Annotated in this window: 108 protein-coding genes, 2 tRNA genes, 2 other RNA genes, 1 pseudogene and 1 other annotated feature (2 of these 114 running past the window's edge); of the genes and pseudogenes, 59 read left to right on the top strand and 54 right to left on the bottom strand. The window is 53.0% G+C overall.

The features are described 5' to 3' along the window. The 4 genes from GC087_RS11305 to pdeR form a co-directional block, all read left to right on the top strand. On the top strand, positions 1 to 958 hold the 3' portion of the coding sequence (locus GC087_RS11305) for an exoribonuclease II (RefSeq protein ID WP_058708093.1). The gene continues 974 nt to the left of window position 1, outside the view; only the last 958 of its 1,932 coding nucleotides appear in the window; the start codon falls outside the window, past its left edge; it ends in the stop codon at positions 956 to 958. A 182-nt stretch (positions 959 to 1,140) separates the two neighbouring features. Continuing rightward, positions 1,141 to 3,207, top strand: coding sequence for a carbon starvation CstA family protein (locus GC087_RS11300; protein WP_033741806.1), 2,067 nt, complete (start codon positions 1,141 to 1,143; stop codon positions 3,205 to 3,207). Further along, a complete protein-coding gene (locus GC087_RS11295; protein WP_039340200.1) occupies positions 3,200 to 3,490 on the top strand; it encodes a YbdD/YjiX family protein in 291 nt (96 codons plus the stop codon). Before GC087_RS11300 ends, GC087_RS11295 begins: the two co-directional genes overlap by 8 nt. A 156-nt stretch (positions 3,491 to 3,646) precedes the next feature. Further along, positions 3,647 to 5,632 carry a cyclic di-GMP phosphodiesterase gene (gene pdeR / locus GC087_RS11290; protein WP_058708092.1) on the top strand — a complete coding sequence of 662 codons (1,986 nt, stop codon included), beginning with the start codon at positions 3,647 to 3,649 and terminating at the stop codon, positions 5,630 to 5,632. A 12-nt stretch (positions 5,633 to 5,644) separates the two neighbouring features. Here pdeR and GC087_RS11285 read toward each other — a convergent pair whose 3' ends face one another. Together GC087_RS11285 and araD are read right to left on the bottom strand one after the other, a co-directional pair. Then, the gene (locus tag GC087_RS11285) at positions 5,645 to 6,511 is read right to left on the bottom strand and encodes a crotonase/enoyl-CoA hydratase family protein (protein ID WP_033741810.1); all 867 of its coding nucleotides are present in this window, start codon (positions 6,509 to 6,511) and stop codon (positions 5,645 to 5,647) included. Between the two features lie 269 nt (positions 6,512 to 6,780). Then, a complete protein-coding gene (gene araD / locus GC087_RS11280; RefSeq protein ID WP_006119322.1) occupies positions 6,781 to 7,479 on the bottom strand; it encodes an L-ribulose-5-phosphate 4-epimerase in 699 nt (232 codons plus the stop codon). 344 nt (positions 7,480 to 7,823) lie between these two features. Here araD and osmB point away from each other — a divergent pair, with 344 nt between their 5' ends. After that, complete coding sequence (gene osmB / locus GC087_RS11275) at positions 7,824 to 8,039, top strand: osmotically-inducible lipoprotein OsmB (protein WP_006119323.1); 216 nt, start codon at positions 7,824 to 7,826, stop codon at positions 8,037 to 8,039. An 80-nt stretch (positions 8,040 to 8,119) separates the two neighbouring features. Here osmB and yciH read toward each other — a convergent pair whose 3' ends face one another. From yciH to pgpB, 5 genes are all read right to left on the bottom strand, one after another. Further along, positions 8,120 to 8,443: a stress response translation initiation inhibitor YciH gene (gene yciH / locus GC087_RS11270; protein ID WP_006119324.1), complete on the bottom strand. Its 324-nt coding sequence runs from the start codon at positions 8,441 to 8,443 to the stop codon at positions 8,120 to 8,122. Next, the gene (gene pyrF / locus GC087_RS11265) at positions 8,440 to 9,153 is read right to left on the bottom strand and encodes an orotidine-5'-phosphate decarboxylase (protein WP_058708089.1); all 714 of its coding nucleotides are present in this window, start codon (positions 9,151 to 9,153) and stop codon (positions 8,440 to 8,442) included. Before pyrF ends, yciH begins: the two co-directional genes overlap by 4 nt. A gap of 206 nt (positions 9,154 to 9,359) precedes the next feature. Beyond that, complete coding sequence (lapB, locus tag GC087_RS11260; RefSeq protein ID WP_006119326.1) at positions 9,360 to 10,529, bottom strand: lipopolysaccharide assembly protein LapB; 1,170 nt, start codon at positions 10,527 to 10,529, stop codon at positions 9,360 to 9,362. Positions 10,530 to 10,535: 6 nt separating this feature from the next. Next, entirely contained in the window at positions 10,536 to 10,847 is a 312-nt protein-coding gene (locus tag GC087_RS11255) for a LapA family protein (protein WP_033741817.1), read from the bottom strand. A gap of 128 nt (positions 10,848 to 10,975) precedes the next feature. Beyond that, positions 10,976 to 11,740: a phosphatidylglycerophosphatase B gene (pgpB, locus tag GC087_RS11250; protein WP_033741819.1), complete on the bottom strand. Its 765-nt coding sequence runs from the start codon at positions 11,738 to 11,740 to the stop codon at positions 10,976 to 10,978. A gap of 228 nt (positions 11,741 to 11,968) precedes the next feature. On the opposite strand from pgpB, the gene ribA reads away from it, so the two are divergent. Further along, complete coding sequence (gene ribA, locus GC087_RS11245; RefSeq protein WP_006119329.1) at positions 11,969 to 12,562, top strand: GTP cyclohydrolase II; 594 nt, start codon at positions 11,969 to 11,971, stop codon at positions 12,560 to 12,562. Between the two features lie 33 nt (positions 12,563 to 12,595). On the opposite strand, the gene acnA is transcribed toward ribA, so the two are convergent. The 5 genes from acnA to topA all read right to left on the bottom strand — a co-directional run bounded on the left by acnA (position 12,596) and on the right by topA (position 20,278). Next, complete coding sequence (acnA, locus tag GC087_RS11240) at positions 12,596 to 15,277, bottom strand: aconitate hydratase AcnA (protein ID WP_324028399.1); 2,682 nt, start codon at positions 15,275 to 15,277, stop codon at positions 12,596 to 12,598. Between the two features lie 402 nt (positions 15,278 to 15,679). Further along, positions 15,680 to 15,859, bottom strand: coding sequence for a YciX family protein (locus tag GC087_RS11235; RefSeq protein ID WP_033741823.1), 180 nt, complete (start codon positions 15,857 to 15,859; stop codon positions 15,680 to 15,682). A 3-nt stretch (positions 15,860 to 15,862) separates the two neighbouring features. Then, positions 15,863 to 16,021, bottom strand: a complete 159-nt coding sequence (locus GC087_RS11230; protein WP_006119333.1) for a YmiA family putative membrane protein — start codon at positions 16,019 to 16,021, stop codon at positions 15,863 to 15,865. 495 nt (positions 16,022 to 16,516) lie between these two features. Beyond that, positions 16,517 to 17,491 carry an HTH-type transcriptional regulator CysB gene (gene cysB, locus GC087_RS11225; RefSeq protein WP_033741825.1) on the bottom strand — a complete coding sequence of 325 codons (975 nt, stop codon included), beginning with the start codon at positions 17,489 to 17,491 and terminating at the stop codon, positions 16,517 to 16,519. A 189-nt stretch (positions 17,492 to 17,680) separates the two neighbouring features. Beyond that, positions 17,681 to 20,278 (bottom strand): type I DNA topoisomerase, encoded by a 2,598-nt coding sequence (topA, locus tag GC087_RS11220; RefSeq protein ID WP_006119337.1) that lies wholly within the window; start codon positions 20,276 to 20,278, stop codon positions 17,681 to 17,683. A 371-nt stretch (positions 20,279 to 20,649) separates the two neighbouring features. On the opposite strand from topA, the gene GC087_RS11215 reads away from it, so the two are divergent. Then, positions 20,650 to 20,898, top strand: coding sequence for a DUF2498 family protein (locus GC087_RS11215; RefSeq protein ID WP_033741829.1), 249 nt, complete (start codon positions 20,650 to 20,652; stop codon positions 20,896 to 20,898). A 28-nt stretch (positions 20,899 to 20,926) separates the two neighbouring features. Here the strand turns inward: GC087_RS11215 and sohB are convergent, their stop codons facing one another. Continuing rightward, positions 20,927 to 21,973, bottom strand: coding sequence for a protease SohB (sohB, locus tag GC087_RS11210; protein ID WP_205950396.1), 1,047 nt, complete (start codon positions 21,971 to 21,973; stop codon positions 20,927 to 20,929). 173 nt (positions 21,974 to 22,146) lie between these two features. Here sohB and GC087_RS11205 point away from each other — a divergent pair, with 173 nt between their 5' ends. The 3 genes from GC087_RS11205 to GC087_RS11195 all read left to right on the top strand — a co-directional run bounded on the left by GC087_RS11205 (position 22,147) and on the right by GC087_RS11195 (position 25,276). Next, positions 22,147 to 22,908, top strand: coding sequence for a YciK family oxidoreductase (locus tag GC087_RS11205; RefSeq protein WP_006119341.1), 762 nt, complete (start codon positions 22,147 to 22,149; stop codon positions 22,906 to 22,908). After that, complete coding sequence (gene cobO / locus GC087_RS11200) at positions 22,908 to 23,498, top strand: cob(I)yrinic acid a,c-diamide adenosyltransferase (RefSeq protein ID WP_054633695.1); 591 nt, start codon at positions 22,908 to 22,910, stop codon at positions 23,496 to 23,498. The genes GC087_RS11205 and cobO overlap by 1 nt, the downstream gene beginning before the upstream one ends. 464 nt (positions 23,499 to 23,962) lie before the next feature. Further along, on the top strand, positions 23,963 to 25,276 hold the full coding sequence (locus GC087_RS11195; protein ID WP_006119344.1) for a CitMHS family transporter: 1,314 nt from the start codon (positions 23,963 to 23,965) through the stop codon (positions 25,274 to 25,276). Positions 25,277 to 25,364: 88 nt separating this feature from the next. Here GC087_RS11195 and rluB read toward each other — a convergent pair whose 3' ends face one another. Then, entirely contained in the window at positions 25,365 to 26,249 is an 885-nt protein-coding gene (gene rluB, locus GC087_RS11190; RefSeq protein ID WP_006119347.1) for a 23S rRNA pseudouridine(2605) synthase RluB, read from the bottom strand. A gap of 1,077 nt (positions 26,250 to 27,326) precedes the next feature. Between rluB and GC087_RS11185 the strand changes: the two genes are divergently transcribed. Beyond that, positions 27,327 to 27,968, top strand: coding sequence for a hypothetical protein (locus tag GC087_RS11185; RefSeq protein ID WP_006119348.1), 642 nt, complete (start codon positions 27,327 to 27,329; stop codon positions 27,966 to 27,968). Positions 27,969 to 27,973: 5 nt separating this feature from the next. Here the strand turns inward: GC087_RS11185 and GC087_RS11180 are convergent, their stop codons facing one another. Together GC087_RS11180 and rnm are read right to left on the bottom strand one after the other, a co-directional pair. Next, entirely contained in the window at positions 27,974 to 28,594 is a 621-nt protein-coding gene (locus GC087_RS11180; protein ID WP_039340183.1) for an L-threonylcarbamoyladenylate synthase, read from the bottom strand. 12 nt (positions 28,595 to 28,606) lie between these two features. Continuing rightward, positions 28,607 to 29,491, bottom strand: coding sequence for an RNase RNM (gene rnm / locus GC087_RS11175; protein ID WP_006119350.1), 885 nt, complete (start codon positions 29,489 to 29,491; stop codon positions 28,607 to 28,609). Between the two features lie 154 nt (positions 29,492 to 29,645). Further along, positions 29,646 to 29,748: a sequence feature (Trp leader region), on the top strand. A 23-nt stretch (positions 29,749 to 29,771) separates the two neighbouring features. Here rnm and GC087_RS11170 point away from each other — a divergent pair. From GC087_RS11170 to GC087_RS11145, 6 genes and pseudogenes are all read left to right on the top strand, one after another. Continuing rightward, positions 29,772 to 31,334: an anthranilate synthase component 1 gene (locus GC087_RS11170; protein ID WP_324030556.1), complete on the top strand. Its 1,563-nt coding sequence runs from the start codon at positions 29,772 to 29,774 to the stop codon at positions 31,332 to 31,334. After that, positions 31,334 to 32,927: pseudogene (gene trpD / locus GC087_RS11165) on the top strand (bifunctional anthranilate synthase glutamate amidotransferase component TrpG/anthranilate phosphoribosyltransferase TrpD). The gene GC087_RS11170 and the pseudogene trpD overlap by 1 nt, the downstream one beginning before the upstream one ends. A 2-nt stretch (positions 32,928 to 32,929) precedes the next feature. After that, complete coding sequence (gene trpCF / locus GC087_RS11160; RefSeq protein ID WP_039342988.1) at positions 32,930 to 34,291, top strand: bifunctional indole-3-glycerol-phosphate synthase TrpC/phosphoribosylanthranilate isomerase TrpF; 1,362 nt, start codon at positions 32,930 to 32,932, stop codon at positions 34,289 to 34,291. Between the two features lie 44 nt (positions 34,292 to 34,335). Continuing rightward, positions 34,336 to 35,526, top strand: a complete 1,191-nt coding sequence (trpB, locus tag GC087_RS11155; protein ID WP_033741842.1) for a tryptophan synthase subunit beta — start codon at positions 34,336 to 34,338, stop codon at positions 35,524 to 35,526. After that, the gene (gene trpA / locus GC087_RS11150; RefSeq protein WP_033741843.1) at positions 35,526 to 36,329 is read left to right on the top strand and encodes a tryptophan synthase subunit alpha; all 804 of its coding nucleotides are present in this window, start codon (positions 35,526 to 35,528) and stop codon (positions 36,327 to 36,329) included. The genes trpB and trpA overlap by 1 nt, the downstream gene beginning before the upstream one ends. Before the next feature lie 149 nt (positions 36,330 to 36,478). Continuing rightward, positions 36,479 to 36,793: a BON domain-containing protein gene (locus GC087_RS11145; protein WP_006119359.1), complete on the top strand. Its 315-nt coding sequence runs from the start codon at positions 36,479 to 36,481 to the stop codon at positions 36,791 to 36,793. A gap of 48 nt (positions 36,794 to 36,841) precedes the next feature. On the opposite strand, the gene ompW is transcribed toward GC087_RS11145, so the two are convergent. Then, entirely contained in the window at positions 36,842 to 37,474 is a 633-nt protein-coding gene (gene ompW, locus GC087_RS11140) for an outer membrane protein OmpW (RefSeq protein WP_033741844.1), read from the bottom strand. A gap of 252 nt (positions 37,475 to 37,726) precedes the next feature. On the opposite strand from ompW, the gene GC087_RS11135 reads away from it, so the two are divergent. Genes GC087_RS11135 through yciA form a run of 4 tightly spaced genes read left to right on the top strand, consistent with a single transcriptional unit; the run spans position 37,727 to position 39,980 of the window. After that, positions 37,727 to 38,143 (top strand): YkgJ family cysteine cluster protein, encoded by a 417-nt coding sequence (locus GC087_RS11135; protein WP_033741845.1) that lies wholly within the window; start codon positions 37,727 to 37,729, stop codon positions 38,141 to 38,143. A gap of 27 nt (positions 38,144 to 38,170) precedes the next feature. Further along, positions 38,171 to 38,905, top strand: a complete 735-nt coding sequence (locus GC087_RS11130) for a YciC family protein (protein WP_033741847.1) — start codon at positions 38,171 to 38,173, stop codon at positions 38,903 to 38,905. A 56-nt stretch (positions 38,906 to 38,961) separates the two neighbouring features. Continuing rightward, positions 38,962 to 39,501 carry a septation protein A gene (locus GC087_RS11125; RefSeq protein WP_006119363.1) on the top strand — a complete coding sequence of 180 codons (540 nt, stop codon included), beginning with the start codon at positions 38,962 to 38,964 and terminating at the stop codon, positions 39,499 to 39,501. Positions 39,502 to 39,557: 56 nt separating this feature from the next. Beyond that, entirely contained in the window at positions 39,558 to 39,980 is a 423-nt protein-coding gene (gene yciA / locus GC087_RS11120; RefSeq protein ID WP_033741850.1) for an acyl-CoA thioester hydrolase YciA, read from the top strand. A 103-nt stretch (positions 39,981 to 40,083) separates the two neighbouring features. Here yciA and tonB read toward each other — a convergent pair whose 3' ends face one another. After that, the gene (tonB, locus tag GC087_RS11115) at positions 40,084 to 40,842 is read right to left on the bottom strand and encodes a TonB system transport protein TonB (RefSeq protein ID WP_054633691.1); all 759 of its coding nucleotides are present in this window, start codon (positions 40,840 to 40,842) and stop codon (positions 40,084 to 40,086) included. Positions 40,843 to 41,040: 198 nt separating this feature from the next. Here tonB and GC087_RS11110 point away from each other — a divergent pair, with 198 nt between their 5' ends. Together GC087_RS11110 and GC087_RS11105 are read left to right on the top strand one after the other, a co-directional pair. Next, positions 41,041 to 41,337 (top strand): YciI family protein, encoded by a 297-nt coding sequence (locus GC087_RS11110; protein WP_006119366.1) that lies wholly within the window; start codon positions 41,041 to 41,043, stop codon positions 41,335 to 41,337. A 40-nt stretch (positions 41,338 to 41,377) separates the two neighbouring features. Next, entirely contained in the window at positions 41,378 to 41,551 is a 174-nt protein-coding gene (locus tag GC087_RS11105) for a hypothetical protein (protein ID WP_324030553.1), read from the top strand. Positions 41,552 to 41,580: 29 nt separating this feature from the next. On the opposite strand, the gene GC087_RS11100 is transcribed toward GC087_RS11105, so the two are convergent. After that, a complete protein-coding gene (locus GC087_RS11100) occupies positions 41,581 to 41,754 on the bottom strand; it encodes a YciY family protein (RefSeq protein ID WP_006119368.1) in 174 nt (57 codons plus the stop codon). A 162-nt stretch (positions 41,755 to 41,916) separates the two neighbouring features. Between GC087_RS11100 and cls the strand changes: the two genes are divergently transcribed. Both cls and GC087_RS11090 read left to right on the top strand, forming a co-directional pair. Further along, positions 41,917 to 43,377: a cardiolipin synthase gene (cls, locus tag GC087_RS11095; RefSeq protein ID WP_033741857.1), complete on the top strand. Its 1,461-nt coding sequence runs from the start codon at positions 41,917 to 41,919 to the stop codon at positions 43,375 to 43,377. Between the two features lie 44 nt (positions 43,378 to 43,421). Beyond that, on the top strand, positions 43,422 to 43,745 hold the full coding sequence (locus GC087_RS11090) for an HI1450 family dsDNA-mimic protein (protein ID WP_006119371.1): 324 nt from the start codon (positions 43,422 to 43,424) through the stop codon (positions 43,743 to 43,745). A 47-nt stretch (positions 43,746 to 43,792) separates the two neighbouring features. On the opposite strand, the gene oppF is transcribed toward GC087_RS11090, so the two are convergent. From oppF to GC087_RS11055, 7 genes are all read right to left on the bottom strand, one after another. Continuing rightward, on the bottom strand, positions 43,793 to 44,791 hold the full coding sequence (gene oppF / locus GC087_RS11085; RefSeq protein WP_039343011.1) for a murein tripeptide/oligopeptide ABC transporter ATP binding protein OppF: 999 nt from the start codon (positions 44,789 to 44,791) through the stop codon (positions 43,793 to 43,795). After that, the gene (locus GC087_RS11080; protein ID WP_006119374.1) at positions 44,788 to 45,801 is read right to left on the bottom strand and encodes an ABC transporter ATP-binding protein; all 1,014 of its coding nucleotides are present in this window, start codon (positions 45,799 to 45,801) and stop codon (positions 44,788 to 44,790) included. Before GC087_RS11080 ends, oppF begins: the two co-directional genes overlap by 4 nt. Before the next feature lie 11 nt (positions 45,802 to 45,812). After that, entirely contained in the window at positions 45,813 to 46,721 is a 909-nt protein-coding gene (gene oppC, locus GC087_RS11075) for an oligopeptide ABC transporter permease OppC (protein ID WP_006119376.1), read from the bottom strand. Positions 46,722 to 46,735: 14 nt separating this feature from the next. Next, complete coding sequence (gene oppB / locus GC087_RS11070; protein WP_006119378.1) at positions 46,736 to 47,656, bottom strand: oligopeptide ABC transporter permease OppB; 921 nt, start codon at positions 47,654 to 47,656, stop codon at positions 46,736 to 46,738. Positions 47,657 to 47,741: 85 nt separating this feature from the next. Beyond that, complete coding sequence (gene oppA, locus GC087_RS11065; protein WP_039343014.1) at positions 47,742 to 49,382, bottom strand: oligopeptide ABC transporter substrate-binding protein OppA; 1,641 nt, start codon at positions 49,380 to 49,382, stop codon at positions 47,742 to 47,744. Between the two features lie 155 nt (positions 49,383 to 49,537). Next, positions 49,538 to 51,157, bottom strand: a complete 1,620-nt coding sequence (locus GC087_RS11060; protein WP_324030551.1) for an ABC transporter substrate-binding protein — start codon at positions 51,155 to 51,157, stop codon at positions 49,538 to 49,540. Positions 51,158 to 51,742: 585 nt separating this feature from the next. Further along, positions 51,743 to 52,390, bottom strand: a complete 648-nt coding sequence (locus GC087_RS11055; protein ID WP_324030550.1) for a YchE family NAAT transporter — start codon at positions 52,388 to 52,390, stop codon at positions 51,743 to 51,745. 426 nt (positions 52,391 to 52,816) lie between these two features. On the opposite strand from GC087_RS11055, the gene adhE reads away from it, so the two are divergent. Beyond that, positions 52,817 to 55,501, top strand: coding sequence for a bifunctional acetaldehyde-CoA/alcohol dehydrogenase (adhE, locus tag GC087_RS11050; protein WP_205953226.1), 2,685 nt, complete (start codon positions 52,817 to 52,819; stop codon positions 55,499 to 55,501). Between the two features lie 238 nt (positions 55,502 to 55,739). On the opposite strand, the gene tdk is transcribed toward adhE, so the two are convergent. After that, positions 55,740 to 56,360 (bottom strand): thymidine kinase, encoded by a 621-nt coding sequence (gene tdk / locus GC087_RS11045; RefSeq protein ID WP_006119396.1) that lies wholly within the window; start codon positions 56,358 to 56,360, stop codon positions 55,740 to 55,742. A gap of 406 nt (positions 56,361 to 56,766) precedes the next feature. Between tdk and hns the strand changes: the two genes are divergently transcribed. Then, the gene (hns, locus tag GC087_RS11040; RefSeq protein ID WP_033741865.1) at positions 56,767 to 57,174 is read left to right on the top strand and encodes a histone-like nucleoid-structuring protein H-NS; all 408 of its coding nucleotides are present in this window, start codon (positions 56,767 to 56,769) and stop codon (positions 57,172 to 57,174) included. A 92-nt stretch (positions 57,175 to 57,266) separates the two neighbouring features. Here hns and GC087_RS11035 read toward each other — a convergent pair whose 3' ends face one another. The 5 genes from GC087_RS11035 to rssA form a co-directional block, all read right to left on the bottom strand. After that, a complete protein-coding gene (locus tag GC087_RS11035) occupies positions 57,267 to 58,274 on the bottom strand; it encodes an NAD-dependent epimerase (protein WP_006119398.1) in 1,008 nt (335 codons plus the stop codon). Positions 58,275 to 58,288: 14 nt separating this feature from the next. Beyond that, entirely contained in the window at positions 58,289 to 59,629 is a 1,341-nt protein-coding gene (locus GC087_RS11030) for a UDP-glucose dehydrogenase family protein (RefSeq protein ID WP_006119399.1), read from the bottom strand. A 24-nt stretch (positions 59,630 to 59,653) separates the two neighbouring features. After that, positions 59,654 to 60,556, bottom strand: a complete 903-nt coding sequence (gene galU / locus GC087_RS11025) for a UTP--glucose-1-phosphate uridylyltransferase GalU (protein ID WP_006119401.1) — start codon at positions 60,554 to 60,556, stop codon at positions 59,654 to 59,656. 195 nt (positions 60,557 to 60,751) lie between these two features. Beyond that, positions 60,752 to 61,768, bottom strand: a complete 1,017-nt coding sequence (gene rssB / locus GC087_RS11020; RefSeq protein WP_006119402.1) for a two-component system response regulator RssB — start codon at positions 61,766 to 61,768, stop codon at positions 60,752 to 60,754. 99 nt (positions 61,769 to 61,867) lie between these two features. Beyond that, positions 61,868 to 62,779 (bottom strand): patatin-like phospholipase RssA, encoded by a 912-nt coding sequence (gene rssA / locus GC087_RS11015; RefSeq protein WP_039343037.1) that lies wholly within the window; start codon positions 62,777 to 62,779, stop codon positions 61,868 to 61,870. Positions 62,780 to 62,876: 97 nt separating this feature from the next. On the opposite strand from rssA, the gene GC087_RS11010 reads away from it, so the two are divergent. From GC087_RS11010 to xthA, 7 genes are all read left to right on the top strand, one after another. After that, entirely contained in the window at positions 62,877 to 63,332 is a 456-nt protein-coding gene (locus GC087_RS11010; RefSeq protein ID WP_006119404.1) for a YchJ family protein, read from the top strand. A 56-nt stretch (positions 63,333 to 63,388) separates the two neighbouring features. After that, positions 63,389 to 64,237 carry a formyltetrahydrofolate deformylase gene (gene purU / locus GC087_RS11005; RefSeq protein WP_006119405.1) on the top strand — a complete coding sequence of 283 codons (849 nt, stop codon included), beginning with the start codon at positions 63,389 to 63,391 and terminating at the stop codon, positions 64,235 to 64,237. A 144-nt stretch (positions 64,238 to 64,381) separates the two neighbouring features. Then, positions 64,382 to 64,466, top strand: a tRNA-Tyr gene (locus GC087_RS11000). 35 nt (positions 64,467 to 64,501) lie between these two features. Continuing rightward, positions 64,502 to 64,586, top strand: a tRNA-Tyr gene (locus GC087_RS10995). A gap of 41 nt (positions 64,587 to 64,627) precedes the next feature. Continuing rightward, positions 64,628 to 64,755: non-coding RNA, RtT sRNA (locus GC087_RS10990), on the top strand. A gap of 41 nt (positions 64,756 to 64,796) precedes the next feature. After that, positions 64,797 to 64,923, top strand: a non-coding RNA gene (locus GC087_RS10985) — RtT sRNA. Positions 64,924 to 65,177: 254 nt separating this feature from the next. Beyond that, positions 65,178 to 65,984 carry an exodeoxyribonuclease III gene (xthA, locus tag GC087_RS10980; RefSeq protein ID WP_054633684.1) on the top strand — a complete coding sequence of 269 codons (807 nt, stop codon included), beginning with the start codon at positions 65,178 to 65,180 and terminating at the stop codon, positions 65,982 to 65,984. 39 nt (positions 65,985 to 66,023) lie between these two features. Here the strand turns inward: xthA and GC087_RS10975 are convergent, their stop codons facing one another. The 3 genes from GC087_RS10975 to GC087_RS10965 form a co-directional block, all read right to left on the bottom strand. Further along, complete coding sequence (locus GC087_RS10975; protein WP_006119407.1) at positions 66,024 to 66,314, bottom strand: YnjH family protein; 291 nt, start codon at positions 66,312 to 66,314, stop codon at positions 66,024 to 66,026. After that, complete coding sequence (locus GC087_RS10970) at positions 66,314 to 68,230, bottom strand: DNA topoisomerase III (RefSeq protein WP_058701818.1); 1,917 nt, start codon at positions 68,228 to 68,230, stop codon at positions 66,314 to 66,316. The genes GC087_RS10975 and GC087_RS10970 overlap by 1 nt, the downstream gene beginning before the upstream one ends. A 257-nt stretch (positions 68,231 to 68,487) precedes the next feature. Continuing rightward, a complete protein-coding gene (locus GC087_RS10965; protein WP_006119410.1) occupies positions 68,488 to 69,039 on the bottom strand; it encodes an NAD(P)H nitroreductase in 552 nt (183 codons plus the stop codon). Positions 69,040 to 69,211: 172 nt separating this feature from the next. Between GC087_RS10965 and sppA the strand changes: the two genes are divergently transcribed. The 3 genes from sppA to pncA all read left to right on the top strand — a co-directional run bounded on the left by sppA (position 69,212) and on the right by pncA (position 72,801). Beyond that, positions 69,212 to 71,077: a signal peptide peptidase SppA gene (sppA, locus tag GC087_RS10960; RefSeq protein ID WP_205951928.1), complete on the top strand. Its 1,866-nt coding sequence runs from the start codon at positions 69,212 to 69,214 to the stop codon at positions 71,075 to 71,077. Positions 71,078 to 71,162: 85 nt separating this feature from the next. Further along, the gene (ansA, locus tag GC087_RS10955; protein ID WP_033741878.1) at positions 71,163 to 72,176 is read left to right on the top strand and encodes an asparaginase; all 1,014 of its coding nucleotides are present in this window, start codon (positions 71,163 to 71,165) and stop codon (positions 72,174 to 72,176) included. Between the two features lie 16 nt (positions 72,177 to 72,192). Then, a complete protein-coding gene (pncA, locus tag GC087_RS10950) occupies positions 72,193 to 72,801 on the top strand; it encodes a bifunctional nicotinamidase/pyrazinamidase (RefSeq protein WP_006119415.1) in 609 nt (202 codons plus the stop codon). Positions 72,802 to 72,885: 84 nt separating this feature from the next. On the opposite strand, the gene GC087_RS10945 is transcribed toward pncA, so the two are convergent. Together GC087_RS10945 and msrB are read right to left on the bottom strand one after the other, a co-directional pair. Then, the gene (locus GC087_RS10945; protein ID WP_006119416.1) at positions 72,886 to 73,167 is read right to left on the bottom strand and encodes a YeaC family protein; all 282 of its coding nucleotides are present in this window, start codon (positions 73,165 to 73,167) and stop codon (positions 72,886 to 72,888) included. A gap of 2 nt (positions 73,168 to 73,169) precedes the next feature. Further along, the gene (msrB, locus tag GC087_RS10940) at positions 73,170 to 73,580 is read right to left on the bottom strand and encodes a peptide-methionine (R)-S-oxide reductase MsrB (RefSeq protein ID WP_006119417.1); all 411 of its coding nucleotides are present in this window, start codon (positions 73,578 to 73,580) and stop codon (positions 73,170 to 73,172) included. Positions 73,581 to 73,920: 340 nt separating this feature from the next. On the opposite strand from msrB, the gene gapA reads away from it, so the two are divergent. Beyond that, a complete protein-coding gene (gene gapA, locus GC087_RS10935) occupies positions 73,921 to 74,919 on the top strand; it encodes a glyceraldehyde-3-phosphate dehydrogenase (protein WP_006119418.1) in 999 nt (332 codons plus the stop codon). Positions 74,920 to 74,991: 72 nt separating this feature from the next. Further along, complete coding sequence (locus tag GC087_RS10930; RefSeq protein WP_058708074.1) at positions 74,992 to 75,867, top strand: D-hexose-6-phosphate mutarotase; 876 nt, start codon at positions 74,992 to 74,994, stop codon at positions 75,865 to 75,867. Between the two features lie 7 nt (positions 75,868 to 75,874). Here the strand turns inward: GC087_RS10930 and GC087_RS10925 are convergent, their stop codons facing one another. Further along, positions 75,875 to 76,726: an aldo/keto reductase gene (locus GC087_RS10925; RefSeq protein ID WP_058708073.1), complete on the bottom strand. Its 852-nt coding sequence runs from the start codon at positions 76,724 to 76,726 to the stop codon at positions 75,875 to 75,877. Positions 76,727 to 76,799: 73 nt separating this feature from the next. After that, positions 76,800 to 77,549 carry a MipA/OmpV family protein gene (locus tag GC087_RS10920; RefSeq protein ID WP_006119421.1) on the bottom strand — a complete coding sequence of 250 codons (750 nt, stop codon included), beginning with the start codon at positions 77,547 to 77,549 and terminating at the stop codon, positions 76,800 to 76,802. 422 nt (positions 77,550 to 77,971) lie between these two features. Here GC087_RS10920 and yeaG point away from each other — a divergent pair, with 422 nt between their 5' ends. The 6 genes from yeaG to GC087_RS10890 all read left to right on the top strand — a co-directional run bounded on the left by yeaG (position 77,972) and on the right by GC087_RS10890 (position 86,722). After that, a complete protein-coding gene (gene yeaG / locus GC087_RS10915; RefSeq protein ID WP_006119423.1) occupies positions 77,972 to 79,906 on the top strand; it encodes a protein kinase YeaG in 1,935 nt (644 codons plus the stop codon). 93 nt (positions 79,907 to 79,999) lie between these two features. Further along, complete coding sequence (locus GC087_RS10910) at positions 80,000 to 81,274, top strand: YeaH/YhbH family protein (RefSeq protein WP_006119424.1); 1,275 nt, start codon at positions 80,000 to 80,002, stop codon at positions 81,272 to 81,274. Between the two features lie 248 nt (positions 81,275 to 81,522). Then, a complete protein-coding gene (locus GC087_RS10905) occupies positions 81,523 to 83,250 on the top strand; it encodes a potassium/proton antiporter (RefSeq protein ID WP_033741886.1) in 1,728 nt (575 codons plus the stop codon). Positions 83,251 to 83,327: 77 nt separating this feature from the next. Then, a complete protein-coding gene (locus GC087_RS10900; RefSeq protein ID WP_033741887.1) occupies positions 83,328 to 83,561 on the top strand; it encodes a DUF1480 family protein in 234 nt (77 codons plus the stop codon). Between the two features lie 379 nt (positions 83,562 to 83,940). Then, on the top strand, positions 83,941 to 85,407 hold the full coding sequence (gene wbaP / locus GC087_RS10895) for an undecaprenyl-phosphate galactose phosphotransferase WbaP (RefSeq protein ID WP_324030548.1): 1,467 nt from the start codon (positions 83,941 to 83,943) through the stop codon (positions 85,405 to 85,407). A gap of 121 nt (positions 85,408 to 85,528) precedes the next feature. Next, the gene (locus tag GC087_RS10890; protein WP_058708072.1) at positions 85,529 to 86,722 is read left to right on the top strand and encodes a multidrug effflux MFS transporter; all 1,194 of its coding nucleotides are present in this window, start codon (positions 85,529 to 85,531) and stop codon (positions 86,720 to 86,722) included. Here GC087_RS10890 and dadX read toward each other — a convergent pair. Together dadX and GC087_RS10880 are read right to left on the bottom strand one after the other, a co-directional pair. After that, positions 86,715 to 87,785: a catabolic alanine racemase DadX gene (gene dadX / locus GC087_RS10885; protein WP_324030546.1), complete on the bottom strand. Its 1,071-nt coding sequence runs from the start codon at positions 87,783 to 87,785 to the stop codon at positions 86,715 to 86,717. The genes GC087_RS10890 and dadX overlap by 8 nt on opposite strands. Before the next feature lie 19 nt (positions 87,786 to 87,804). Next, positions 87,805 to 89,106, bottom strand: coding sequence for a D-amino acid dehydrogenase (locus GC087_RS10880; RefSeq protein ID WP_324030544.1), 1,302 nt, complete (start codon positions 89,104 to 89,106; stop codon positions 87,805 to 87,807). Positions 89,107 to 89,608: 502 nt separating this feature from the next. Between GC087_RS10880 and GC087_RS10875 the strand changes: the two genes are divergently transcribed. Next, on the top strand, positions 89,609 to 91,144 hold the full coding sequence (locus GC087_RS10875) for a SpoVR family protein (protein ID WP_058701813.1): 1,536 nt from the start codon (positions 89,609 to 89,611) through the stop codon (positions 91,142 to 91,144). A gap of 39 nt (positions 91,145 to 91,183) precedes the next feature. On the opposite strand, the gene fadR is transcribed toward GC087_RS10875, so the two are convergent. After that, on the bottom strand, positions 91,184 to 91,903 hold the full coding sequence (gene fadR, locus GC087_RS10870) for a fatty acid metabolism transcriptional regulator FadR (protein ID WP_033741897.1): 720 nt from the start codon (positions 91,901 to 91,903) through the stop codon (positions 91,184 to 91,186). 365 nt (positions 91,904 to 92,268) lie between these two features. Here fadR and dsbB point away from each other — a divergent pair, with 365 nt between their 5' ends. Then, a complete protein-coding gene (dsbB, locus tag GC087_RS10865) occupies positions 92,269 to 92,799 on the top strand; it encodes a disulfide bond formation protein DsbB (RefSeq protein WP_039343052.1) in 531 nt (176 codons plus the stop codon). A gap of 41 nt (positions 92,800 to 92,840) precedes the next feature. On the opposite strand, the gene GC087_RS10860 is transcribed toward dsbB, so the two are convergent. The 3 genes from GC087_RS10860 to GC087_RS10850 all read right to left on the bottom strand — a co-directional run bounded on the left by GC087_RS10860 (position 92,841) and on the right by GC087_RS10850 (position 94,581). Next, on the bottom strand, positions 92,841 to 93,287 hold the full coding sequence (locus GC087_RS10860; RefSeq protein ID WP_033741898.1) for a cysteine cluster protein YcgN: 447 nt from the start codon (positions 93,285 to 93,287) through the stop codon (positions 92,841 to 92,843). A 63-nt stretch (positions 93,288 to 93,350) separates the two neighbouring features. Continuing rightward, positions 93,351 to 94,010: a fumarylacetoacetate hydrolase family protein gene (locus GC087_RS10855; RefSeq protein WP_006119442.1), complete on the bottom strand. Its 660-nt coding sequence runs from the start codon at positions 94,008 to 94,010 to the stop codon at positions 93,351 to 93,353. A gap of 295 nt (positions 94,011 to 94,305) precedes the next feature. Then, positions 94,306 to 94,581 carry a YcgL domain-containing protein gene (locus GC087_RS10850; RefSeq protein ID WP_006119443.1) on the bottom strand — a complete coding sequence of 92 codons (276 nt, stop codon included), beginning with the start codon at positions 94,579 to 94,581 and terminating at the stop codon, positions 94,306 to 94,308. 154 nt (positions 94,582 to 94,735) lie between these two features. Between GC087_RS10850 and minC the strand changes: the two genes are divergently transcribed. From minC to minE, 3 genes are read left to right on the top strand one after another with little or no spacing between them, the layout of a single operon-like run. Next, positions 94,736 to 95,434: a septum site-determining protein MinC gene (gene minC, locus GC087_RS10845; RefSeq protein WP_324030542.1), complete on the top strand. Its 699-nt coding sequence runs from the start codon at positions 94,736 to 94,738 to the stop codon at positions 95,432 to 95,434. Between the two features lie 33 nt (positions 95,435 to 95,467). Next, complete coding sequence (gene minD, locus GC087_RS10840) at positions 95,468 to 96,280, top strand: septum site-determining protein MinD (RefSeq protein WP_006119445.1); 813 nt, start codon at positions 95,468 to 95,470, stop codon at positions 96,278 to 96,280. Positions 96,281 to 96,283: 3 nt separating this feature from the next. Beyond that, positions 96,284 to 96,553, top strand: a complete 270-nt coding sequence (minE, locus tag GC087_RS10835; RefSeq protein ID WP_006119446.1) for a cell division topological specificity factor MinE — start codon at positions 96,284 to 96,286, stop codon at positions 96,551 to 96,553. A gap of 48 nt (positions 96,554 to 96,601) precedes the next feature. Here minE and rnd read toward each other — a convergent pair whose 3' ends face one another. The 6 genes from rnd to GC087_RS10805 all read right to left on the bottom strand — a co-directional run bounded on the left by rnd (position 96,602) and on the right by GC087_RS10805 (position 103,324). Beyond that, complete coding sequence (gene rnd / locus GC087_RS10830) at positions 96,602 to 97,723, bottom strand: ribonuclease D (protein ID WP_185199377.1); 1,122 nt, start codon at positions 97,721 to 97,723, stop codon at positions 96,602 to 96,604. 99 nt (positions 97,724 to 97,822) lie between these two features. After that, positions 97,823 to 99,499: a long-chain-fatty-acid--CoA ligase FadD gene (fadD, locus tag GC087_RS10825; protein ID WP_277284243.1), complete on the bottom strand. Its 1,677-nt coding sequence runs from the start codon at positions 99,497 to 99,499 to the stop codon at positions 97,823 to 97,825. A gap of 206 nt (positions 99,500 to 99,705) precedes the next feature. Then, positions 99,706 to 100,299 carry a Slp family lipoprotein gene (locus tag GC087_RS10820; RefSeq protein ID WP_039343060.1) on the bottom strand — a complete coding sequence of 198 codons (594 nt, stop codon included), beginning with the start codon at positions 100,297 to 100,299 and terminating at the stop codon, positions 99,706 to 99,708. Positions 100,300 to 100,359: 60 nt separating this feature from the next. Continuing rightward, a complete protein-coding gene (gene tsaB, locus GC087_RS10815; RefSeq protein ID WP_006119451.1) occupies positions 100,360 to 101,058 on the bottom strand; it encodes a tRNA (adenosine(37)-N6)-threonylcarbamoyltransferase complex dimerization subunit type 1 TsaB in 699 nt (232 codons plus the stop codon). Positions 101,059 to 101,102: 44 nt separating this feature from the next. Further along, a complete protein-coding gene (locus GC087_RS10810; protein WP_033741909.1) occupies positions 101,103 to 103,013 on the bottom strand; it encodes a DNA repair helicase YoaA in 1,911 nt (636 codons plus the stop codon). Positions 103,014 to 103,156: 143 nt separating this feature from the next. Then, positions 103,157 to 103,324, bottom strand: a complete 168-nt coding sequence (locus tag GC087_RS10805) for a hypothetical protein (RefSeq protein WP_205951934.1) — start codon at positions 103,322 to 103,324, stop codon at positions 103,157 to 103,159. A gap of 151 nt (positions 103,325 to 103,475) precedes the next feature. On the opposite strand from GC087_RS10805, the gene GC087_RS10800 reads away from it, so the two are divergent. Further along, entirely contained in the window at positions 103,476 to 103,820 is a 345-nt protein-coding gene (locus GC087_RS10800; RefSeq protein WP_006119454.1) for a RidA family protein, read from the top strand. Between the two features lie 17 nt (positions 103,821 to 103,837). Here GC087_RS10800 and GC087_RS10795 read toward each other — a convergent pair whose 3' ends face one another. Continuing rightward, a complete protein-coding gene (locus GC087_RS10795) occupies positions 103,838 to 104,020 on the bottom strand; it encodes a YoaH family protein (RefSeq protein WP_006119456.1) in 183 nt (60 codons plus the stop codon). A gap of 108 nt (positions 104,021 to 104,128) precedes the next feature. On the opposite strand from GC087_RS10795, the gene pabB reads away from it, so the two are divergent. From pabB to GC087_RS10775, 4 genes are all read left to right on the top strand, one after another. Continuing rightward, the gene (gene pabB / locus GC087_RS10790; RefSeq protein ID WP_324030540.1) at positions 104,129 to 105,487 is read left to right on the top strand and encodes an aminodeoxychorismate synthase component 1; all 1,359 of its coding nucleotides are present in this window, start codon (positions 104,129 to 104,131) and stop codon (positions 105,485 to 105,487) included. Then, entirely contained in the window at positions 105,488 to 106,051 is a 564-nt protein-coding gene (locus GC087_RS10785) for a CoA pyrophosphatase (protein ID WP_006119458.1), read from the top strand. A gap of 185 nt (positions 106,052 to 106,236) precedes the next feature. Next, a complete protein-coding gene (locus GC087_RS10780; protein WP_324030538.1) occupies positions 106,237 to 107,601 on the top strand; it encodes an L-serine ammonia-lyase in 1,365 nt (454 codons plus the stop codon). 216 nt (positions 107,602 to 107,817) lie between these two features. Beyond that, on the top strand, positions 107,818 to 109,380 hold the full coding sequence (locus tag GC087_RS10775) for a cyclic di-3',5'-guanosine monophosphate phosphodiesterase PdeD (protein ID WP_033741915.1): 1,563 nt from the start codon (positions 107,818 to 107,820) through the stop codon (positions 109,378 to 109,380). Positions 109,381 to 109,442: 62 nt separating this feature from the next. Here GC087_RS10775 and GC087_RS10770 read toward each other — a convergent pair whose 3' ends face one another. Beyond that, positions 109,443 to 111,011 (bottom strand): TerC family protein, encoded by a 1,569-nt coding sequence (locus GC087_RS10770; protein ID WP_054633672.1) that lies wholly within the window; start codon positions 111,009 to 111,011, stop codon positions 109,443 to 109,445. 501 nt (positions 111,012 to 111,512) lie between these two features. Here GC087_RS10770 and manX point away from each other — a divergent pair. The 4 genes from manX (at position 111,513) to GC087_RS10750 (ending at position 114,720) form a co-directional block, all read left to right on the top strand. Continuing rightward, positions 111,513 to 112,484, top strand: a complete 972-nt coding sequence (gene manX, locus GC087_RS10765; protein ID WP_039343077.1) for a PTS mannose transporter subunit IIAB — start codon at positions 111,513 to 111,515, stop codon at positions 112,482 to 112,484. A gap of 43 nt (positions 112,485 to 112,527) precedes the next feature. After that, positions 112,528 to 113,328, top strand: a complete 801-nt coding sequence (locus GC087_RS10760; protein ID WP_033742216.1) for a PTS mannose/fructose/sorbose transporter subunit IIC — start codon at positions 112,528 to 112,530, stop codon at positions 113,326 to 113,328. A gap of 15 nt (positions 113,329 to 113,343) precedes the next feature. Then, positions 113,344 to 114,189, top strand: coding sequence for a PTS mannose transporter subunit IID (locus tag GC087_RS10755; protein ID WP_324030535.1), 846 nt, complete (start codon positions 113,344 to 113,346; stop codon positions 114,187 to 114,189). 72 nt (positions 114,190 to 114,261) lie between these two features. Then, positions 114,262 to 114,720, top strand: coding sequence for a DUF986 family protein (locus tag GC087_RS10750; RefSeq protein ID WP_324030533.1), 459 nt, complete (start codon positions 114,262 to 114,264; stop codon positions 114,718 to 114,720). Here the strand turns inward: GC087_RS10750 and rlmA are convergent. After that, on the bottom strand, positions 114,717 to 115,343 hold the 3' portion of the coding sequence (gene rlmA, locus GC087_RS10745) for a 23S rRNA (guanine(745)-N(1))-methyltransferase (protein ID WP_006119468.1). The gene runs 183 nt beyond the window's last position; the window shows 627 of its 810 coding nt (coding positions 184–810); its start codon lies off the right edge, out of view — the gene reads right to left on this strand; its stop codon occupies positions 114,717 to 114,719. The two genes, GC087_RS10750 and rlmA, sit on opposite strands and share 4 nt — an antisense overlap.

Below are 115,343 nucleotides of genomic sequence, written 5' to 3'. Positions count from 1 at the left end.
GCAGCCGCAGAATGACGCGATTGCGAATCAGATCCGCCTGCTGCATCAATTGTGCCTGTCTCGCGGCGAATGGCGCCAGGCCCATGCGCTGGTGTTTAAAGATCGCCCGGATTACCGCTTCCTGTTGGGCGAGAAAGGCGAAGTGCTGGATATCGTCGCTGAACCGCGTCGCATTGCCAACCGAATCGTTGAAGAAGCCATGATTCTGGCCAACATCTGTGCGGCCGAGGTGCTGCGCGATAAGCTGGGCTTTGGGATCTATAACGTCCATGCAGGCTTCGATACTGCCAACGCCGAGCAGGCCGCCGCCGTGCTGGCGATACATGGGATTACGGCAGATCCTTCAGCGATTACCACGCTGGACGGTTTCCGTGTGCTGCGCCGGGAGCTGGATGCCCAGCCGACCCAGTTCCTGGACAGCCGTATTCGTCGCTTCCAGACGTATGCGGAAATCACCACCGAACCTGGCCCGCACTTCGGTCTGGGCCTGGAAGCCTATGCGACCTGGACCTCACCGATTCGCAAATTTGGCGACATGATCAACCATCGCCTGCTGAAAGCCATCGTGCGTGGTGAGTCGATCGCCCGGCCCGATGACGCTGTCACGGTCACCATGAGCGAGCGCCGCCGTCTTAACCGCATGGCCGAGCGTGACGTGGGCGACTGGCTTTATGCCCGTTACCTGTCACCTTTTGCGGCGACAGATCGTAAATTCAGCGCGGAAATTATCGATATTTCCCGTGGTGGCATGCGCGTGCGTTTGCTGGAGAATGGCGCAGTGGCGTTTATCCCTGCTCCGTTCCTGCACTCCGTTCGTGACGAACTGGTGTGCAGCCAGGAAAGCGGCACAGTGCAGATCAAAGGTGAAGTGGTTTACCGCGTGACCGATGTGATCGACGTGACCATCGCCGAAGTGCGTATGGAAACCCGCAGCGTCGTCGCTCGCCCCGCAGCCTGAGTATTATCCAGCGGGACAGGATAGCCTGTCCCGCTCATTCCTGACGTACCGCTTCCGCACACGCTAAATTTGCACTGCGCTTCACAGTTCTCTCCTTATTAACTTTCACTTACATTCCATTACATTAACGTTAGCTCGTTGTATTCGATCGCCTTCCATTCGGTCTCTACAAGGAGTGAGTTATGAAGAACGTCAAAACCGGCGTGATATGGTTAGCGGTGGCGTTAACTGGCGCGGGCGCGTTCGCGATGCTGGCGCTTAATCGCGGCGAACACGTCAACGCAGTCTGGCTGGTGGTTGCCGCAGTCGCCTGTTACAGCATTGCCTATCGTTTTTACAGCCTCTTTATCGCCCGCAACATTTTCGAACTCGACGATCGTCGCCTGACGCCTGCTGAACGTCTCAGCGACGGTCTGGACTACGTCCCCACCAACAAATGGGTGCTGTTTGGTCACCATTTTGCCGCTATCGCCGGTGCGGGCCCGTTGGTCGGTCCGATTCTGGCCGCGCAGATGGGCTTTTTACCTGGCACGATCTGGATTCTGGTCGGCGTGATGCTGGCCGGTGCGGTTCAGGATTTCCTGGTGCTGTTTATCTCGACCCGACGCGATGGCCGTTCACTGGGCGAAATGGCCCGTCAGGAGCTGGGGGCCTTCGCTGGCGTCATCACTATGCTGGGTGCGCTGGGCGTGATGATTATTATCCTTTCCGCGCTGGCGCTGGTGGTGGTGAAGGCACTGGCGAACAGCCCCTGGGGCCTGTTTACCATTGCCGCAACGATCCCTATCGCGCTGTTTATGGGCATCTACATGCGCTTTCTGCGCCCCGGTAAAATTGCTGAAGTCTCACTGATTGGTTTTGTGCTGATGATGGCGGCCATTATTTACGGTGGCGATGTTGCACAACATCCCTACTGGGGGCCGTTCTTTACCCTGAAAGGCACGTCACTGACCTGGGTGCTGGTCATTTATGGTTTTATCGCATCGGTATTACCGGTGTGGCTGCTGTTAGCACCGAGGGACTACCTCTCGACCTTTCTGAAAATTGGCGTCATCGTTGGTCTGGCTGTAGGTATTGTGTTCGCCATGCCAGAGATGAAGATGCCCGCCGTGACCCGCTTCATTGACGGCACCGGCCCGGTCTTCTCAGGGGCTCTGTTCCCGTTCCTGTTTATCACTATTGCCTGCGGGGCGATTTCCGGCTTTCATGCGCTGGTTTCCAGCGGAACCACCCCAAAACTCGTGGAGCGGGAAAGCCACATTCGCTTTATTGGCTACGGCGCGATGTTGATGGAGTCGTTTGTCGCCATAATGGCGCTGATTTGCGCCTCAGTGCTGGATCCCGGCGTGTATTTTGCGATGAATGCCCCGGCGGCGCTGATTGGCACCACCGTTGAAAATGCCGCCCAGGTGATCAACGGCTGGGGCTTTGTCGTTACACCGGAGATGTTAAGTGGAATTGCACGGGATGTAGGGGAAGCCTCCATTCTGTCCCGTGCTGGCGGCGCCCCGACGTTCGCCGTCGGTATGGCCCATATCATTACCGAGGTGGTTAACAGTCGCGCCATGATGGCCTTCTGGTATCACTTTGCCATTCTGTTTGAAGCCCTGTTTATTCTCACTGCCGTCGATGCCGGTACGCGTGCCTGTCGGTTTATGGTGCAGGACCTGGTGGGCACCGTGGTGCCGTCGATGGCCAATAACCGCTCCTGGCTGGGTAACCTTGCGGGTACAACCGTTGCGGTGGCAGGCTGGGGATTCTTTGTGTATCAGGGCGTGATTGATCCGCTGGGCGGCATTAATACGCTGTGGCCATTGTTTGGCATCGGTAACCAGATGCTGGCCTCCATGGCGCTGATTCTGGGCACCGTGGTGCTGTTTAAAATGAAGAAGCAGCGTTATGCATGGGTGACCATTCTGCCAACGATCTGGCTGTTTATTACCTCAATGACCGCGGGATGGCAGAAGATTTTCCACGAAAAACCGTCCATCGGCTTTCTGGCGCAGGCCAATAAATTCCGTAAAGGTCTGGATGAAGGCGTGATTATCGCACCGGCGAAAACCGTCGCCGATATGCACACCATCGTTTTCAGTAACCAGATTAACGCGGCCCTGTGCGGGTTCTTTATGCTGGTCGCCGTCACCATGCTCATTGCGGCTTTTTTTGTGATTCGTCGTGCCCTGCGCAGTGAGGTACCTACCACGCATGAGTCCGCGACCACGTTGCGGAAGGAGATTCGCCATGTCTGACAGCATTCATCGTGTAACACGGCCAACAGGGACGTGGCAAATTGTGCGCTGCGAATTACGCTATGCTCCCGTCCGCCCTGGCTTTCGCTGGCGGGCATTCTGGCAGGGGCTACAGCAAAGCTTTCGTCTGATGGTGGGCGTTCAGGACTACCAAAAATACCTGCAGCACATGCGGCAGCATCATCCAGACCTGCCGCCGATGAGCGAGCGTGACTTTCATCGTTATTGTCTGGACGCCCGCTTTCCCAGTCAGGCTGGAAAACTGGGTAAATGTCCGTGCTGAACCGCCTGCCGGCCCCGCTTCGGCGGGGTTTTTTGTTCCTGTTTTTTCTGGAAAGTAAAATAAATACACTTTCATCTTGTGCTGACATCAGTAGATGAATACTGTTGCTAAAATAATGAGATAACGTCAGCTATGGACTTCCCGGAGGGAGTGATCATGACCGATGAACAAGGGCAATCATTGTTGTATACCTTGTTTGGTACAACCAGCCCTCATTGGCGGTTAAGCGCGGACAGCGATGCGCTGCTTTTTGCCTTAGATGAATCATCGAATACGAGTGTTGCTGTGCCGCTGACGCCTGGCCAGTGCAGTTTACTGCGAGCTATGCCAGTGATTACTTCCAGTATCAACCTGACGTTAACAATCCATGGTGAGCAGGTGGCCATGCATTTTGTCGGACGGCGCATCAATCAGTCTGTCTGGGCCGGTACCGCATCCGCCTGGGGCGATACATCGGCGGTCGCACGCGATCTGACGCTGGGGCTGTCCTTTGCGGAACAGGTAGTTTCAGAGGCCAATTCCGTTATCGTCATTCTTGACCAGCGGGGCAATATTCAGCGCTTTAACCGACTCAGCGAAGAGTACACCGGCCTGTATGAGCAGGATGTGATTGGCCGGAATGTTTTTCAGCTGTTTATGACCAAGCAGGAGGCGGCAGCGTCACGTCGCAACATTGCGGGCTTCTTCCGTGATGGTAACTCTTATGAAGTCGAACGCTGGATCAAAACGATGAAGGGACAGCGACTCTTTCTGTTTCGTAATAAGTTTGTTCACAGCGGCAGCGGAAAAAATGAAATTTTCCTCATCTGTTCCGGAACGGATATTACCGAAGAACGTCGCGCTCAGGAGCGACTGCGTGTCATGGCCAATACGGATGGTATTACCGGCCTGCCCAACCGTCACGCGATACATCAGCAAATCAGTCAGGCGCTGGAGCGGGCGGAAGGCAGTGAAACCGGTGTGGTCTATCTGGACCTGGATAATTTCAAAAAAGTGAATGACGCTTATGGCCATATGTTTGGCGATCAACTGCTGCAGGCGGTGTCGCTGGCTATTCTGAGTTGTCTGAGTAAGAACCAGACGCTGGGACGCCTTGGCGGTGATGAGTTTGTGGTGCTGGCCGAACAGACCAGCCAGGCGGCGCTGGAAGCGATGGCGACGCGCATTCTGGATCGGTTACGTCAGCCCTTCCGCATTGGCCTTATCGAAGTTTACAGCGGCTGCTCCATCGGCATTGCCATCGCGCCGCTGCACGGGGAAGATCGTGAATGCCTGATCCGCAATGCCGATACGGCGATGTATCACGCCAAAGAGAACAATCGCGGTAAATATTGCGTTTTTGCTGAAGAGATGAACCGGCGGGTATTTGAATATCTGTGGCTTGATACCAATCTTCGCAAAGCGCTGGAGCAGGACCATTTACTGGTGCACTACCAACCCAAAGTGGACACGGACGGAAAAGTACGCAGTGCCGAAGCGTTGGTGCGCTGGCATTCACCCGAGCGCGGACTGGTCTCGCCTGCTGACTTTATTCCCTATGCTGAAGATTCAGGACTGATTGTGCCGCTGGGGCGCTGGGTGATGCTCAATGTGTTGAAACAGATTATCGCGTGGCGCCAGCAGGATATTTATCTGCGCGTGGCCGTCAACGTCTCCGCGCGCCAGTTAATGGATCAGTCGATCTACAGCGATCTGAAGCAGGCGCTGACTGACGCCGGTTTAACGGAAAGCCCGATCGATATCGAACTCACGGAGAGCTGTCTGATTGAGAACGAAGCGGAAGCGCTGAAGTTAATGCACAAGTTCCAGGAGCTGGGTGCCCAGGTCCATCTGGATGATTTTGGTACCGGTTATTCCTCGTTATCACAGCTGGCACGAGTGCCTATTAACGCCATTAAGCTGGATCAAAGTTTTATCCGCAATGTGAATAAACGCCCTGTCTCCCAGTCGCTGGTGCGCGCGATTGTTGCGGTTGCCAAGGCGCTGGATTTACAGGTTATTGCCGAAGGCATAGAAACCGCCGATGAAGAGGCCTTCGTGCTGAAGAATGGCGTCGATGGTCGACAAGGCTATTTCTACGCAAAACCAATGCCCGCCGAACAGTTTGGGCATTGGCTGGCTCAGCATCCTGCCCGCAAGTAAACGCTTAAGTCCCTAACCCGCTTTACGCAGTGATGCGGTGTGGCGGTTTTGTAACTGGACTAAACGCTCCATATAGGCGATATCTTTTGCTTCAAGCGAAAAGGCGTAATCGACCCAGTCTTCCGTGATGTCCATTAACTCGGCGCGGGAAAGCTGCAATACGCGCTGGCGCGCCTTCAGCATAGCGCGCACTCCATTGAGTTTGGGCCGCAAGGTATCAATGAACGTCCGGGTGGCACGGTAGCTGTCGCCTGGCTGAAACACTTTGTCAACCAGTCCCCGCGTTTCGTACCACTCTGCGCTGTGGGATTCGCCTTCGATGATCAGCTCCTCCGCCAGCTTCATGCCCGAACGCCGGGCGACTAATGAATAGCCGCCCATACCCGGAAACAGGTTAAACGCAATCTCCGGAAAACCCATACGGGCGTTGTTTTGCGCCAGGATAAAGTGATGCGCCAGCGCTGCCTCAAAACCGCCGCCCAGTGCACTGCCCTCAATCATTGCCAGCGTCACGGCTCCGGTGTCAAAGCCACGCGCGGCAGAATGAATGCAGTCAACACAGGCGCGCGCATAGGCACGCAACGCTTCCCGGCGATTATTACGGATACACTCCACAAAGAAGCGCAAATCACCACCAGCATTAAACATTTGTGGCACTAACGAGCCGGTGACCCAGAAGTCGATGGGCAAGCCAGAACGCTGGGCCGCGTAACTGAGATTCATGATTTCTTCAATCAGTTCATGATTAAAGCTGGGGCGCGGTTGGGCGCGTAACATCATCCACATGGTACGTCTCCCTTCTTCGTAATAAGCCACTAACTGCGTGGTTTGTCCGGCTTCGGAAAACAGTCTGCATGTGGGTTGGTTAATCACGGTCATTGTCTCATCCTCTGTTATTTTGATGCGCTAATTGCGCCACATCAGCCTAATCCAGAGTGAGGCCAGACCAAATGAGAGATTGATTTACAAGATAAATTCCAGAGTGATCCCTGATGCACGACATTTTATTGATTAGTATGATTTCTTGATAGCACGCAACTCGCTGGCAGAACAGCGCCAACCGATAACGGGCACTGAAGAGACTTTCACGCCACGTAAGCCGTGCGTAACGTGCAAATCAGGACGCAGACCAGGCTGCGCCCTCAACCTTATTTCTGGCCGTACCAGGCATTTTCACCATGCTTGCGCAAGTAATGCAGATCGAGCAGGGTTTGCTGGATGGGGGGAAGACCGGCCGTCAGCTGCTGACTGAACAATCCCATATACGCCACCTCTTCCAGCACCACCGCGCTGTGCACCGCCGCATGGGCATCTTTGCCCCACGCGAAGGGGCCATGTGAATTCACCAGCACGGCGGGAATCGCAGTGGGAGAAAGCCCACGCTGCGCAAAGGTTTCAATAATCACTTCACCCGTATTCCACTCGTATTGCTGTTGAATCTCCTCGTCACGCATGGCGCGGGTACAGGGAATTTCACCGTAGAAGTCGTCCGCGTGTGTGGTTCCCCAGGCCGGAATGGCACGACCGGCCTGCGCCCAGATGGTGGCGTGGCGTGAGTGCGTATGGACAATTCCACCTACTTCGGGCCAGGCCAGATAAAGCGCCCGGTGCGTAGCCGTGTCAGAGGAAGGACGTTTTGTGCCTTCGATAACCTCTCCGCTCGCCAGATCCACCACTACCATGTCATCCACTTTCATTACATCGTAACTGACGCCGGAAGGCTTAATCACCAGCAAACCCTGCTCACGATCGAGGGCGCTGACATTGCCCCAGGTGAAGGTAACAAGGTTATGTTTAGGAAGATCGAGATTGGCTTCCAGAACCTGTTGTTTCAGATGTTCCAGCATTTTTTTCTCCTGCTGAATAAGGTCTTAACATTTTGCGGAGCAGGCAGAAAAAACGTTATGGAGCAAATGGCTAAAAAGCAGCGGAAAATAGCTGTGAATGGAAAATTGTGCTGAGAATTAAGAATTATCCCTCTTCGGAAAACCTTCAAAATGAATAGAATTCTGTCAGGCGTCGGGCAGGTCCACCTGCTACTGGTGCTTTTCAGCCGCTACAAACAGATCGTCCATGGTGTCCGCGTTTTTATACTAAAAGGATGCGGTAATAATGCGGCACAAGCGGCCTGAAAAAATTTCAAAGCTATACTTAGTGTGTTGCCTCTGCAAACACAATAAAGGAGAAGTTTATGACAATTACAATGAAAAAATTGACCGTTGCGGTTTTAGCGACCACCCTGGTTGTGGCGTTAAGCGGCTGTTCTAACTGGTCTAAGCGTGACCGCAATACTGCGATTGGTGCAGGTGCGGGTGCCATTGGTGGTTCAGTACTGACCAACGGCAGCGCGCTGGGTACAGTCGGCGGTGCCGCAGTAGGTGGGATTATCGGTCATCAGATTCACTAAGAACCGCAATTAAAACAATTAACGGCTACGCAGCGCATCTACACCATAAGCCGGGCTACACAAGTCGCCCGGTTTTTTATTTAACCGCCCGCCAGTTTGACTTTCATACCTTTGGCTTCCAGCAGGCTTTTAAGTAAATCACGTTTGTCGCCCTGAATTTCAATTACACCGTCTTTCACCGATCCGCCACAACCGCATTTCTTTTTTAGCTCGGCAGCCAGCAGATTCAGTGCACCGTCATCCATGTCCACGCCAGTTATCAGGCAAACGCCCTTGCCTTTCCGGCCGCTGGTCTGGCGCTGGATACGAACAATGCCGTCCCCTTTAGGACGTTCCACTTTCTGTTCGGGTTGCACAATGCGGCCTGAATCTGTGGAATATACAAGTGGGTTGTCACGACTCATTTTACCGCCTCCAGATCATTGATTATGGCTTTCAGCGTCGCCGCCGGGTTAGCAGACTGTGTAACCGGGCGGCCAATGACCATATAATCCACCCCGGCGAGCTTCGCCTGCTGCGGCGTCATTACGCGACGCTGATCGCCGGCGTCGCTGCCGGCCGGGCGGATGCCTGGCGTGACCAGCGTGAAGTCCCTGCCAATGACCTGTTTAAATCGAGTGGCTTCGTGGGCGGAACAAACCACACCATCCAGGCCACATTCGTGGGTCAGCTTTGCCAGGCGCTCGGCCTGCTCTGCCGGAGAAAGCGTGATACCCAGACCCAGCAAGTCATCTGCATTCATACTGGTCAGGACGGTGACGGCAATCAGTAACGGCGCTTGCTGCCCAAAAGGCACTAACGCTTCACGGGCGGCGTTCATCATACGCGCACCGCCGCTGGCGTGCACATTCACCATCCAGACACCAAGATCGGCGGCGGCGGCGACAGCATGGGCCGTTGTATTGGGGATATCATGGAATTTCAGGTCGAGGAAGATTTCAAAGCCGCGTTGTTGCAGCGTTTTGACCAACTGAGGGCCAAATAATGTGAACATTTCTTTGCCCACTTTCAGGCGACAGCTACCTGGCTCTATCTGATCAACAAAATGCAGCGCGCTGTTTAAATCGTGGTAATCAAGCGCCACTAACACGGGTGAAGTCGGGGATAAGGCCATGCTATTTCCTCTGCGGTAGGCACCTGCTGGCGCGTTAGACAAACGGCACGCATTCTACCTGCCCGCATTTCCCATCACAATCCCTGTTATCCTGCGAGGCGATATTCGCACGGTGCTGATGCAGGCTGGTGAAGAGGCTCTTTATAGTATGTTGTAACTAAATTAGTCACCAGAAAGACAGGCAACAGTGCGCATCGCGTGCGCAGTTATTGCCCGTCGAGTCCCCGAATCGGTTTGACCGATGACCAGGTGCGGCAGGAAGGACAATGCCAGTAAAGCGCATGGGCAGTAAAGCCACATTTCTGGCAACGGTAGCGCGGCTTGGTCCGGATTTGTTCGCCGACCAGGTCGCGCAGGACCATCAGACTCTCTTTGGCGCGACCGTCTTCCGCCTCATGCAGGTGAAACTCCATCAGGCGATGAAACACGCGCATATTGGGATGACGCTGTAACTGATGATTAATGTAATTTTGTGCGGCTTCCGCGCCCTGCTCTTGCTCCAGAATCGCGGAAAGATAAAGTTCTGCGGCGGCGCCGGTATTTTCTTCCACGCAGCGTTTGAGAAAGGCAGCCCAGGCGTCGGGCTGATTAAGTCGCTGAAAACAGGTCTCCAGCATCGGCAGCGTTTCACTGACCAGTTCTTTGTCCTGATCCAGTACACGTTGCAGATGCTCAACCGCTTTGCCGTACTCCCCTTTCTCCATCAGAATGCGTCCCATCATAATGGAGACTCGCGCGCTCTGGCGATCTGCCGCCTCGCCCTTTTTCAACAGCGTCATTGCGCGGTCAAGATCGTCGCTGCTCATCGCCTGCAAAGCCAGTTCACAGTAGAAATGCGCGATCTCGCCCTTCTGCTTGTCTTTGCCTAATTTCACCAGGCGCTCAGCGACCTCAATCGCCTGAAGCCAGTCGCTGGTCGCCTGATGAATAAGCAATAACTGCTGCAGGGCACCAATGCGGAAATCCGTTTCATCGGTGAGCTGTTTAAACATGTCTTCCGCGCGGTCATAAAGCCCCGCGGCCATGTAATCGCGCCCCAGTTGCTGGATGGCTAATAAACGCTGCTCATAGCTCAGAGAGGCACTTTCCATTAACGACTGATGGATTCGAATCGCACGGTCGACTTCACCGCGGGAGCGGAACAGATTTCCCAGCGTAAGATGCGCCTCAACGGTGCCGCTGTCTTCCTTCAGCATATCAAGGAACAGATCGACCGCTTTATCCTGTTGGTTGGACAGCAGAAAGTTAACGCCGGCCACGTATTCGCGTGACAAGCGGTTGGATTCCTGTTGCTTGTCCTGCTGCGCACTACGGCGTCCCATGTACCAGCCATAGGCCGCCGCAACAGGCAGTAACAGAAACAGCAGTTCTAACATGGAATCTTATTCCTGCACGGTTGGCGGCAACGGTTTACCACCTGTGCCAGGCGCATTCTGATCAACCTGAGCCTGCAGACGTTTAATTTTACGTTGGGCGTTCGCCAGCGAGACGCGAACACGCAGCCAGAACAGCCCACAAATGACCCAGCCCAGCAGGAAGCCCACGCCGAACAACGTTGCCAGTAAAGTGGAGATACGGAAATCGCCCTGCGCCAGCAGATAGTTAAAGGTGATAACCTGGTCGTTGTGTGCGCCAAGGGTCACAGAAATGATAAAAATGACCAAAACCACTAAAAAAATCAGCAAATATTTCACAGTGCATCCTGTTGTGAGGTTGTCGAATCAAAGTATGCCAAAATTACGGCAGAAATACTGCTCCTTGCAGCATCAGGCGAAGCACTTTTGCGCGGTTCAGTCGCAAGATATGAGGCTGAACGGCGCAATTACAATCCCTGGTCGCGTTCTGCCACTTCCTTTTGCTCGTCGGGGGGCAACGTCAGCGGTCCACAAAAGCGCTGGGCAAGCCAGGTGGCGATGACCACCAAAAACCAGGACAGCACGGTGGCAACGGCAAGATCGCGCGGCCAGTGCATACCCAGTAACAAGCGGCTTCCCATAACGCCCACCGCCCAAACGCCGACCAGCACTATCGTTTTATAATGCCGGCGCGGCCATAGCAGGCCAATGACCAGTAATGCCCAGCTCGCCGCGAACAAGGTATGACCTGACGGGAAGGCGAACCCTGTTTCAAACGCCCAGTGCTTTTTTAGCCAGACCGGAATATGCGATTCATCCGCAATCAGTGCGGTAACGCGTTCACCACGCTGGGTGCGGTTTAACTGATAGAAGGTTTTGTCATCCAGACCGTGCGTTTTCTCCAGCCATACCACATAAGGTCGGGGTTCCTGCACCCGCTCTTTAATGAATGATTTGGTATACTGGCCCGCCAGAATTGTGACATTCATGATCAGCAACAGCAGCAATGCCGGTTTAAGCCGAAAGCGAAGACACCATAATACCCAGGCACTTAATACCAGGCTGGTCAGTATGCCCCATGGCCGGGTCACCGTTTCTGTCATCCAGAACAGGACTCTCAGAAACGTGTTACTTTCCTCGGGTTGCCATTGCCAGCCGGACAGCCACACGGCTAATGGCATCATCAGCAGTAACACCATCCCTGCTGTGGTACGTTGCAAAATTTTAACCATCCCTTTTCCTTTTTACTGATGAAAAGCCGTCATACCGGTAAAACTTTAGCTTAAAAAAGAATAACATAACCTTTACGGATTAGATAATCGTGCTTTATCACAACAATCGTTTACACAGATTAACAGCCGACCTCGCGGTTGTGGCACAATATTGCACGTTTGTCGGGCCACATCGGCCTGTGCACTATCATGATGATAGTGCATCCTCTGATGGTTCTGGAGAGTCACATGCAGCTTAAACGGGTGGCAGAAGCCAAACTGCCAACGCCATGGGGAGATTTCCTGATGGTAGGTTTTGAAGAACTGGCAACCGGTCACGACCACGTTGCTCTGGTCTTTGGCGATATCAATGATAACGAACCGGTCCTGGCGCGCGTTCATTCGGAATGTCTTACCGGTGATGCGCTGTTCAGCCTGCGTTGCGATTGCGGCTTTCAACTTGAAGCTGCGCTGAATGCCATTGCCGAAGAAGGACGTGGTGTATTGCTTTATCACCGCCAGGAAGGCCGCAATATCGGTCTGCTGAATAAAATTCGCGCTTACGCTTTGCAGGACAAAGGGTATGACACGGTTGAAGCTAACCATCAGCTCGGTTTTGCCGCTGATGAACGTGACTTCACGCTCTGCGCAGATATGTTTAAGCTCCTTGGGGTGAACGAGGTTCGCCTGCTTACAAATAATCCGCGCAAGGTTGAAATCCTGAGCGAAGCCGGTATTAACATCGTTGAACGTGTGCCGTTGGTGGTGGGACGGAATCCCAAAAATGCGCACTATCTCGATACCAAAGCCGAAAAAATGGGCCATCTGTTGCCGAAGCAGTGAATAAAAAAGCCGGGTTTCCCCGGCTTTTTCGTATCAGTTGAGCATATTTCGAATCACATAATGCAGAATACCGTCGTTGCGGTAATAGGTCAGCTCATTACCGGTATCAATGCGACAGCGGGTATCCAGCTTCTCTTTGCTGCCATCGGCACGCGTGATTGTCACTGGCACGGTGCAGCCCGGCGTGAGTTGTGACAGGTTCTCAACGTCAACCGACTCATCCCCTTTCAGTCCTAATGTTTTACGCGTTACGCCCTGCGGGAATTCCAGCGGTAAGATCCCCATACCGATCAGGTTAGAGCGGTGGATACGTTCGAACGATTCGGCGATCACCACGCGAACGCCCTGCAGACGCGGTCCCTTCGCTGCCCAGTCACGACTCGAACCTGACCCGTACTCTTTACCGGCAATGACGGCCAGCGGCACGCCTTCGGCCTGATATTTCATCGCGGCATCGTAAATGGCCAGTTGTTCACCACTCGGATAATGTTTGGTATAGCCACCCTCAACGCCCGGCACCATTTCATTGCGAATACGAATGTTGGCAAAGGTTCCGCGCATCATGACTTCGTGGTTACCACGACGCGAGCCATAGGAGTTGAAGTCATTGCGCTCGACACCATGCGCCAACAGATAGCGCCCTGCCGGGCTTTCTGCTTTGATGCTACCTGCCGGTGAAATATGGTCTGTTGTGACCGAATCCCCCAGAATAGCCAGCAAACGCGCGCCACGAATGTCTTCGACCGGTTTGGGCGTTTTTTCCATGTCATCAAAGAACGGTGACAGACGGATATAGGTTGATCCTTCGTCCCAGTCATAGGTCGCGGCTTCGCTGACTTTGATGGCCTGCCATTCGGGCGTACCGTCAAAGACTTCCGCATACTCTTTGTGGTACATATCGCTGGTAACCTGCTGTACCGCTGTCGCGATTTCTTCAGGCGAAGGCCAGATATCTTTCAAAAAGACCGGCTTGCCATCCCGATCCTGTCCGAGCGGATCAGTTTGCAGGTTGATCTTCATATTCCCCGCGAGCGCATAGGCCACCACCAGCGGCGGTGAAGCCAGCCAGTTGGTTTTAATCAGCGGATGAATACGGCCTTCGAAATTACGGTTACCCGACAGCACGGCCCCCACAGTGAGGTCGCCCTCTTTAATCGCCGATTCGATCGCATCCGGCAGCGGGCCGGAGTTACCGATACAGGTTGTACAGCCATAGCCGACCAGATTAAAGCCCAGTTTATCGAGGAACGGCGTCAGTTGTGCGACGGCCAGATAGTCGGAAACCACTTTAGAGCCCGGAGCAAGAGATGCCTTGACCCACGGCTGGCGTTTCAGGCCCCGCTCTACCGCCTTTTTCGCCAGTAAACCTGCGGCCATCAGGACACTTGGGTTTGAGGTGTTTGTACACGAGGTAATCGCCGCAATGGCCACCGCGCCGTTGGTCAGGGTATGGGAAAGTCCGGTATCGCTGTCCGTGTAGGTGACTTCTTTATGAGGTTTCTGCGCGTGGTTGACTTCCAGTTCATTGCTGGCGTCGAACGCCGCCGGGACATCGCCCAGGGACACGCGATCCTGTGGGCGTTTTGGTCCGGCCAGACTTGATTCAACATCATTCATGTCCAGCGCAAGACTGCTGGTGAAGACAGGTTCATCGCCCGCATTACGCCACATTCCCTGGCGTTTAGCATAATGTTCTACCAGCGCAACCTGTTCGGCATCGCGTCCGGTTAAGGTCATATAGCTCAGTGTCACTTCATCGACAGGGAAGAAACCGCAGGTGGCGCCGTATTCCGGTGCCATATTGGCGATGGTTGCGCGATCCGCCAGCGGCAGATCGGCCAGGCCATCACCATAGAATTCCACAAATTTGCCCACCACGCCGTGCTTACGCAACATTTGCGTCACCGTTAGCACCAGATCGGTCGCGGTAATGCCCGGCCGCAGTTTGCCAGTGAGTTTGAAGCCCACGACATCCGGGATCAGCATAGACACCGGTTGCCCCAGCATCGCCGCTTCGGCTTCAATCCCGCCGACGCCCCATCCCAGCACGCCAAGCGCATTGATCATCGTGGTATGAGAATCCGTCCCGACTAAGGTGTCCGGCCAGGCATAGGTTTCGCCGTTTATCTGCTGCTGCCAGATTGCTTTCCCCAGGTATTCAAGGTTTACCTGGTGACAGATCCCGGTCCCCGGTGGCACCACCCGGAACTGGTCAAAGGCTTTCTGGCCCCAGCGCAGGAAGACGTAACGCTCATGGTTGCGTTCCATCTCAAGCCGCACGTTCTCTTCAAAGGCATCGTCGTCGCCAAAATGGTCAACGGTGACGGAGTGGTCAATGACCAGATCGACCGGGGTCAGTGGGTTGACTTTATTCACGTCTCCGCCCAGTCGGTTCACCGCTTCACGCATCGCGGCTAAATCAACAACGGCGGGTACGCCGGTGAAATCCTGCATTAAAACACGGGCCGGGCGGTAAGCAATTTCCCTGTCGGCGTGGCCGGTTTTTTGCCAGTCAACCAGCGCCTGGATATCTTCCTCAGTGACTGAGTCGCCATCCTGCCAGCGCAACAGGTTTTCTAACAGCACTTTGAGGGATTTAGGCAACCGATCAATGTTACCGAGATGTTGTGAAGCGCGAGGTAGACTGAAGATGTGATAGTTGTGATTATCTACCTGCAGTGTTTCCTGACTCTGCTCGCGTAGGGATGACGACATAGCTCCTCCTTTATAATACATGGTCTTTAAACCTCAGAGACAACAAGGTTTAGTATAAAGATAGACCACTTTTTTGTTAACGTTTTGATTACAACACAGATTGCTACAATCGGACGCAAACAAAAATGCCCCGCAATGTTGCGAGGCATTATTGAGAAAGAGACACGTTTAAATTATAGCGCTGCCCAGAGCGCTGCCATCCACACGGTAAATGAGAACGCATAAGCACTAAACCAGGTCATTTTAATCATATTCATAGCAATACTCCTGCGTAGAAAGGGCAATAAAAGCCGTACTCGCATCCTGATAAGGGATGACATCATTTATGCAACGTGTGAAGAGCGCTTAATTAAGTAAGTCAGAAAGACAGAAGAAATGTCGAAAGAAAAACGCGATGTAAAATTATTTTGTTTTCGGGTCCAGAAAGGACTCGATGAAATTACGCTGATGCTCGTTCAGATCCCAACTTTCGGGGATAGTCACTTTTTCCGCCTTTGCAACCGGCTCTTTCGCTTTATAGCCAGAGAGACGATGCTGACGAGTCGTCATGGTGTGCTTATGGCAGAGTGCGTTTGCCCACATGGCTTAACCCCAGATGCGCCAAATCATTAATGCTACAACCACCCAGAACAGCGCTGAGGCAGCGAACACAGTTAACCAGGCATTGCGACGAGTGTTACCTGTACGCTTAACCTTGGTGCTTTTAGCCGGGAAGCCCGGATCAACAGTCAGTCTCGTAGCCATAGTTTTTGATAATCACTCTCAATAAAACGATTGATAACATCGATTAAGATTTAGGAGGAATCCTAAACCCGTTAAGGCCAAAAATCCAGTCATTTTTATTGCACAAAACGATTAACGCAATTTATCAAAACTGTAAAATTACTTAAGTAACGATTAATGACTTATTACCCATACTATTAAAATCCGCCTGACAAAAATTTGAGTTAATTTAACTTCAGATCCAGTCATTACTAAAGACCGTGTTAACTAACCCCTAAATAAAAGCTTCTCCATCAAGCGTTAACTGGAGTATGGGAATAATCCTGGCAGCCCGCAAAGAAATCGCGTCAAAAATGTGTCGTATTTCGCATTTAAGATACAGCAAGCTTTAAACATGTGATCGACGTTACATTTACAAAAAGATAATGAAACTTCTCAATATAAACATGGCGCTAACATTCTTGCATAAAAAAGGCTGCACTAAGCAGCCTGAGAATACGCGACGACAGATAACCGTTACTTAAACGGCAGCTTGATATCTTTAAACATGGCCTCAATGTCCTCGTTGGAACGCAACGCTACAGCCGTATCCACGACATCGCGCGTCAGATGAGGAGCGAAGCGCTGGATGAAGTCATACATATAACTGCGCAGGAAGGTGCTGCGGCGGAAACCAATCTTCGTCGTACTGTTGGTGAAGATTTCAGAGGCTTCAATTCTGACGAGGTCAGGATCAGCAACGGGATCCACCGCCATACTCGCAATCACCCCTACGCCCAGCCCCAGGCGAACATACGTTTTAATGACGTCGGCATCCGTTGCGGTAAAGACGATACGTGGCGTCAACCCCGCGCGCATAAAGGCGGTATCCAGCTCGGAGCGTCCGGTGAAGCCGAAGGTATAGGTTACCAGCGGAAAATCGGCCAGCTCCTCTATCGTCACCTGCCCTTTTCCCGCCAGCGGATGGTCTGGCGTGACCACGATAGCGCGGTTCCAGTGATAGCACGGTAGCATAATGAGATCGTCGTAGAGGTGGAGCGCTTCCGTGGCAATTGCAAAGTCTGCGTTGCCTTTAGAAACCGCCTCGGCAATCTGCGTTGGTGAACCCTGATGCATATGCAGCGAGACACGTGGATAACGTTCGATAAAGCCCTTAATCACGCCGGGCAGCGCATAGCGCGCCTGAGTGTGCGTAGTGGCAACATATAACGAGCCTTTATCCGGCCAGGTATGTTCACCTGCGACAGATTTAATGGCATCCACTTTGGAAAGCACTTCGCGCGCGATGCGAATGATTTCTTCACCGGCGGGCGTAACCTGCGTCAGGTGCTTACCGCTGCGGGCGAAAATCTGCACCCCAAGCTCATCCTCCAGCATACGGACCTGCTTACTGATGCCCGGCTGCGAGGTGTAAAGCCCTTCTGCTGTCGATGAAACATTCAGGTTGTGGTTCACGACTTCTACGATATAGCGCAACTGCTGTAATTTCATATCTGTTGTTATCCTGGTCGGTTACAGAGTCGCATCCCCGGGTGGCGTACTGTCGCCCAGGCGGGTGAAAGGTGCTGAGCAGAAAGAAGGGATCGGAAATGCTATAACCACTATAGCATTTTAAGTATCAATGTAGAACGGAATGATATAAGGCGGGGAAAAAAGGCCAGCAATGCTGGCCTTACAGGGTTACTTTTTCGCTTCCTGCCACTTGCCGTCAATGTAAAACGCTGACCAGCCTGTCGCTTTGCCGTCTTTTTCAGACGCCACATACTGCTGTTTCGTTTTACGGCTAAAGCGCACCAGCGTCTTGTTGCCTTCCGGATCGGTTGCTGGCGCTTCGGCCAGATATTTCAACTTCTCAGGTAAACGGTCGTGGAAACGCTGCAGCTCTTCCACCAACGGTGCGCGGGTTTCACGCGATTTGGGGAAGGTATTGGCGGCCAGGAACACACCGGCAGCACCGTCACGCAACACAAAATACGCATCCGATTTTTCACACGGCAGTTCGGGCAGCGGCACGGGATCTTCTTTCGGCGGGGCGACATCGCCATTACGCAAAATCTTACGGGTGTTCTTACAGTCATCATTGGTACAGGCCATGTACTTACCGAAACGCCCCATTTTCAGGTGCATTTCAGAACCACATTTTTCGCACTCGACGACCGGACCATCGTAGCCCTTGATACGAAACTCCCCTTCTTCGATTTCATAACCATCGCACTCAGGGTTGTTACCGCAAACGTGCAGCTTGCGTCCGTTATCAATCAGATAGCTGTCCATCGCTGTGCCACATTTCTGGCAACGACGACGGGCACGCAGCGCGTTGGTTTCGGCATCGTCCCCTTCCAGAATATTCAGAACTTCATTTTCCGGAATCAGGTTGATGGTTTGCTTGCAACGCTCTTTCGGCGGTAACGCATAGCCTGAACACCCCAGGAAAACACCGGTGCTGGCTGTCCGAATCCCCATTTTACGGCCGCAGGTTGGGCAGTCGATGGAGGTCAGGACCATCTGATTCGGCTGCATTCCGCCTTCTTCCGGATCTTTCTCAGCCTGTTCCAGCTGCTGGCTGAAATCGGAGAAGAAGCGATCCAGAACCGCCTTCCACTCCGCCTGATTGTTGGCGACCTGGTCGAGGCTGTTTTCCATGTGAGCGGTAAAGTCGTAATTCATCAGCTCGCGGAAGTTCTCTTCCAGACGATCGGTGACAATTTCACCCATTTTTTCAGCGTAAAAGCGGCGGTTTTCCACCCTGACGTAGCCACGATCCTGGATAGTGGAAATGATGGCCGCATAGGTCGAAGGACGGCCGATACCGCGTTTTTCCAGCTCACGGACCAGTGAAGCTTCACTAAAGCGGGCCGGTGGCTTGGTAAAGTGCTGGCTGGGTAACAGGTCCTGCAGGCTCAGCTCATCGCCAACGTTAACAGGCGGTAAAGTACGATCCTCATCATTCTTACGCAGCGCAGGCATGACTTTGGTCCAGCCGTCAAAGCGCAGCGTACGCCCTTTGGCCTTCAGTTTGTAATCCCCTGCCGTGACTGTCAGCGTGGTCGAATCGTACTGTGCCGGTGTCATCTGACAGGCGACAAACTGACGCCAGATAAGCTGATACAGTTTCTGCGCATCCGCTTCCATATCTTTGAGCTGCTCGGCCAGCACTTCCACATCTGATGGACGGATGGCTTCATGCGCTTCCTGCGAATTCTCTTTGCTGGCGAAGGTATTCGCCGCATCGGGCAGGTACTTTTTACCAAAATGGCCTTCAATGTAGCCGCGCACCATCGAAACCGCATCCTGGCTCAGGTTCGTGGAATCGGTACGCATATAGGTGATATGGCCCGCTTCATACAGGCGCTGCGCCATCATCATGGTCTTTTTCACGCCAAAGCCCAGCCGGGTACTCGCCGCCTGCTGCAACGTGGAGGTAATAAACGGCGCGCCGGGTTTGCTGCTGGTTGGCTTGTCTTCACGGTCCGTGACCGCAAAGCGCGCTTTTTCCAGCAGAGCCAGCGCGGCGTGCGTCTGGTCGTGATTGACCGGACGGAACGGTTTATCGCCCGCATGAGTGACGTCCATCGTCAGCTCATCGCCCTTCGGCGTGGTCAGGTTAGCGCTCAGTTCCCAGTACTCTTCGGGCACAAAAGCTTTGATTTCACGCTCACGCTCAACCACTAACCGGACAGCAACAGACTGCACGCGACCGGCAGACAGGCCTCGCGCGATTTTTTTCCATAATAACGGGGATACCATGTACCCCACGACACGGTCCATAAAGCGGCGTGCCTGCTGTGCATTGACGCGGTCAATGTTGAGTTCGCCCGGCGTTTCAAACGCCTGGCGAATCGCATTTTTGGTGATCTCATTGAACACCACGCGGCTAAAGCGCTTATCGTCACCCCCGATCACTTCCCGCAGGTGCCACGCAATGGCTTCCCCTTCGCGGTCAAGGTCGGTTGCGAGATAGATATGGTCGGCGTTCTCGGCTAAAGCTTTGAGTTCCGCTACCACTTTCTCTTTATTGGGCAGGATTTGATAATCCGCTTCCCAGCCGTGATAGGGATCAACGCCCATACGACTGACCAGTGCGGCTTTCTCATCCTTCTTAACTTTTTTGGCTTTCTTATCTGTCGGGGTTTCAGCACTTTTTTTGGCGGTTGAACCACTGGTCGGCAGATCCCGGATATGGCCCACGCTGGATTTCACCACGTAGCCACTGCCGAGGTATTTATTGATTGTTTTAGCCTTTGCCGGGGACTCAACAATAACGAGTGCTTTACCCATATTTACCTTTACCTAATGAATACATCCTGCTCAACGGGAGAGGATTGGACGCCCTGAAAACCCATCGGGTTCAATATTGCTACGCCTGTTTGGTATTTCAAGACGTGGGGCTCAATCTCTGGTCAGTCGATTCTTTACAGTGCAACTTTATGATAAAAATCGCTTTTTCTGCCTGACTTAATCGCACTTCCCGGTGCAATATCCCTGGAATCTGAAACGCCCACACTGTACCTGATAAAATCTGTTACGCAACTTAATTAGCATCTGGTGTGAGGAAAGCCCTTTTTTTACCCCTGCCCACGATTTGTCGAACAGTGCAGTACGCAAGTAATATAGAAAGAATTATCAGACTGTCAAAAAGGCACAGACATATGCAGAATCTGACTGAGGGAGTGTCGTCCCAGGCACTGTTAGATATCGCTAACGCGATGCTCAGGGAACATGATGATTTTATCGCCGGTATTGAAGCTACTGCCGTCAGCCAGCAGGGCGATGTGCTGGTGTTTAAAGGGCCGTACTTTTTGGACGCGGAAGGCCTGCCGACCGCAAAAACCACGGCGGTGTTCAACCTGTTCAAACACCTGGCCGTTCTGCTGTCACCCCGTTATCACCTGGTATAAAAAACCCGGCCTGAGCCGGGTCGATGCATCACAAAAACCGTTTGTCGCTGCGCTGCCACCATTTGAGCATAATGCGCTCAAGCACCTGCCCTGCGCTTTGCGTCAGGCGATCGATTTTTGAACGACGTCGTACATACGTCACGCCCAGTACCGTGAATTTCGCCATATTCGCGATAATGAGATCGTCACTGGTCGAAATACGATCGATCAGGCCCAGTCCAAGCGCCTGCCGGCCATACCAGTGCTCGCCGGTTGCCACCCGGTCAATGTCGAGGGAAGGACGCATTTCATGAACAAACTGTTTAAACAACAGGTGGGTTTCGTTCAAATCCTGCTGGAATTTTTCACGTCCTTCTTCGGTGTTTTCACCAAACAGCGTCAGCGTACGTTTGTACTGACCCGCCGTGTGTAACTCAACGTCAATGTCATTACGTTTCAACAGACGGTTGAAGTTAGGGATTTGCGCGACAACCCCGATGGAACCGATGACGGCAAAAGGCGCGGCCACGATGGTATTGGCCACACAGGCCATCATATAGCCGCCGCTCGCCGCCACTTTGTCCACGGCCGCTGTCAGCTTCAACCCGGCATCACGCAGGCGCTGCAATTGTGACGCCGCCAGGCCATAACCGTGAACCATGCCGCCCGGGCTTTCCAGACGCAGTAATACTTCATCGCCCGGCTGGGCAACCGCCAGAATGGCTGAAATTTCTTCGCGTAGCGATTTCACTTCACTGGCATCGATGCTGCCATTGAAATTAAGCACGTACAACGTGGGTTTAACGGTGTCGACATTGCCCTGCTTCGCGTCGCGCTTCTCTGCTTTCGCCTTCTGTTTTTCGGCCTTTTTATGGTTTTTTAACCACAGTTTTTGCGCCTGCGGTTTCATTTTCTCAAGCTGCAACGCCTCTTTCATCTTGTTGTAATCGTCATCTAACCGCGTTAATCGCAGTTGTCCGCCCGGGTGACGTTTACGCTGAGCGGCATGTACAACAATCATGACGATGGCAGCAATGGCAACGACCACCGTCACCGCTTTTGCTAAAAACAATCCATAACTCAAAAGAAGATCCATCGTGTCGCCTTATTAAACAGAGGATTACTGACAAACGCCTAGTTTAACGGGTTTATGCTACTGCGTCGCCTGAAATGCCAGCATCTGGCACAGATTGTCCCTATTGCTAATTGCGTCGTGCCCTGAATTAGGGCATAAAGCGAAAAACCCAGACGTTGCGGGAGGTTCCCAACATGCATTATCAACCGAAAGATGATCTACTTGCCCATCGCATTATCCTGGTGACGGGTGCCTCTGACGGCATTGGACGCGAAGCGGCCCTGACCTACGCCCGCTTCGGCGCGGAGGTGATTTTACTGGGGCGCAGCGCTGAAAAGCTGCAGCAGACAGAAGCGTTAATAAACCAACTGAACAAGCGCCCTGCCCATTCGGTGGTATTGGATCTTTCAGACGCCACGCCGGCACGCTGTGCGCAGCTAGCGCAGGAACTGGCGCAAACATTCTCCCGTCTGGATGGTGTGTTACATAACGCCAGTATCTTAGGTGAGATTGTTCCGCTGGCCGACCTGGATCCGCAAATCTGGCAACAGGTCATGAAAATTAATGTTGATGCCACGTTTTACCTCACCCAGGCGCTATTGCCGTTGCTGCTCAAATCCGAAAGCGGCTCGCTGGTATTCACGACGTCAAGTGTGGGCCGTACCGGGCGCGCGGGTTGGGGTGCCTACGCGGTATCAAAGTTCGCCACAGAAGGCATGATGCAGGTGCTGGCCGACGAGTATAAAAATCAGGCATTGCGGGTTAACTGTATTAATCCTGGTGGTACGCGTACGAAAATGCGCGCCAGTGCGTTTCCTCAGGAAGACGCCGGTAAACTCAAAACGCCTGCCGATATCATGCCTCTTTACCTCTATTTAATGGGCGATGACAGCCGCCGTAAAACCGGTATGAGCTTCGATGCGCAGCCAGGCAGAAAACCCGGGGCCGCAGAGTAATGACCAGCGATCGTCATCAACAGCGGCAACAGCGTCTGAAAGAACAGGTGGATGCCCGCATTGCTGCCGCTCAGCAAGTCAGAGGCATTTTGATGGTGTTTACCGGAAACGGTAAAGGGAAAACCACCGCTGCGTTTGGCACGGCTCTACGCGCCTGCGGGCATGGCAAACGTGCCGCGGCCATTCAGTTCATTAAGGGAGAATGGCCCAACGGCGAACGCAACCTTCTGGCCCGGCACGGGGTGGAGTTTCAGGTAATGGCCACGGGTTTCACCTGGGAAACGCAAAATCGCCAGACCGACACAGCGGCCTGCCTGGCCGTCTGGGAACATGCCAGACGCATGCTGTCGGATGACACGCTTGATTTAGTGATTCTGGATGAGATCACCTACATGATCAGTATGGATTATCTGCCACTCGACGAGCTGGTAACCGCTCTGCAAGGCCGTCCTGCCCACCAGAGCGTCATCCTTACGGGTCGGGGTTGCCATCGCACCTTACTGGATATGGCTGACACCGTGACGGAAATGCGTCCGGTGAAACATGCCTTTGACGCCGGTATCCAGGCACAGCAGGGAATAGACTGGTAGCCTTTACCGCAGGCTGGCTGCCCTTATGCATCCGGCCTGCTTATCTTACGCAGTGCCCCCTCTGTACTTCCTTTTCCCTGTTTATCGGCCTGCATGCCCGCTTATTGTCATTGCAGCCTGGCACAGCTGGTCCTCAGGGCTTTTCCCGCTTTTATTTTCCATTCATGTTAATTTTGCGAAACGTTTTACGCGCCTTTTCCAGAAACCCTGCCTGCAAACCGGCGTCATCCGCCGCCGCCATGATTGATCTCAATCACATATTTTTACCGTTGAGAGACGTAAAACCGATCGGGATCACTCTTCAATGTTAAATAAATGATAAAAAATATTTAGCTTTAATATCATTCCATTGCACGTGGTTAATCAAATCAACAGGTTAATCATTACCGTGCTAATCGATTCCATAATTAAATGTTCTTTCTGATAACAATTGAATAACTTTTGCCAATAAGAGGGCTCTTATTTTGCTGACCATACTGGGCTTTACGATGGTGGTTTGTTTCATGTATCTGATCATGACCAAACGCATGTCAGCGCTAATCGCGCTCATTCTTATCCCGACGCTTTTTGCGCTTATCGGCGGGTTTTATCACGGACTTGGGGAAATGATGCTGAACGGGGTCAAAACGCTGGCTCCAACGGGTGTGATGCTGACGTTTTCTATTCTCTATTTCGGCCTGATGATCGATGCCGGACTGTTTGATCCGCTGGTGCGTTTCATCCTGAAAATTGTGCGTGGCGACCCGCTTAAAGTGCTGGTCGGTACCGCTGTATTAACCTTGCTGGTCTCGCTGGATGGCGACAGTTCCACCACCTATATGATTGCCATTGCCGCGTTTCTTCCCCTCTACCGGAAACTGGGCATGAATGTGCTGGCAATGACCTGCCTGGTTAACCTGGCCAGCGGCATCATGAACCTGTCGCCGTGGGGAGGCCCCACAGCCCGCGCGGCGGCCGCGCTGCGCATTGATGCGCTGGATATATTCATTCCCATGCTACCGGCCATCCTTATCGCCTGTGTTGCTCTTGTCGGTCTGGCCTTCGTGTTTGGGCTACAGGAACGTAAACGTCTGGGCGTCATGCGCATCAGCGACGACCATCTGAATAATATCGAACTGGGCCTGGGTGATGCAGACGAATGCGCAGCAAATCGCCGGCCCAAAATGTTCTGGCCAAACTTTATTCTGACCACGGTACTGCTGGTGCTTCTGGTGGTGGGTGCCATGCCCATCCAGATTCTGTTTATGCTGGCTTTTGCAATTGCCGTCATGCTTAATTACCCCTCGCTTGAAGAGCAAAAAGCCCGTATCGGTTCACACGCCAGTAATGTGCTGGCAGTGACTGCCTTGATTTTTGCGGCAGGTATTTTTACCGGCATACTGTCAGGTACCGGCATGGTGGACGCCATGGCGAAAAGTCTGCTGGCCTTTATTCCGCACAGTTTCGGACCTTATCTTGCGCTATTTACCGCCCTGATCAGTCTGCCTTTTACCTTTTTTATGTCCAACGATGCTTTCTACTTTGGCATTCTGCCTGTCATTGCTCAGACGGCCGCCAGCTATGGCATTTCAGCAGAAGAAATTGCCCGAGCCTCTATTGTGGGCCAACCCTTCCATCTGCTGAGTCCACTGGTGCCGTCGGTCTATCTGTTAGTCGGTCTGGCCAAAGTGGATATCGGTGACCATCAACGTTTTGCCATAAAATGGGGGATTTTGATTAGCCTGGTGCTGATGGCGGGCGGCTTAGTAACCGGCGCGTTTCCCCTCTTCCACCGGTAAGATGTCCGGGAGCGTCAGCCAGAAAGTAAAAAGCCGCAACAGACGATGTTGCGGCTTTTTTATAGCCTTATATCAACCCGGCAGGCACTCAGGTTGCGTTGCGTTTGCTACTGGCATTACGACGAGCGGGTCTGCCACTGGCCTGGCTGTGACGTTTCACGGCCCGACGAATCTGATTGGCTTTTGTACGACGGCGATCTTTCTCAACCGCCAGTTTGGTGACGGTTTCGTCATCCATTCCTACCAGATTGCGCAGATAATTGACCGCTGGCAGATCCAGTTCCATCCAGCCACCGCGTGGTACACCTTTTGGCAAGGTGATGTCGCCATAGCGGACACGCATCAGGCGGCTGACCTGTACACCCACGGCTTCCCATAAACGGCGAACTTCACGGTTGCGTCCTTCAGTCAGGGTGACGTTGTACCACTGGTTGATGCCTTCTCCACCCGCAAAACGCAATGTTTTGAACGCTGCCGGACCATCTTCCAGTTGCACACCTTTACTGAGCTGACGAATTTTGTCATCGTCAACCTGGCCAAACACACGCACCGCGTATTCACGTTCCACTTCCCGGCTGGGATGCATCAGGCGGTTAGCCAGTTCACCATCCGTTGTAAAAAGCATGAGTCCACAGGTGTTCACGTCAAGGCGGCCAACAGCAATCCAGCGCGAACCGCGCAGGCGCGGCAGACGATCGAAGACCGTAGGCCGCCCTTCAGGATCGCTGCGTGTGCAGAGTTCACCTTCAGGTTTGTAATACGCCAGCACACGGCACACTTCTGTTGCAGATTCAGCAATCGATACCAGATGGCCATCAATACGGATTTTCAGGGCTTTATTGTTTTCGATGCGATCGCCGAGTGTGGCAAGCTTACCGTCAACGCTCACGCGTCCGGCCGCAATCATCGCTTCAATTTCACGACGCGAACCGTGACCGGCACGCGCTAAGACTTTTTGTAACTTCTCGCTCATGGAGCTACCTCATTGTCGCCTTCCCAGGCGTCGGATGGATTAGGTAATTAAACCTTTAAAATCAATAGGTTATATTTTCCTGTTGGCCCCATTATACAGCATGTCTGAGGCATTGTAACCCGTAATGTGCCGCCCGGAAGCGGCGTACGGGGCCTGGCTGCTGACCCGTGCCTTACGACACCTGTCCCGGGCGTGACGATCCCTACGCGCTCACGCCAGGTCCGGTTAAGATCTGGTCGAATTAGATGGCTGCGTTGCGTCCTGGTGATCGCGCGAGAAGATCATTATAAGCACACACGTTTATTTAGGGTAATTAAGTCAAATGACACAGCCGTAGCCGGGGAGGATATTATCTGAATGTCACACTTGGTTACTTCATTTTAATTAATGTTACTTATCGCAGCTATTGGCTTTATTTCCGTCTTTACTCACTCTTATAAATCATTTCCTGCCAAAACCGGTAGCGCATTAATGATTAAGTCTCCAGGTATCTGGCCTGACACTTTTCATTAGCGGCTCACACTCAGTCGGCGCGCTAAACAGTTTTATTTTTGTGGCTGTTTACAAAAAATAAAAACAAAACACCGCTACTTAAGTCAAATAAAATCATTGTGGGCCCCGGCAGCCCTCTGTTAGCCCGCCTCGCATCTTCAATGCACCCTGTTTACTCTATTATCAACAGGTTGCGTCGGGAAAAGCTATACAACATAAAAATCACTGTACAATTTTATTCATCAGCCGATAATGAAAGAATAATAAGGTGGTCATCACCCTGTTTTTTATCATTAAGTCCGCAATGACTTTTTTTCTACCCTCGTAAAGTTAAAAAAAATTGGACTATTGCAATCCATTGCCGATAACACATTATGCGACCGGACAGTGAGCAGATTTTAATCCGTACGGTGTCAGTTATTTCTGACCCGGGCATTAAATTGCAGCACGCTAAAGGGTTGTTATTAATCTTAATACTGGCGCATCGGGAAACGCTGCGTTAATACGGCTCACGATGAGCTTTAATTTGCATGTCCTTAATCTTCACCAGGGATTTTACTGGCATGCTTAAGCGAAGACACCACCATGAAAAAACGTTTTGTAAGTTCAGCGTTGATTGCGTTGGCGCTGAGCGGTTGTTCCGTGGGCCATACCGAGTACAGCCGAACGGCAATGCAGCACGTGGATATGAGCGTGACAGGCATTCCGACGATTCTGGGTTTAGGCACGCTGGGCACCACTATTCCGTTGACGCCTGAATACAGCCTGACTGCCGCGCATGTGGCAAAATTTGCCGTGCAGCGCGTTAAGTCTTATCACCCTTACTGCGACCTTGCGATTATTTATCACAAGAATCCGCCGGATACGCTGGCTCACTTCCGCAGCACCGATATTGGCGATCACGTAAAGATGTACGGTTACAGCTATATTTCGGCGCTACCTGTTGAATCAAAGGGTGTGAATCTCGCACGCACCGCCATTCGTAACCTCTGGAATAAAAGTCCGTGCATCGCGATGGCTTCCAATGCTGGCGTGGTTCAGGGGATGTCTGGCGGTGGGGTCTTCAATAGTGACGATACCATCGGCGGCGTGATCGTCGGGTATTCCGATTCAATTAAAAATGGCCGTAGCGGGAAAGTGATACTGAAAGATGTGTCACTCTATATCCCTTACGGCCAGTTTAAAAACTGGTTACAGGCGACGATTCCTGACACCCGTAAAACCTGACTGGCTTACATAAAAGGCGTTGTGTCGCCAGCGCCTTCACGGACAATTTCAGGGGCATCACTGGTCAAATCAATCACGGTGGTAGGCTGCTGTCCCAGCGTGCCGCCGTCAATGATTAAGTCCACCAGCTTACCAATACTGTGCTGAATGTCTTCCGGATCAGATTCAGTGAAATCATTGCCTGGCAGAATCAAGGATGTCGACATCATCGGTTCATTAAGCGCTTCCAGTAACGCCAGGGCCACTGGATTCGACGGGACACGTAAACCAATGGTTTTACGTTTCTCGTTCATCAGACGGCGCGGGACTTCTTTCGTCGCCTTCAGAATAAACGTGTAATTGCCCGGCGTGTTATTTTTAATCAGGCGGAACGCGCTGTTGCCCACCTGTGAATACACCGACAACTCAGACAAATCGCGGCACATCAGTGTGAAATTATGATGGCCATCCAGTTGTCGTATACGGCAAATGCGCTCCATCGCGCCTTTTTCTTCCAGACGACATCCCAGGGCATAGCCTGAATCGGTCGGATAAACAATCACGCCACCTTTGTTCAGGTACTCCACAGCCTGGTTAATCAGACGCGGTTGCGGATTATCCGGATGAATATGAAACAGTTGACTCATAAAAACCTCTTGTCACCTTTCCGTGCATTCAGCAGCCGGAGCCAGTGCGGGAAAGCGTTCCCAGACGGGTTCTACGGCTGCGGGTAACCACAGTTTGCGGCCTAACTCAATCCACGGGCAGGGTTGATGAAAATCAGAACCTTGCGATGCGGCCAGATCGTTATCACGGGCGTACCCGGCTAACGTGGTACGCTCATCGGGTGCCTGCTGACATTGTGCCACCTCGATAGCATCACCCCCCGCAGCGCGAAAATACGCGATCAGGCGTTTCAGCCATTTTGCCGACAATCCGTAGCGTCCCGGATGAGCCAGCACCGCACAGCCACCAGAATGGTGAATGGCATCAATGGCTTGATTAATTGTACACCATTGCGGCGGCACGTAGCCGGTTTTGCCTCGGGCCAGATAATTTTTGAATACCTGCGCCATAGTGCTCGCTTTGCCAACCTCAACCAGATAGCGGGCAAAATGTCCCCGCGTGATCATTCCCCCTTCGGCTAAACGCAGGGCGCCCGCCAGTGCATCGGGAATCTGGGCTTTTTCAAGCCGCTCAGCAATGCGTTGGGCGCGTTCCAGTCGCGTCGTATACTGACCAGCGAGGAACTGCGTCATGACGGGATGATGAATATCGATATTTAATCCAACAATATGGATCTCATGATTTTCCCACAGCGTGGAAATCTCGACGCCGGCTATGACATTGACTGGCAACGAAGCACGTAATGCGGCCTGCTGTGCCTCGGCGACGCCCGCCACGGTATCGTGATCGGTAATGGCCAGCACACCTACGCGCATTTCAACCGCACGCTCGACCAGCGCCTGCGGGGATAGCAATCCATCGGAAGCCCGTGTATGACTATGTAGATCGTAAAGCGGAAAACGGGCGATATCGCTCAAAACAACTCCTGCTGGCGATGGAACAGGTCAGCATGATAACGATTTTATGGGTCACTGAAAAAGTGTATTGACATTTTTGTCACGAACCAGTTAACTAGTACACAAGTTCACCGCAGACGGGTATGTGTTTATGAAAATGGTTATTACGCTTTTCACTGGTTGGTGGCGCAATGTTTCCCGGTCGGGCGGCGTTGTCGTGCACACTTAGCGTAAACCTGTGCAGATACCTGAGCCCGCCAACAAGCGGGCTTTTTTTTGGACGACATTCAGAGAAATCATCATGCTCAATGCAAAACCTACAGTGAAGTTAATTACCGGTAACGCCCCTTATCGGGAAGATCCCGCCGCGGTTTTTCATCAGTTATGCGGCGCACGCCCGTCAACGCTGCTGCTTGAATCTGCGGATATCGACAGCAAGGAAAATTTAAAAAGTCTGATGATCATCGACAGTGCCCTGCGTATCAGCGCGCTGGGTAACTGCGTCACTGTGCAGGCCCTGTCTGATAATGGTCGGGCGCTGCTGCCGCTGCTGGACGAGGCGCTTCCCGCCGAAATCAAAAATGAATCGCGCCCTGATGGCCGGGTGTTAACATTTACGACGACCCACGATCAGCAAGATGAAGACTCTCGCTTACGCGCCCTGTCGGTGTTTGATGCCCTGCGTGTGATTCCGCAGTTAGTGAACTCGCCCGCCGATGAGCGCGAAGCCGTGTTCGTTGGCGGCCTGTTTGCCTATGATCTGGTCGCGGGTTTTGAGGACCTGCCGACGCTCAGCAGTGAGCAGCGCTGCCCTGACTACTGTTTCTATCTGGCGGAAACCCTGCTGGTGCTCGATCACCAGGCACACAGTGCCCGCCTGCAGGCCAGCCTGTTCTGTCCGTCCACCCACGAATTCCAGCGTCTGCAAAGCCGTATTGAGCAGTTACACGGACAAATGCTGCAACCTGCACCTGCGTTGCCCGTCAAGCCGGTCGAAACGATGACGCTGACCACCAGCCAGAGCGATGAGGAATACTGTAATGTGGTGAGGAAGATGCAGGATGCTATTCGTATTGGTGAGATCTTCCAGGTCGTGCCATCACGTCGCTTCTCACTGCCCTGCCCGTCGCCGCTGGCCGCTTACGATACGTTAAAACGCAGTAATCCCAGCCCGTATATGTTCTTTATGCAGGATCAGGATTTTTCGCTCTTTGGCGCCTCGCCGGAAAGCTCGCTCAAGTACGACGCCGCCTCACGACAGATCGAAATTTACCCGATTGCCGGAACGCGTCCACGCGGTCGACATGCGGATGGCTCGCTGGACCGCGATCTGGACAGCCGTATCGAACTTGAAATGCGCACCGATCATAAAGAGCTGGCCGAGCACCTGATGCTGGTCGATCTCGCACGCAATGACCTTGCGCGCATTTGTCGTCCCGGAAGCCGCTACGTCGCGGATCTGACCAAGGTTGATCGTTATTCCTTTGTTATGCACCTGGTCTCCCGCGTGGTGGGGACATTGCGTGAGGATCTGGATGTGCTACATGCCTACCGCGCCTGCATGAATATGGGCACGCTGAGCGGCGCGCCTAAAGTTCGCGCCATGCAACTGATCGCTGAAGTCGAAGGCACCCGACGCGGTATTTACGGCGGCGCTGTCGGCTATTTCACCGCCAACGGTGATTTGGATACCTGTATTGTGATCCGCTCAGCCTACGTGGAAGACGGCGTGGCCACTGTACAGGCCGGCGCGGGCGTGGTGCTCGATTCTAACCCACAGGCCGAGGCCGATGAAAGCCGCAATAAAGCCCGCGCGGTGCTGCGCGCTATCGCCACTGCTCATCACTGCAAGGAGATCTTCTGATGGCTGACATCCTGCTGCTGGATAACATCGACTCATTTACCTACAACCTTGTCGATCAACTGCGCACCTTTGGGCACAACGTGGTGATTTACCGCAACAACGTACCGGCCGCTTTGCTGACTGAACGTTTGCAGAGCATGGACAATCCTGTCCTGATGCTGTCACCCGGCCCTGGCGCGCCGAAAGACGCGGGCTGTATGCCCGAACTGCTGGGTGCGCTACGCGGAAAGTTACCGATTATCGGGATCTGCCTGGGCCATCAGGCGATTGTGGAAGCGTATGGCGGCCATGTCGGTCAGGCCGGTGAAATTTTGCATGGCAAAGCGTCATCCATTAACCATGACGGCGAGGCGATGTTTGCCGGACTGAGTAATCCTCTTCCCGTTGCCCGTTACCACTCACTGGTGGGCAGCAATACACCAGACGAATTAACGGTTAATGCCAGCTACAACGGCATGGTGATGGCCGTCCGTCATGAACACGATCGGGTTTGCGGATTCCAGTTCCATCCTGAATCCATTTTAACCACTCAGGGCGCACGTCTGCTTGAACAGACACTTGCCTGGGCGCTGGCGAAGTAACAGGGAGAACGCAATGCAACCGATTCTGGAAAAACTTTACCAGTCGCATAGTCTGACGCAGGCAGAAAGCCACCAGCTGTTCAGCGCCATTATTACCGGCCAGCTTGAACCTACCCAACTGGCGGCGGCGTTGGTTGCGATGAAAGTCCGGGGCGAGAACCCGGAGGAAATCGCCGGGGCAGCCTGTGCCTTACTTGAAGATGCCAAACCGTTTCCGCGTCCGGATTATGCGTTCGCCGATATTGTGGGCACCGGCGGGGATGGCAGTAACAGCATTAATATTTCAACCGCCAGTGCCTTTGTCGCCGCTACCTGTGGTCTGAAGGTGGCAAAACATGGCAATCGCAGCGTATCCAGCAAATCGGGGTCATCCGACCTGCTGGCCGCTTTTGGGATTAACCTGGATATGCCCGCTGAGCTGGCGCGGCGCGCACTGGACGATCTGAATGTCTGCTTCCTGTTCGCACCGCAGTACCACACGGGCTTTCGCCATGCTATGCCGGTGCGTCAGCAGTTGAAGACCCGCACGTTGTTTAACGTTCTGGGGCCACTGATCAACCCTGCGCGCCCACCGTTAGCCGTTATTGGCGTGTACAGCCCTGAGCTGGTCTTGCCGATTGCTCAGACGCTGAAAGTATTAGGCTACCAGCGTGCAGCCGTGGTACATGGCGGCGGCATGGATGAGGTTGCCCTGCACGATGTGACACAGGTGGCCGAGCTGCGCGAAGGGGAAATCACCCGCTATCAGTTAAGTCCGGAGGATTTTGGTTTCGGATTCCATCCTAAAGACGCGCTGGCAGGCGGCACACCCGAAGAAAACCGTGACATTCTGACACGTTTACTCCAGGGTAATGGCGAGCAGGCCCATGAGGAGGCGGTTGCCGTGAATGTGGCCATGCTCCTGAAAGTGTTTGGTAATGAAGATCTCCGTGAAAATGCACAGCGTGCGCTTAACGCCATCCGTAGCGGTCAGGCTTATGAGCGCGTGGTGGCTCTGGCATCAAGAGGATAATCATGCAGGGTACAGTGTTAGATAAAATCGTGAAAGACAAAGCCGTCTGGGTTGAAGCGCGTAAGCAGCAGCAACCGCTGGAAAGCTTCCAGCCGCGCATTGTTCCTTCCAGCCGTAGCTTTTATGACGCACTGCAGGGCACCCGCACTGCCTTTATTCTGGAATGCAAAAAGGCTTCGCCTTCAAAAGGGCTGATCCGCGATGATTTCGATCCCGAAATGATCGCCGGGGTGTATCGCCATTATGCTTCTGCCGTTTCGGTATTAACCGACGAAAAATATTTCCAGGGCGACTTTGCCTTTTTGCCCGTCGTCAGTGCTGCGATTACGCAGCCGGTGCTGTGTAAAGACTTTATCATCGACCCTTATCAAATTTATCTGGCGCGTTTTTATCAGGCTGACGCCATCCTGCTGATGCTGTCGGTCGTGGATGACGAGCAGTATCGCCAGCTTTCCGCCATCGCACACAGCCTGCAGATGGGCGTTTTGACTGAAGTCAGCAATGAGCAGGAGCTGGAACGCGCTATTGCGCTGGAAGCCAAAGTAGTCGGCATTAATAACCGCGACCTGCGCGATCTGTCGATTGATCTCAACCGGACGCGTCAGCTTGCGCCGCGTCTGGGGCAAGGTGTGACCGTTATCAGCGAATCGGGCATCAACAATTACCGCGATGTGCGTGAACTGAGTCATTTTGCAAATGGCTTCCTGATTGGTTCGGCATTGATGGAAGAAGAGGATCTTCATGCTGCGGTGCGACGTGTCACCCTGGGCAGCAACAAGGTATGCGGACTGACGCGCCCTGAAGATGCCTGCGCGGCCTGTGATGCCGGCGCTATTTACGGCGGAATTATTTTTGCCGAGGGCTCGCCGCGTCAGGTGGATACCGAGAAAGCACGGGCCGTGATAGCCGGTGCCCCGCTTAACTATGTCGGTGTGTTCCGCAATGCGGCAATAAGTGACATTGTCACTAAAGTGGAATCATTGCAGCTGGCTGCTGTGCAGTTGCATGGCGATGAAGACCACGCTTATGTGGCTGCGCTTTATCAGGCACTGCCTGAACAGGTACAAATCTGGAAAGCGCTCAGCATCAGCGACGCGTTGCCAGAACGTAACTGGCCGCATATTGACCGTTACGTTTTTGATAATGGTCAGGGCGGTTCGGGCCAGACCTTTGACTGGTCGCTGCTACACGGGCAGGACCTGAAGAATGTTCTGCTGGCCGGTGGGCTGAGCGCGGATAACTGTGTGGAAGCCGCACAGTTGGGTTGTGCAGGACTCGATTTTAATTCCGGTGTAGAAAGCGCGCCAGGCATCAAAGATGCCAGCAAAATTGCGGCGGTGTTCCGAACGCTTCGCGCCTACTGACTGGACTGGCCCGCCTGAAGGCGGGCACACAAAAGGATAGATCCATGACTTTACTTAATCCCTATTTCGGCGAGTTTGGCGGCATGTACGTGCCACAAATTCTGATGCCTGCGCTGAAGCAGCTTGAAGAAGCCTTTGTCAGCGCCCAAAAAGACCCTGAGTTTCAGGCTGAATTTACCGACCTGTTGAAAAACTATGCCGGCCGCCCGACAGCCTTAACCCTGTGCGGTAACCTGACCAAAGGCACTCAAACCCGCCTTTACCTGAAACGTGAAGATCTGCTGCACGGCGGCGCGCACAAAACGAACCAGGTACTGGGACAGGCGTTGCTGGCTAAACGGATGGGCAAAAACGAGATTATTGCGGAAACCGGAGCCGGTCAGCATGGTGTGGCTTCAGCCCTGGCCTGTGCGCTGCTGGGCATGAAATGCCGCATCTACATGGGCGCCAAGGATGTTGAGCGTCAGTCACCTAACGTCTTTCGTATGCGCCTGATGGGTGCCGAAGTGATTCCGGTTCACAGCGGTTCCGCCACCCTGAAAGATGCCTGTAACGAGGCGCTGCGTGACTGGTCGGGCAGCTATGAAACCGCCCACTATATGCTGGGCACCGCGGCCGGCCCACACCCCTTCCCGACCATCGTGCGTGAGTTCCAGCGCATGATCGGTGAAGAGACGAAAAAACAGATTCTGGAAAAAGAAGGACGTCTGCCCGACGCCGTCATCGCCTGCGTCGGCGGCGGCTCCAATGCGATTGGCATGTTTGCCGATTTCATCGAGGAAGAGAGCGTCAAACTGATTGGCGTTGAGCCAGCGGGCCACGGTATCGAAACCGGTGAGCACGGCGCACCGCTGAAACACGGCCGGGTCGGCATCTACTTTGGGATGAAAGCCCCGATGATGCAGACCAGCGAAGGGCAAATCGAAGAGTCCTACTCGATTTCTGCCGGCCTCGATTTCCCGTCAGTCGGCCCTCAGCACGCCCATCTGAACAGCATCGGCCGCGCGGACTATGTTTCCGTCACCGACAATGAAGCGCTGGCAGCCTTTAAAACGCTGTGTCGTGCGGAAGGCATTATCCCTGCGCTTGAATCCGCCCATGCGCTGGCCCATGCGTTAAAAATGGCGAAGGCGGAGCCGGAGAAAGAGCAGCTGATTGTGGTGAACCTTTCTGGTCGGGGTGATAAAGATATCTTCACCGTTCACGATATTCTGACTGCGCAGGGAGAAATTTGATGGAACGTTATGATCGACTGTTTACGCGTCTGGCGGCGAAGAAAGAAGGTGCGCTGGTTCCCTTCGTAACTCTGGGTGACCCGTCACCTGCCCTGTCATTACGCATTATCGATGCGCTGGTAGAAGGCGGAGCTGACGCACTTGAACTGGGAATTCCCTTTTCTGATCCTTTAGCAGATGGTCCTACTATTCAAAGTGCAACACTGCGTGCCTTCGCTGGCGGAACGACGACGGCACAGTGTTTTGAAATGCTCGCGGCGATTCGTCAAAAATATCCCGAACTCCCGATAGGTTTACTGATGTATGCCAATCTGGTGTTCAGCAATGGTATTGATGACTTTTATGCGCGTTGTGCCAAAGCGGGGGTCGACTCTGTCCTCGTGGCTGATGTGCCCGTAGAGGAATCGGCACCTTTCCGTCAGGCGGCTATGCGTCACGGTATTGCGCCCATTTTCATCTGCCCACCGAACGCCAGCGATGAACTTCTGCGCGAAATCGCTTCTCACGGTCGCGGTTACACCTATCTGTTATCACGAGCGGGCGTCACGGGTACTGAAAAGCGGGCCAGCCTGCCACTTGATCATTTGATAACCCGCCTGAAGGAATACCATGCAGCCCCGCCGCTACAGGGCTTTGGCATTTCCGAACCTTCCCAGGTAAAAGACTCTCTCGCGGCAGGCACAGCCGGTGCAATTTCAGGTTCCGCTGTTGTGAAAATTATTGAAAAGCATCACGCCGAGCCAGAGGTCATGCTGGACGCATTGAGAACATTTATCCACGATCTCAAAGCCGCCACCCGCTAACAGCCTTCACCTTATGCCTTACCGCCCGGTAAGGCATGATTTCGCTGTTTTTTTTCGCTGTCCGTTTGCCCATTTCGGATTTTCTGCACCACAATTAACAGGCGCCGTTATGGTAACGACGTATCCTATTTGTGACAGGGAGAGAAGCAATGAAATGGTTTAAAGTGCTGGCAAGTGCCATGGTCGCGGCTGTTGTTGCATTAACACTCAGCGCCTGTGCGCCAACGCCAACGAAAGAAGGCACCGGCGGTTACATTGATGACACCGTGATTACCACCAAAGTGAAAGCCGAATTGTTAAAAGATGAGTCGCTGAAATCAACCGAAATCAACGTTGAAACCTTTAAAGGTAAAGTGCAGCTCAGCGGCTTTGTCAGCTCACCACAAATGGCTAACCGTGCCGTTCAGGTGACCCGAAGCGTTGCTGGGGTAAGATCCGTCGTAAATAACATGCAAATTAAATAACGCCGTTTTAAACCCAAAAGGGCCACGCATTGCGTGGCCCTTTTTTCTTCAGAAGCGATAACCTGCGCCAAAGAAGAATACCCAGGGGTCAACACGCATATGAATATTTTGCTGCTGATCGCCCGATTTAAATTTCACGTTCGTATCAATATCCATGTACCACAATGATGCATTCAGCAGCCAGTCACGGTTAATCTGATAATCCAGCCCTACCTGGCCGGCAATGCCCCACGAGTCTTTCACACTGAGATCACTTAATCCCGCATCACGACCGGTCTGATTAAACTTTGCATCGTAAAACGTCGTGTAGTTAATGCCGACGCCGACATAGGGTCGCGCTTTGCTTTGGCTGTCAAAGAAGTAGTACTGCGCCATCAGCGTTGGCGGCAATTGCCGGACCGTCGCCAGCGTGCCCGTTGGGCCAAGGCCAACTTTATGGCGGAACGGTGTGGCGGCCAGTAGCTCGACGCCAATGTTGTCTGTCGCCATATAGGTAAACGTTAAGCCCAGTTGGGTATCATTACTGGCACTGAATCCGCCCATACCCAGTACGTTATCCGAGCCTTCGTTAGGTCGAACGGTGGCGCTACCTGCGCGAATAAAAAAATCACCAGCCTGGTGGGCCAGTGCCAGTTGAGGTAACGCAAGCGCCAGCAGCATGGCGCATTTAGCCAGTTTCATAGTCACTCCTGTGAGAAAGTAAGATGCCTGCACTGAATCATTTTTTTGTGCGCACAGGTTTAGCGCGATTTTTTTATAAATGCATCTAAATCAAGACGGAAAAATGATTTAAAAAACAATGGATTGACTCAGATCAATTTTATGCCCGTATCCCGGACACAAATAGTGCTTGCCGAAAAAATGGAGCGGCATTACTTTGCTCATCTCCCCCTGTGATTTTGGTTCGATGCCTTAGAGGTGGCGGGCGATCAAATGAGTGAAACTACAAACCCCTGTATTAGCTGTGGTGCCTGCTGTGCCCACTTCCGCGTCTCGTTTTACTGGGCTGAAGCCGACGATGCGGGCGGCCCCGTTCCCACAGAATTAACGGAACCTTTAAGTCTGATGATGCGAAATATGCGTGGGACGAACGATCGTTCGCCGCGCTGTATTGCGCTTGAAGGGGAAATCGGCCACTGCGTGTCGTGCAGTATTTATGAGAACCGCCCCTCGCCCTGCCGGGAGTTTGCTATGTCCGGCGAAAACGGGATCGGGAATGAAGGCTGCGATCGGGCCCGGGCACGCTATGGCCTTCCCGCACTGTTTCACCCATCTTTACCTGTTATGACAGAAAGTTATCCGGTTGCGGGTGCCAGCGAGCCGCCAGAACATGTACAATCGACGGGTTAATTAACCCGGTTCTTTCAAGGAGTGTACATGTCTATCACGGCAAGATCGTTATACCGTGACACAGGAAATTTTTTTCGTCATCAACTGATTACCCTGGTGCTGATGTCACTGTTGACCGCGTTTGTCACAGTGATGCTTTTACATGCCTTCACACCGGGTGACGATCAAATGGCGATCCTGCAGCAAGGCGATATCAGCAGTGCCTCGCTGTTTGAAATGGTGCAGAGCATGTCACCCGAACAGCAGCAGGTTCTGCTGCGTGCGTCTGCTGCGGGTACTTTTGCAGGCCTTGTCGGCAATACGCTGCTGTTGGGCGGTATGCTGTGCCTGATTCCGCTGGTATCGTCTGGCCAGCGCGTGAGCGCGCTGCGTGCCATTGGTACATCCGCGCCTTTATTACCGAAACTGCTGCTGCTGACCTTTTTGATCACCCTGGTCGCCCAACTGGGTTTTATGGTTCTGGTGGTGCCTGGCGTGCTGCTTACCATCGTGCTCTCGTTGTCGCCAATCATTCTGGCAAATGAAAAACTGGGCGTTATCGCCGCCATGCGCGCCAGCATGCGCATGGCCTGGAAAAACGTCAGACTGATTGCGCCAGCCATTATTCTGTGGCTGCTGGCAAAACTGGCAGTGATGTTTTTCTTTACCTCGTTAGTGGTGCTGCCGATGAACGTGTCGACGGTGATTTTCACCGCTATCGGGAATCTGATTTCAACCCTGTTAGTAATTTACCTGTACCGGCTTTATATGCTGTTACGTTGATTGTCCGTGCGCCTTCGGGCGCACTGGCCGGGAATACCGCCTTAACTGGAATGACTATGAAGCAGTTACTCGACTTTCTTCCCCTTGTGGTTTTCTTTATTTTTTATAAGTTGTACGACATCTTCGTCGCCTCAGGAGCCCTGGTTGTCGCGACCGGCCTGGCGCTGGTGGCAAGCTGGGTGCTCTATCGCAAGCTTGAAAAAATGACCATTTTTACGTTTGTGCTGGTGGCGGTGTTTGGCACGCTCACCCTGGTTTTCCATAATGATGAATTTATTAAATGGAAAGTCACGGTGATCTACAGCCTGTTTGCGCTGGCGTTACTGTTCAGCCAGTGGTTTATGAAACAGCCGTTAATTCAGACCATGTTGGGAAAAGAGCTGGAGTTACCCAACACCGTATGGCGCAATCTGAATATTGCCTGGGCCCTCTTCTTTTTATTGTGTGGTCTGGCGAATATCTATGTGGCATTTTGGTTACCTCAGTCAGTCTGGGTTAACTTTAAAGTGTTTGGGCTGACCGGCCTGACGCTGCTCTTTACCTTACTGAGTGGGCTCTATATCTGGCGTAAGATGCCGCAACAACAGCAAAAATAAACCTGCTGCCCGTCTGTGCGGGCAGCCTTTCTTTCATTACATAAGAAAACAACGCAATGGACGAAAAACATAAATTGCCCCAGGGCGAAATGGTCATGCGGACGCTCGCGATGCCTGCGGATACTAACGCAAACGGCGACATCTTCGGTGGCTGGTTAATGTCGCAAATGGATATGGGCGGTGCCATTCTGGCAAAAGAAATCGCCGAGGGCCGTGTCGTCACCGTCAGAGTGGATGGTATGACCTTTTTAAAACCCGTCGCGGTCGGCGATGTTGTCAGTTGCTACGCACAGTGCATTCGCACGGGCAACAGCTCAATGACGATCAATGTGCAGGTATGGATTAAGAAAGTGTCGTCTGAGCCTATTGGTCAGACCTATTGCGCAACCGAAGCGGTCTTTATTTATGTTGCGGTGGACAATGAAGGCCATCCCCGTCAGCTGCCTGCGGGACGGGATAATCAGTCAGCCCCTGCCTGAGTGCGGTTCAGCCTGACATCGCAGACAGGCTGAATCTGAACCGGACCCGGGCGGGTCCGGGCCCGCTTAGCCGACTTCACGTTGCTGAAACGCCTCACAAACCTTATTCAAGGCTGGCCCCGCCGTTAATTTTAAACACAATATTCATCGTCAGACCGGTACCGGGCTTACCGCTCTGATAGCGCCACGAACGCATGGCCTGTTTGACGCTGCGCTCAAACATGTTGCGCGGTTCCGCAGACAGAATATCGATGTTGTCGACCCGTCCGTCACTGTCCACATCAAATTTCACTCTGACACGGCCTTCTACTCGCAGGGCCGCCGCGCGTGGCGGATAGGCTGGCTTGCTGATATTCAGCGCTTTTGGGCCGGTTGAGGCCGTCTGCGCAGGTGTCGCTGACGGTGTGGCTTTCGGCGCTGTCGCAGGCTTAGTCTGTGTTGCAGGCGCATCCTGCTTAAAGGGGTTGGCCTGGGGCTTCGCTTCCTCACGCGGTTTTACTTCGCGTTTTGGCTGTGTATGTTTGGGCTGGTGCCGCGGTCTGGGTTTTGGCTCAGGTTTGGGTTCCGGTTTGGGAATCGGCACTGGCTCAGCTTTAGGCGGTTCCGGAGCGGGTTTCGGCTCGGCCACAGGCTCAGGGGCTGGCTGGGGGTCCGGTTGCGGTGTCGGTTGTGTGATTGCGGGTTCAGGCTGAACCTCGGGCGCGACCATTGTCACACTGATTGGCTGGGATGCTTTGGGCAGTTCTCGGGTTTGATGAAAAGACGCATAGAGAATACCGGCAATGACTGCACCATGGAGCACAACGGACAACATCATGGCGACAGGCGTGCGTTTCGGTAAAGGCATAGTCAGCGTGGTCATAACAATCGCAGTTATCAAATGAAGCCCTGATTTTAAATGCAAATAGCAATCAGTTTCAATAATCACCTTAGTGCCGGGCGAAAAAAGCCCCTTTAGCCCATTATGCTCAGCACGTTATTGACGCAAGGTTTCGTTTGCACTCTACTTAACTATCCCTTACCGTGTTGCAAAATTTATAGAGTCAATGGGAGCGCCCTAGTGCTTTACGTCATTTATGCTGAAGATAACGCCGATTCTCTGGAAAAACGCAACGCGGTGCGCCCCGCTCACCTTGCGCGTCTGAAGCTGCTGCATGAAGAAGGCCGTTTGATCGTTGCAGGCCCCATGCCTGCGGTTGACAGTAACGATCCTGGCGTAGCCGGTTTCACCGGCTCCACGGTGATTGCAGAGTTCCCGTCACTGGAAACGGCCCAGGCCTGGGCAGCGGACGATCCCTATATTGCGGCGGGTGTATACAAACACGTCAGCGTCAAGCCGTTTAAGCGGGTTTTCTGAGCCCGACGACAACACTGACGCTTCTACAGAGATAGTCTGAATGCATGCCATTATCATGGCCCTGCTGCTGATCATCACCCTGCTTGTGGGAGGCGCGTTGTATCTGTGGCGAAAGCACGGCTGGCGAAACAAAAAGCACCTGATCGTCATGCTGATTGTACTGGCGGCAGCCGTCCAGTTGGTTAACGTCAACTTATTGATGACCGGACAGTAATTTAACAGCCGCTTCGCGCGGCTGCGTCATCAGAGATTTTGTGTGATAAACAGAATGGAACGACGTTGCTGTTGCGCCAGTTGATGGCGAATCCCGTGGATGCGTTTATAGCGGCGTGACTGCCCTTCCAGCCAGCGCGAACGTCGACGCTGCACCTGACGCAACATTCTCCAGCGGGCCACTTCGTTTCTGCTTCGTCTCATAACTTCCTCTCTGACATCTGACTCACGCGCACGCATTATAGAGATCTCTGCGCTAATGCCAAATCGGATCTCGCATTGACATACCACGATGATTAAGGGTTTCACTCCCTACCATCTCCACGTAAACTTCTCAGATTCAAGCGCGAACAGGATGTCCACTTAATGACGACGTTTTATACGCTTATCAGTTGGTTATTGGTATTTGGTTACTGGTTATTGATTGCAGGTATTACCCTGCGCATTCTGATGAAGCGACGAGCCGTAACCTCGGCAATGGCATGGCTGCTGATTATTTTTATTCTGCCACTGGTTGGCATTATTGCTTATCTGTCGTTTGGTGAATTGCATCTGGGTAAACGCCGGGCTGAACGCGCGCGAACGATGTGGCCCTCTACCGCCCGCTGGCTGAATGATCTTAAAAAGCGTACCGAAATCTTTGCCACCGATTACAGCGATGTCGCGCAGGCGTTATTTCAGTTGTGCAACAACCGTCAGGGCATCGCAGGGGTAAAAGGGAATCAGTTACAGCTGTTGACCAGTTCGGACGATGTAATGAAAGCCCTCATCAGGGATATTCAGCTGGCCCGGCACAATATTGAGATGGTGTTTTATATCTGGAATCCGGGCGGACTGGCGGATGAAGTCGCCGAATCCCTGATGGCCGCGTCGCGGCGCGGTGTTCACTGCCGCCTTATGCTGGATTCCGCAGGGAGCGTCGCCTTCTTCCGCAGCCCGTGGGTCGGGATGATGCGTAATGCGGGTATTGATGTGGTTGAGGCGCTACAGGTCAGCCTGCTACGTGTCTTTCTGCGTCGTATGGATTTACGTCAGCATCGCAAAATGGTGTTGATTGACAACTATATCGCCTATACCGGCAGCATGAATCTGGTGGACCCGCGCTTTTTTAAACAGGACGCGGGCGTGGGTCAGTGGGTCGATCTGATGGCACGTATGGAAGGGCCGGTATCAACCGCCATGGGGATCGTTTACAGCTGTGACTGGGAAATTGAGACCGGCAAGCGTATTCTGCCCCCACCGCCCGACCGCAATATTATGCCGTTCGAACAGGAAAGTGGTCATACCGTTCAGGTGATCGCTTCCGGTCCCGGTTTTCCCGAGGATTTAATTCATCAGGCGTTGCTTACGGCGGTCTACTCTGCCCGCGAACAGCTGATCATGACCACGCCTTATCTGGTGCCCAGTGACGATCTGCTGCATGCCATCTGCACGGCTGCGCTACGTGGCGTCAATGTGAGTCTGGTGGTTCCCCGGCACAACGACTCTCTGCTGGTAAGCTGGGCCAGCCGCTCGTTTTTTAGTGAGCTGCTTGAGGCCGGCGTTAAGATCTACCAGTTTGAAGATGGCCTGCTGCATACCAAAAGCGTGCTGGTCGATGGTCAGTTGAGTTTAGTGGGGACCGTAAATCTCGATATGCGCAGCTTATGGCTGAATTTCGAAATCACACTCGCCGTCGATGATGCCGGATTTGGCAGCGATTTGGCCTGCGTCCAGGACGACTATATTGCCCGTTCGCGCCTGCTTGACGCCAGACGGTGGGCAAAACGTGCCTGGTGGAAGCGGATTGTCGAACGACTGTTTTACTTCTTTAGTCCTTTACTGTAAAACGAGCGAAATTACGAACCGCCCTCAGATAAACGGGACCGAAAATGGATCTGAACAACCGCCTGACAGAAGACGAAACGCTGGAACAGGCCTACGACATTTTTCTTGAACTGGCAGGTGACAACCTTGACCCTGCAGACATTATTCTTTTCAATCTGCAGTTTGAAGAGCGTGGCGGCGCAGAACTGTTTGATCCGGGCGAAGACTGGCAGGAGCACGTGGACTTCGATTTGAACCCCGACTTTTTCTCTGAAGTGGTCATTGGTCTGGGCGAAGCAGACGGCGAACCTATTACCGATGTGTTTGCGCGCGTACTGCTGTGTCGGGAAAAAGATCACAAGCTGTGCCATATTTTGTGGCGTGAATAGTCCTCACCTCGTAACGAAAACGCCGGGCAACAGCCCGGCGTTTTCGTTTAAAGCGGATCCACCTTCAGGCAGGACACCGCATGGCGGAAGCTGCCTTCGAGCAGCGGCCGCGTTTTGGCGCATTCCGGTCCGGCAATCGGGCAGCGGGTGCGGAAAACGCATCCGGATGGCGGATTGATCGGCGACGGTAATTCCCCTTCCAGCAACTGAATCTGCTTATTTTTTTCCAGATCCGGATCGGGAATCGGTACGGCTGACATCAGCGCTTTGGTATAAGGATGCTGCGGATGGGTATACACCTCATCGTAGGTGCCCAGCTCCACCGCGTGCCCCAGATACATCACCAGTACGCGATCCGAGATGTGCTTCACCACCGCCAGGTCGTGGGCGATAAAGATCAGCGACAGCCCCATTTCTCGCTGCAGTTGCTGTAGCAGGTTGACCACCTGCGCCTGAATGGACACATCCAGTGCAGAGACCGGTTCATCACAGATGATCAGTTTAGGCTCAAGAATCAATGCACGCGCAATGCCGATACGCTGACACTGACCGCCTGAAAACTCGTGCGGATACCGGTTAATCAGGTTAGGCAACAAGCCCACTTTCATCATCATCGTTTTGACGCGATCTTTGATGTCCTGGCGAGAAAGCTCAGGGTGATAGGTGCGTAAGGGCTCGGCGATAATATCGCCGATGGTCATGCGCGGGTTAAGCGAGGCCAGCGGATCCTGAAATATCATCTGGATATCGCTACGCGCCTTACGCCACTCTTCCTCACTCTGCCCCAGCAGGTTACGGCCAAGCCAGGTGACACGGCCTTCCGTGGCTTTCACTAACCCGATAATCGCACGTGCCAGCGTGGATTTACCGCAGCCGGACTCGCCCACCACACCCAGCGTTTCCCCTTCGTACAGGCGCAGACTGACGCCATCCACGGCCTTCAGCGTTTTTGGCGGCTGCCAGAACCACTGCTTGTCATCCTTGATGTCGAAATGAACTTTCAGATCGGCAATTTCGAGTAGGACTTTTTTTTCTGCCAGGCTCATACGAGTTCCTCCACCGGCTTAAAGCAGGCGCGTAAGCGCCCTTCTGCAAACGGTAACAGCGGCGGTGCTTTGGAACAGATATCCATGGCATGCGGACAGCGCGGCTGGAACGGACAACCCTGCGGCAGACGCAGCAGGTTTGGTGGATTACCCGGAATGGTGGTCAGGCTTTCACCTTCTGCATCCAGTCTTGGCACCGCATTCAGGAGACCAATCGAGTAGGGGTGAGCCGGCTGATAAAACACATCGCGCGCGCGACCGTATTCCATGGTGCGGCCTGCATACATCACCAGCACTTTATCGCAGATCCCGGCCACCACGCCCAGATCGTGGGTAATCATGATGATCGCCGTATTGAACTCGCGCTTCAGCTCATTCAGCAGCGTCATAATCTGCGCCTGCACCGTAACATCCAGCGCGGTCGTCGGTTCATCCGCAATCAGCAGCTTAGGCCTGCACAGGAGCGCCATCGCGATCATCACGCGCTGACGCATCCCACCCGAAAACTCATGTGGGTACATCTTCATGCGTTTGCGGGCTTCGGGCATTTTTACCGCGTCCAGCATTTTCACCGACTCTTCAAAGGCCTGAGCGCTGCTCATGCCTTTGTGCAGTTTCAGCACTTCCATTAACTGTTCGCCGACCCGCATATACGGATTCAGTGATGTCATGGGATCCTGAAAAATCATCGCGATTTGTTCAGCGCGCAGCCGGTTTAACTGTTTTTCCGGCAGATTAAGAATCTCTTTACCGTTGAACAACGCAGAGCCGCCAATGCGGCCATTGCTGGCCAGCAGGCCCATCAGCGCAAACGCGGTTTGCGATTTACCCGAGCCTGACTCACCGACAATGCCCAGGGTTTCCCCGGCACGCAGTGAGAAATTGAGATCGTTCACGGCGGTGACATCACCGTCATGGGTGCCGAACGTAACACGTAAGTCTTTCACTTCAAGCAACAGGTCGCTTCCCGCGCGTGCAGCCTGAGCAGGCTGAAATTCATGAATAGTCATCGGGAAACTCCTTAACGATCTTTGGGGTCGAGGGCATCACGCAGGCCATCGCCAATAAAGTTAAAACAGAACAGCGTGACCACCAGGAAAATGGCCGGGAACAGCAACAGCCACGGCGAAACTTCCATGGAGTTAGCCCCATCGCTCAACAGCGCCCCCCAGCTACTCAGCGGCTCCTGGGTGCCCAGGCCGAGAAAGCTCAGGAATGATTCGAACAGAATCATGCTGGGTACCAGCAGCGAGGCGTAAACCACCACCACGCCCAGCACGTTAGGCACGATATGGCGCGTCACGATTTTCCAGGTCGAAACGCCGCCGACATGCGCCGCTTCAATAAACTCTTTGCGCTTCAGGCTCAGAGTTTGTCCACGCACGATACGCGCCATGTCCAGCCACGACACCATACCGATAGCAGCAAAAATCAGCAGGATGTTACGGCCAAAGAAGGTGACCAACAGAATGACGAAAAACATAAACGGGAAGGAGTTAAGGATTTCCAGAATACGCATCATCACGGAGTCGATTTTTCCACCAAGGTAACCGGCAATGGAACCGTAGAGCGTTCCCACCACCACGGCGATCAGCGCGGCGGCAATGCCCACCATCAACGAAATACGACCGCCAATGGCGACGCGCACCAGCAGATCACGCCCCGATGAGTCGGTGCCAAACCAGTGTCCGGACGTGGTATCTGGCGGCGATGACATCATTCCCCAGTCGGTATCGAAATAGGAGAACGGTGACAACATGGGCGCGAAAATTACAAATAGCGTGATTAACATCAGCACCATCAGGCTGATTAACGCGGCTCGGTTATGAATAAAACGGCGACGGGCATCCTGCCACAGGCTACGCCCTTCGACTTCCAGTTTTTCACTGAATGCATCAAGAGCTTCGCTATTTTTCTTACTTAACATCATGGCGAACTCCAGAATCAGTAGCGAATTTTCGGGTCGATAACGGCATAGAGCACATCGACGATCGCGTTAAACAGAATGGTCAACAGCCCCACCAGAATCGTCAGGCTCAGTACCAGCGAGTAGTCACGGTTAAGCGCGCCGTTGACAAACAGCTGACCGATACCGGGCAGTCCGTAAATAGATTCAATCACCATAGAGCCAGTAATAATGCCCACAAATGCCGGTCCCATATAGGAAATAACCGGCAACAGTGCTGGCTTGAGCGCGTGACGTAAAACGATACGACGTAACGGCAACCCTTTGGCTCGCGCGGTACGGATAAAGTTGGAATGCATCACCTCAATCATCGAGCCACGAGTGATACGCGCGATACTGGCAATGTAAGCCAGGGATAACGCCACCATCGGCAGCAGCATATAGTTCCACTGTCCACCGTTCCAGCCGCCACCCGGCAGCCATTTCAGCGTAATGGCGAAAATCAGGACTAACAGCGGGGCAACCACAAAACTCGGTATGACCACGCCGGTCATTGCCACCCCCATGACGACGTAATCCCACAGGGTGTTTTGCTTCAGCGCGGCGATAACCCCTGCCGTCACGCCCAGTACCACGGCCAGGATAAAGGCAGCCAGGCCCAGTTTGGCCGACACCGGAAAGGCATGACCAACCAGGTAGTTCACCGAATAGTCTTTATATTTAAACGAGGGGCCAAAGTCGCCATGGGCCAGTTGAATCAGGTAATCAACATATTGCTTGCCAATAGGATCGTTGAGGTGATATTTCGCCTCGATATTCGCCATCACCTCTGGCGACAGCGTACGCTCACCCGTGAACGGACTGCCGGGGGCCAGTCGCATCATAAAGAAGGAGATAGTAATAAGGACGAAAAGCGTCGGGATGGCTTCAAGTAACCGACGCAAAATGAATTTTAACATTGCCGTACCTACCAGGCTGGTGCTTCACATTGCATTAAAAAATACAGGCGGCGCTCATGGCGCCGCCGCTGTTCTTGGTGTTCTGTTAGTGCTTAATGATGTACAGGTTTCTGTCTGCGACGTTATCCAGCGGATCTTTACCGGTATAACCACCGACATACGGTTTCACCAGACGGGTGTTCACGTAGTAGTACAATGGCACGATGGCAGAGTCTTTATCCAGTTGCTGCTCAGCTTTTTCATAGTCAGCCGACCGGGCTTTATCATCGGTTGTGGCCAGGGCATCTTTCATCAGCTTGTCGAAGGCCGGGCTCTTGTAGTGCGCGGTGTTGTTACTGCTGTCAGACAGCATGGTATTCAGGAACGACGTCGGTTCGTTATAGTCTGCACACCAGCCTGCACGTGCAACGTCGAAGTTGCCCTGATGACGCGTATCCAGGAAGGTTTTCCACTCCTGGTTCTCCAGCTTCACTTTCACACCCAGATTTTTGGCCCAAATCGACGAGGCGGCAATGGCCAGTTTTTTATGCAGATCGGAGGTGTTGTACAGGAGCGTAAACGTTAACGGTTTGTCTGCCGTGTAACCGGCTTCAGCCAGCAGCTTTTTGGCTTCAGCATTACGTTTTTCCTGTGACCAGGTAAACCACTCTGGCTTCACCAGCTCCATACCATCTGTTGCTGGTGGCGTGTAGCTGTAGGCTGGCTTCTGGCCCTGCGCCAGCACTTTATCCACGATAATGTCGCGGTCGATACCCAGTTTCAATGCGGCACGTACGCGCGGATCGGTGAAAGGCGCTTTCTGGTTATTAATTTCGTAATAATAGGTGCACAGATAGGGGTCAACATGCAGCTCTTTACCGTTGTCACGCTGTAATTTTTTGAACAGCTCAATCGGCAGATTGTTATAGGTCATGTCACTGCCGTTATCAGAGAAGTAACGGTTAACATCACTGACTTCTGACGAAATGGGCAGGAAGGTGACTTTGTTCAGCACGGTATGCGCGTTATCCCAGTAATCAGGGTTGCGCACAACGGTAATACGTTCGTTAATGACGTGAGATTCCAGCTTAAAGGCACCGTTGCTGACGATATTTTCAGGCTGGGTCCACTTGTCACCGAATTTCTCAATAACCGCTTTGTTTACCGGCGACATTGAGGAGTGAATCAGTAATTTATAGAAATACGGAACCGGCTCGCTCAGGGTCACTTGCAGCGTATGATCGTCAAGCGCCTTCACGCCCAAATCTGTTGGCGGTTTCTTACCGGCGATAATATCGTCAACGTTGGCCAGGTGACCGTATTGCAGATAGCTGGCATAAGGAGACGCGGTTTTCGGATCGGCCAGACGCTGCCAGCTGTAAACGAAATCCTGAGCAGTCACCGGCTCACCGTTTGACCATTTGGCATTTTTGCGCAGATGGAAGGTCCAGACTTTAAAGTCTTTATTATCCCAGCTCTCTGCCACGCCAGGAATCGGATGGCCGTTGGTATCGCTGATCACCAGTCCTTCAAACAGGTCACGGCTGACGTTCGATTCCGGTACGCCTTCAATTTTGTGCGGATCCAGCGACTGAACCTCGCTACCGTTTCCTTTTACCAGCTCCTGCTTCGCGGCCAGCTCAACCCCGGCAGGGACCGTGGCGGCGATAACGCTGTTGGCTGTGAGCGCACTCATCGCTGCAAAGACGCTGGCAGCAATCAGGGTTTTCTTCGTGATGTTGTTCATTCTTAACTCCAGTTTTTTTATTTTCACCGAGGGTGTTTGCGACCTCAGTGTTCCCCGTATTCGGGCCCCGGTGTTTTCACCTGGGGAGCATTGACCCTGTAGCGTGGTCAGCACGGTAACGCCCTTCCCGGCTGTGCCGCCGGATAAGCGCGTTATCAGTGTTGTTTAATGAAATAATATTTCAGATCTGTCATGTCCTGCGGATCGCGGCCGGTGAACCCGCCAACCCAGGGTTTAACCAGCCTCACGCTGACGCGGTAGTAAACTGGCACAATTGCCGAGTCTTTGTCGAGTTGTGTTTCAGCCTGCTGATACAATGCCGCGCGGTCAGCATCCTTTGTGGCGCTTAGCGTGTCTGCCATCAGCCGATCAAAGGCCGCACTACGATAAAACGCGGTATTGGTCGACGACTGACTCAGGAACATATTCAGGAAAGTAGAGGGCTCGTTATAATCCGCGCACCATGTGGCCCGCACCACGTCATACTGTGCCTGATGACGCGTTTCCAGCAGCGTTTTCCATTCCTGATTTTGTAAGGTGACCTGCGCCCCGAGGTTGCGCTGCCACATTGACGCTGCAGCAATCGCCTGGGTTTTATTTTGATCGGAGGTGTTATAGAGCAGCGTAAAACGCAAAGGATTTTTACTGTCGAAACCCGCTTCTGCCAGCAGTTTCTTTGCCGCCTCATTGCGCTGCGACTGGGACCAGGTCATCCATTCCGGTGTGGCTAACGCGGCCCCATTGGTATAGGGCGGTGTAAAACTGTAAGCCGGAATCTGGCCCTGTCCCATAATCTTTTTGGCGATAATGTCGCGGTCCAGCGTCATCTTTATAGCCGCGCGCACGCGCGCATCAGTAAAAGGCGGCTTTTTGTTGTTGATTTCATAATAAAACGTACACAACAAGGGGCTGACTTTGACTTCGTCGCCGATGTCCTTACGCAGCTTCGCGAACATATTGGGCGGGATGGCGCTGTTGGTCATATCCAGGCCACCGCTGCGATAGCGGTTAATGTCGCTGTTCTCAGAACTGATCGGCAGAAACGTCCCCTGCTCAATCACGGTTTGCGCGTTGTTCCAGTAAAGCGGATTGCGCTTCAGGACAATTTTTTCGTTGACGACCCAGTCACTTAAGGTATAAGCACCATTACCAACATAATGCCCGGGTTGAGTCCACGCCTCGCCCCATTTCTGGATAGCGGGCGCATACACGGGTTTCATGGCCGTATGCGCCAGCATGGCAATCAGATAGGGAACGGGCTCTGTTAAAGTGACCTGTAAATGGTGATCGTCAATCGCTTTTACGCCCAGTTGGTCTGGTGCCGCTTTACCCGCAATAATCTCGTCGGCATTGGCAATATGCGCCGCCTGCAGATAACTGGTGTAAGGAGATGCAGTTTTCGGATCGGCCAGGCGTCGCCAGCTGTAAACAAAATCGTTAGCCGTTACCGGTTCGCCGTTACTCCATTTTGCATCGTTGCGCAGCGTGAAGGTCCAGATTTTTCCTTGCTGATTTTCCCAGCTCTCAGCCACACCGGGGACAACCTTACCGTTATTATCTGTATTAACCAGCCCGTCCAGCAGATTCAGGATAATATTGGATTCCGGCACACCTTCCGTCTTATGCGGGTCAAGCGAGGCCACTTCGGAGCCATTGTTAATGACAATTTGCTGCTGTGGCGATAAGGTCACGCCGGCGGGTACGCTGGCCGCACAGACGGGTAAAGCAGTCATCACACCTAGTGCCAGACAAGACCAATATTGCTGAGCGTTCATTTACCACACCTTGTTGACCTGCCCGTTTTTATTCTGCAATCCCGTCTGCATCAAGAAAAAAATCTTGCTATTTCGACCTTCGGGAAAACATGCTCAATGCGCCGAAAATTAGCAGAAGCTGAATGACGGCGCCAAAACTAAATAGTTAAAATGTTATCTGTTTCTCTTTTATCATGAGATTTTTCCCAGTGGAAGTGTTAATTTTTAGCCTAAAAATACATTAACCTACTGAATTATAAAAATATTCATAGATTTGATGCTATTCTAACCAGAATATTACATTCACCGATTTTGACTGCGTTGTTGTAGCGTCATTCTTTCCCGATGTGCCATTTAAAAAGGTATTAATGGGCCTTTACAAGCATTAATCATGCCAACATGCATCGTCAAAGCAGAATATAAGGTGAGATTGATGACAGGAAGGCCAGGCGCGTACTATCGGGACGCGCACTGAGTATTAGGGAAAGTGATAACCCGGAGGGGATATACAGCGGTGCAAATAATTGCCCGTTTAGAGTGCAATTTTGTGTCGTATTGCACTCTTTTGATGCCTGTCTTTTTATGCTTGTTAAAATAAGTGGGTATTCAGCTTACCAGCCCTGGAAAAATCGCTTTAATGCCTGTTACCACAAATTCGATGCCCAGCGCCATTAACAGCAGCCCCATGATACGGGTGATGACGTTGATGCCCGTTTGCCCCAGTACTCTGACCATAATGGGGGCGGCACGAAACAGTAACCAACAACTGAAGGCAAAAATGGACACTGCCACGGTAAATCCCAGCAGATTTAACCAACTGTGATAGCGCGTACTCCAGACGATAGTTGAGCTGATTGCGCCGGGCCCGGCCATCAGCGGTAAAGCCAGCGGAACAACGCCAATACTTTCGCGAATCGCTGTTTCTGTTTTTTCCTGCTTGTTTTGTTTATCTTCGCCCAGCTTTCCGCTGATCATCGACATCGCTATCGTGACAACCAGAATGCCCCCGGCAATACGGAAAGAATCAATTGAGATGCCAAACACATGCAGAATGGCATCCCCTAAAAACAGCGACGTCCAGAGAATAATGGCCACAGCAAGGTTTGCGGTGAGATTCGTTTTATTACGTTCTGCCACGCCCTGATAACGCGTCATGCTGATAAACACCGGAATGATGCCAATGGGATTCACCAGTGCAAACAGGCCTACGAAAAACTTGATATAGCCAGAAAGATCTAACAGCGCAGGATTCACGGTTCACTCCACATCCCAGATGAAAAACGCGCTTAATGTAAGGTAAAAACGCCGCGCACGCCAGTTGAAGCGAGAGTTATTTATTCTGTTAATTTACTTACAGTTTAGGGCGTTAAACCAGCCATTCCACAATGGCTGGCAGATGTTACTTTTGTTAGCGCTTTTAACCTCATCGCCCTCCCCCCTCATGAACCGCAGGCTGAAAGGTGTCAGCTGCGGTTTAAATTGATTTGGATCATTATTGCTGTCCCCTAAACCCGATACTCTTTTGTTGTCAGCCACGATACCACCGGAGAAGAAGAATTCTTTTAGTAAACAACTGAAAAACGGCACTTTCATGCCCTGTGATTGAGCGGTTTTTACCCTGGCTATACTTTCCGTTCAGGCTTGTTTCCTAAAAAAGTTTAACTTCCTCAGGAGATCACAATGGCCGTTACTAATGTCGCTGAACTCAATGCACTGGTTGAACGGGTAAAAAAAGCCCAGCAAGCTTTCGCCAGTTTTTCTCAACAACAAGTCGATGCTATTTTCCGCGCAGCCGCACTGGCCGCTGCCGATGCCCGCATTCCCTTAGCGAAGATGGCGGTCGCAGAATCGGGCATGGGCATTGTCGAAGACAAAGTCATCAAAAATCACTTTGCGTCCGAATATATTTATAACGCCTATAAGGATGATAAAACCTGCGGCGTACTGGAAACCGATGATACCTTTGGCACCATTACGATTGCCGAACCCATCGGCCTGATTTGTGGGATCGTCCCGACCACCAACCCCACCTCTACCGCCATCTTCAAAGCCCTGATCAGCCTTAAAACCCGCAACGGTATTATCTTCTCGCCGCATCCTCGCGCCAAAGATGCCACCAATAAAGCCGCCGATATTGTGCTGCAGGCCGCGATTGCTGCTGGCGCCCCTAAAGACATTATCGGCTGGATCGATGCGCCCTCTGTTGAGCTGTCGAATCAGCTGATGCACCACCCGGACATCAATCTGATTCTTGCCACAGGTGGACCGGGCATGGTGAAAGCCGCTTACAGTTCCGGCAAACCGGCTATTGGTGTCGGTGCCGGGAATACACCTGTCGTGATTGATGAAACGGCAGATGTTAAACGCGCGGTGGCGTCCATCCTGATGTCGAAAACGTTTGATAACGGGGTGATTTGTGCCTCAGAGCAGTCCGTTATTGTTGTCGATGCGATTTACGATGCCGTTCGGGCACGTTTCGCCAGTCATGGTGGCTACCTGCTGCAGGGCCATGAACTTCAGGCGGTTCAGAATATTATCCTGAAAAATGGCGGCCTCAACGCCGCGATTGTGGGCCAGCCCGCAGTAAAAATTGCTGAGATGGCGGGCATTACGGTACCAACCGATACCAAAATTCTGATTGGTGAAGTTGAACGGGTCGACGAATCCGAACCTTTTGCCCATGAAAAACTGTCGCCAACGCTGGCGATGTACCGGGCTAAAGATTACGAAGACGCCGTCAGTAAAGCGGAAAAACTGGTCGCCATGGGCGGCATTGGCCACACCTCCTGCCTGTACACGGATCAGGATAACCAGTCCGCACGCGTCCACTATTTTGGCGACAAAATGAAAACGGCCCGTATCCTGATTAATACCCCCGCTTCTCAGGGTGGGATTGGCGATTTATATAACTTCAAACTCGCGCCTTCGTTGACACTGGGTTGTGGCTCCTGGGGAGGTAACTCAATTTCCGAAAACGTCGGACCTAAACATCTGATCAATAAGAAAACCGTCGCCAAGCGAGCTGAAAATATGTTGTGGCATAAACTTCCGAAATCTATCTATTTCCGTCGTGGGTCATTGCCTGTCGCCTTAGAAGAGGTCGCCACCGACGGCGCGAAACGTGCATTTGTTGTGACTGACCGCTTCCTGTTCAATAACGGCTATGCCGACCAGGTTACCCGCGTCCTGAAATCCCACGGTATTGAAACGGAAGTGTTCTTCGAGGTCGAAGCAGACCCAACACTGAGCATTGTTCGCAAAGGCGCAGAGCAAATGCACAGCTTTAAACCCGATGTGATCATTGCGCTGGGCGGCGGCTCGCCAATGGATGCGGCGAAAATCATGTGGGTGATGTATGAGCATCCCGAAACCCACTTCGAAGAGCTGGCATTACGCTTTATGGATATTCGTAAACGTATCTATAAGTTCCCGAAAATGGGCGTCAAAGCCCGCATGGTAGCCATCACCACTACCTCCGGCACCGGTTCAGAAGTGACCCCGTTTGCGGTGGTCACGGATGATGCCACCGGTCAAAAATATCCGCTGGCAGATTATGCACTGACCCCGGATATGGCCATTGTGGATGCGAACCTCGTAATGGATATGCCGCGTTCACTCTGCGCCTTTGGCGGTCTGGATGCGGTTACCCATGCACTGGAAGCCTATGTTTCCGTTCTGGCGAATGAGTATTCTGATGGTCAGGCACTGCAGGCGCTTAAGTTGCTGAAAGAGAACCTGCCCGCCAGTTATGCCGAAGGCGCCAAAAATCCGGTTGCGCGTGAACGTGTGCACAATGCCGCCACCATTGCCGGTATTGCCTTTGCCAACGCCTTCCTCGGCGTATGTCACTCGATGGCCCATAAACTGGGTTCCGAGTTCCATATTCCCCACGGACTGGCCAACTCGCTGCTGATTTCCAACGTCATTCGTTATAACGCAAATGACAACCCGACCAAACAGACTGCATTCAGTCAGTATGATCGTCCACAGGCGCGTCGTCGCTATGCGGAAATCGCCGATCATCTTGGTTTGACCGCCACAGGCGATCGTACTGCTCAGAAAATTGAGAAACTGCTGGTCTGGCTGGATGAAATTAAAACGGAACTGGGTATTCCCGCCTCAATTCGTGAAGCTGGCGTGCAGGAAGCGGATTTTCTGGCAAAAGTGGACAAACTGGCTGAGGATGCGTTCGACGATCAGTGTACCGGTGCTAACCCACGTTATCCGCTAATTGCTGAACTGAAACAGATCATGCTGGACAGTTACTACGGCCGCAAATTTGTTGAGCCTTATGCCCAGGTTGAACAGCCCCTGAATCAACCCGTCAGCGATATCAAAGCCGCTAAAAAGGTCAAAAAAGCCTAATCAGGAACAAGCCCGTTAGTGCGGGTGCGCCATCCCCCTTGTGGCTCGGTCACAAGGGGGTTTTTTATGGCTGTTGAGGATAAGCAGGCTGTTCGCCCGCTGTCAGTGAATGTGCAATAGTGCAATCGCTACCACACACGGACTGACCGACACCCAGGTCGCCATAAAGATAAAAAGACGAATGAGGTTCGCCAGGAAAGACTTTTGCGACCACGTGAACCTGAGGTGAGGAACAGGATTACGCGACTGGCGTTTGCGCGCCGTGGATAGCCTGCAAACAGCCCTGCTCAATCGCTTTTTTATAGTGCTTACGGCACACCGAGATATAGCGCTCATTGCCGCCAATCACCACCTGCTCCCCTTCCCGGAAGGGTTTGCCTTCGCTGTCGAGACGCAGCACCATGCCCGCTTTACGTCCGCAATGACATACGGTTTTAAGCTCCACCAGTTTATCGGCCCAGGCCAGCAGATACTGGCTACCGGTAAACAATTCTCCCAGAAAGTCGGTTCTTAACCCATAACACAGCACCGGAATATCCAGATTATCCACCACGTCAGACAAGGCCTTCACCTGTTCCCGTGTCAGAAACTGACTTTCATCCACTAACACACAGTGTACGGGCTGGCGCGCATGCTCTTGTGCAATTTCCACATCCAGCTGGCTTTCGGCATTATAAAGAACGGCCGGTGATGACAAGCCAATGCGTGAACTGACTTTACCGGTACCAAAGCGATTATCAATCTCAGCGGTATAAACCAGGGTCCGCATACCGCGCTCCTGATAATTATAGGAAGACTGCAAAAGCGCGGTTGATTTACCCGCGTTCATTGCCGAATAGTAGAAATAGAGTTGAGCCATTGGCACGGTATCCCGGTGTGGATGAAACAAAATAAGTGCGATTTTACCATATCTGACCGGCGATGCCGTGTTGATTTTCAGCCCGTTACGTTCAGACGAGAGCCAGCGTCGGGTATTGCCTGTCCTGCAACGGCAGCGCATTATTTTTGACTATATGAATATTAAAGACAGTATCGCGTTAAGCTTTATTTTCATTGAACCGTGTCAGGGCTTTATAGGTTGCCGGTTAAACATCAACGTTTCATTGGTCCTTACATCGCGCTTTATCTGGCGGAATTTATAATTTAATAAATTCATCTTTGAACTTTTAAAGCTAAAAATTAATTTAATGTTGAAGTTATTTCCCCCCACCACTACTATTAGCGGGCAGAACAACTCTCCTATTCATTATTCAGAGATCAGGACAATGAGCGAAGCACTAAAAAATCTTAATAATATCCGCACGCTGCGTGCCCAGGCCAGAGAGTGTTCTTTGGAAACACTGGAAGAAATGCTGGAAAAGTTTGAAGTCGTAGTAAATGAACGCCGCGATGAAGCGTCACATTCTAAAGCAGAAACGGAAGAGCGTGCGCGTAAACTTGAGCAATATCGCGATATGCTTTTAGCGGATGGAATCGATCCCAATGAGTTATTCAACGCATTGTCAGAGTCCAAAACGTCTGGCAAAGCCAAACGTGCTGCCCGCCCTGCCAAATATCAGTTTGTTGATGAAAACGGGGAGACCAAAACCTGGACCGGTCAGGGACGTACACCAGCAGCAATCAAAAAAGCCATGGAACAACATGGTAAGCAGTTAGACGACTTTTTGCTGTAAATCCTGGCGTGCTTTAGGCTTTGCTGGCTTCATTTTAGCGACCTGATTACCAATACCAGAAAAAAAAGGAAGCGGTCGCTTCCTTTTTGTTTTTATACCGAATAAAAGTTTCGGTACCAGTCAACAAAACGTCTGACACCTTCATCCACGCCTGTTTGCGGTTTAAAGCCGACAGCGTTAAATAAATCGCTGGTATCTGCGCTGGTAGCTAACACGTCACCGGGTTGCATTGGCATCAGATTTTTATTTGCCGTTACACCTAATGCTTTTTCAATCGCTTCAATATAGCGAATCAAGCTCATCGGCTGACTATTGCCTAAATTGTAAATACGATACGGCGCTGAACTCGACGCGGCAGATCCGCTCTCTACCGTCCAACTTTCATCCGGCTGCGGAATACGATCCTGCAGACGAATAATGGCCTCGACAACATCATCGATATAGGTGAAATCGCGTTGCATTTTACCCTGGTTATAGACGTCAATCGCCTCACCCGCAATCATAGCCCGGGTAAATTTAAACAAGGCCATATCGGGGCGTCCCCAGGGACCGTATACAGTGAAGAAACGTAAACCGGTGGTGGGTAACTGATACAGATGCGAATAGGTGTGCGACATCAGCTCATTGGCTTTTTTGGTCGCGGCATACAATGACACCGGATGATCGACACTGTCTTCTGTAGAAAACGGCAGCTTACTGTTCAGTCCATAAACGGAGCTGGACGACGCATAGAGCAGATGTTCAACACGATGATGACGGCACCCTTCAAGAATATTCAGATGCCCAATAACATTGGCATCCACATACGCATGCGGGTTTTCAAGTGAATAGCGCACACCAGCCTGAGCGGCCAGGTGGATAACGCGCTGAAATTTGTGCTGTTCGAAAAGTGCTGCAATGGCCTGACGGTCGGCCAAATCGGTTTTAACAAACGTAAAAGATGGGTTGTCGCCGATCAAATCAAGACGGGCCTGTTTGAGGCTGACATCATAATAGTCATTCAGGTTGTCAATACCGACAACCTGGTGACCGGCGGCCAACAGGCGTTGGCTCACATGGAAGCCAATAAAGCCTGCTGCGCCGGTTACCAGAAAATTCATAAATCCCTCATTAATCACACAGCCTGGATGGACGCTCCGCGGCCAATAGCGTAATAAACGAAGCCGCGTTTGCTGAGACGCTCTGGATCATACAGGTTACGTCCATCAAAAATCACGGGTTGTTTCAGTGCATTTTTGATCACGTCGAAGTCAGGGGCACGGAAATTTTGCCACTCAGTGCAAATTACCAGGCCATCTGCGCCCTGTAATGCTGATTCTTTGGTGCCCATCAGCTTCAAATCGTCGCGGTGACCGTAGATGCGTTGTGCTTCATCCATGGCTTCCGGATCGAAAGCCTGTACAGACGCACCTGCTTCCCACAGCGCTTCCATCAATACACGGCTCGATGCTTCACGCATATCGTCGGTATTCGGTTTGAACGACAGTCCCCACAGCGCAAACGTCTTCCCTTTCAGATCGTCACCAAAATGACGTTTGATAAAGGCGGGCAGCTTAGTTTTCTGGCTGTCATTGACGTCTTCCACCGCTTTTAACAGACGTGGTGTATAGCCAATGGATTCCGCCGTACGAATGAGCGCCTGCACATCTTTCGGGAAACAGGAACCGCCATAACCGCAGCCAGGATAGATAAAGTGATAGCCGATACGTGAGTCAGAACCAATCCCCTGGCGCACTTTTTCGATATCCGCACCTAAACGTTCCGCGAGATTGGAAATTTCATTCATAAAGCTGATTTTGGTCGCCAGCATACAGTTGGCAGCGTACTTCGTCAGCTCTGCACTGCGAATATCCATCAGGATCATACGATCGTGGTTACGGTTGAAGGGCTCATAGAGCTCACGCAACAGTTCCACGACAGCATCATTATCCGTGCCGACAACGATGCGCTCGGGACGCATACAGTCAGCAACCGCCGCCCCTTCTTTCAGGAACTCGGGGTTGGATACCACATCAAAGCTGATATTGGCATCACGCGCCTGCAGGGTTTCCGTCATGACTGCACGGACTCTGTCAGCCGTTCCAACCGGTACGGTAGATTTATCGATGACCACTTTATGATCGGTCATATGCTGAGCAATGGTGCGTGCCACGGCAGTAACATATTTCAGATCGGCCGAACCATCTTCATCGGGCGGTGTGCCTACGGCGATAAACTGCATCACGCCATGGTTAACGCCCAGTGCAGCATCGGTGCTGAACTTCAGGCGACCGGATTCATAGTTAGACTTAACCAGCGGCGTCAGGCCCGGTTCAAAAATAGGAATCTGACCCTTTTTGAGGTTCTCAACCTTTTTTTCATCGACATCAATACAGAGAACGTCATGTCCGACTTCGGCCAACACCGCAGCCTGAACCAGACCGACATAGCCGATACCAAATACAGTGACTTTCATTACGCTATCCTGTGTTTTAAATTTTTAATCGCTAACGGTTTTATTGAGCCACTCAGAGAACTCTTTGCCCAGCACCGGATGGCGAACACCATATTCGACGAAAGCCTGCATGTATCCCAGTTTGTTACCGCAGTCATGGCTGACCCCTTTCAGGTGGTAAGCTTCAACGGTCTCTTTTTCCATCAGCATGGCGATAGAATCCGTGAGCTGTACTTCACCGCCTGCACCTGGAGGCGTTTTTGCCAGCAGTGGCCAGATATCTGCGGACAGAACATAACGCCCCACCACAGCCAGATTAGAAGGCGCTTCAGACGCTTTTGGTTTCTCAACCACACCGACCATCGGTGCGCTGTCGCCCGGGTTCAGTTCTGCGCCCTTGCAGTCAACAACACCATAAGCGGTTACATCGCTGACAGGCTCAACCATGATCTGGCTGCGGCCAGACTCTTCATAACGGCTCAGCATTTCTGCCAGGTTATCTTTGGTTGGGTTTGACTCATATTCGTCGATGATCACATCAGGCAGGATGACGGCAACAGGCTCATCGCCGACCAGCGGATGCGCGCACATTACCGCGTGGCCCAGGCCTTTAGCGATGCCCTGACGGACCTGCATGATGGTCACGTGTGGAGGACAGATGGACTGAATTTCATCCAGCAGCTGACGCTTAACGCGTTTTTCCAGCATCGACTCCAGTTCGAAACTGGTATCAAAATGGTTTTCAATGGCGTTCTTAGACGAGTGGGTTACCAGCACAATTTCATTGATACCCGCAGCAATACACTCGTTAACGACATACTGAATTAACGGCTTATCAACCAGCGGTAACATTTCTTTTGGAATCGCTTTCGTCGCAGGAAGCATACGCGTACCCAAACCTGCTACCGGGATTACCGCTTTTTTAACTTTGGTCTTATAGGCAGACATCAAAATACCTCTCTTATAGGCCGTTCAAGTTTTAATGCTTGATATGTCGGTTTAAATTCGGAAATGAGTATATCAGTTACTCGCGAACGGATTTATCCTGGAAGGCATCTATCCGTAGAATTTAAGACTATTACCCAAGTGTAAAGCTAACTTCTGGCACTGTCTTGCGGGTAAGTATAAATTACCCTTCGGTGTTTATTGCTCAGACGATAACATCAGTCGTATACGGCCCCCGGCGCCCCAAATATGGCACTGCCAGTCGTCCGCACGCTGGCTAATCTGGTTAATATGCGTACTGCCCATAGTGCCAAGCGGAACGCCATTACTGAGTTGAATTTGATGGGCCTGAACATGTAAGGTGGCATTCAGGCCAGCAGAAACCAGCACCAGGTTTTTTAATCCGCGATGGTAGTACCCAACTAACAGAGGGAACTGTCCGGTTAAATTCGCCTGCCGTAGCAGCAGATTAACCTGTCTGAGTAAACTGCTTAACTCAGGTAATCGCTGTTTCTGTCCTGATAACTGTTCTTGTAATAATCCGTTAAACAGGGCGCGCAATAATAAAGCCGCCAGCACGCCATTGTCGCCCGCACGGGTGACATCGAGACAATAAAACGCCAAATCTTTGTCAGATAACGCCGCAATATCCAGCACCAGCCCGGGCTGCTCTGCCATGGTTAACTGGCGATAATTTACCCGACAATGGGCAATGCGCTGCTGGACCGGGGGCTGCAGTTCTTTCAGTAATTTTGCCGCAGCGGAAGGATCGCGCACCAATGCATCCCAGTCCTGAAACAGCTGTTCATCTTCCTCGACTTTCGAGGTAAACATCGACGGATAGAGGCATTCGTATACCGCTTCACGGAAACGTTCAAAATTCTTCAGGGGTTTTAGCAACACATCCTGTACGCCCAGACGTAAAACCTGCGCGATGTCGGACATATTTTCGGTCGCGGAAATTATCAGAATGGGCAGGGTATTGCCGTGGCTGCGCAGATGTTCGACAAACTGAATTCCGTTCATGCGCGGCATTTCCAGGTCACAAATCACCAGTTCGACGGCATGTTTATCCAGTTGCGCAATAGCTTCCAGACCATCTTCAGCCTCAACAGTGACGGCCCCCATTGATGTTAAAAACTGGTTTAAAAGCGAACGGAAAACGGCCTCATCTTCGACAATGAGTATCTTTTTGCCGATCAGTGGTTTTTCCATTCCATCCCCCTGCGTACCCGATAAATCAATAGTGGTTCATAAAACGCAGTTGCGCCTTTCAGAATAGACCGAAGTAACATCTGTGCGTGAACAACCAGATTATCTTCTACGGACCAGCGGTAATAATTCATCCATTTGTTTCTCAACGGCAACCTTCCCAGCCGCAATTGCTTCTTCTGCACGATGAAAATCCAACGTGGATATCTGTGGACAAAATGGCTGGATAAGCACATCAGGCGGATCGCCTGCCATCCTGTTTCGCTTCAGGCGATTTTCCAGCACCTGGATGGACGTGGCCATGATCTCCATGGCGCCCGGCATTTGCGAGGCCCGGCGCTGCGTAAAATTGACCAGACGCTGTCGCAGTTTCCCACGCCAGTCGAGATTGAGCGCCACAGCCGCCGCATGTTCTTCTGAACTCTGGGGCGTCAGCGCCATCGCATTCTGCGGCATCAGATGCGCGTCATGCTGAAGATCGACAGCAATCACGACATCCGCCCCCAGCGCGCGCGTCAGGGAGATCGGCACCGGATTCACCACCGCACCATCTACCAGCCAATATCCATTGTAGCCGACGGGCGGTAATAAACCTGGCATACTGCAGGACGCGCGTACCGCCTGATGTAATTCACCCTCGGTCAGCCACAGCTCGCGACCGGTACTTAAATTGGTTGCCACCACACCAAACGGCTTTCCGCACGATTCAATCGCGTCGTGCGTAATGAGTTGCCGGACATGGTTGAATACCCGTTCTCCGCGTAACAGTCCGCCTCGCTGCCAGGACAGATCCATCAGACGGATGACATCCCAGTAGCTAAACGCACTCACCCACTTTTTCATGTGCGGGAGACGATGATTGACGTAAGCTGCGCCCACCAGTGCACCGATGGAACAGCCTGCCACGACATCAATGTTGATACCTGCGCTCTCCAACGCTTCGATAACGCCAATATGCGCCCATCCTTTGGCGGCACCGGAACCCAGAGCCAATCCAATTTTTTGCTTTCTCATCTTACTCGGGTCCTGGCGTCAATACATGGCATCACACGCGTGGGTCGGATAAAGTAAACGATATCATTAACAATCACTGTTATTAACAGGAGAATGTGTGTCCGAATCTTGCCCATGCTGTAGCGGCAAGCAGTATAGCCTATGTTGTCAGCCCTTTGTTAAAGGAACAGAAATTCCCTTATCAGCTGAACAACTTATGCGCTCCCGCTACTGCGCTTATGTCAAACAAGACGTCGATTACCTCGTCGCCACCTGGCATCCCACCAGCCGCGTTCCGGCGCTGGCTGACTTAGTGACTGAAAGTTTCGCGGGTACTGAATGGCTCAGCCTGAACATCACACGTTGTGATGAGGGGCGCCACAAAGACGAATCTTTCGTCACTTTTTTTGCACGTTTTGCTGAAAACGGTGTTAATCGGGCGATGTACGAGCGTTCACGCTTTCTTCGCGAGGACAGTCGCTGGTACTATGTCGACGGAATGACGCCCGCCATCGGGCGCAACGATCGCTGTCCATGTGGCGCCGACAAAAAATACAAAAAATGTTGCGGTTAAGGCAGTTGCCTGCGTAACGGTTTTACCCTTAATGCTTTGACAGGACTCTGATTGAGATGCAAGCGCAAACCATGCAAAGAAAAGTTTTACGAACCATTTGTCCCGATGCAAAAGGTCTGATCGCCAAAATCACCAATATTTGTTACAAGCACGAACTGAATATCGTGCAAAACAATGAGTTTGTTGATCATCGCACCGGGCGTTTTTTCATGCGCACAGAGCTGGAAGGGATTTTTAACGACAATACTTTACTGGCCGATCTCGACAGCGCCCTTCCTCAGGGCTCGGTACGTGAACTGCACAGCGCAGGCCGTCGCCGCGTCGTTATTCTGGTCACCAAAGAAGCCCACTGCCTGGGCGACCTGCTGATGAAGAGCGCGTTTGGCGGGCTGGATATGGAAATAGCCGCCGTCATCGGTAACCATGAAACGCTGCGCTCGCTGGTCGAGCGTTTTGATATTCCGTTTGTGTTGGTCAGTCATGAAGGGCTTTCGCGGGAAGAGCATGATAATAAGATGGCGGACGAAATTGATCGTTACCAGCCAGATTATGTGGTGCTTGCCAAATATATGCGCGTGCTGACGCCGGGTTTCGTCCAACGCTACCCGAATCAGATCATCAATATTCATCACTCGTTCCTGCCTGCCTTTATCGGCGCACGCCCTTATCACCAGGCTTATGAACGCGGCGTTAAAATCATTGGTGCGACGGCGCACTACGTTAATGACAACCTGGATGAGGGTCCGATCATTATGCAGGACGTCATCAACGTCGATCACAGCTATACAGCAGAAGAGATGATGCGTGCCGGACGTGATGTAGAAAAGAATGTGCTGAGCCGCGCGTTAGATAAAGTGCTGGGTCAGCGTGTGTTTGTTTACGGCAACCGCACGATTATTCTTTAACCGCCACGGGCGCTGGACTGGCTGACATTCCAGCGCTACGCGTAAAAAGTGGGCAAACGGTTCGTGATTTGCCTGAGTCCGCTTTACAGTCTGAATCCATTTGGTATGATGCGCCCCGCTTCAGAGCACAACAATTCAGTCCCTGGTGGGATTCCCGAGCGGCCAAAGGGAGCAGACTGTAAATCTGCCGTCACAGACTTCGAAGGTTCGAATCCTTCTCCCACCACCATCTGAATCTGCTGCCTGAGCCTACAAATCATCCCCGGTGGGATTCCCGAGCGGCCAAAGGGAGCAGACTGTAAATCTGCCGTCACAGACTTCGAAGGTTCGAATCCTTCTCCCACCACCATCTCGCATTTAGCAACTTCATTCCGACATGCAACTCAGTCAGCCTGTTCTGCATGGAGAGGGATGAGAACCTTCGACCAGGGTTCGCGTCGGGCACCGCGAGACAACGCGCATTAGCGCGGCCCGTAGGGTGAGGCGCAACGCGCCGAATCATCCTTCTCCCACCACCATCTCGTATTTAGCAACTTCATTCCGACATGCAACTCAGTCAACCTGTTCTGCGAGGAAAGGGATAAGACCTTTGTTCAGCGTTCGCGTCGGGCACCGCGAGACAACGCGCATTAGCGCGGCCAGTAGGGTGAGGCGCAACGCGCCGAATCATCCTTCTCCCACCACTCTCTTCCCTTTAGCACGTCATGCCGTTATAAAACTGTTCTGCGCGGAGAAGGATAAGAGCCTTTGTTCAGCGTTCGTGGCGGGCATCGCCTGAGTAAACGCGTCTGGAAACCACTCTGATTTTCTGTTCCCGCTGACCGTGTGTCGTGCTCTCTCGCCCGTGCTGTCCACCACTCGCTGAAATTGCCCTACTCTGTCATGACATTTCCGGCAAAAATCGCTACCATCCTGCCTATCATTCGCTGAAGGTTATCTCATGAAATTTATTTCATTCAATATTAACGGCTTGCGGGCACGTCCCCATCAACTCGAAGCACTGGTCGAGAAGCATCAGCCTGACGTCATTGGTCTGCAGGAAACGAAAGTCCATGATGATATGTTCCCGCTCGAGGATGTGGCTAAGCTGGGCTACAACGTGTTTTATCACGGTCAGAAAGGCCATTACGGTGTGGCACTGTTGACCAAGGTTCAGCCGGTCTCCGTGCGTCGGGGGTTTCCGGGCGATGGCGAGGATGCGCAGCGTCGCCTGATCATGGCTGAAATCCCCAGCCCGATTGGCGATATTACCGTGATAAATGGCTATTTTCCGCAGGGCGAGAGCCGCGACCACCCGACAAAGTTTCCGGCCAAAGAAAAATTTTACCGCGATCTGCAAAGCTATCTGAGCGAGAGTCTTACGGCGGATAAGCCCGTGCTGATCATGGGCGATATGAATATCAGCAGCACCGACCTGGATATTGGGATTGGCGAAGACAGCCGTAAACGCTGGCTGCGTACCGGTAAGTGTTCTTTCCTGCCCGAAGAGCGGGAATGGATGGACAGGCTGTTAAGCTGGGGGTTGGTCGATACCTGGCGTGCGCATAATCCCGATACCTGTGACCGTTTTTCCTGGTTCGATTACCGTTCTAAAGGGTTCGATGACAATCGCGGTCTGCGCATTGACCTGCTGCTGGCCAGCACCGGGCTGGCCTCGCACTGCATTGAGAGCGGTATTGACTACGATATTCGTGGCATGGAAAAACCCTCTGACCATGCCCCGGTCTGGTCAACCTTCCGCTTCTGATAGCGCTGATGCGTGGTGCGCCCGCCCACCACGCGTTTTCTATTTCACTATTTTCCAGATCAGGTTGTTCGTCCCCAGCGATTTTTCGTCACGCGCGCACTGTAACAGGACGCCTTCTGATTTCACGACTGCGCCCTCGGTATAATTGCGGTTTTCGAAAATACAGCACTGCATACAGTTCTGCTGATTATTTTGTCCCTGAGTCCAGGCTTCCCGCGGCATATCAACAATCACATCCGTATTAGTTCCGCCTGTAGACGGATGATAATTCGCCTGGGCCGGCCCACAGACAATCAGTGCGGCCAGCATGAGCAGTGCAGTTTTACGCATTATTCGGTTTCCTTAGTTTTACGCCGTGCTTTGCGCTGCGGACGTTTTTGTCCGGTGGACGGTAACCCACGAAACGCCTGTCCCGACGGTTGCTGCCGTGCCTGATGAATAAGCCCACTCAGCGTGTGCACCAGCGGTTGCATAAACTCATCATAACGGCAGGCCTTTTCACTAATCCGTGTCAGTGTCGATTCCCACTGGGCGGTCATGTCCGGCCGGGCTGCCAGATCCGGTAACGAATGGATCAACGCCTTACCCGTGTCGGTAGAATGAATATAGCGCCCTTTCTTCTGTAAAAATGACCGGCGGAACAATAATTCTATGATCCCCGCGCGCGTGGCTTCCGTTCCTAAACCATCGGTCGCACGAAGCACTTTCTTTAATTCTTTATCCTGAACAAAACGCGCGATACCGGTCATGGCTGACAGAAGCGTGGCATCTGTAAAATGGCGAGGTGGCTGCGTTTGCTTGGCCAGCACTTCGCCGTGCTCACACAGCAGGACGTCCCCTTCCGCCACGACCGGCAGCGGCATGCCGTCATTTTCTTCATCACGCTCTTTACTGCCCAGCAAAGCACGCCAGCCCGCCTCAGCCAGAAAGCGGGCCTTCGCCACGAATTTACCGCCCGCAATATCCAGTTCAATAGTGCATTTACGAAACATCGCATCCGGGCAGAACTGCATCAGATACTGACGCGCGATCAGGCCATAAACCTGCTGTTCATTGTCATTCAGCCTGACAGCGCTGGCGCGTGCTGTGGGAATAATGGCATGGTGCGCATCCACTTTTTTGTCGTCCCAACAGCGGTTTTTACGATCGGCATCAAACTCCGCAGGCGGCGTCAGATCGGGCTGGTGAACCTGAATGGCATTCAGCACTGCGTGACGACCAGCAAAATGCTCATCGGGCAAATAGCGACTGTCGGAACGGGGATAGGTAATCAGTTTGTGGGTCTCATACAACCGCTGACAGATATCCAGCACCGCCTGCGCGCTCAGGCCAAAGCGTTTTGCCGCCTCAATCTGCAGTGCTGAGAGCGAAAACGGGAGTGGCGCAGTGTCGCTTTCGCGCTTATCACTGTATGCGGTGACACGCGCAGGCTGACCGGTAATGCGGGCAACCACATGCTCTGCCAGACTCCGCTTGAGTAAGCGCCCTTCTTCATCCTGCCAGGGCTCACAGGCTTCACTGGGGACCCAGTTGGCAACAAAGCGGATGTCATCTGGCGTCACGATATGCGCTTTAACTTCAAAATAGTCTTTCGGCACAAAGTTTTCGATCTCTTCGTCGCGGCGCACCACCAGCCCCAGCACGGGTGTTTGCACCCGCCCCACCGACAATACGCCATCGTAACCGGCATTACGGCCCATTAACGTCCAGGCGCGGGTCATGTTGATGCCATACAGCCAGTCCGCCCGGGCGCGAGCCAGGGCGGAAACACACAGGGGGATAAACTCACGGTTTTCACGCAGGCGACTGACTGCGCGTTCGACCGCCTGAGGATTGAGATCGTTGATCAGGCAGCGCTGCACCTTACTGCGTTTCTCGGCGGGCAGTTGCAGGTAATCCAGCACTTCGTCCACTAACAGTTGGCCTTCCCGATCCGGGTCACCGGCGTGAACCACTTCGTCCGCCTGCGCCAGCAACCCCTCAACCACTTTAAGCTGCTTAGCGACAGAGGGCCGCGGCTGCAGGCGCCACTTTTCAGGAATAATGGGCAGATCGGCCAGTGACCAGCGTGCATAACGGCCGTCATAAGCATCGGGCTGCGCCTGCTCAAGTAAATGCCCTACGCACCAGGTGACGACCTGATCATTGCCACAGGCAATGAATCCTTCACCGCGGCGGTGCGGTTTAGGTAACACATCGGCAATGGCCCGTCCGAGGCTGGGTTTCTCTGCTATAAACAAACGCATTAAATCGGGTAATCCTTAACGTCAGCGAACAACAATGATGGCAGCGCCTGCCCCGTGCACGACGACAGTGCAGGATCACGGCCTGGCGCCATCGGATGCAGGCAGCCGGTTTCCCCGGACACAGCACGCGGCGCTGCCAGTGAAGACAGCGCTATAGTAGCCTGGCGGCACGCTGCTGATAAGCGTGCCGGATTTGCGAGGAAACGCTTCGCTCATTACGTGCGCAGTTTACCGCGCATCGCGCGGTTCAGACAGGTTCAGAAATAGCGGACAAAGGGTGCCGTGTCGGGATGAACCACGGTGGTGCTGGACTTAAGCTGCGGCGTGCCCAGATAGAGAAAGCCCACAATCGCGTCCTGCTCACGGCAGCCGAACGCCTCACGCACCTGCGGATCGTCGGTCCAGACGCCGCTCCGCCAGATGCCATTAAAGCCCTGGGCGACAGCAGCCATCTGCATCGCCATCACGGCACAGCTGGCAGAGGCGATTTGTTCCCAGCGCGGCACCTTGTGATTGATCTCGCAGTGCGCCACGACGGTGATGATCATGGGCGCACGGAACGGCGCCTGACTGGCTTTATTGATGGCTTTCTCATCCATCTGGTTGTCCCGCGCCGCTTTTTCCAGTAGCTGACTCAGGCGATCGCGGCCTTCATTTTCAACAATAATAAATCGCCAGGGTTGCAGGCCGCCGTGATCGGGTGCGCGCATGCCCGCGCGCAGGATGTTATCCAGCGCTTCACCGCTGGGGGCCGGTTCCGCCAGACGCGAGGCCGAACGACGATTAACCAGTAATTCTAGTGCGTCCATGTTTTTCTCCTGACAGTAAAAGCACGGGTAATCCTGGCACAAGTGGATTTTTTGTAACAGTCCAGGGTGATTTCCTGCTGACTTTTGTTTCGCTGCTCTTTAGGATGAGGTCGTTAACGGAGACCTGGCCCGCCTGGTGGCTATTTCCGGCTATATCAAAATGGAGAATGTGATGCGCACACTGTGGCGAATAATTGCGGGTCTGTTCCGCTGGACCTGGCGAGTGTTGAATTTTATCAGGGAATGTATTCTCAACCTGTTTCTGGTTTTCTTAATTATTGTCTGTGTGGGAATCTGGCTTCAAATCAGCGGCTCAGGCAGCCGTTCCTCCGCCCCGGTACAGCAAGGTGCGCTAAAAGTGGATTTGACCGGTGTGCTGGTCGACAAACCCTCCGTCAGCAACCGTCTGAGCAAAATTGGTCGTCAGTTATTAGGCACCAGTAGCGATCGTCTGCAGGAAAATTCCCTGTTTGATGTAGTAGATGCTATTCGTCAGGCCAAAGGTGACAGCAATATTAAAGGTCTGGTTTTAGACCTGCGTGATTTTGCTGGGGGCGATCAGCCTTCTCTGCAATATGTAGGTAAAGCGTTACGCGAGTTCCGCGACAGCGGTAAGCCTGTTTACGCCTTAGGCGATAGCTATAGCCAGGCGCAGTACTACCTTGCCAGCTATGCGACGAAAATCTATCTGTCGCCACAGGGCACCGTTGATTTGCACGGCTTTGCCACCAACGGTCTCTACTACAAAACGTTGCTCGACAAGCTGAAAGTCAATTCACACGTTTTCCGCGTGGGCACCTATAAATCAGCCGTTGAGCCCTTCCTGCGTGACGATATGTCGCCAGCGGCGCGTGACGCAGATAGCCGCTGGATTGGCCAGCTCTGGCAAAATTACCTGAATACCGTGTCTGCTAACCGCCAGATTACGCCTGAGCAGTTGTTCCCTGGCGCTGCCGCTATTATCGCAGGTCTGCAGGCCGTTAAGGGCGATACCGGAAAATATGCGCTGGATAACAAACTGGTCGATGTGCTGGGCTCACGCGCTGACGCGGACCAGGCGCTTATCCAGGCATTTGGCTTCGATAAGCAAAACAACGATTACCGTAACGTCAGCATTTATGATTACAACGTTAAACAGGATGCCAGCCAGCAAAAAGGCAACATTGCCGTGATCCTTGCCAGCGGTGCCATCATTGATGGTGATGAAACGCCGGGTAATGTGGGCGGCGATACGACAGCGGCGCAGATCCGCGATGCCCGACTGGATCCCAAAATCAAGGCCATTATTTTGCGGGTGAACAGCCCTGGCGGCAGCGTTACGGCGTCCGAAGCGATTCGTTCGGAACTGGCCGCAGCGAAAGCGGCAGGCAAACCGATTGTGGTCTCCATGGGCGGTATGGCAGCCTCGGGCGGCTACTGGATCTCGACGCCAGCCAGCTACATTATTGCCAGCCCCAGCACGCTGACCGGCTCTATCGGCATCTTTGGCGTGATTAACACGCTGGAGAACAGCCTGGCCTCGATTGGTGTGCATACCGATGGCGTCGCGACCTCACCCCTGGCAGACGTCTCAAGCACTAAAGCACTGCCTGAGGAAGTGCAGCAACTGATGCAGTTGACCATTGAAAACGGCTACCACAACTTCGTGGGACTGGTGGCGACATCGCGCCATAAAACACCGGAACAGATCGATGCCATCGCGCAGGGGCACGTCTGGACGGGCAGCGATGCCAAAGCCAATGGTCTGGTCGATGCGCTGGGCGATTTTGACGATGCGGTGAAAAAAGCGGCTGAGCTGGCGAAGGTTTCCCAGCCAGAGCTTGACTGGTATCAGGAAGATCCCGGCTTCCTTGACGTGATGCTGAATCAGATGAACGCGTCTGTTCAGGCCGTGCTGCCTGACACGATGAAAGCCTGGCTGCCTGCGCCCATGTACGATGTGATGAGCGCGATGAAGAATCAGCCCGGCCTGTTTGACCATCTGAACGATCCGCAAAACCGCTATGCCTTCTGCCTGAACTGCGGCGAAGTGCGATAAACCTCTCAGCCCGACTGCTTGTCGGGCTGCTTTTCCCTGCTGTTCCCCTTATACTGCCCGTTTTACGGCAAGTCTGAGTTTACCTATGCAAAAGAAAAATATTTACGTTGCCTACACGGGCGGTACCATCGGTATGCAACGTTCTGCTCAAGGTTATATTCCGGTTTCTGGTCATCTGCAGCAGGAACTGGCGAAGATGCCTGAGTTCCATCGCCCGGAAATGCCTGACTTCACGATTCATGAGTATCAGCCTCTGATTGACTCTTCTGACATGACCCCGCAGGACTGGCAGTCGATCGCCGAAGATATCCGGCTGAACTATGATCGCTATGATGGTTTTGTCATTCTGCACGGCACGGATACCATGGCATTTACCGCTTCTGCCCTGTCGTTTATGCTCGAAAATCTGGCTAAGCCGGTCATCGTTACGGGCTCACAGATTCCGTTAGCCGAACTGCGTTCCGATGGCCAACAAAATCTGCTTAATTCCCTTTACGTCGCTGCGAATTATCCCATCAACGAGGTGACGCTGTTTTTCAACAACACACTCTATCGCGGTAACCGTACCACTAAAGCGCACGCGGACGGTTTCAACGCCTTTGCGTCCCCCAACCTGTCAGCCTTGCTGGAAGCCGGGATTCATATCCGTCGTCTTAATACGCCGCCTGCACCTCAGGGCAAAGGCGAGCTGATTGTTCATACCATTACCCCGCAACCTATTGGCGTGGTGACAATTTATCCGGGCATCTCTGCAGATGTCGTGCGTAACTTTTTACGTCAGCCGGTTAAGGCGCTGATTTTACGCTCGTACGGTGTCGGTAACGCGCCGCAAAACGCCGAGTTTCTGTCTGAACTTCAGCAGGCCAGCGAACGCGGCATTGTGGTCGTCAACCTGACCCAGTGTATTTCTGGCAAGGTCAATATGGGTGGCTACGCCACCGGGAATGCTCTGGAGCACGCTGGCGTCATCAGCGGCTTTGATCTGACGGTTGAAGCGGCGCTGACGAAACTTCACTATCTGTTGAGCCAGGATCTGTCCAGCGATCAGATCCGCGCCAAAATGCAGCAGAACCTGCGTGGCGAACTGACAGACGACTAAGATGGAGTCAACGGCAATGAAACGGGCATTAATCATTATCGACATCCAGAACGACTTCTGCCCCGGCGGCCCAATGGCCGTCAAAGAAGGCGATCATACGGTCGAGGTTGCTAACCGCTACGCCCGTGCTTTTCATGAGAATGGTGAGTGCGTCGTAGCCCTGCAGGACTGGCATCCAGCCGATCACGGTAGTTTTGCTTCCGTATCCGGCGAACCTGTCTATACCCTCGGTGAACTTAACGGCCTGCCACAGATCTGGTGGCCGGATCATGGCGTGCAGCATTCTGCGGGGGCTGATTTTCATCCCGGACTTGATCGCAGCCTGTTCGACGCGGTTTTCCATAAAGGGCAGGATCAGGACGTAGACAGCTACAGCGCCTTTTTTGACAACGGACACCGACGCAAGACAGAACTGGACAGTTGGTTACGCGCACGCGATATCACGCATCTGGTCATGCTGGGCCTGGCGACGGATTACTGCGTGAAGTACAGCGTGCTGGATGCACTTGAACTGGGTTATCAGGTCGAGGTCGTGGCGGCAGGCTGCCGTGGCGTTAATCTCAACCCAGAAGACAGCGACATTGCGCTGGCGCAGATGGCGGCTCAGGGCGCCGTCATTATCTGAAAAAGGGCTGGCTATACGCCAGCCCTTTTTGCTCTTCCATACCATGCCCGCCTGCGCGTGGCTGACTGGCGACTTACCGCGCCATTAATGCAGATGAATGCGCGTGACGTCCGGTTCGATACCAAACTCTTCTTTTAACTGCTTTTTCGATTTGGTCACCATTTCGCCATTTTTGCCGATGGTCATATGCTGTGGTGCATCATTATTGCGCGCCTGCCACATCATAACCAACTGCAGGCTGTTATCACGCTGTTGCTGCGTCAGCGCCACTCCATCCGGCCATTTTCCGGTTTCAACAGCCGTCATCAGGCGTTCATAAATTTCGGGTGTCATAGCATCAAGCATGGCTTCAAGTTGCTGTTTCATTGTTAGCCCTTAATCTCGTCGCCTTGTGGACTGGTGAAGTTCAGCGAGGCTGAGTTCACACAGTAACGCTCACCGGTCGGCTGCGGCCCATCAGGGAAAACATGGCCGAGATGAGAATCACAGTTGCCGCAACGGATTTCAATACGCTGCATACCGTGCGAGTTATCTTCCAGATAACGAATAGCCTCATCGCTGACGGGCTCATAAAAACTCGGCCAGCCACAGCCTGAATCGTATTTCGTCTCTGAAAGAAACAAGGGCGCGTTGCACACCAGGCAGTGATAAATCCCTTCCTGCTTGTTATGCAGCAGCGCACCGCTGTACGGCGGCTCCGTGCCACGCTGTTGCGTGACATAGCGCTGCATCTCAGTTAACTGGGCGATTTTTGCGTCGGGTGCGGTTTCTTTAGGCATTTGAGCAATTCCGGGATGTCATTCTGAAAAAATCGACTAGTATTCTAACAAATGATCAACATTAGTCGGGTCTTTTTTTGTGCTCTGCCCTTCGGTCCGTATCTTACAAGGTGGATTTGTGATTTTGATCACCTTTTCTCTGGCATATCCCTATATATTCGGCGAAGGTTTCAACAGAGCACGATGTTCGCGGAAGCGCGCAAGCGGTTGCGCGTCAAATAATTCCTGTTCGGTGGATTGACCTGTCGCAACAATTGACACGATTCCGCTTGACGCCTGGTAAGGTTTTTGTAATTTTACAGCCAACCTTTTATTCACTAACAACTAGCTGGTGGAATATATGACTATCAAAGTAGGTATCAACGGTTTTGGCCGTATCGGTCGCATCGTTTTCCGTGCTGCTCAACAGCGCTCTGACATCGAAATCGTTGCTATCAACGACCTGCTGGACGCTGACTACATGGCGTACATGCTGAAGTACGACTCTACTCACGGCCGTTTTGACGGCACCGTTGAAGTACAGGACGGCGCTCTGGTTGTTAACGGTAAGAAAATCCGTGTTACCGCTGAGAAAGATCCGGCTAACCTGAAGTGGGGCGAAGTGGGCGTTGACGTCGTTGCTGAAGCAACTGGTATCTTCCTGACCGACGAAACCGCACGTAAGCACATCACTGCTGGCGCGAAAAAAGTGGTTCTGACCGGTCCATCTAAAGATGACACCCCAATGTTTGTTCGTGGTGCTAACTTCGACAAATACCAGGGCCAGGACATCGTTTCTAACGCCTCTTGTACCACTAACTGCCTGGCCCCGCTGGCAAAAGTCATCAACGATAAATTTGGTATCGTTGAAGGCCTGATGACCACCGTACACGCCACTACCGCAACGCAGAAAACCGTTGATGGCCCGTCTCACAAAGACTGGCGCGGTGGTCGTGGTGCATCACAGAACATCATCCCGTCTTCTACCGGCGCCGCTAAAGCGGTAGGTAAAGTGCTGCCAGAACTGAACGGCAAACTGACCGGTATGGCATTCCGCGTACCTACGCCTAACGTTTCTGTTGTTGACCTGACCGTTCGTCTGGAAAAAGCTGCGTCTTACAAAGAAATTTGTGCCGCTATCAAAGCCGCGGCTGAAGGCGAGATGAAAGACGTGCTGGGCTACGTTGAAGATGACGTGGTTTCTACCGACTTCAACGGCGAAGTTCTGACCTCAGTATTCGATGCCAAAGCCGGTATCGCGCTGAATGACAACTTCGTTAAACTGGTTTCCTGGTACGATAACGAAACCGGTTATTCAAACAAAGTTCTCGACCTGATTGCGCTGGTTGCTGCTAAATAAGGCAGCCAGACACGAGACAATAAGGGTGACTTCGGTCACCCTTTTTTTGATCCCTTCACTATGGAGTCAGGCATGCAAGACAAACTCTTTTCCCTTCCCGTGGTTAAACAAATCACGCCTTATCTGTCGCAACGTCAGGTGGGTGAACTCCCGGTTATCATTGTCAGCCATCCGCGTGTACGGGCGGCCGTGACCTTACAGGGCGCGCATCTGATTGCCTGGCAACCGAGCGGTGAGAAGCCCGTCATCTGGCTGAGCGATAAGAGCCCTTTCCTGCCTGGTAAGGCGATTCGCGGCGGTGTACCGATTTGCTGGCCCTGGTTTGGACCGGCAGGAGAGCCTGCCCATGGCTTTGCCCGAAATCAGTCATGGACGCTCTCTGCGCATGATGAAAACGAAGACGGCGTGCTGCTGACATTTGTGCTGGAAAGTACCCCACAAACGCTGAAGCTGTGGCCGCATGACTTTACCCTTATCGCCCGCTTCCGTCTGGGCCAGCATTGCGAAATTGAGCTGGAAGCCTACGGTGATTATGAATCGACAGCCGCGCTACACAGCTATTTTAACGTGGCGGACAGTGCGAGCGTTGAGGTCACCGGACTGGGTGAACATTACATCGACAAGGTCAAAGATAACCAGCCGGGTCAGAGCGAGGGTAAACAGCGCTTTACCGAGCGCGTGGATCGTATCTTCACTGCGCCAAAAGACTGTTCAGTTATCAACGATCTGGCTGGAAAACGGCAAATTGAAGTGTACCACCATCACCATAGTGACGTTGTCACGTGGAATCCCGGTGTGGCGCTGTCGTGTAGCATGGCGGACATGCCAAATGAGGGTTATAAAACGATGGTGTGTGTTGAAACCGCGCGCATCAGCAAACCGTTGCGCAGTGCAGGCGACAACCCTGCCCGACTGGCGACGACAATACGTTTGAAAAATAAGGCCTGAGGCGCGTTCAGACCACATCCAGCGGCAGTTTGTGTTGTGGCGGCGGAAAAGCCCTGTCGAGTCTGAGACAGTCCTCCTCGCTCAGGGTAATGTCCAGCGCAGCCGCATTTTCACGAACATGTACCAGTGAACTGGCTTTAGGGATGGCAAGGACATCGCCATCCCGAATCGCCCAGGCCAGCAGAAGCTGTGCCACGGTGATGCCTTTTTGGCGGGCAATTGCGTTCAGAGCGGGGTCGGTAAACAGCTGACTGCGTAACCGACCGGCCTGTGCTAGGGGACAATACGCCATGACGGGCATCGCGCGCTGGCGACAGAGCGGTAGCAAATCGTATTCAATACCGCGGGAACCCAGATGATAAAGCACCTGATTGGTGGCACAATTTTCGCCACCCGTTTCGGCCCACAGGGCGTCCATGTCCTCGCTGTCGAAGTTTGAAACACCCCACGCACGAATTTTGCCCTGCTGCTGCAAGGTCTGCATCGCGCTGATGGTTTCGTCGAGTGGCACACTGCCGCGCCAGTGCAAAAGATACAAATCAATTCGATCCGTTTGCAGACGATGCAGGCTGGCCTCGCAGGCGGCGATGGCATCCTGTTTTCCGGCATTCCATGGATAAACTTTCGATACCAGCAGGGCCTCATCACGCCGTCCCTTCAGGGCATCGCCTACCACTTCTTCGGCGCCACCCTCTGCATACATTTCAGCGGTATCCACCAGCCGCAAACCGGCATCCAGCCCTGCCTGAAGCGCACTGATTTCCTGTTGCCGGCTGGCGGGATCCTCCCCCATATACCAGGTGCCAAGACCGATTGCCGGAATCTGACGCTGACCTGCAATATCGATATATTTTGTCATCGGGTTCTCCTGCACTGAATGGGGGCATATGCACCCTGAGAGCGCACAGCCTGCACTCCCGGGGTGCACCGCATCAGAAGGTATAGCTGACGCCTGTCCAGACCGTAAACTGTCCGCTTTTATCAACCATCGGACTGTCTTTGATTTCGCTGGCAAAGCGAGTGTAACGCCCTGAAAGACTGGCATTCCACTGCGGGGTAATGCTGTAGCTGGCGTTCATTTCCACATAAGGCGACCAGCTGTCATCCGGATGATAACGACGAATTCCGGTCCGATCGCTTTCGTTACCCGATACGCCATAGTAGTAGCGGTTTTGATTCGCGCTGTTCCACAATGCACCAATTCCCGGCGTAAAGGTAAAGTCGCCAAAGCTGAAACGGTAAAGATAGGTCAAATCCCAGACGATACCGTTGCTGTTGTTAAGCACATCGCCTAACAATGAGGTCCGTATGATGCCCCAGTCATCCGTGTGCCGGTAAGTCACCCCGCCCATCAACGTCATTCGGCGCTTATCCAGCCCCTTCATATCCCCCAGATCATTGTCATCCGGGTCGTATTGCTGCGGCGAACCCAACAGCGACAGAGAGAGCTGATCCTGTGGGTCTTTCCACACGTAATAGCCACCCTGCAGGGTGTTAAACCAGAATTTTTCCCCTTCGTAATTGATGATGGGAACAGGCAAATAGCGGTCCTGTCCACCACGATAAGGTGACTGCGCATAAATCACTGATGCACCGAGTGATAAGGGTGCGGCTTGTACTGACTGGCCCAGAAAATAACAAGGGATAAGTGCAATAAGCACGTTAAGTTTGAATTGGTTCACAATTTATTCATTCCATAAATATAACAATCACACATAGAGTCTAACGCTTTTTACAGACTGAATTAACCTTATATCAAAATCATCTACCGCGTTTGCCGCAGAATGTGGCATAACCGGGTTGAAGGCATCACAGAACGGGGGTTAACTGAGGAAAAACGTTTCGCAACAAAATGATTTTGTTATTGATATGTGGCTCACTAATCAAAAATCTATGATGAAATTTCCTGAATGCCTTCTACAGTTAAACTTAATACCCGAGTTTTTGTACTTACCAAGTAACCATAAAAGTTGTGCATCCCGATAAGAACGATCAGGTTGGCATAAGGGTTGCTGTAGTAAACAGATTAATATCTTCCGGGAGCTGTACGAGCACTGATTATTGCTCCTTTACCTGTGCTAAAAACGAAAGGACGGGCATCGCTATGAATATATTCGATCACTATCGTCAGCGTTATGAAGCTGCCAAGGACGAAGAGTTCACACTGCAGGAATTTCTGACTATCTGTAAACAGGATCGCAGTGCATACGCCAACGCAGCAGAGCGACTCTTAATGGCTATTGGTGAGCCAGTAATGGTCGACACTGCCCAGGAGCCACGCCTTTCCAGAATCTTTTCTAACCGGGTTATGGGACGTTACCCAGCGTTCGAAGAGTTTTACGGTATGGAGGAAGCGATTGAGCAGATCGTGTCCTATTTGAAACATGCAGCGCAAGGCCTTGAAGAGAAGAAGCAGATTCTCTATTTACTGGGTCCGGTGGGTGGCGGTAAGTCCTCCCTGGCTGAGCGCCTGAAATCCCTGATGCAACGCGTCCCTATCTACGTGCTCAGCGCCGACGGCGAGCGCAGTCCGGTCAACGACCATCCGCTGTGCCTGTTCAACCCGCAGGAAGACGCTAACATTCTGGAAAAAGAGTACGGCGTACCGCGTCGCTACCTTGGCACCATTATGTCGCCCTGGGCCGCCAAACGTCTGCATGACTTTGGCGGGGATATTACACGCTTTAAAGTCGTTAAAGTCTGGCCGTCGATTCTTGAGCAGTTAGCCATCGCCAAGACAGAGCCGGGCGATGAGAACAACCAGGATATCTCTGCGTTGGTCGGTAAGGTCGACATTCGCAAACTTGAAAACCACGCGCAAAACGATCCTGATGCCTACGGTTACTCTGGCGCACTGTGCCGGGCCAACCAGGGCATCATGGAATTCGTTGAGATGTTTAAAGCGCCGATTAAGGTTCTGCATCCTCTGCTTACTGCCACGCAGGAAGGAAACTACAACGGTACGGAAGGGATTTCAGCCCTGCCGTTTAACGGCATCATCCTGGCGCACTCAAACGAATCCGAATGGGTAACCTTCCGCAACAATAAAAATAACGAGGCTTTCCTCGACCGTGTTTATATTGTTAAAGTGCCTTACTGCCTGCGCGTGTCAGAGGAAATTAAGATTTATGAAAAGCTGCTGAACCACAGTGAGCTGTCCACTGCGCCATGTGCACCTGGCACGCTTGAGACGCTGGCGCGCTTCTCTATCCTGTCGCGTCTGAAAGATCCGGATAACTCGAGCATCTACTCGAAAATGCGCGTTTACGATGGTGAAAGCCTGAAGGATACCGACCCGAAAGCGAAATCCTGGCAGGAGTACCACGATTATGCGGGCGTGGACGAAGGCATGAATGGCCTGTCGACGCGTTTCGCCTTTAAAATCCTGTCACGCGTGTTTAACTTTGACCATGCTGAAGTTGCCGCCAACCCGGTGCACCTGTTCTATGTGCTGGAACAGCAGATTGAACGTGAGCAGTTCCCACAGGATCAGGCGGAAAAATACCTTGAGCATCTCAAAGGCTATTTAATTCCTAAATATGCGGAGTTTATTGGCAAAGAGATTCAAACGGCTTATCTGGAATCCTATTCCGAATATGGTCAGAATATTTTCGACCGTTATGTAACTTATGCGGATTTCTGGATTCAGGATCAGGAGTATCGCGATCCGGATACCGGACAATTATTTGACCGTGAATCGCTGAATGCCGAGCTGGAGAAAATTGAGAAGCCTGCCGGGATTAGTAACCCTAAAGATTTCCGTAATGAAATTGTCAATTTTGTGCTGCGTGCAAGAGCGCATAATAATGGCAGAAATCCCAACTGGACCAGCTATGAAAAACTCCGTACGGTCATTGAGAAAAAGATGTTCTCCAATACCGAAGAGCTGTTGCCGGTTATCTCGTTCAACACCAAAACCTCTACGGATGAGCAGAAGAAACACGACGATTTTGTCGATCGCATGATGGAAAAAGGCTATACCCGCAAACAGGTTCGCCTGCTGTGTGAATGGTATCTGCGCGTGCGTAAATCGTCCTGATCAAAGTCTGTAAGCAAACCGGTGCGGGACAGCACCGGTCATATTAAGGTCGGGTCAGCCCGGCCTGCTTGCAATGTAGTTTGGGGGAACATCATGGCCTATTTTATCGATCGCCGACTGAACGGTAAAAACAAGAGTGCGGTTAATCGCCAGCGCTTCTTACGTCGTTACAAGTCGCAGATTAAGCAGTCGATTTCCGAGGCCATTAACAAACGCTCGGTAACCGACGTCAGCAGTGGCGAATCCGTCTCTATTCCCGTAGATGATATCAATGAACCCATTTTTCATCAGGGGCGGGGTGGACAACGTCATCGCGTTCATCCAGGCAATGATCACTTCGTGCAAAATGACCGTGTTGAACGCCCACAAGGCGGGGGCGGTAGCGGTTCAGGTCAGGGAAATGCCAGTCAGGATGGTGAAGGTGAGGATGAATTTGTTTTTCAAATTTCCAAAGATGAATATCTGGATCTGCTGTTTGAGGATCTGGCGCTGCCCAATCTGCGGAAAAATCAGCACCGCCAGTTGAATGAGTACAAAACGCACCGTGCCGGATTTACCTCGAATGGCGTTCCCGCCAACATCAGCGTGGTCCGTTCTTTACAAAATTCCCTGGCCCGACGTACTGCGATGACGGCAGGTAAGCGCCGCCAGCTCCATGAGCTTGAGGATGCCCTCAGCGAAGTAGAAAAGTCTGAGCCCGCTCAGTTACTCGAAGAGGAACGCCTGCGCAAGGAGATTGCCGAACTGCGCGCGCGCATTGACAGAGTGCCCTTTATTGACACCTTTGACCTGCGCTATAAAAACTTCGAGAAGCGGCCCGAGCCTTCCAGTCAGGCGGTCATGTTTTGCCTGATGGATGTCTCCGGCTCAATGGATCAGGCGACGAAAGATATGGCAAAACGCTTTTATATTTTGCTCTATCTGTTCCTCAGCCGGACTTATAAAAACGTCGAGGTGGTCTACATCCGCCATCATACTCAGGCAAAAGAAGTCGATGAGCAGGAGTTTTTCTATTCGCAGGAAACCGGCGGCACCATCGTCTCCAGCGCACTGAAACTGATGGATGAGGTTGTGAAGGAGCGCTACGATCCGGCGCAATGGAATATCTACGCCGCGCAGGCGTCGGATGGTGACAACTGGGCAGACGATTCACCGCTCTGCCACGAGATTCTGGCAAAAAACCTGTTGCCGGTGGTGCGTTACTACACCTACATCGAGATAACACGTCGCGCGCATCAGACCTTATGGCGCGAATACGAACATCTGCAGTCAATGTTCGACAACTTTGCGATCCAGCACATCCGGGAGCCCGAAGATATTTATCCTGTGTTTCGTGAGCTGTTTCACAAACAGGCAATGGAAGCCTGAGACACTAAGCCGACGCCCAGTCGGCTTTTTTTATTGTATTTATAACCTCTTAAAATGCGGTCTTGCCTGCTGCAAGCTATCTAACTCCCCTATTAGCCTTGTTAACTGGGATTATCCAGTGCATTAGCAATTAAGATAAATTGCAAAATGACAATGACAACTCATTGATAAAACATTATCTTGCAGACATAGCATGGATGTTTCTACACCTTAGTTAACATTGTCTGCCGTATCTCAGGAGACCGCGTTTGAACCACACTATTGTTTATAGTCTTTTCATTATTGGATCCGTGCTGGTTGCGTCGAGTATCTTGCTCAGTTCCTTTTCGTCCCGATTGGGCATTCCTATCCTGGTGATTTTTCTGGCGCTGGGCATGCTGGCCGGCATTGACGGTATTGGCGGCATCGCATTTGATAACTATCCGGCGGCCTACCTGATCTCTAACCTTGCCCTGGCAATCATCCTGCTGGACGGCGGCATGCGCACCAAAGCCAGCTCCTTTAAGGTGGCGCTCGGACCGGCCTTATCACTGGCAACCGTAGGCGTGATCATTACGGCAGGCCTGACTGGCATGGTCGCGGCCTGGCTGTTCAGGCTCGATATGATGCAGGGCTTCCTGATTGGTGCGATTATCGGCTCCACCGACGCGGCAGCGGTATTTTCCCTGCTCGGTGACAAAGGTCTGAATGAACGTGTCAGTGCCACGCTGGAAATTGAGTCCGGCAGCAACGATCCGATGGCGGTGTTTCTGACCATTACGCTGATCGAAATGATTGAGCAGGGACGAACCGGTCTGGACTGGATGTTCGTGGTGCATCTGATTCAGCAGTTCGGTCTGGGGATTGTCCTCGGTCTGGGCGGTGGCTGGGCCCTGCAGCAACTGATTAACCGCATGAATCTGGCTCCCGGCCTGTATCCCTTACTGGCACTGAGCGGCGGCATTCTGGTCTTTGCGCTGACCACCGTGCTGGAAGGCAGCGGCATCCTCGCCGTCTATCTGTGCGGCTTCTTACTGGGTAACAGCCCTATCCGCAACCGTTTCGGCATTTTGCAGACCTTTGACGGTATGGCCTGGCTCAGCCAGATCGGCATGTTTATCGTACTGGGATTGTTAGTCACGCCCTCCGACCTCTGGCATATCGCTGTTCCGGCGATGATTCTGTCCCTGTGGTTAATTCTGGTGGCACGTCCGCTGTCGGTGTTTATCGGCCTGTTACCGTTCCGTGGCTTCACGGCGCGGGAGCGTATCTTTATCAGCTGGGTCGGTCTGCGCGGAGCAGTGCCGATTATCCTGGCCGTCTTCCCGATGATGGCCGGTCTGGAGAATGCCTCGCTCTATTTTAATATTGCGTTTTTCGTGGTGCTGGTTTCCCTGATGCTACAGGGCACCTCGCTGGGCTTTGCGGCGAAGAAAGCCAAAGTGGTGGTTCCGCCTACCGCCTCTCCGATTAGCCGTATCGGGCTGGATATTCATCCGGAGAATCCGTGGGAGCAGTTCGTCTATCAGCTCAGCGCCGACAAATGGTGCGTGGGCGCGGCGCTGCGGGATTTACAGATGCCACGTGAAACCCGTATCGCCGCACTGTTTCGGGATAACGTGTTAATGCACCCCAACGGCGCAACGCGTTTAAAAGAGAATGACGTGATTTGTGTGATTGGCCGTGAGCGCGATCTGCCTGCGCTGGGCAAAATGTTCAGTCAGTCGCCGCCTGTCTCGCTGGATCAACGTTTCTTCGGCGACTTTATTCTGGATGCCGACGCGCGACTTCATGATGTCGCGCAGATTTATGGCCTTGAACTCGACGAAGATACGAACGCGCAACAGTCGCTGGGTCAGTTGATGATGAGTATGTTAGGCGGGGCACCTGTGGTCGGTGACCAGATAGAATGGAATCAACTGACATGGACGGTAGCGGAGAAAGAAGATAATCATATTGTTAAAATTGGCGTGCGCCCCAATGAAGACAAAGAATAATCTTATTTAAATAGCGCGGTTTAATTAGCTGAATTGCACTACGCTTTTATAACATTCAGTTAAAACGGGAGTTATCCATGAGTCACGTGGTTAAAATTGGTCGCTATGAAATTGTTGATGCGGAATTCAGCAGCGAAGACCCGGTGACGGTGAGTATTCCCTGCCACACCAATCCCGGCCTGAGTTATCAGCTTGACGGCTGGGATCAGGAAACCAGCGTACCGGCCTGGATCGACGGTAAAGAAGTGATATTAGCGATCGGTCATTACGATAAACAACAAGACCGCTGGGTATTAAAAAAACCCGCGTAAGCCCGGAGGATTACCGCCAGTCAGCCCGTTTGGCGGTAATTCCTAAAAATGGACCTGAATATCTCCGTGCATCACGCTTATCTCTGATACAATATTCTGCATATCAATAACTTAAACAAAACCCGCGCGATTATCCCCTGACTTTTTAAGAATTATTCCGTATTAACTCTGTCAAACATCTCCTGCATACTCTTCTCCAGTGCTGCATTTTTACGTGACTTGTCTCACGTTTAGAGAATCTGTTTTTTGCAGCGTCAATGGCTCTAATGACTGTAACAAACTGAAAACGTCCCGGTTTCGGGTTTTCAGTCGTTAACCCCTGAACGCGTACTTGATTCTGGTCAGGCCATCTTTTACTTCATTAAAGAGAGCAGGTTTTATGGCAAGTACAATTGTAATGAACAATGCGACTCGCTCGTGGAGCGGTCTTCGTAAAAATATTCTTGTAAAGCTTGCGTTAAGTTTTTCAGATCTCATTGCGCTGAATTTAGCGCTGTTTCTCTCTGCCGCGACCGTGCAGGGAATTTGGGGCGACCTTGATGCCTTTATTCCACCCCATCAAATTGAGAACCGTTTTATTGCGCAGTTTATTATGTCGGTGCTTTGCACCGGTTGGTTCTGGATGCGCCTGCGTCACTATACCTACCGCAAACCTTTTTGGTTTGAACTGAAAGAGATTGTTAAAACCCTCGTCGTGTTCTCTCTGCTGGATCTGGCGTTAATCGCCTTCTCCAAATGGGACTTCTCCCGCATGGTCTGGGTGTTCAGCTGGAGCTATGCCCTGCTGTTGCTGACGTTAATGCGTGCAGGCGTGAAAAGCGCGATTAACCGGGCCGGACAATGGCAAAAAGAAACCATTATCATTGGCTCGGGCCGTAACGCTACCGAAGCTTACGCCGCATTACAAAGCGAGGAGATTCTCGGGTATAACGTTCAGGCGTTTATTTCCGTTGAAGACGCACCGCTGCAGCAGAGCGTTAATGGTGTGCCTGTTATCTCCGCCAACGATATTAACTGGCAGACCATCGACCGTGACAATGTGCAGTTCATTGTGGCAATGGAATACAAACAGCAGCCTGAGCGCGACCGCTGGCTGAAATTCTTGTCTAAAATGAACTGCCGTTCCGTGTCGGTTATCCCAACATTACGCGGTGTACCGCTTTACGGCACAGACATGTCCTTTATCTTCAGCCATGAAGTGATGATTCTGCGCGTCAGCAATAACCTGGCGAAGCATTCGTCACGCTTCCTGAAACGGGGATTTGATATTGTGGTAGCTTCGCTGCTGCTGCTCTTCCTGGCACCGGTTTTTGCCTTACTTTGCTATATGGTGAAGCGTGATGGCGGTAATGCCATTTATGGTCACGAGCGCGTGGGTCAGGATGGCAAGAAATTTAAATGTCTGAAGTTCCGTTCGATGGTCACCAATTCCAAAGAGGTGCTGGAAAACCTGCTGGCGACCAGCGAAGAAGCGCGTCGCGAATGGGACAAAGACTTCAAGCTGAAAAATGATCCGCGCATTACCCGCATCGGGGGCTTCCTGCGCAAAACCAGCCTGGATGAGTTACCTCAGCTCTGGAACGTGATTCGGGGTGAAATGAGCCTGGTCGGCCCACGTCCGGTTATCGAAGCGGAACTGGAACGTTATGCCGGCGACGTGGATTACTATCTGATGGCGAAGCCCGGGATGACCGGCCTGTGGCAGGTGAGCGGACGTAACGACATTGACTACGATACCCGTGTCTACTTTGATTCCTGGTATGTCAAAAACTGGGCGCTGTGGACGGATATTGCCATCCTGTTTAAAACAGCCGGTGTGGTATTACGCCGCGACGGCGCGTACTGATTTAGCCTGCGATGCCTGTTTCAGACAGGCATCGCCATTTCGCTGGTAATTCGCTTTCCTTTTGCTTTATTAATCATTACCCTCTTCCCTCGCTTTATCGTACGTTTACCCTCTGGTTGCTATGCAAAAATATACCCTGTTGCTGTTAAGCCTGGTGCTCCTGGCGCCTTTAGGCATCGATCTCTATTTACCCACGCTGCCGCAGATCGCAGAAGGTCTGTCAACACCGGTGACGCTGATACAAACAACGATCCCCCTTTTCCTGCTGATAATGGGACTGGGTCAGCTGGTGAGCGGCCCGCTGGTCGATAACTATGGGCGTAAACCTATTGCGCTGCTGGGCCTTACGCTCTACATAGCGGGCAGCGCCATTGCGGCCACCGCCACCTCCTTCCCGCTGTTCCTGCTGGCCCGCGTCGTACAGGGCTGTGCAGTATGTTGTAGTGCCGTCGTTGCGTTCAGCGGCGTACGCGACCGGTTAAGTGGTGATGATGCCGCCCGGGCTTATGGCTTTCTGAATGGCGCACTGAATATCGTGCCCGCACTGGCACCGTTGCTGGGTGGACTGCTGGCCAGCGCCTTTGACTGGCGCGCGCCCTTCTGGTTCCTGTGTACTTATGCCGCCATCGTGATGCTGATGGTCATTATCTGGCTGCCGGAAACCCGTCCGGCCGATACGCTGCGTGTAAAAGGGCTTCCCGTTAATCAGTATGCCGCCATTTTACGTCAGCCGCGCTTTCTGGCCTTTGCCTTTGCGAATGCGGGCGCACTGGGCATGGTGCTGACGTATGTTTCGCTGGCGCCCCACATTCTGATGACCGAGGGCGGCCTGTCGCCTCTGGCATTCTCTTTTGCCTTTGGCGCGAATGGCTTTTGGATCATGCTGGTGAGCGTGGTGGTAAACAAGGCGATTCGTAAGGCGGGCAGGCCATTTTGCCTGGCGATGGGTTGCCTGACCATGCTACTGGGTGCTGGCCTGCTGCTGGCCGGTATGACACTGCTGCCTGACAGCCTGCAGTCACACTGGGCGCTGTATATGTTCCCTGTCGCCGTGGCCGTGGCCGGACTGGCCTTCACCGTCGGCCCGGCCACCAGCTATGCGCTGGAACCTTACCAACAGCAGGCTGGTGTCGCATCGGCGTTACAGGGTTTTATTCAGATGGCAGGCGGTGCAGCGGGGAGTTTGCTTATTGTCGCCCTGCCACTGGCAGAGAAAATGTCGCTGGCGTTGATGATGCTGCTGGGTGCAGCGCTGGCGTTCCTCGCCTGGCGCTGCAGTAAAAACATGCACAGCCGGATTACAGCGATTAAATAACGTTCACCGGAACGCGTGGGGCCAGGGCACACATCAGCTCATAACCTACCGTTCCGGCCGCTTTTGCTACCTGATCGATTTTGACATTGTTTCCCCACAGCTCGACAGGTGAACCAATGCCCGCCTGTGGGCAGGGTGTTAAATCAACGGTAATCATATCCATCGACACCGCACCCACGACCTGCGTCAGCACGCCATCAACAAAAACCGGCGTCCCGTTGGGCGCATGGCGAGGATAACCATCGGCATAGCCACAGGCGACAACACCTATTCGCTGCGGCTGGGATGCCCGGTAGCGATAGCCATAACCCACGCCATACCCGGCCTGAAGTTGCTGCACACCAATGATTTCACTGGACAGGGTCATCACCGGCTGAAGTCCACTGCTGGCCACGTCCTGCCAGTCACCGCTGGGTGACGCACCATACAAAATGATCCCCGGTCGCACCCAGTCCCGGTGCGCCTCAGGATGCCACAACGTACAGGCCGAATTGGACAGCGAGACCGGGCTGTCCAGCCCTTCGGTGGCGTCGGCGATTCGCTGTAGCGGCACCACAATGCCGTCGGGATTCTCGGCATCAGCGAAATGAGCCATCAACGTAATATCCCCGACGTTTTCCAGCGCACGCAGTTTATGCCAGATGCCATTTACCTGTTCAGGGCGAAAGCCCAGTCGGTTCATACCGCTGTTTATCTTCAGGTAAATATCGACAGGCGCCGAGAGCGTCGCATTGGCCAGGGCATGAATCTGCCAGTTGCTGTGCACGCTGGTCGTCAGACGGTAACGATCGATTAAGGTCAGATCGTCAGGGTGAAAAAAGCCTTCAAGCAGCAGGATGGGTTTCTTCCACCCCTGCTCCCGCAGCAGAATGGCTTCTTCCATATTCAGTAACGCGAAGCCATCGGTGCTGGACAGACTTTCCCACACGCGGGCAATGCCATGGCCGTAGGCATTGGCTTTCACCACAGACCAGACACGTGATGCGGGGGCCGCACGACGCACAATGGCCAGGTTATGTCGCAACGCCTGTTGATTGATGGTTGCGACAATTGGACGTGACATACTTCCTCTCCCTGAAGGCTTAACGTGTAGCGTTAACGTTACGAAGCGGTGATCGGCTGGCCGCAAAACCAGGCAAATAACGGAAGACCGTGAGATCGTCCGATGCAATCGCTGGCGACGTGCCGGAAATGACATCAGCCAGTAACTGACCGGAGCCACAGGCCATTGTCCAGCCCAGTGTGCCGTGTCCGGTATTCAGATAAAGATTGGACAGCGGCGTCGCCCCGACAACCGGCGTACCGTCTGGCGTCATAGGACGCAGGCCTGTCCAGAAACTGGCCTGGCTGACATCACCCCCTTCAGGATAAAGATCTGTAACCACCATCTCCAGCGTTTCGCGACGCGCTTCAGGCAGTTTGGTGTTAAAACCCACAATTTCTGCCATACCGCCGACTCGAATACGGTTATCAAAACGTGTGACGGCCACTTTGTAGGTTTCGTCCAGGATGGTGGAGACGGGTGCCGCATCGGCATTCGTCACCGGAATCGTTAAGGAATAGCCTTTCAGAGGGTAGACCGGGATATCCACAATATTTTTCATCAACGCGGTGGACCAGGAGCCCAGCGCAACGACGTAGCTGTCGGCTTTAATCACCTCATCGCCGCACTTCACACCGTAAATCCGGTTACCGTCGCGCAGCAGCTGATCGATGGGTGTATTGAAGCGGAAGACCACACCGGCTTCCTCGGCCATTTTGGCCAGACGCTGGGTAAAAAGCTGGCAGTCGCCGGTTTCATCATTTGGTAACCGCAGACCGCCGGTAAGTTTATGCTGCGTCGCCGCAAGGGCAGGCTCAACGCTGGCCAGCTGATGCGACTCCAGTAATTCATAGGGCACGCCGGCCTCGCGCAGAACGGCAATGTCTTTGCTTGCGCTCTCGAATTGCTGTTGCGTACGGAATAACTGGAGCGTGCCGCCCTGTCGGCCTTCATAGGCAATGCCCGTTTCGGCGCGGAGGGCCTTCAGGCAATCGCGGCTGTATTCAGCAAGCCGGACCATGCGACTTTTATTCTGCTGGTAGTGCTGTATGTCACAGTTACGCAGCATATGCCACATCCACTCAAGCTGAAAGCGGCTGCCATCCAGCCGGATGGCCAGAGGCGCATGACGCTGAAACATCCATTTCATCGCCTTAAGCGGCACACCGGGTGCAGCCCAGGGCGCCGCATAGCCTGGCGAGATCTGCCCGGCATTTGCCGCGCTGGTTTCCATGGCGGGTTGAGGCTGACGATCGATCACGGTGACCTGATGGCCGGCGCGCGCCAGATACCACGCGCTGGTTACGCCCACAACCCCACTACCAAGAATAACTACGTGCATAAGTACCCCGCGAAAATAAAAAGCATAATCCACTATTCACCGGTTAACATTCAGAGTGATCACAAAGTGGAAACATCCTTTACACAATCCATCCATTTCACCTCTTTTTGCGCCTACAGGTAACTAAAATCATTTCACGCCCTCAAATTCAGAGAATTATGCGTCCTTTATTAAAAAATCAGGCATAAATGACACCAGTTCTGGTTAATTATGCCTTTCACAGGAGAATCCTTCATAATCTCCCTCCCTGCAAAAAGCCAGCATTTAATGCTGAAAAGTAACAGCTATTCAGTGTGTAGAGCTATTTAATCCCAGCGCGGTAAACCTGAAATGATTTTTCTGCCAAAGAATTCGTTTGAGTTCCCGGATCGGATAAGCGACAGTGAACTATCATTGATCTGTTCACTCAGTTTTTTTGGGTTCCTTTCTCAGGAAGAGCCTTAAATAAATCGTAACGGGCAACGCGTCAGGGTGAGTCCGTTCGCCAAAACAGAGGTGCGCTATGACAACAATCTTTGACGATTCCATCATGGACAGCAAACGACTCAGCGACGGGCCCGACTGGACATTCGAGTTACTGGATGTCTATCTCGCTGAAATCGACCGCGTAGCGAAACACTACGGTCTGGATACCTACCCGCACCAAATTGAAGTGATTACCTCCGAGCAGATGATGGACGCCTACTCCAGCGTCGGTATGCCCATCAACTATTCGCACTGGTCGTTTGGCAAAAAATTTATTGAGACTGAGCAACGTTACAAGCATGGGCAGCAGGGTCTGGCTTATGAGATCGTGATTAACTCTAACCCCTGCATCGCCTATCTGATGGAAGAGAACACCATGACCATGCAGGCGCTGGTTATGGCGCACGCCTGCTATGGGCATAATTCCTTTTTTAAAAATAACTACCTCTTCCGCAGCTGGACCGATGCCAGTTCCATTGTGGATTACCTGTTATTTGCCAGAAATTACATTGCCGACTGCGAAGAACGCTATGGCGTTGAAGAAGTGGAGCGCCTGCTCGATTCATGTCACGCCCTGATGAATTACGGTGTGGACCGCTATAAGCGCCCGCAAAAAATTTCCCTGCAGGAAGAGAAGGCCAGGCAAAAAAGCCGCGAAGAGTATCTGCAAAGCCAGGTCAATACCTTATGGCGCACCTTACCGCGGCGTGAAAAAGAAGCCACGCATTTTGAAGCGGCGCGCTACCCTTCTGAACCACAGGAAAACCTGCTCTACTTTATGGAAAAGAACGCGCCGCTGCTGGAGCCGTGGCAGCGTGAAATTCTGCGCATTGTGCGTAAGGTGAGCCAGTATTTTTACCCGCAGAAACAAACTCAGGTGATGAATGAAGGCTGGGCGACCTTCTGGCATTACACCATCCTGAATCACCTCTATGATGAAGGCAAAGTGTCAGAACGCTTTATGATGGAGTTCCTGCACAGCCATACCAACGTAATCTATCAACCGCCCTACAACAGCCAGTGGTACAGCGGTATCAATCCGTATGCACTGGGCTTTGCCATGTTCCAGGATATTAAACGTATTTGTCAGTCGCCGACGGAAGAGGATCGCTACTGGTTCCCGGATATTGCCGGTTCTGACTGGCTGAAAACCCTGCATTTCGCGATGCGTGAATTTAAAGATGAAAGCTTTATCAGTCAGTTCCTGTCGCCTAAGGTCATGCGTGACTTCCGGCTGTTCACTGTGCTGGACGACGACCGCAACAATTATCTGGAAATCGCCGCGATCCACGACGAGTCCGGCTATCGGGCCATTCGGCAGCAGCTTTCGGCACAGTACAACCTGAGTAATCTGGAGCCCAATATTCAGGTTTACAATGTGGACTTACGGGGTGATCGTTCCCTGACGCTGCGCTACGTGCCACAAAGCCGTGCACCACTCGATAAGAGCCGTCGGGAGGTGCTTAAGCACGTGCACCGCCTGTGGGGCTTTGATGTGATTCTGGAACAGCAGAATGAAGATGGCAGCGTCGAACTGCTGGATCGCAATCCGCCGCGCAATGTTCCCCTCTAAAACAGGCATAAAAAAACCGGACGCGCAGTCCGGTTTTTTTTAGCGCTTAGCGCCTAAGTCGTTCGGCATACTCTTTTGCATCGAATGCCAGATATCTCCACTCTGGCGTCCGTAATGCCGGACACACTCCACGATTTCATCCTGAGTGGGCTGTTTGTCACACAGGTCGAGCAGTGTCAGATAAAACTCGCGGGCGACTTTACGGGCTTCCGGATTGGAGAAATAGTGCCGCCCAACGCGCGTATACAGTCCTTTCAACCCATTCAGGATCAGGCCATAAATCGGATTGCCCGAGGCGAACGCCAGGCCGCGAAACACCCGATAATCGAGTTCCGTGTAACTGTCCACCTGATCGTCGGTTTGCGCGACGGCCTGCAGCACCTCACGCGCCTTCTCAGGATAGTGGCGCAGCGCGCGGCTGATAAAAATAGAAGAAATATTGGTGCGCACCGACAACAGGTTATCGATCAAAGCCGGTACACTATCGTGGTCCAGACGCGCCAGGGTTTCCAGAATGTTCAGACCCGACGTTTCCCAGAAATCGTTAACGCGCGTGGGCTTGCCATGCTGAATGGTTAACCAGCCGTCTCGCGCCAGGCGTTGTAACACTTCACGTAACGTTGTACGCGTTACGCCAATCAGTTCAGAAAGCTCACGTTCGGCAGGAAGGATCGATCCGGGTGGAAAACGGCTGTTCCAGATGCTTTCAATAATATACTCTTCAGCAAATCCGGCTGGACTCTGCGCCTTAATAACCATAACTGTGTGTTCTCATTGCTTTCTGGATCGTAATGGGCACTCATCATACCAGAGCGCCTATAGCGGATATAGCCTTGTCAACGATTAAAAATGCGGTTCAGCACAAAAATAAGACAGATTACCGTGCTGCGCCATACGTGCGAGGATGCCTTAGGTTACGCCCTGAAAACCGCCTCGGGCAGCAGCGCGTTGATGAATAATCCGCCGAATGAGGCAGAAGGTGTCAGCCGCATTCGCAAACAAACAAAGAATTAATCTGGATCAGGGCCAGGTTAGGTTTGCACACGATTTTTTCTTACCACAGGATGGCGCGCCGCGTCTTTTGGTTTACACTGCGGGGCATTAACGTTTACAGGGAATGCACTATGTTGCGATATTTAAACCAATGTTCGCGGGGTCGCGGTGCCTGGTTATTATTGGCCCTTTCCGCTCTGGCGTTGGAACTGACAGCATTATGGTTTCAGCATGGTCTGGGCTATAAACCCTGCGTCATGTGTATTTACGTGCGTTGCGCGCTTTTTGGCGTGATGGGCGCAGGCATCCTTGGCTTCCTGATGCCACGTTCGCCGGTTCGACTGGTGGCGATTGTGTTATGGATATACAGCGCATGGGAAGGCCTGCGCCTTTCTTACGAACACACCATGATCCTGCTGCATCCGAATCCCTTTGTAACCTGTGACTTTGCCGCCCGCTTTCCCGCCTGGTTGCCGCTGGATAAATGGTTGCCATCGGTATTTGTCGCCAGCGGCGATTGTTCGGAACAGGCCTGGCGCTTCTTATCACTCGCCATGCCACAGTGGATGATCGGCATCTTCGCGGCTTATCTGCTGGTGGGTGTGCTGGTGTTGCTTGCTCAGCCGTTTAAACCTAAACGCCGCGACTTATTCGGTCGTTAATCCGTTAAAAGGCTGCCAGGGGCAGCCTTTATCGTCAGGACTTAGCCATTCCGGTCAGGGCGATCGATAATATGATCTTCCCAGTCGCGCACTTCACTTTCCCGCACTGCAATGTAACGTACAGAAATTCGCTGCGCATGCATCGCATTTTTTGAGCCCGTCAGCAGCGGATGCCAGGCAGGCAGCGGCTTCCCCTCGCCCAGTAAACGGTAGGCACAGGTACGCGGTAACCAGTCAAAGGTGGTCAGATTTTCGCGCGTCAGCTTGATACAGTCTTCTTCATATTCAAAGCGACGCGCATAGTTACGGCACTGGCAGGTTTTGATGTTGAGCTGATTACAGGCGACATTGGTGAAATAAATTTCATCCGTGTCCGCGTCCTGAAGTTTGTTCAGACAACACTGACCACAACCATCACACAAGGATTCCCATTCCTCATCGCTCATTTGTGCCAGGCGTTTGTGTTGCCAGAAAGGGGTTTCAGTCATGATGATTGTCCAGATTTAGCGTAAACCGCACCTTATAAAGCGATCAGCACGCTGATGCAAGTTTTACAACACGCGCGTACTGATTCCGTGACCGGCAAAGGAGACTTCCAGCGTGTCGCCTGACCGCATTGGGCCCACCCCTTCTGGCGTACCGGTCAAAATGACGTCGCCAGCATGTAGCGTAAAATACTGACTCATATGGGCAATCAGCGGCAGGATTTTGTGAATCATATCTGACGTATTGCCATCCTGACGGACTTCCCCGTTTACCACCAGCTTCAGATCGGTATTCTGGGGATCGCCCGTAAACTCCGCGACCGGTATGAAACCTGACAGCGGACAGGCGTTATCAAATGCTTTTGCTTTTTCCCAGGGTTGTCCGGCTTTTTTTAAGCCCGCCTGCAGATCGCGCAGCGTCAAATCCAGCGCCACACCATAACCGGCAATGGCTTTCGCCACGTGCGCTTCGCTGGCCTGTTTTAGCGTGGTGCCGATCAACACCGCCAGCTCGACTTCATGATGCACTTCACCAAAGGCATCAGGAATGGATAAAGGCTGCCGCAGATCGCACAAGGCCGAAGCCGGTTTAATAAAGATAACCGGTTCGGTCGGCGTCGCACTGCCCATTTCTTTAATGTGTTTCGCATAGTTGCTGCCCACGCAAACCACTTTGCTGACGGGATAATCTAACAAAGCGCCTTGCCAGTTACGATGCTGATACATGCTAATCCCCTGTTTCATGATGCCGGACGGTCAGTCTCCGACGGTTAAAAGCATACAGGGCAGCACCGCACAGCGCTCCCCTGCGTAGCCATTGCGATGATTTAACCTGACAGATGCGCAGGAATTGTCAACCTGCCCGCCAGGCTATTTGTGCGTCAGTACAGGAAAACGCGGTGCGGCAGGTTACCGGGAAGGGAAAAACAGCGGCGCTGCACAATTAATATTCAGCGCGGGTGCAAAATATAAATTTGCCGTTCACTGCCGCACATCAATAATATTAACGGAACAATCCGAGTTAATCTTTTTTGTCCGCCTCAAGATGGGTTTTTAACAAACTTTCAATCGGCGGAGGAATTTGCAAATAATATCCCTGCTCGCTTAACCCCTGCTTAACTTTATTGATGTCGGCGTTGGCCAGCTTGTCGCGTTGGGCAAGGTTAATCACCATGGCCAACTGCGGTTTACCAAAGCCTTTCAACAGCGCGTCAGGCACGCGCGAAAAATCGTCTTTTTTTTCAACATAAAGATAAGTCTGGTCACGGACGGGACTTCTGTAGATCACACAAAACATATTTTTTACTCGAATTAACCCGCGCTGAGGCTTGTTTGAATATAGCGCTAACTATAACATGCTTGCAGTACTTCGAATATTCGCCGATCGCGCTTTAACGATGCTTTTATCATCGCTTAGCACAGGGTAGTAAAACAGGACTGAGTCGGGACAGATGCCGCAATCGCCAATCGAATTTAAGGGAAGCAGTTTTACCTTGTCTGTTGTTCATTTGCATCACCATGAGCCAGAGGTGATCCGCAAAGCGCTTCAGGACAAAATTGACCAGGCACCCGATTTCCTGAAAAACGCACCAGTGGTGCTGAATGTTGCGGCACTCAATGCCGTCGTAAACTGGAAACAGATGCTGCAGGCGGTAAGCGCTACGGGACTGCGTATTGTCGGTGTCAGTGGCTGCAAAGACGAGGCGTTGAAAAAGCTGATCGCCCGTGCCGGTCTGCCGGTGCTGGCAGAGGGGAAAGAGAGCCAGAAACGTGAGGAGCCAAAACCTGAACTCAAACTGGTTGCTGCGGAACCTCTGGCCGCGAAGACACGCATCGTCAATACACCGGTCCGTTCAGGCCAGCAAATCTATGCCCGTAATGCGGATTTGATTGTGACCAGTAGCGTCAGTGCCGGTGCAGAACTGGTCGCTGACGGCAATATCCATATTTACGGCATGATGCGTGGTCGGGCGCTGGCAGGCGCCAGCGGCGACAGAGAATGCCAGATTTTTTGTACCAACCTGTCCGCAGAGTTGGTTTCTATCGCCGGGGAGTACTGGATTATGGATCAGATCCCCGAAGAATATTTTGCTAAAGCAGCGCGGCTTTGCCTTCAGGATGGCGCGCTGACTATCCAGACACTTAATTAGGCCCCTTTTCTTTCGTTAAGGAAATCAATATTTATGGCACGCATTATTGTAGTTACATCCGGTAAAGGGGGCGTTGGTAAGACCACGTCAAGCGCGGCCATCGCCACCGGTTTAGCGCAGAAAGGCAAGAAAACGGTTGTCATCGACTTTGATATCGGCCTGCGTAACCTTGATTTGATCATGGGCTGCGAGCGCCGGGTTGTTTATGATTTCGTGAATGTTATTCAGGGTGATGCCACGCTGAATCAGGCCCTGATCCGCGACAAGCGCACTGAGCAGCTGTATATTTTGCCTGCCTCACAAACCCGTGACAAAGACGCGCTGACCCGCGAAGGCGTCGAGAAAGTCCTGAATGATCTTGCGGAGATGGAGTTCGATTTTATTGTTTGTGACTCCCCTGCGGGCATTGAAACCGGTGCGTTAATGGCGCTCTATTTTGCCGATGAAGCCATCATCACCACCAACCCGGAAGTCTCTTCGGTTCGCGACTCTGACCGTATTCTCGGTATCATTTCGTCCAAATCACGCCGTGCGGAAACCAGCCAGGAGCCGGTTAAAGAGCATCTGCTGCTGACCCGCTATAACCCGGGTCGTGTTAACCGTGGCGATATGCTGAGCATGGAAGATGTGCTGGAAATTCTGCGCATACCGCTGGTCGGCGTCATCCCGGAAGACCAGTCTGTGCTGCGTGCCTCAAACCAGGGTGAACCCGTGATTCTGGACGCGGAGTCCGATGCGGGTAAAGCCTATGCCGATACCGTTGAACGGTTGCTCGGTGAAGTTCGCCCCTTCCGCTTTATTGAAGAAGAGAAGAAGGGTTTCCTGAAACGCCTGTTCGGGGGATAAACCATGGCATTACTCGATTTCTTTTTATCCCGGAAGAAGAACACTGCCAACATAGCCAAGGAACGGCTGCAGATTATTGTGGCAGAACGGAGAAGGGGCGACAGTGAGCCCCACTATCTTCCGCAACTCAAGCGCGACATTCTGGACGTGATTTGCAAGTACGTGAAGATTGATCCGGACATGGTGACAGTTCAGCTTGATCAGAAAGGAGATGATATCTCGATTCTGGAACTGAACGTCACCTTACCTGAAACGGAAGACGTAACGAAATGACGCGTCTGGTTTCCTGAGATTCCCCTGCGCAGTAGCAGGGGAATTTTTTTATATCTCGGCAAGTATCTCGCTAATGCCGGGTTTCATAAGCGCACCGCGCCAGCCTGCCAGCAGTTCGGGCTCACGGTTCTGTGGCTTTAATCCCCAGTGCTGACTCAACACCTGATTAATCTGTCGACGTGATGCCAGCAGTTCCTGGCTTAATCCGCTCTGTTCACTGACCTGCTGTACCAGTGCTTTAATCGCTTTAAAAGCCCGTTTGTAATGCACGTGATCCACCAGATTCGCTAACGGCGGTGGTAACGCACTGTCCTCCAGCGCGGCGGCTTCAGCAACCCGCGCCAGCATTGCCCTGCCGTGGAAACGGATCTCGTGGCCGGACAGGCCCAGATGGTCTAACTCCCCTTGCGAGCCCGGCATAAAGCGCGCCACTTTCCACAGGTTTTCTTCACGCACCACAAAATTGACCGCCATGTCTTTTTCGCGGGCAACGTTAAGCCGCCATGCCGCCAGGCGCTGCAGCGCGGCCAGTTGACGCGGACGCAGTTGCCAGGCGTTGGTGATGTCCCGCCATGCGTCCTCGGGATCAAGCACATCTAAACGGCGCTGACACAGGTTTTCACATTCGCTCAGTGCCGCCGTCACGTTCCCCACCTGTTCCACCTGCGCCATCAGCTGATGCGCAATGGGCAGCAGGTAATGCACATCCGCTGCGGCGTACTGACACTGCCGCTCAGTCAGCGGACGGGCCAGCCAGTCGGTCCGGGCTTCACTTTTGTCTAATTCTACCTGAGTGAAATGCGCCACCATTGAGGCAAAACCCCAGGAAAGTGGCTGACCGCTGAACGCCGCCAGAATCTGTGTATCGATCATGGGCTGTGGCAGTACCCCAAAGCGGTGCAGGAACACTTCCAGATCTTCCCCCCCGGCGTGCAAAAATTTGGTCACGCGGGTATCCGTTAAGAGCGCAATAAACGGTGACCAGTCACGGACAGGTAACGGATCGATCAGGACTAACTGCTCGCCATCAAACAGCTGGATTAACCCCAGCTGAGGATAGTAGGTCCGGGTACGGACAAATTCGGTATCCAGGGCGACAGCCGTATGCTGGCGTGCTTTTTGACACACCTCGGCCAGGTGATCATCGTTATCGATCAGAGAATAGTTCACGTTCAGTTTCCACCGCAGCTGACAACGTGCGGTGCTCCATGTTAAAAGCAATAAAAACGCCGGACAGTGCCGGCGTTCAACCTGAATCCTGACGGCGAATCAGCTTGCGCTGGTTTTCACCTCGTCGCGCAGTTCACGACGCAGAATTTTTCCTACATTCGTTTTAGGCAGTTCATCACGAAACTCAACAATCCTGGGCACTTTGTAGCCTGTCAGTTGACGGCGACAATGGTCCAGCAGCTCTTCTTTGGTCAGCGACTGATCTTTCTTGACCACACAAACCTTCACCGCTTCACCGGACAACTCACTCGGCACACCAATGGCTGCCGCTTCACGCACTTTCGGATGCTGCATCAGGACATCTTCTATCTCATTAGGATAGACGTTGAAGCCCGAAACCAGAATCATATCCTTTTTGCGGTCAACGATGCGGATAAATCCTTCGTGATCAACGGTAACAATATCGCCGCTGTGGAGCCAGCCATTTTTCAGGACCTCTGCCGTGGCCTCCGGATGCTGCCAGTAACCCAGCATTACCTGCGGCCCACGAATGCATAATTCGCCGGGCTCACCAGTGGGGACTTCATTACCGTTTTCATCCAGAATAATGACATCCGTTGAGGGAACCGGCAAACCAATACTGCCGGTGTGGCAGTTAATGTCGTAGGGATTAACCGACACCAGTGGGGAACATTCCGTCAGCCCATAGCCTTCCAGCAGATAGTGCCCGGTCAGTTTTTCCCAACGTTCCGCCACTGCTTTTTGCACCGCCATCCCCCCGCCCGCGGACAGACGTAACGTCGAGAAGTCAAGTTTGTTAAAATTATCATCGTTGAGTAAGGCATTGAACAGCGTGTTCACGCCGGTTATCGCCGTGAAAGGATACTTCGCTATTTCTTTCACAAAAGCGGGAATGTCGCGCGGATTGGTGATCAATACGTTTTGCCCACCCAGTTCCACGAACAGCAAGCCGTTCACGGTCAGCGCAAAGATATGGTAGAGCGGCAAGGCCGTCACGACGCACTCTTTGCCGTCGCGGAGTAACTTGCCATACGTCGCCTTGGTCTGCTCAAGGTTTGCCTGCATGTTTCGGTGCGTCAGCATCGCACCTTTCGCGACGCCGGTCGTCCCGCCCGTGTATTGCAGGAATGCCAAATCATCATTACTGACCTGTGGACGTCGATACGGCATTGACGCGCCCGTTTCCAGCACATGGCGAAACGATATCGCCCCCGGCAAATGATACTTGGGCACCAGCCGCTTCACATACTTCACCACAAAATTCACCAGCGTGGCTTTTACCGGTGCCAGTTGATCCCCCATCCGGGTCAGCACCACATGTTTGACCGCCGTCTCAGCGACGACTTTTTCCAGCGTATGTGCAAAGTTCGACACGATGACGATCGCACTGGCACCGCTGTCATTTAGCTGATGCTTCAGTTCACGCGGGGTATAAAGCGGATTGACGTTAACCACGACCATGCCGGCCCGGAGCACACCAAACAGCGCGACCGGATATTGCAGCAGGTTCGGCATCATGAGTGCGACGCGCGCGCCCGGTTGTAACCTGAGTTCGTGTTGCAAATATGCCGCAAACGCCCGGCTTTTCTCATCCAGTTGGCGATAGGTCATTTTTTGACCCATGTTGTAAAATGCGGGCTGTCCGGCGTAACGCACGACAGCCTGCTCAAATAAATCGACCAGAGACGTATAACGATCAGCATTAATTTCGGCAGGGACGTCTGCCGGGTAGCGTTTCAGCCAAACCTTATTCAAGGATTCACCCCGATAATCTTGTTGTGTACTCATCGCCGCCTCAACAATCGTATTTGTTAACAATATTTTAACTGATTGTACCAGTTTGCTCTTATTGGCATGTTGAGGTTGCGAAGCCCATCACTAAATTTCGTGTTGGTTAATGATGCAAATAAAAAGCCCGGTTGCGAGCACCGCGACCGGGCCTGTTCAAAACGGATGTCACACTATTGCGTGAGGATGGTCTCGACCTGAGCCGGACCGGGGTTGTACATGCCCCAGTAAGGATTCGGCCCCCAGTAACCACCACGATGGCGCGTGGGGCCATACCAGATCCAGGGATCGAGAGGCTCTGGCGGTGACACGACCTGACGGGTCAAATGCCAGCGCTGGTAACCCCGAACGTCAACGACCACAAACGAGTAGTTTGCTTCGCCGATTTTACCGGGCTCCGTTCCCTTAATCGTGCCGAGAACGGTGACGTACTGGTCTTTGACATCCGTCGGGTCAACAAAACCGGGAATGTCGGCATAGATACGCCCTACCGAGCTGGCCCCCAGCACCGGGCGCGCGCCGTCATCCAGCGGCTGGGTCGCAATTTCCAGCCGGGTTTTGCCATTGCGGTTAATTACGTTGACCACTTTACCGCCAAAGCGCGACTCCTGGCCGACATAGAGGGCCGGATTGCTCATCACCCGCAGTAAATCCTGCTGGGGCAACGCTGAGTGACCTTTAATCGTATCCGGTACGGAAACACAACCACTTAACACCAGGGCGCAGACCAACATCACACCGGCAACGCCTCTACGACACATTGACATAGACATTCTCCTGAAGGTTGATGTTTAGAGTGCCCCGATAACAATAAGTTGCGTTGCCTGTCAGCGGCCCGGCAGTTTTTTCCATGCCACTTCATTACGCAGATAGGTTGGCTCTGCCTGTTCGGGCAACACGGTTTGCCCCTGTGCTAAGGCGCGCGCCGCCAGGGGCAACATGTCCTCAGCCGCTGGCAGCAAAACGCCGCTGTCTTTGAGCTGGAGTGCATGGCCCTGCTGCAGTACCGGCCAGGCCTGCCATCCGGTGCCGGCGGTATACCACTCCCCGCTCAGCGCCTGCATGCGCTCCAATGCGGCCTCGGGCGTAAGCACGCTTTCCGTTGCTTCCCCTTGCCAGATACCGTCCTCATCGCGCTGATATTCTGCCCAGTACACTTCACCCATGCGCGCATCAATTGCGGTGAGTACCCGACAGGCACCGTGCTGACGCCAGGCGCCCTGCGCTAGCGTGGCCAGGGTGGAAATACCCGCCATCGGTAACGCCGCGCCGAGTGCCAGCCCCTGGGCAATACCAATCCCGATACGCACGCCCGTAAAACTGCCGGGCCCGCGACCAAAGGCCAGCACATCGAGTTCGGTGAGTTCCAGTTGCTGAGCCTGCAGCAGCTCGGCGACCAGCGGCAAAATGCGCTGTGTGTGATCGCGCGGCGCAATTTCAAAACGTGCGTCACTCTCTTGCCCGTTAAGCAATGCCGCAGAACAGGCTTCTGTCGCTGTATCCAGCGCTAAAATTCGGACCGACATATCGACCTCTGAAGATTCAAAACGGCGCGCATCTTAGCACACAATTACGCGCCAGGTTGCTGATGAATAAAGGCAATAGCTTGCGCAAGATCACGCGTGCGTGGTGTGGGCGGCAGACTGCTCAGAAAAAGTGCGCCGTAGGGCCGTGACACCAGCCGCTGGTCGCAGATGACCAGAACGCCGCGGTCGTCCGTATCACGAATCAACCGGCCCACGCCCTGTTTCAGCGTAATCACGGCATCCGGCAGTTGCACATCGCTGAAGGGATCGCCGCCGCGGATGCGGCAATCTTCCATCCGGGCCTTAAGCAGCGGATCCTCTGGCGACGTAAACGGCAGCTTATCGATAATGACCAGCGACAGCGCATCTCCCCGTACATCCACGCCTTCCCAGAAGCTGCTGGTCGCCACCAGCAAAGCATTCCCTTTATCGATAAACTCTTTGAGCAACTGTCCTTTGCTGGTTTCGCCCTGCACCAGCACCGGCAATGTCATGGAGGCCCGGAACTCGGCGGCCAGCTCACGCATCATCAGATGAGAAGTGCATAAAAAGAAGCAGCGGCCTTTGTTCGCCTCGATCAGCGGCTTCATCATTTTTGCCAGCTGACGCGCGCCACCGGGGCGATTGGGCTCAGGCAGATTGCGTGGCACACACAGCAGCGCCTGCCGCGCATAGTCAAACGGGCTGTTAAGAATCAGGTTTTTTGCCTGACTGACGCCCAGTCGCTCGGCAAAGTGGTCCATCTTTTCATCTACAGCCAGGGTGGCAGAGGTAAAAATCCAGGCCGCTTTACGGTTATCCATGACCTCGCGGAAACGTTCGGCAACCGATAAAGGCGTCAGCGCCAGCACAAAGTGACGCGATGTACATTCATACCAGTAGCTAAAGCCCGGTTCGCTGATGGCACGAATCCGTTTCAGTCGCGTGCGATAGAGCGCCGCGCGCTCAAAGGCCGCATCCAGCAGGGCAGAACGCCCAAGCGAAAGTTTGATCACGTCGTAACAGAGTTCCAGCGCATCATCCAGCAGCGTAAACATGCGCATGATGTTGTTATCGCTGAGGAGGTCGCGCAGGTTGCCGCGGTAGCCCGGTTCTCCCAGCGTCAGGCGAAAGTCCTGGGCACACTGGGCCAGACGGTCAGCGGATTTTTGCAACTGCTGAACGTCCCGCACTTCCGTGCGGTAGGCGATAATGATGTCTTTGGCGAGATCGGCTAACTGACGACTCGACAGCTGCTGACCAAAATACTGACTGGCGATATCCGGCAGTTGGTGCGCTTCATCAAAAATCATGACGTCCGCTTCAGGGATCAGTTCCCCGAATCCGCCCTCTTTTACCACCAGATCGGCCAGGAAAAGATGGTGGTTGACCACGACGACATCGGCGTCCATCGCTTTTTTACGTGCTTTAACGACGAAACAGTCTTTATAAAGGGGGCAGTCGCTGCCCAGACAGTTGTCGTTGGTGCTGGTAACCAGCGGCCAGAGCGGACTGTCTTCGGTGACGCCGGCACAGGTGCTGATATCGCCATCCGGGGTTTGCGAGGCCCAGCTGCGGAGCGTGACAAAATCCGTGAGAGCCTGAACGCTCATATCGCCCCCGGTCGCGGACTGCTGCTCCATACGCTCCAGGCACAGATAGTTGGACCGGCCTTTAAGCAGCGCAGTTTTACCGGTAAACGTAAGCGCTTTCGCAATGGTGGGAAGATCGCGCGCGTAGAGCTGATCCTGCAGGGCTTTTGAGCCCGTTGACACGATCACCTTTTTCTTCGCCCGCAGCGCCGGAGCAAGATAAGCGTAGGTTTTACCGGTGCCGGTCCCCGCTTCGACGACCAGTTCACCCTGATTCTGTACCGCCTCGGTGACCGCCTGCGCCATTTCACGCTGGGCCTCACGCGGTTTAAAGCCCGCAATGCCTTTTGCCAGCGCGCCATCAATTGCAAAATCGTCTGCCACGTACCCTCTCAATTACGGCCGAAAACACTGTATATTATGTCAGCATTGCAGCCCCGAAGGAAATCACAAACGGCAGCATTCTGCATGAAGTCTGCTGACCGGATGCGTTCAGTCAGTCTGACGGGCCAGGCCGCCCGTTATCGTCACGGGCTGATGTAGAGCGCACCCGCAACCAGTATCGCCATCAGGACGACAAGCGTAAAAAAACCGTATTTTGCGGTACGCGACATACCGACAAACGTGGCGATCACAATAAACAGCAGCGTCAGTGCCCCGAACATTACCCAAAAGAGATAGTGCGTATTGGCCATGCGTTAATCCTGATTGTTCTGAACAAGTAAGCGACGCTTTATACCACTTTTCGCTGACGGTTGCGCGACTGACGGCGACCGTCTTCTGCAAGGGATGACAATCGTACCGGGAATATGTCAGGCTAGGCGTTCAGAAAATCAGGAGAAGAAAATGAGCATTACGCGCGTTGATCCCGAACACCGTATGTCCGAAGCCGTTATTCATAACGACACCATTTATTACACCAGTGTGCCCGAAAACCTCGACGCTGATGCCGAGGCGCAAACGGCTAATGCGTTAGCGGTGATCGATGCCCTGCTGACGCGCGTAGGCAGCGACAAAAGCAAAATCCTTGACGCTACCATTTTTCTGGTCGACAAGGCGGATTTTGCCGCGATGAATCGCGCCTGGGATGCGTGGGTTTCACCCGATAACGCCCCGGTTCGCTGTACGGTCCAGGCCGGGTTGATGAATCCGAAGTATAAAGTTGAAATAAAAATTATCGCGGCCCGCTGATCCCGAGGCCCCGGGCGTCAGCCTTCATCGTCCTCTTCGAAGCGCGCCCGGATCATTTCACCTGTATGGCTTTCACGTATCTCCTGTGCCACAACGGTAATCGCTTCACCGCTGGACATCCCTTCGGCCATTAACTGTTGAATGCGCTCTACGGCGCGCTGCTGCTGATCGTGTGAGAGTGCGGGTAATCCTGTCATCATCATTTTCTCCTGTTAAGGGCTGTCATTATTTCATGGGGAACAAACAGGTGCCAGTCAGGGAAAAATATGTCAGTCTAACGGCCTTACTGATGTCAAATTTCGTGCTCAATGATCGTTCAAACTCATAACCTGTGTTATTCGCCCGACGCTATCACCCACTATTTTTCGCGCATTGCGCATTTACCCTGGGCGATGCTGCTTTCGTCCGGCCAGGCCAGTCACAGTGATAACCGTTTTGATATTTTGACGGCGGACCCGCTTACCACCCTGACAACCCGTGGCAGCATAACAGAAATTCAGCAGGGCGATCGCGTTGAAACGCGTACTGACGATCCGCTCTCTTTATTACAACAGCAGTGTGATGCGCTGGGCGCTAAGCCACCGCGTCACCCCGATTTGCCCTTTCAGGGCGGGGCGCTGGGTCTGTTTGGCTATGATCTGGGGCGACGCTTTGAAACGCTGCCCGACACCGCCCTTCACGATCTGACTACGGCAGACATGGCTGTGGGCATCTATAACTGGGCACTGATTGCCGACCATCACCTCGGTAAACTCACCCTGGTCGCCCTGGACGATATCGTCTCGCGCCTTGCCTGGCTGGAAAACTGGCCCGAACGTGACACGGCGGCGTTTTCCCTTACCAGTGACTGGCGGTCAAACCTCAGCATAGACGACTACGCGGAACGTTTTAATAAGGTACAGGCCTATATTCAGGCCGGTGACTGCTATCAGGTCAATCTGGCACAGCGCTTCAGCGCCAGCTATCAGGGGGATGAATGGCGGGCATTTTGTATGCTCAACCAGGCCAATCGCGCCCCGTTCAGCGCATTTTTGCGCCTGCCCGACAGCGCCATTCTGAGCCTGTCTCCCGAGCGCTTCCTGGCACTGGATCAGCAGGTTATCACCACCCGTCCCATCAAGGGTACGCGTCCGCGTGCGGCCGATCCTGAGGCGGATGCGGTCCAGGCTGAAAGTCTGCGCACGGCGGCGAAGGACCGCGCAGAAAACCTGATGATAGTCGACCTGCTGCGCAACGATATCGGTCGGGTCGCCGTCGCGGGCTCCGTGCACGTGCCCGAACTGTTTGTGGTCGAGCCGTTCCCGGCAGTCCATCATCTGGTCAGCACTATTCAGGCCACGTTGCCGGATCATCTTCATGCCTGCGATCTGCTGCGTGCCTGTTTTCCCGGCGGCTCGATTACCGGTGCGCCTAAAATTCGCGCCATGGCGATCATTGATGAACTGGAGCCTCACCGCCGCAATGCCTGGTGCGGCAGCATTGGTTATCTCAGTGTCTGCGGCAGAATGGATACCAGCATCACCATTCGTACGCTGATTGCTGAGCGTCAGCATCTTTACTGCGCTGCGGGCGGCGGCCTGGTCGCCGACAGTGATATGGCCTCGGAATATCAGGAAACGCTGGATAAGGTCAGTCGCATTCTGCCTGCACTGGAAAAAGGAGCCTGAATGGCGCTGACGCTGGCTGATTTTCGCACCCGTTTTCTCCTGCAGCAGCCGCTGCATAACGCCCAGCCGCTGTCGGGGCGACATGCCGCTGTGTTAATCCCCGTCGTTGCCCGTCAACAGCCCGGCTTGCTGCTGACGCAACGTTCGCACGCCTTACGTAAACATGCCGGTCAGGTGGCCTTTCCCGGCGGGATGCAGGATCACGACGACAGCTCACTGGTGGCGACAGCGCTGCGAGAAGCGCAGGAGGAAGTGGGCATCGCACCCGATCGGGTTGAGGTGCTCGGCTGCCTGCCTCCGGTGACCAGCAGCACAGGTTTTCAGGTCACACCGGTGGTCGGCATTGTGCCTGCAACCCTCGAATTGCGCCTTAATCCTGACGAGGTTCAGAGCGCCTTCGAAATGCCCCTGACCGAAGCGCTTCGTCTTAGCCGCTACGCCGAACTTGACTATTATCGTGCCGGCATTCGCCACCCGGTGTGGCTTTCCCATTATCAGGGCTATCTGGTGTGGGGAATGACAGCAGGCATTATTCGTGCCCTGAGCCAGCAAATTGCATTTTAGTTGAGGGCGAGCCCATTTCTGCGTCTGAATTCAGGCTTTTGCGCCATGTCACACTATAATTTTTTCTGGTGGAGTTAATTAGTTTATTTCATGCGAAAAGCAGCACGTTTACCCTGCCTCGCCGTTTACTATTAGCGCCATTAACTGCCACGGCAGTCTGCAAGTTTTTGTGAGGAGTGTCACCCATGATTTCGGTTTTTGACATGTTTAAAGTGGGCATCGGCCCATCCAGCTCTCATACGGTCGGTCCGATGAAAGCGGGTAAACAGTTTGTAGAGTTGTTGTCTGAACAAGGCAAGCTGCATGAGGTGACACGCATTGCGGTCGATGTCTATGGTTCCCTGTCGCTGACCGGTAAAGGTCACCATACGGATATAGCGATTATTATGGGGTTAGCCGGCGAATCGCCTGACAGCGTCGATATCGACGCCATCCCCGCGTTTATTAAGGATGTGCAACAACGTGAACGCCTGCCCCTTTCCAAAGGCGCGCATGAAGTCGATTTTCCGCGTGAAGGCGGTATGGTGTTCCGTAGCGAAAATCTCTCCCTGCACGAAAATGGCCTGCGCCTGCTGGCGTTCTCCGGCGACCTGCTGGTGCTGTCTAAAACCTATTACTCTGTCGGCGGCGGCTTTATTGTCGATGAAGAGCATTTTGGTCAGTCGGCCCTGGACGAAGTCACGGTACCCTGGCCCTTCCACTCGGCCAAAGAACTGCTGGCCCACTGTCGCGAGACCGGACTTTCCCTGTCCGGGCTGGTGATGAAAAACGAGCTGGCACTGCATTCACGTGAAGAGATCGATGCATATTTTGCGACCATCTGGCAAACCATGCAGGCCTGTATTGACCGCGGTCTGAATACCGAAGGTGTGCTGCCCGGGCCGTTGCGGGTACCGCGCCGGGCGGCGTCACTGCGGCGTTTGCTGATCTCCTCAGCCAAACACTCTAACGATCCGATGGTGGTGATTGACTGGATCAACATGTTTGCGTTGGCGGTTAATGAAGAGAACGCGGCGGGCGGTCGGGTGGTGACCGCACCGACCAACGGAGCCTGCGGTATCGTCCCCGCCGTCCTGGCTTACTATGATCACTTCATTGAACCCGTCACGCCCGACATTTTTATTCGCTATTTCCTCGCCTCCGGTGCCATTGGCATTTTGTATAAAATGAATGCCTCTATTTCCGGCGCGGAAGTCGGTTGTCAGGGCGAAGTCGGCGTTGCCTGCTCAATGGCTGCGGCAGGTCTGGCCGAACTGCTGGGCGCCAGCCCTGAGCAGGTGTGCGTGGCCGCCGAAATCGGGATGGAACATAATCTGGGTTTGACCTGCGATCCGGTTGCCGGCCAGGTTCAGGTGCCCTGTATCGAACGTAACGCAATCGCCTCGGTGAAAGCGATCAACGCGGCACGTATGGCCCTGCGCCGTACCAGCGAACCGCGCGTCTCACTGGATAAGGTCATTGAAACCATGTACGAGACCGGCAAAGACATGAACGCGAAATACCGCGAGACATCCCGGGGCGGACTGGCGATAAAAGTTCAATGTGACTAATCATTCAGTCTATTTATTTTTAAATTGCGCCCGTTAAACAGTGCATTAGCAAGTCCTGCCTGATATAAATATTAACGACGCTAAAGCGACCCGACAGTCGCTTTAGCGCGTTCTTCACAGCCTTTCATTTTACGCACCGGTCCTAAATTTGCTCCAGGCCGTGCCGATAACAACCCAGCTATATCTATTTTTCTGGTTTTGGGAAGGTGATTCTTGATGTTCATGGCCCAGCAATATGTTGGACAGTACAGACGTAAGCGTTTGCTTATTGCTGTGGTGATTGCTTCTATTGTTCTTACGTTAACGCTGGCTTTGCGCTATTTCGAAGAAAAATCACGGATTCAGCAGCGTGCAATTAGCTTTGCCGATAACGCGATTACGCGTTTTGATCGCATGTTTTCTCCGCTGGATGTGGCAGCCAATAACACGCTGGGTTTAGTGGGCATGCCCTGTGAGGACGCGCGTTTTCCCTTAATCGAAAAGATTGCGTCCTTACAAACCGTGCGGGCGATTCTGCTGGTGAACGATGACTTACTGTACTGCTCCAGTATTTTCGGCTCACGGGATATCACCTTTAGTCAGACCTACCCTGAACTGGCGCTTAACGATAAGCGCATGATCCTGTCTACAGATGACTATCTGCTTAAAGGTTCGCCGGTCTTATTACTCTGGACGCCAACAACGCTGGATAACCGCTCAGGCATCCTGCAGGCCATCAACATTGAACTGATGAGCAGTTATCTGCTGGAGCCGCAGTCGCCCTGGGTGGAACGCGCCATCTTTAACGTCAACGGCAAGAGCCTGGAATACGGCAATCCGCTTATTGAGTCGGCGGTCCCATCGGAAGATGAAGTCACCTATAACGAAGCGTCACTGCGTTATCCCTACACGGTAACGCTTTATGGCCCTTCCCCATCCCGTCTGGCACTGGCCTCGTTGCCTTCTCAGTTGCCGCTGGCGCTAATGCTGAGTTTGTTAATAGGCTATGTCATGTGGCTGGCAACCGCCAACCGCATGAGTCTGAGCTGGCAAATCAGCTATGGCATCACCGCCAGGGAGTTTATTGTTTACTGCCAGCCGCTCATCAATGCCCGAAACGGTCAGTGTGACGGCATTGAAATCCTGCTGCGCTGGCATAACCCGCGCCAGGGCTGGATCCCGCCCGATGTGTTTATTCCGCTGACTGAGCGCCAGAATCTGATTAAACCTTTAACCCGTTTCGTGTTAAATCGCGTTGTCGAAGCCTTGCCGGATCTGCCTCACAGCCCGGATTTTCACATTGCTGTGAACGTCGCCGCCAGTCATTTTCGTGACCGCGCCATTCTGGAAGATCTGCAAACTATCTGGTGGCCTGCCAATCCGGTGCCAAAGCTGGTCGTCGAGCTTACCGAACGTGATGCGCTGCCGGTGGTCGATCAAACGGTCATTTCACAACTGCATGAGATTGGCGTACGGCTGGCAATTGATGATTTTGGCACAGGCCACAGTTCACTGTCTTACCTGAAGGACCTGCAACCGGACGTGCTGAAGCTGGATAAAATCTTCACCGCCTCGATTGGCACGGATGCGATTAACGCGACCGTAACGGATATGGTGATCTCACTGGCGCAACGGCTGAATATCAGCCTGGTGGCGGAAGGCGTGGAAACCCCGGAGCAGGCTGACTATCTGCGCGACCGCGGCGTGGATCACCTGCAGGGCTACTATTTTGCCCGCCCCATGCCGCTGGAGGATTTCCCCGCGTGGCTACGGCAACATCAACTGACCAGCGACCTGTAGTGCCATGCCTGGGGCAAAAAAAACGCATCACAGTGTGATGCGTTTTGCGTTTTCCGGGGAGGTTAACCTTCTTCGTCCTCGTCATGCTGCGGATCGCGCGTCACACGAACCAGATCAATGCGGTATTCTGTCGCTTCAATAATTTGGAAGTGAAGCGGCGCGATATCAATGACGTCACCCGGCTTCGGTAATTGTCCTTTCTGAGCAATCAGCAACCCTGCCAGTGACGCATGATCGTCGTCCGGTTTCACCAGCTCATGAAAATCAAGCAGCTGCTGGAGCGAGTGGAGATCGGTTCCCCCCTTCACTAACCAGCCGTCGCCGTCCATGATGATATCCGGCGTTTCGTCTTCATCCGGGAATTCACCTGCTATCGCTTCCAGCACATCCAGCGGGGTAATCAGGCCCTGTACCACACCAAACTCGTTGGTGACGATCACAAAGCTCCCTTTGGCACGACGCAGTACGCCCAGCAGGTTAATCGGATCGAGCGTTTCCGGCACCACGATAATCGGCGTGTTTGCCGCAAAGGTGGCGACATCCACACCATGATCCAGTGCGACCAGCAGCTCTTTGGCCCTGACAACGCCGATAATCTCGTCCAGTTCTCCCCGGCAGACCGGGAACAGGCTGTGCGGTGTGTCCAGCAACTGGATACGAATCTCGTCTACCGGACGACTGGCATCCACCCAGGAGATATCGCCACGCGGCGTCATGATGCTGCGAATTGAACGGGAAGCCAGCGTCAGTACGCCGTTAATCATATAGCGCTCTTCATCCTTAAAGGCTTCCTGTGGGATCGCGACGGCTGTCGCCTGCTCTTCAGGGCTGGCCGGGGCCGTCTGTACCCGGTTGCGGCCCCCCATCAGGCGCAAAATGGCCTCAGCGGTACGCTCACGCATAGGACGATGCGACTGATGGCGAAGAAAGTTGCGACGCGCAATCTGGTTAAACAGCTCGATCAGGATCGAGAAACCAATCGCCGCATACAGATAGCCTTTAGGAATATGGAAGCCAAACCCTTCCGCCACCAGCGACAGACCGATCATCAGCAGGAAACTGAGACACAGGACAACGACCGTAGGATGGGCGTTAACAAATTTTGTTAACGGTTTAGAGGCCAGCAACATCACAATCATGGCGATCACCACCGCCGTCATCATGACCGGCAGGTTATTCACCATCCCTACGGCCGTGATCACCGCATCCAGTGAGAAGACCGCATCAAGTATGACGATCTGTGCCACAACGGCCCAGAAGCTGGCATAGCTGCGGTTGCCGCTGTTTTCCAGCTGACGGTTTTCCAGCCGCTCATGCAGTTCCATCGTGGCTTTAAAGAGCAGGAAGATCCCGCCCGCCAGCAAAATAAGATCGCGTCCGGCGAAACTAAACCCGCCCACGCTAAACAGCGGGCGCGTCAGTGTGACCATCCAGGAGATCAGCGACAGCAGGCCCAGACGCATAACCAGCGCCAGCGAGAGGCCAATCAAACGCGCTTTATCGCGCTGCTTCGGCGGTAACTTATCGGCCAGGATGGCAATAAATACCAGGTTATCAATGCCGAGCACAATCTCGAGCACGATGAGCGTGAGCAATCCCGCCCAGATTGAGGGGTCGAACAGAAATTCCATTAGTGACTCCTGAAAAAGGCTGTGATTACGCTAAAACGTACCAGCGTCTGACGACGTGACGGTGAGCAAGGTGTAAAAGCAAAGAAAACGCGGTCTGGCGTAAATTGACGCGCTGAGGAGCGCAAAGACAAGGTTAAGCAACGTCGGTGACGGTCCATAAGGGTGGGCTGAAGCCCATTACTCCTGAATAATTAACAGATCGCTAATGTATCAGTTCGGTCAACAAGGTCAAAAAATTTTCTTATTTTTACATTCTGTCATCACTTCGTTTATGCGCCATTAAAACGTAATTTCACGCTTTTATGCTGTAAATAGCCAACCGACATCACAAAATTTATTTTTTCGGTCACTAAAATAAATCCGGCATGCACGTAGAGAGTTGGTTATCCCTGCAATGTGGATATCGGGCCGGCAGGCTCAATAAAGAAGTCAGCATTGTTAACGCGATAATTCTTAACGGTTCCTCACCTTATGGAATCAACAAGCGAACGGAGGTAGCACGTGACCATTGCTCTGATCATTGGTACACACGGCTGGGCAGCAGAACAGCTGCTTAAAACGGCAGAGATGCTTTTAGGCGAACAGGAAAACGTCAAATGGATTGATTTTGTACCGGGCGAAAATGCAGAAACGCTGATTGAAAAATATCAGGCAAAGCTGGCCGAACTGGATACCTCAAAGGGGGTGCTTTTTCTGGTAGATACCTGGGGCGGAAGTCCTTTTAATGCGGCAAGTCGGCTGGTCATGGATCACGACAGCTATGAGGTCGTGGCCGGGGTGAATATTCCCATGTTAGTGGAAACCCTGATGGCGCGGGATGACAATCCGACCTTCGATGAGCTGGTGGCGATTGCGGTTGAAACCGGTCGTGAAGGCGTCAAAGCGCTGAAAGCCCAACCTGAAGTCAAACCCGCGCCCGTTGCTGCCGCACCGACTCCACCTCCCACCCCTGCCGCTGTCAGACCCCTCTCGCCTGACGAACACATGATTATCTGCCTGGCCCGTATTGATGACCGCCTGATTCATGGCCAGGTCGCCACACGCTGGACCAAAGAGACCAATGTCAGCCGCATCATTGTCGTCAGTGATGAGGTGGCAAACGACAATGTGCGCAAGACACTCTTAACCCAGGTCGCGCCGCCGGGCGTGACCGCGCACGTGGTTGGCGTCGATAAAATGGTGCGCGTCTGGAATAACCCCAAATATGCCCGTGAGCGCGTCATGCTGCTGTTCACCAATCCCACCGATGTCTTGCGGGTTGTGGAACAGGGCGTCGATATCAAAAGCGTCAACATTGGCGGCATGGCCTTCCGGCAGGGCAAAACGCAGGTCAACAATGCCGTGTCCGTTGATGAGAAAGATATCGCCGCGTTCCAAAAGCTCAATGAGCGCAATATCGAGCTTGAGGTACGCAAGGTTTCAGGTGATCCCAAACTGAAAATGATGGATCTGATAGCCAAAGTAGGCGCTTAGCGGGCCAGTACTCTTTTCTATCCTGTAGAGGACACGAAGTATGATGGAAATAACCACACTTCAAATTATTTTGATCTTTATTATCGCCTGTATTGCCGGTATGGGATCCATCCTGGATGAGTTCCAGTTTCACCGCCCTCTGGTGGCCTGTACCCTGATTGGGATCGTACTGGGGGACATGAAGACAGGCATCATCATCGGCGGAACGCTGGAGATGATTGCACTGGGCTGGATGAACATTGGCGCGGCGGTCGCCCCTGATGCGGCGCTGGCGTCCATTATCTCCACCATTCTGGTCATTGCAGGCGGGCAAAGCGTCGGCGCCGGTATCGCGCTGGCTATTCCGCTCGCCGCCGCCGGCCAGGTGCTGACCATTATCGTGCGAACGTTGACCGTGGCATTCCAGCATGCGGCGGACAAAGCCGCAGAGAAAGGCAATCTTACGGCCATTTCGTGGATCCATGTCTCCGCCCTGCTGCTTCAGGCCATGCGCATCGCCATTCCGGCGTTGATCGTTGCGATTTCGGTTGGCACGGACGCGGTGCACTCTCTGCTCAGTTCGATTCCTGAAGTCGTGACGAACGGACTCAACATTGCGGGCGGCATGATTGTGGTGGTGGGTTACGCCATGGTTATCAATATGATGCGGGCCGGTTACCTGATGCCGTTCTTCTATCTCGGTTTCGTGACGGCGGCTTTCACCAGTTTCAACCTGGTGGCGCTGGGGGTGATTGGCGTGGTGATGGCCGTGCTTTATATCCAGCTCAGTCCGAAATATAACCGTACCGCCGGTGCGCCAGCAGCCTCGCCGTCAGCTAACGATCTTGACAACGAACTCGATTAAGGAACAGGTGACAACATGGTTGATATAACAAAAGTCGAAAAGAAACTGACGCCAGGCGATGTCCGTGCTGTTTTTGTACGCTCAAACCTGTTCCAGGGTTCCTGGAACTTCGAACGTATGCAGGCGCTGGGATTCTGTTTTTCTATGGTGCCGGTAATTCGCCGTCTCTATCCTGAAAACAACGATGACCGCAAGCAGGCGATAAAACGTCACCTTGAGTTCTTTAACACACATCCTTATGTTGCGGCCCCGGTCCTGGGCGTGACCATGGCGATGGAAGAGCAGCGCGCCAATGGTGCCGCAATTGATGATGGTGCAATAAACGGCATCAAAGTGGGCCTGATGGGGCCGCTGGCTGGCGTAGGTGACCCGATTTTCTGGGGAACGGTTCGTCCGGTGTTTGCCGCCCTGGGTGCGGGCATCGCAATGAGCGGCAGTTTGCTCGGTCCATTGCTGTTCTTCATCCTGTTTAACCTGGCCCGTCTGCTCACCCGTTATTACGGTGTGGCCTATGGTTACCGTAAAGGGATTGATATCGTCAGCGATATGGGCGGTGGCTTCCTGCAAAAACTGACCGAGGGTGCCTCTATCCTTGGGCTGTTTGTCATGGGCGCGCTGGTCAATAAGTGGACGCACGTCAATATTCCGCTGGTGGTGTCACGCATTAGCGACCAGACCGGCAAGACCACAGTCACTACCGTCCAGTCGATTCTGGATCAGTTAATGCCCGGCATCGTCCCGCTCCTGTTGACCTTTGCCTGTATGTGGCTGCTGCGGCGTAAGGTCAATGCCCTGTGGATCATCGTTGGTTTCTTTGCTATCGGTATCTTCGGCTACTGGATCGGCCTGCTTGGGCTGTAATCCTGACGCAATCGGGAGCAAGGCTCCCGATTTTTTGGCGGTAACATCCACTGAAGCTCGAAAGGAAGCCCCATGTCATTGACGGACATTATCATCGCTCTCTGCATCGCTGCTCTGCTGGTGTTTGCGATCTACGACGAGGCGATTCTGCCCCGACGTAAAGGCCCGACGCTGTTACGTGTGCCGCTGCAGCGCCGTCATAAAGCCGACAGCCTGATTTTTATTGGTTTACTGGTCATCCTGCTCTGGAACAACGTCACGCATCAGGGACCCGTGCTGACCACCACACTCTTGATGATGCTGTGCTTTTTGTCCTTCTGGCTGTTCTGGCTCCGCCGCCCCACGCTGGTCATGAAACGGGAGAGATTGTTCTTCGCGGGTATCTGGATCGCCTATTCCCGTATCCAGAGCATGAATCTGTCTGAAGACGGCATTTTAGTCATCCAGCTTGAACAGCGGCGCTTACTGATCGCCGTGCATCAGCTTGACGATCTTGAGCGGATTTATCAAACCCTGGTCGAAGCGCGTTAGTCGCGTTGCCACAGGGTTATCACAAAATCCGCTTCGCAGTGAAACTGCGCGCTTTCGGCTAACGTCTGCCAGACGTCTGGCCGCGCGCGCCAGGCAAAGGGCGTCATCTGCAATAATGTGGTGGCGGCCTGTCCGGTAAGGGCCATCGGATAGGTTAATGCATGCCGGGCACGTTGCTGAAAGCCCTGATACACTTTCCCTTCCGGTGCGTGCAGCTGAACATCGCGATAGATCAGCGCTTTGAACTGCGCAAGATGGTGCGGGCCCGGCGTAACCGTTAACAGGTATCCACCGGGTTTGATGACGCGATTAAGCTCCGCTTCATTACAGGGCGCATAGATGCGAACCACAGCATCAAGGGAATGGTCCGCAAACGGCAGACGCTGACTGGAGGCGACACAGAACAGGACCTGCGGATAGCGCTTCGCCGCGAGCCGAATGGCCATTTTGGCCACGTCCAGGCCAAAGACCTTGCCCGCTGGCGCAAAGTTATCCGCCAGCGCACCGGTGTAGTACCCTTCCCCACAGCCTGTATCCAGGATCTGAGCGGCCGGTACCTGCAGATGCTGATTCAGCACGTCAACCACCTTGTCCCGCAGGGGCTGATAGTAACCGGCCTGCAA

The sequence above is a fragment of the Pantoea sp. JZ2 genome, assembly GCF_035191405.1.
GTDB lineage: Bacteria > Pseudomonadota > Gammaproteobacteria > Enterobacterales > Enterobacteriaceae > Pantoea > Pantoea stewartii.
Note: the sequence above shows the minus strand (reverse complement) of the source record. Positions and strands in the feature narration are given on the sequence as shown.

Excerpts from the sequence above, each read along its gene's own strand:
- GC087_RS11300 (WP_033741806.1), top strand. The coding sequence starts at position 1,141 with ATGAAGAACGTCAAAACCGGCGTGATATGGTTAGCGGTGGCGTTAACT.
- GC087_RS11295 (WP_039340200.1), top strand. The coding sequence starts at position 3,200 with ATGTCTGACAGCATTCATCGTGTAACACGGCCAACAGGGACGTGGCAA.
- pdeR (WP_058708092.1), top strand. The coding sequence starts at position 3,647 with ATGACCGATGAACAAGGGCAATCATTGTTGTATACCTTGTTTGGTACA.
- GC087_RS11285 (WP_033741810.1), bottom strand. The coding sequence starts at position 6,511 with ATGACCGTGATTAACCAACCCACATGCAGACTGTTTTCCGAAGCCGGA.
- araD (WP_006119322.1), bottom strand. The coding sequence starts at position 7,479 with ATGCTGGAACATCTGAAACAACAGGTTCTGGAAGCCAATCTCGATCTT.
- osmB (WP_006119323.1), top strand. The coding sequence starts at position 7,824 with ATGACAATTACAATGAAAAAATTGACCGTTGCGGTTTTAGCGACCACC.
- yciH (WP_006119324.1), bottom strand. The coding sequence starts at position 8,443 with ATGAGTCGTGACAACCCACTTGTATATTCCACAGATTCAGGCCGCATT.
- pyrF (WP_058708089.1), bottom strand. The coding sequence starts at position 9,153 with ATGGCCTTATCCCCGACTTCACCCGTGTTAGTGGCGCTTGATTACCAC.
- lapB (WP_006119326.1), bottom strand. The coding sequence starts at position 10,529 with ATGTTAGAACTGCTGTTTCTGTTACTGCCTGTTGCGGCGGCCTATGGC.
- pgpB (WP_033741819.1), bottom strand. The coding sequence starts at position 11,740 with ATGGTTAAAATTTTGCAACGTACCACAGCAGGGATGGTGTTACTGCTG.
- ribA (WP_006119329.1), top strand. The coding sequence starts at position 11,969 with ATGCAGCTTAAACGGGTGGCAGAAGCCAAACTGCCAACGCCATGGGGA.
- acnA (WP_324028399.1), bottom strand. The coding sequence starts at position 15,277 with ATGTCGTCATCCCTACGCGAGCAGAGTCAGGAAACACTGCAGGTAGAT.
- GC087_RS11235 (WP_033741823.1), bottom strand. The coding sequence starts at position 15,859 with ATGTGGGCAAACGCACTCTGCCATAAGCACACCATGACGACTCGTCAG.
- GC087_RS11230 (WP_006119333.1), bottom strand. The coding sequence starts at position 16,021 with ATGGCTACGAGACTGACTGTTGATCCGGGCTTCCCGGCTAAAAGCACC.
- cysB (WP_033741825.1), bottom strand. The coding sequence starts at position 17,491 with ATGAAATTACAGCAGTTGCGCTATATCGTAGAAGTCGTGAACCACAAC.
- topA (WP_006119337.1), bottom strand. The coding sequence starts at position 20,278 with ATGGGTAAAGCACTCGTTATTGTTGAGTCCCCGGCAAAGGCTAAAACA.
- GC087_RS11215 (WP_033741829.1), top strand. The coding sequence starts at position 20,650 with ATGCAGAATCTGACTGAGGGAGTGTCGTCCCAGGCACTGTTAGATATC.
- sohB (WP_205950396.1), bottom strand. The coding sequence starts at position 21,973 with ATGGATCTTCTTTTGAGTTATGGATTGTTTTTAGCAAAAGCGGTGACG.
- GC087_RS11205 (WP_006119341.1), top strand. The coding sequence starts at position 22,147 with ATGCATTATCAACCGAAAGATGATCTACTTGCCCATCGCATTATCCTG.
- cobO (WP_054633695.1), top strand. The coding sequence starts at position 22,908 with ATGACCAGCGATCGTCATCAACAGCGGCAACAGCGTCTGAAAGAACAG.
- rluB (WP_006119347.1), bottom strand. The coding sequence starts at position 26,249 with ATGAGCGAGAAGTTACAAAAAGTCTTAGCGCGTGCCGGTCACGGTTCG.
- GC087_RS11185 (WP_006119348.1), top strand. The coding sequence starts at position 27,327 with ATGAAAAAACGTTTTGTAAGTTCAGCGTTGATTGCGTTGGCGCTGAGC.
- GC087_RS11180 (WP_039340183.1), bottom strand. The coding sequence starts at position 28,594 with ATGAGTCAACTGTTTCATATTCATCCGGATAATCCGCAACCGCGTCTG.
- GC087_RS11170 (WP_324030556.1), top strand. The coding sequence starts at position 29,772 with ATGCTCAATGCAAAACCTACAGTGAAGTTAATTACCGGTAACGCCCCT.
- trpCF (WP_039342988.1), top strand. The coding sequence starts at position 32,930 with ATGCAGGGTACAGTGTTAGATAAAATCGTGAAAGACAAAGCCGTCTGG.
- trpB (WP_033741842.1), top strand. The coding sequence starts at position 34,336 with ATGACTTTACTTAATCCCTATTTCGGCGAGTTTGGCGGCATGTACGTG.
- trpA (WP_033741843.1), top strand. The coding sequence starts at position 35,526 with ATGGAACGTTATGATCGACTGTTTACGCGTCTGGCGGCGAAGAAAGAA.
- GC087_RS11145 (WP_006119359.1), top strand. The coding sequence starts at position 36,479 with ATGAAATGGTTTAAAGTGCTGGCAAGTGCCATGGTCGCGGCTGTTGTT.
- ompW (WP_033741844.1), bottom strand. The coding sequence starts at position 37,474 with ATGAAACTGGCTAAATGCGCCATGCTGCTGGCGCTTGCGTTACCTCAA.
- GC087_RS11135 (WP_033741845.1), top strand. The coding sequence starts at position 37,727 with ATGAGTGAAACTACAAACCCCTGTATTAGCTGTGGTGCCTGCTGTGCC.
- GC087_RS11130 (WP_033741847.1), top strand. The coding sequence starts at position 38,171 with ATGTCTATCACGGCAAGATCGTTATACCGTGACACAGGAAATTTTTTT.
- GC087_RS11125 (WP_006119363.1), top strand. The coding sequence starts at position 38,962 with ATGAAGCAGTTACTCGACTTTCTTCCCCTTGTGGTTTTCTTTATTTTT.
- yciA (WP_033741850.1), top strand. The coding sequence starts at position 39,558 with ATGGACGAAAAACATAAATTGCCCCAGGGCGAAATGGTCATGCGGACG.
- tonB (WP_054633691.1), bottom strand. The coding sequence starts at position 40,842 with ATGACCACGCTGACTATGCCTTTACCGAAACGCACGCCTGTCGCCATG.
- GC087_RS11105 (WP_324030553.1), top strand. The coding sequence starts at position 41,378 with ATGCATGCCATTATCATGGCCCTGCTGCTGATCATCACCCTGCTTGTG.
- GC087_RS11100 (WP_006119368.1), bottom strand. The coding sequence starts at position 41,754 with ATGAGACGAAGCAGAAACGAAGTGGCCCGCTGGAGAATGTTGCGTCAG.
- cls (WP_033741857.1), top strand. The coding sequence starts at position 41,917 with ATGACGACGTTTTATACGCTTATCAGTTGGTTATTGGTATTTGGTTAC.
- GC087_RS11090 (WP_006119371.1), top strand. The coding sequence starts at position 43,422 with ATGGATCTGAACAACCGCCTGACAGAAGACGAAACGCTGGAACAGGCC.
- oppF (WP_039343011.1), bottom strand. The coding sequence starts at position 44,791 with ATGAGCCTGGCAGAAAAAAAAGTCCTACTCGAAATTGCCGATCTGAAA.
- GC087_RS11080 (WP_006119374.1), bottom strand. The coding sequence starts at position 45,801 with ATGACTATTCATGAATTTCAGCCTGCTCAGGCTGCACGCGCGGGAAGC.
- oppC (WP_006119376.1), bottom strand. The coding sequence starts at position 46,721 with ATGATGTTAAGTAAGAAAAATAGCGAAGCTCTTGATGCATTCAGTGAA.
- oppB (WP_006119378.1), bottom strand. The coding sequence starts at position 47,656 with ATGTTAAAATTCATTTTGCGTCGGTTACTTGAAGCCATCCCGACGCTT.
- oppA (WP_039343014.1), bottom strand. The coding sequence starts at position 49,382 with ATGAACAACATCACGAAGAAAACCCTGATTGCTGCCAGCGTCTTTGCA.
- GC087_RS11060 (WP_324030551.1), bottom strand. The coding sequence starts at position 51,157 with ATGAACGCTCAGCAATATTGGTCTTGTCTGGCACTAGGTGTGATGACT.
- adhE (WP_205953226.1), top strand. The coding sequence starts at position 52,817 with ATGGCCGTTACTAATGTCGCTGAACTCAATGCACTGGTTGAACGGGTA.
- tdk (WP_006119396.1), bottom strand. The coding sequence starts at position 56,360 with ATGGCTCAACTCTATTTCTACTATTCGGCAATGAACGCGGGTAAATCA.
- hns (WP_033741865.1), top strand. The coding sequence starts at position 56,767 with ATGAGCGAAGCACTAAAAAATCTTAATAATATCCGCACGCTGCGTGCC.
- GC087_RS11035 (WP_006119398.1), bottom strand. The coding sequence starts at position 58,274 with ATGAATTTTCTGGTAACCGGCGCAGCAGGCTTTATTGGCTTCCATGTG.
- GC087_RS11030 (WP_006119399.1), bottom strand. The coding sequence starts at position 59,629 with ATGAAAGTCACTGTATTTGGTATCGGCTATGTCGGTCTGGTTCAGGCT.
- galU (WP_006119401.1), bottom strand. The coding sequence starts at position 60,556 with ATGTCTGCCTATAAGACCAAAGTTAAAAAAGCGGTAATCCCGGTAGCA.
- rssB (WP_006119402.1), bottom strand. The coding sequence starts at position 61,768 with ATGGAAAAACCACTGATCGGCAAAAAGATACTCATTGTCGAAGATGAG.
- rssA (WP_039343037.1), bottom strand. The coding sequence starts at position 62,779 with ATGAGAAAGCAAAAAATTGGATTGGCTCTGGGTTCCGGTGCCGCCAAA.
- purU (WP_006119405.1), top strand. The coding sequence starts at position 63,389 with ATGCAAGCGCAAACCATGCAAAGAAAAGTTTTACGAACCATTTGTCCC.
- xthA (WP_054633684.1), top strand. The coding sequence starts at position 65,178 with ATGAAATTTATTTCATTCAATATTAACGGCTTGCGGGCACGTCCCCAT.
- GC087_RS10975 (WP_006119407.1), bottom strand. The coding sequence starts at position 66,314 with ATGCGTAAAACTGCACTGCTCATGCTGGCCGCACTGATTGTCTGTGGG.
- GC087_RS10970 (WP_058701818.1), bottom strand. The coding sequence starts at position 68,230 with ATGCGTTTGTTTATAGCAGAGAAACCCAGCCTCGGACGGGCCATTGCC.
- GC087_RS10965 (WP_006119410.1), bottom strand. The coding sequence starts at position 69,039 with ATGGACGCACTAGAATTACTGGTTAATCGTCGTTCGGCCTCGCGTCTG.
- sppA (WP_205951928.1), top strand. The coding sequence starts at position 69,212 with ATGCGCACACTGTGGCGAATAATTGCGGGTCTGTTCCGCTGGACCTGG.
- ansA (WP_033741878.1), top strand. The coding sequence starts at position 71,163 with ATGCAAAAGAAAAATATTTACGTTGCCTACACGGGCGGTACCATCGGT.
- pncA (WP_006119415.1), top strand. The coding sequence starts at position 72,193 with ATGAAACGGGCATTAATCATTATCGACATCCAGAACGACTTCTGCCCC.
- GC087_RS10945 (WP_006119416.1), bottom strand. The coding sequence starts at position 73,167 with ATGAAACAGCAACTTGAAGCCATGCTTGATGCTATGACACCCGAAATT.
- msrB (WP_006119417.1), bottom strand. The coding sequence starts at position 73,580 with ATGCCTAAAGAAACCGCACCCGACGCAAAAATCGCCCAGTTAACTGAG.
- gapA (WP_006119418.1), top strand. The coding sequence starts at position 73,921 with ATGACTATCAAAGTAGGTATCAACGGTTTTGGCCGTATCGGTCGCATC.
- GC087_RS10930 (WP_058708074.1), top strand. The coding sequence starts at position 74,992 with ATGCAAGACAAACTCTTTTCCCTTCCCGTGGTTAAACAAATCACGCCT.
- GC087_RS10925 (WP_058708073.1), bottom strand. The coding sequence starts at position 76,726 with ATGACAAAATATATCGATATTGCAGGTCAGCGTCAGATTCCGGCAATC.
- yeaG (WP_006119423.1), top strand. The coding sequence starts at position 77,972 with ATGAATATATTCGATCACTATCGTCAGCGTTATGAAGCTGCCAAGGAC.
- GC087_RS10910 (WP_006119424.1), top strand. The coding sequence starts at position 80,000 with ATGGCCTATTTTATCGATCGCCGACTGAACGGTAAAAACAAGAGTGCG.
- GC087_RS10900 (WP_033741887.1), top strand. The coding sequence starts at position 83,328 with ATGAGTCACGTGGTTAAAATTGGTCGCTATGAAATTGTTGATGCGGAA.
- wbaP (WP_324030548.1), top strand. The coding sequence starts at position 83,941 with ATGGCAAGTACAATTGTAATGAACAATGCGACTCGCTCGTGGAGCGGT.
- GC087_RS10890 (WP_058708072.1), top strand. The coding sequence starts at position 85,529 with ATGCAAAAATATACCCTGTTGCTGTTAAGCCTGGTGCTCCTGGCGCCT.
- dadX (WP_324030546.1), bottom strand. The coding sequence starts at position 87,785 with ATGTCACGTCCAATTGTCGCAACCATCAATCAACAGGCGTTGCGACAT.
- GC087_RS10880 (WP_324030544.1), bottom strand. The coding sequence starts at position 89,106 with ATGCACGTAGTTATTCTTGGTAGTGGGGTTGTGGGCGTAACCAGCGCG.
- GC087_RS10875 (WP_058701813.1), top strand. The coding sequence starts at position 89,609 with ATGACAACAATCTTTGACGATTCCATCATGGACAGCAAACGACTCAGC.
- fadR (WP_033741897.1), bottom strand. The coding sequence starts at position 91,903 with ATGGTTATTAAGGCGCAGAGTCCAGCCGGATTTGCTGAAGAGTATATT.
- dsbB (WP_039343052.1), top strand. The coding sequence starts at position 92,269 with ATGTTGCGATATTTAAACCAATGTTCGCGGGGTCGCGGTGCCTGGTTA.
- GC087_RS10860 (WP_033741898.1), bottom strand. The coding sequence starts at position 93,287 with ATGACTGAAACCCCTTTCTGGCAACACAAACGCCTGGCACAAATGAGC.
- GC087_RS10855 (WP_006119442.1), bottom strand. The coding sequence starts at position 94,010 with ATGTATCAGCATCGTAACTGGCAAGGCGCTTTGTTAGATTATCCCGTC.
- GC087_RS10850 (WP_006119443.1), bottom strand. The coding sequence starts at position 94,581 with ATGTTTTGTGTGATCTACAGAAGTCCCGTCCGTGACCAGACTTATCTT.
- minC (WP_324030542.1), top strand. The coding sequence starts at position 94,736 with ATGCCGCAATCGCCAATCGAATTTAAGGGAAGCAGTTTTACCTTGTCT.
- minD (WP_006119445.1), top strand. The coding sequence starts at position 95,468 with ATGGCACGCATTATTGTAGTTACATCCGGTAAAGGGGGCGTTGGTAAG.
- minE (WP_006119446.1), top strand. The coding sequence starts at position 96,284 with ATGGCATTACTCGATTTCTTTTTATCCCGGAAGAAGAACACTGCCAAC.
- GC087_RS10820 (WP_039343060.1), bottom strand. The coding sequence starts at position 100,299 with ATGTCAATGTGTCGTAGAGGCGTTGCCGGTGTGATGTTGGTCTGCGCC.
- tsaB (WP_006119451.1), bottom strand. The coding sequence starts at position 101,058 with ATGTCGGTCCGAATTTTAGCGCTGGATACAGCGACAGAAGCCTGTTCT.
- GC087_RS10805 (WP_205951934.1), bottom strand. The coding sequence starts at position 103,324 with ATGGCCAATACGCACTATCTCTTTTGGGTAATGTTCGGGGCACTGACG.
- GC087_RS10800 (WP_006119454.1), top strand. The coding sequence starts at position 103,476 with ATGAGCATTACGCGCGTTGATCCCGAACACCGTATGTCCGAAGCCGTT.
- GC087_RS10795 (WP_006119456.1), bottom strand. The coding sequence starts at position 104,020 with ATGATGACAGGATTACCCGCACTCTCACACGATCAGCAGCAGCGCGCC.
- pabB (WP_324030540.1), top strand. The coding sequence starts at position 104,129 with ATGATCGTTCAAACTCATAACCTGTGTTATTCGCCCGACGCTATCACC.
- GC087_RS10785 (WP_006119458.1), top strand. The coding sequence starts at position 105,488 with ATGGCGCTGACGCTGGCTGATTTTCGCACCCGTTTTCTCCTGCAGCAG.
- GC087_RS10780 (WP_324030538.1), top strand. The coding sequence starts at position 106,237 with ATGATTTCGGTTTTTGACATGTTTAAAGTGGGCATCGGCCCATCCAGC.
- GC087_RS10775 (WP_033741915.1), top strand. The coding sequence starts at position 107,818 with ATGTTCATGGCCCAGCAATATGTTGGACAGTACAGACGTAAGCGTTTG.
- GC087_RS10770 (WP_054633672.1), bottom strand. The coding sequence starts at position 111,011 with ATGGAATTTCTGTTCGACCCCTCAATCTGGGCGGGATTGCTCACGCTC.
- GC087_RS10760 (WP_033742216.1), top strand. The coding sequence starts at position 112,528 with ATGGAAATAACCACACTTCAAATTATTTTGATCTTTATTATCGCCTGT.
- GC087_RS10755 (WP_324030535.1), top strand. The coding sequence starts at position 113,344 with ATGGTTGATATAACAAAAGTCGAAAAGAAACTGACGCCAGGCGATGTC.
- GC087_RS10750 (WP_324030533.1), top strand. The coding sequence starts at position 114,262 with ATGTCATTGACGGACATTATCATCGCTCTCTGCATCGCTGCTCTGCTG.